At 63.1% G+C, this 114,408-nt stretch carries 103 protein-coding genes, 1 tRNA gene, 1 pseudogene and 1 riboswitch (2 of these 106 running past the window's edge); of the genes and pseudogenes, 48 read left to right on the top strand and 57 right to left on the bottom strand.

Translation table 11 applies throughout. The features are described 5' to 3' along the window. Positions 1-553 carry the 5' portion of a response regulator transcription factor gene (locus O7B34_RS04480; RefSeq protein WP_010912942.1) on the bottom strand. 149 nt of this gene lie to the left of the window's left edge, so 553 of the gene's 702 nt are visible here — the first part of the coding sequence; its start codon is at positions 551-553; its stop codon lies off the left edge, out of view. A gap of 345 nt (positions 554-898) precedes the next feature. Between O7B34_RS04480 and O7B34_RS04475 the strand changes: the two genes are divergently transcribed. From O7B34_RS04475 to O7B34_RS04455, 5 genes are all read left to right on the top strand, one after another. After that, entirely contained in the window at positions 899-2,509 is a 1,611-nt protein-coding gene (locus tag O7B34_RS04475; protein ID WP_337145027.1) for a phosphoenolpyruvate carboxykinase, read from the top strand. Positions 2,510-2,599: 90 nt separating this feature from the next. Beyond that, the gene (gene arfB / locus O7B34_RS04470) at positions 2,600-3,037 is read left to right on the top strand and encodes an alternative ribosome rescue aminoacyl-tRNA hydrolase ArfB (protein WP_140506833.1); all 438 of its coding nucleotides are present in this window, start codon (positions 2,600-2,602) and stop codon (positions 3,035-3,037) included. A 90-nt stretch (positions 3,038-3,127) separates the two neighbouring features. Further along, on the top strand, positions 3,128-3,598 hold the full coding sequence (gene lysM, locus O7B34_RS04465; protein ID WP_337145026.1) for a peptidoglycan-binding protein LysM: 471 nt from the start codon (positions 3,128-3,130) through the stop codon (positions 3,596-3,598). 213 nt (positions 3,599-3,811) lie between these two features. Then, positions 3,812-4,441: an alpha-ketoglutarate-dependent dioxygenase AlkB family protein gene (locus tag O7B34_RS04460; RefSeq protein WP_337145025.1), complete on the top strand. Its 630-nt coding sequence runs from the start codon at positions 3,812-3,814 to the stop codon at positions 4,439-4,441. A 56-nt stretch (positions 4,442-4,497) separates the two neighbouring features. Further along, positions 4,498-5,721 (top strand): glycosyltransferase family 87 protein, encoded by a 1,224-nt coding sequence (locus tag O7B34_RS04455; RefSeq protein ID WP_337145024.1) that lies wholly within the window; start codon positions 4,498-4,500, stop codon positions 5,719-5,721. Positions 5,722-5,739: 18 nt separating this feature from the next. On the opposite strand, the gene O7B34_RS04450 is transcribed toward O7B34_RS04455, so the two are convergent. From O7B34_RS04450 to O7B34_RS04410, 9 genes are all read right to left on the bottom strand, one after another. Further along, positions 5,740-7,302 (bottom strand): hypothetical protein, encoded by a 1,563-nt coding sequence (locus tag O7B34_RS04450; RefSeq protein WP_337145023.1) that lies wholly within the window; start codon positions 7,300-7,302, stop codon positions 5,740-5,742. Between the two features lie 221 nt (positions 7,303-7,523). Then, the gene (locus O7B34_RS04445; protein WP_337145022.1) at positions 7,524-8,741 is read right to left on the bottom strand and encodes a nucleotidyltransferase family protein; all 1,218 of its coding nucleotides are present in this window, start codon (positions 8,739-8,741) and stop codon (positions 7,524-7,526) included. Then, on the bottom strand, positions 8,687-9,007 hold the full coding sequence (locus O7B34_RS04440; RefSeq protein ID WP_337145021.1) for a hypothetical protein: 321 nt from the start codon (positions 9,005-9,007) through the stop codon (positions 8,687-8,689). The genes O7B34_RS04445 and O7B34_RS04440 overlap by 55 nt, the downstream gene beginning before the upstream one ends. Beyond that, positions 9,007-9,684: a glycosyltransferase family 2 protein gene (locus O7B34_RS04435; protein ID WP_337145020.1), complete on the bottom strand. Its 678-nt coding sequence runs from the start codon at positions 9,682-9,684 to the stop codon at positions 9,007-9,009. Before O7B34_RS04435 ends, O7B34_RS04440 begins: the two co-directional genes overlap by 1 nt. After that, entirely contained in the window at positions 9,684-10,436 is a 753-nt protein-coding gene (locus O7B34_RS04430; protein WP_337145019.1) for a glycosyltransferase family 2 protein, read from the bottom strand. Before O7B34_RS04430 ends, O7B34_RS04435 begins: the two co-directional genes overlap by 1 nt. Next, the gene (locus O7B34_RS04425) at positions 10,433-11,482 is read right to left on the bottom strand and encodes a serine kinase (RefSeq protein ID WP_337145018.1); all 1,050 of its coding nucleotides are present in this window, start codon (positions 11,480-11,482) and stop codon (positions 10,433-10,435) included. Before O7B34_RS04425 ends, O7B34_RS04430 begins: the two co-directional genes overlap by 4 nt. 33 nt (positions 11,483-11,515) lie before the next feature. Then, positions 11,516-11,947, bottom strand: coding sequence for a PqqD family protein (locus O7B34_RS04420; protein ID WP_337145017.1), 432 nt, complete (start codon positions 11,945-11,947; stop codon positions 11,516-11,518). Between the two features lie 141 nt (positions 11,948-12,088). After that, a complete protein-coding gene (locus O7B34_RS04415; RefSeq protein ID WP_337145016.1) occupies positions 12,089-13,189 on the bottom strand; it encodes a hybrid-cluster NAD(P)-dependent oxidoreductase in 1,101 nt (366 codons plus the stop codon). A gap of 65 nt (positions 13,190-13,254) precedes the next feature. Further along, positions 13,255-14,502: an aromatic ring-hydroxylating oxygenase subunit alpha gene (locus tag O7B34_RS04410; RefSeq protein WP_337145015.1), complete on the bottom strand. Its 1,248-nt coding sequence runs from the start codon at positions 14,500-14,502 to the stop codon at positions 13,255-13,257. 115 nt (positions 14,503-14,617) lie between these two features. Beyond that, positions 14,618-14,819, bottom strand: a riboswitch (cobalamin riboswitch). A 495-nt stretch (positions 14,820-15,314) separates the two neighbouring features. Here O7B34_RS04410 and O7B34_RS04405 point away from each other — a divergent pair. The 3 genes from O7B34_RS04405 to O7B34_RS04395 all read left to right on the top strand — a co-directional run bounded on the left by O7B34_RS04405 (position 15,315) and on the right by O7B34_RS04395 (position 16,102). Next, the gene (locus O7B34_RS04405) at positions 15,315-15,521 is read left to right on the top strand and encodes a DUF680 domain-containing protein (RefSeq protein WP_337104582.1); all 207 of its coding nucleotides are present in this window, start codon (positions 15,315-15,317) and stop codon (positions 15,519-15,521) included. Between the two features lie 71 nt (positions 15,522-15,592). Continuing rightward, on the top strand, positions 15,593-15,796 hold the full coding sequence (locus O7B34_RS04400; protein WP_337145014.1) for a DUF680 domain-containing protein: 204 nt from the start codon (positions 15,593-15,595) through the stop codon (positions 15,794-15,796). Positions 15,797-15,862: 66 nt separating this feature from the next. Continuing rightward, positions 15,863-16,102, top strand: a complete 240-nt coding sequence (locus O7B34_RS04395; RefSeq protein WP_337145013.1) for a DUF680 domain-containing protein — start codon at positions 15,863-15,865, stop codon at positions 16,100-16,102. Positions 16,103-16,181: 79 nt separating this feature from the next. On the opposite strand, the gene O7B34_RS04390 is transcribed toward O7B34_RS04395, so the two are convergent. From O7B34_RS04390 to O7B34_RS04370, 5 genes are all read right to left on the bottom strand, one after another. Then, positions 16,182-17,294: an ABC transporter ATP-binding protein gene (locus O7B34_RS04390; RefSeq protein ID WP_337145012.1), complete on the bottom strand. Its 1,113-nt coding sequence runs from the start codon at positions 17,292-17,294 to the stop codon at positions 16,182-16,184. Positions 17,295-17,323: 29 nt separating this feature from the next. Further along, positions 17,324-18,988 (bottom strand): beta-galactosidase BglA, encoded by a 1,665-nt coding sequence (gene bglA, locus O7B34_RS04385; RefSeq protein ID WP_337145011.1) that lies wholly within the window; start codon positions 18,986-18,988, stop codon positions 17,324-17,326. A 4-nt stretch (positions 18,989-18,992) separates the two neighbouring features. Further along, positions 18,993-20,147, bottom strand: coding sequence for a carbohydrate ABC transporter permease (locus tag O7B34_RS04380; RefSeq protein ID WP_027142760.1), 1,155 nt, complete (start codon positions 20,145-20,147; stop codon positions 18,993-18,995). Position 20,148: 1 nt separating this feature from the next. Next, positions 20,149-21,162 (bottom strand): carbohydrate ABC transporter permease, encoded by a 1,014-nt coding sequence (locus tag O7B34_RS04375; protein WP_337132268.1) that lies wholly within the window; start codon positions 21,160-21,162, stop codon positions 20,149-20,151. A gap of 176 nt (positions 21,163-21,338) precedes the next feature. Next, entirely contained in the window at positions 21,339-22,694 is a 1,356-nt protein-coding gene (locus tag O7B34_RS04370) for an ABC transporter substrate-binding protein (protein ID WP_027142762.1), read from the bottom strand. 363 nt (positions 22,695-23,057) lie between these two features. On the opposite strand from O7B34_RS04370, the gene O7B34_RS04365 reads away from it, so the two are divergent. Further along, a complete protein-coding gene (locus tag O7B34_RS04365; protein ID WP_337145010.1) occupies positions 23,058-24,080 on the top strand; it encodes a LacI family DNA-binding transcriptional regulator in 1,023 nt (340 codons plus the stop codon). Between the two features lie 166 nt (positions 24,081-24,246). Then, a complete protein-coding gene (locus tag O7B34_RS04360; protein WP_337145009.1) occupies positions 24,247-24,900 on the top strand; it encodes a hypothetical protein in 654 nt (217 codons plus the stop codon). A gap of 41 nt (positions 24,901-24,941) precedes the next feature. On the opposite strand, the gene O7B34_RS04355 is transcribed toward O7B34_RS04360, so the two are convergent. The 14 genes and pseudogenes from O7B34_RS04355 to puuE all read right to left on the bottom strand — a co-directional run bounded on the left by O7B34_RS04355 (position 24,942) and on the right by puuE (position 41,076). Then, positions 24,942-26,378 carry a S8 family serine peptidase gene (locus tag O7B34_RS04355; RefSeq protein WP_337145008.1) on the bottom strand — a complete coding sequence of 479 codons (1,437 nt, stop codon included), beginning with the start codon at positions 26,376-26,378 and terminating at the stop codon, positions 24,942-24,944. Beyond that, positions 26,368-27,036, bottom strand: coding sequence for an anti-sigma factor (locus O7B34_RS04350; RefSeq protein WP_337145007.1), 669 nt, complete (start codon positions 27,034-27,036; stop codon positions 26,368-26,370). The genes O7B34_RS04355 and O7B34_RS04350 overlap by 11 nt, the downstream gene beginning before the upstream one ends. Next, positions 27,033-27,599 (bottom strand): sigma-70 family RNA polymerase sigma factor, encoded by a 567-nt coding sequence (locus O7B34_RS04345; RefSeq protein ID WP_337145006.1) that lies wholly within the window; start codon positions 27,597-27,599, stop codon positions 27,033-27,035. The genes O7B34_RS04350 and O7B34_RS04345 overlap by 4 nt, the downstream gene beginning before the upstream one ends. Before the next feature lie 181 nt (positions 27,600-27,780). After that, on the bottom strand, positions 27,781-28,608 hold the full coding sequence (locus O7B34_RS04340; protein ID WP_337145005.1) for an alkaline phosphatase family protein: 828 nt from the start codon (positions 28,606-28,608) through the stop codon (positions 27,781-27,783). An 83-nt stretch (positions 28,609-28,691) separates the two neighbouring features. Next, positions 28,692-30,282, bottom strand: a pseudogene (locus tag O7B34_RS04335) (ABC transporter substrate-binding protein). 121 nt (positions 30,283-30,403) lie between these two features. Next, entirely contained in the window at positions 30,404-32,059 is a 1,656-nt protein-coding gene (locus tag O7B34_RS04330; protein ID WP_337145004.1) for an ABC transporter ATP-binding protein, read from the bottom strand. Beyond that, positions 32,059-32,883: an ABC transporter permease gene (locus tag O7B34_RS04325; protein ID WP_027142770.1), complete on the bottom strand. Its 825-nt coding sequence runs from the start codon at positions 32,881-32,883 to the stop codon at positions 32,059-32,061. Before O7B34_RS04325 ends, O7B34_RS04330 begins: the two co-directional genes overlap by 1 nt. A 9-nt stretch (positions 32,884-32,892) precedes the next feature. After that, positions 32,893-33,852, bottom strand: a complete 960-nt coding sequence (locus O7B34_RS04320) for an ABC transporter permease (protein ID WP_015314326.1) — start codon at positions 33,850-33,852, stop codon at positions 32,893-32,895. A 16-nt stretch (positions 33,853-33,868) separates the two neighbouring features. Beyond that, on the bottom strand, positions 33,869-35,455 hold the full coding sequence (locus O7B34_RS04315; RefSeq protein ID WP_337130240.1) for an ABC transporter substrate-binding protein: 1,587 nt from the start codon (positions 35,453-35,455) through the stop codon (positions 33,869-33,871). A gap of 154 nt (positions 35,456-35,609) precedes the next feature. Continuing rightward, positions 35,610-37,595 (bottom strand): CocE/NonD family hydrolase, encoded by a 1,986-nt coding sequence (locus O7B34_RS04310; RefSeq protein WP_337145003.1) that lies wholly within the window; start codon positions 37,593-37,595, stop codon positions 35,610-35,612. Between the two features lie 96 nt (positions 37,596-37,691). Next, on the bottom strand, positions 37,692-38,285 hold the full coding sequence (locus O7B34_RS04305) for a nucleoside deaminase (RefSeq protein WP_337145002.1): 594 nt from the start codon (positions 38,283-38,285) through the stop codon (positions 37,692-37,694). Further along, positions 38,285-38,788, bottom strand: a complete 504-nt coding sequence (locus tag O7B34_RS04300) for an ureidoglycolate lyase (protein WP_337142023.1) — start codon at positions 38,786-38,788, stop codon at positions 38,285-38,287. Before O7B34_RS04300 ends, O7B34_RS04305 begins: the two co-directional genes overlap by 1 nt. Continuing rightward, positions 38,785-39,648, bottom strand: a complete 864-nt coding sequence (locus tag O7B34_RS04295) for a bifunctional allantoicase/(S)-ureidoglycine aminohydrolase (RefSeq protein WP_337145001.1) — start codon at positions 39,646-39,648, stop codon at positions 38,785-38,787. Before O7B34_RS04295 ends, O7B34_RS04300 begins: the two co-directional genes overlap by 4 nt. A gap of 9 nt (positions 39,649-39,657) precedes the next feature. Next, positions 39,658-41,076: an allantoinase PuuE gene (gene puuE / locus O7B34_RS04290; RefSeq protein ID WP_337145000.1), complete on the bottom strand. Its 1,419-nt coding sequence runs from the start codon at positions 41,074-41,076 to the stop codon at positions 39,658-39,660. A gap of 204 nt (positions 41,077-41,280) precedes the next feature. On the opposite strand from puuE, the gene uraH reads away from it, so the two are divergent. From uraH to xdhC, 4 genes are all read left to right on the top strand, one after another. Further along, positions 41,281-41,655, top strand: coding sequence for a hydroxyisourate hydrolase (gene uraH / locus O7B34_RS04285; protein WP_027142780.1), 375 nt, complete (start codon positions 41,281-41,283; stop codon positions 41,653-41,655). Positions 41,656-41,658: 3 nt separating this feature from the next. After that, a complete protein-coding gene (xdhA, locus tag O7B34_RS04280) occupies positions 41,659-43,140 on the top strand; it encodes a xanthine dehydrogenase small subunit (RefSeq protein ID WP_337144999.1) in 1,482 nt (493 codons plus the stop codon). Then, positions 43,140-45,503, top strand: coding sequence for a xanthine dehydrogenase molybdopterin binding subunit (xdhB, locus tag O7B34_RS04275; protein ID WP_337144998.1), 2,364 nt, complete (start codon positions 43,140-43,142; stop codon positions 45,501-45,503). The genes xdhA and xdhB overlap by 1 nt, the downstream gene beginning before the upstream one ends. A gap of 64 nt (positions 45,504-45,567) precedes the next feature. Then, positions 45,568-46,467 carry a xanthine dehydrogenase accessory protein XdhC gene (gene xdhC / locus O7B34_RS04270; RefSeq protein ID WP_337144997.1) on the top strand — a complete coding sequence of 300 codons (900 nt, stop codon included), beginning with the start codon at positions 45,568-45,570 and terminating at the stop codon, positions 46,465-46,467. 84 nt (positions 46,468-46,551) lie between these two features. Here xdhC and O7B34_RS04265 read toward each other — a convergent pair whose 3' ends face one another. Further along, positions 46,552-47,472: a LysR family transcriptional regulator gene (locus O7B34_RS04265; protein WP_027142784.1), complete on the bottom strand. Its 921-nt coding sequence runs from the start codon at positions 47,470-47,472 to the stop codon at positions 46,552-46,554. Positions 47,473-47,604: 132 nt separating this feature from the next. Here O7B34_RS04265 and O7B34_RS04260 point away from each other — a divergent pair, with 132 nt between their 5' ends. The 4 genes from O7B34_RS04260 to O7B34_RS04245 all read left to right on the top strand — a co-directional run bounded on the left by O7B34_RS04260 (position 47,605) and on the right by O7B34_RS04245 (position 52,123). Beyond that, complete coding sequence (locus tag O7B34_RS04260; protein ID WP_337144996.1) at positions 47,605-48,822, top strand: urate hydroxylase PuuD; 1,218 nt, start codon at positions 47,605-47,607, stop codon at positions 48,820-48,822. Positions 48,823-48,824: 2 nt separating this feature from the next. Continuing rightward, positions 48,825-50,141, top strand: coding sequence for a guanine deaminase (guaD, locus tag O7B34_RS04255; protein WP_337144995.1), 1,317 nt, complete (start codon positions 48,825-48,827; stop codon positions 50,139-50,141). 216 nt (positions 50,142-50,357) lie between these two features. Then, positions 50,358-50,861, top strand: a complete 504-nt coding sequence (locus O7B34_RS04250) for a heme-degrading domain-containing protein (protein ID WP_337144994.1) — start codon at positions 50,358-50,360, stop codon at positions 50,859-50,861. Then, positions 50,858-52,123, top strand: a complete 1,266-nt coding sequence (locus O7B34_RS04245) for a glycerate kinase type-2 family protein (RefSeq protein WP_337144993.1) — start codon at positions 50,858-50,860, stop codon at positions 52,121-52,123. The genes O7B34_RS04250 and O7B34_RS04245 overlap by 4 nt, the downstream gene beginning before the upstream one ends. 109 nt (positions 52,124-52,232) lie before the next feature. Here the strand turns inward: O7B34_RS04245 and O7B34_RS04240 are convergent, their stop codons facing one another. From O7B34_RS04240 to O7B34_RS04230, 3 genes are all read right to left on the bottom strand, one after another. After that, positions 52,233-52,958 (bottom strand): UdgX family uracil-DNA binding protein, encoded by a 726-nt coding sequence (locus O7B34_RS04240; RefSeq protein ID WP_280940096.1) that lies wholly within the window; start codon positions 52,956-52,958, stop codon positions 52,233-52,235. Positions 52,959-53,075: 117 nt separating this feature from the next. Further along, entirely contained in the window at positions 53,076-54,461 is a 1,386-nt protein-coding gene (locus O7B34_RS04235; protein WP_337130254.1) for a glutamine synthetase family protein, read from the bottom strand. A gap of 40 nt (positions 54,462-54,501) precedes the next feature. Then, positions 54,502-55,878 carry an aspartate aminotransferase family protein gene (locus O7B34_RS04230; protein WP_337144992.1) on the bottom strand — a complete coding sequence of 459 codons (1,377 nt, stop codon included), beginning with the start codon at positions 55,876-55,878 and terminating at the stop codon, positions 54,502-54,504. A gap of 152 nt (positions 55,879-56,030) precedes the next feature. Here O7B34_RS04230 and O7B34_RS04225 point away from each other — a divergent pair, with 152 nt between their 5' ends. Continuing rightward, entirely contained in the window at positions 56,031-56,483 is a 453-nt protein-coding gene (locus O7B34_RS04225) for a hypothetical protein (RefSeq protein WP_337144991.1), read from the top strand. A 15-nt stretch (positions 56,484-56,498) separates the two neighbouring features. Here the strand turns inward: O7B34_RS04225 and O7B34_RS04220 are convergent, their stop codons facing one another. The 4 genes from O7B34_RS04220 to O7B34_RS04205 all read right to left on the bottom strand — a co-directional run bounded on the left by O7B34_RS04220 (position 56,499) and on the right by O7B34_RS04205 (position 59,516). Beyond that, positions 56,499-57,473, bottom strand: coding sequence for a WD40 repeat domain-containing protein (locus O7B34_RS04220; protein WP_337144990.1), 975 nt, complete (start codon positions 57,471-57,473; stop codon positions 56,499-56,501). A gap of 94 nt (positions 57,474-57,567) precedes the next feature. After that, positions 57,568-58,095 (bottom strand): GNAT family N-acetyltransferase, encoded by a 528-nt coding sequence (locus O7B34_RS04215; RefSeq protein ID WP_140716368.1) that lies wholly within the window; start codon positions 58,093-58,095, stop codon positions 57,568-57,570. After that, entirely contained in the window at positions 58,092-58,370 is a 279-nt protein-coding gene (locus tag O7B34_RS04210) for a type II toxin-antitoxin system TacA family antitoxin (protein WP_027142795.1), read from the bottom strand. The genes O7B34_RS04215 and O7B34_RS04210 overlap by 4 nt, the downstream gene beginning before the upstream one ends. A gap of 81 nt (positions 58,371-58,451) precedes the next feature. Next, positions 58,452-59,516: a CobW family GTP-binding protein gene (locus tag O7B34_RS04205; protein ID WP_337144989.1), complete on the bottom strand. Its 1,065-nt coding sequence runs from the start codon at positions 59,514-59,516 to the stop codon at positions 58,452-58,454. A 170-nt stretch (positions 59,517-59,686) separates the two neighbouring features. Between O7B34_RS04205 and O7B34_RS04200 the strand changes: the two genes are divergently transcribed. Together O7B34_RS04200 and O7B34_RS04195 are read left to right on the top strand one after the other, a co-directional pair. Beyond that, positions 59,687-59,935, top strand: a complete 249-nt coding sequence (locus O7B34_RS04200) for a hypothetical protein (RefSeq protein WP_337144988.1) — start codon at positions 59,687-59,689, stop codon at positions 59,933-59,935. A gap of 2 nt (positions 59,936-59,937) precedes the next feature. Next, entirely contained in the window at positions 59,938-60,408 is a 471-nt protein-coding gene (locus O7B34_RS04195) for a MarR family winged helix-turn-helix transcriptional regulator (RefSeq protein WP_337144987.1), read from the top strand. 12 nt (positions 60,409-60,420) lie between these two features. Here O7B34_RS04195 and O7B34_RS04190 read toward each other — a convergent pair whose 3' ends face one another. Beyond that, positions 60,421-61,290 (bottom strand): AraC family transcriptional regulator, encoded by an 870-nt coding sequence (locus O7B34_RS04190; RefSeq protein WP_337144986.1) that lies wholly within the window; start codon positions 61,288-61,290, stop codon positions 60,421-60,423. Positions 61,291-61,343: 53 nt separating this feature from the next. Between O7B34_RS04190 and O7B34_RS04185 the strand changes: the two genes are divergently transcribed. Continuing rightward, positions 61,344-61,751 (top strand): DUF2000 family protein, encoded by a 408-nt coding sequence (locus tag O7B34_RS04185; protein WP_337144985.1) that lies wholly within the window; start codon positions 61,344-61,346, stop codon positions 61,749-61,751. A gap of 16 nt (positions 61,752-61,767) precedes the next feature. On the opposite strand, the gene O7B34_RS04180 is transcribed toward O7B34_RS04185, so the two are convergent. Beyond that, positions 61,768-62,001, bottom strand: a complete 234-nt coding sequence (locus O7B34_RS04180; RefSeq protein WP_337144984.1) for a hypothetical protein — start codon at positions 61,999-62,001, stop codon at positions 61,768-61,770. A 208-nt stretch (positions 62,002-62,209) separates the two neighbouring features. Between O7B34_RS04180 and O7B34_RS04175 the strand changes: the two genes are divergently transcribed. The 4 genes from O7B34_RS04175 to O7B34_RS04160 all read left to right on the top strand — a co-directional run bounded on the left by O7B34_RS04175 (position 62,210) and on the right by O7B34_RS04160 (position 65,653). Then, the gene (locus O7B34_RS04175) at positions 62,210-63,094 is read left to right on the top strand and encodes a DMT family transporter (protein WP_337144983.1); all 885 of its coding nucleotides are present in this window, start codon (positions 62,210-62,212) and stop codon (positions 63,092-63,094) included. A gap of 65 nt (positions 63,095-63,159) precedes the next feature. Further along, on the top strand, positions 63,160-64,182 hold the full coding sequence (locus O7B34_RS04170) for a LacI family DNA-binding transcriptional regulator (protein WP_084636511.1): 1,023 nt from the start codon (positions 63,160-63,162) through the stop codon (positions 64,180-64,182). Continuing rightward, positions 64,179-65,162: a 2-hydroxyacid dehydrogenase gene (locus O7B34_RS04165; RefSeq protein WP_337144982.1), complete on the top strand. Its 984-nt coding sequence runs from the start codon at positions 64,179-64,181 to the stop codon at positions 65,160-65,162. Before O7B34_RS04170 ends, O7B34_RS04165 begins: the two co-directional genes overlap by 4 nt. Positions 65,163-65,248: 86 nt before the next feature. Continuing rightward, positions 65,249-65,653, top strand: coding sequence for a hypothetical protein (locus O7B34_RS04160; RefSeq protein ID WP_337144981.1), 405 nt, complete (start codon positions 65,249-65,251; stop codon positions 65,651-65,653). On the opposite strand, the gene O7B34_RS04155 is transcribed toward O7B34_RS04160, so the two are convergent. After that, the gene (locus O7B34_RS04155; RefSeq protein ID WP_140506725.1) at positions 65,654-66,427 is read right to left on the bottom strand and encodes a gamma-glutamyl-gamma-aminobutyrate hydrolase family protein; all 774 of its coding nucleotides are present in this window, start codon (positions 66,425-66,427) and stop codon (positions 65,654-65,656) included. 263 nt (positions 66,428-66,690) lie between these two features. Here O7B34_RS04155 and O7B34_RS04150 point away from each other — a divergent pair, with 263 nt between their 5' ends. After that, positions 66,691-67,800 carry a TRAP transporter substrate-binding protein gene (locus O7B34_RS04150; RefSeq protein ID WP_224584399.1) on the top strand — a complete coding sequence of 370 codons (1,110 nt, stop codon included), beginning with the start codon at positions 66,691-66,693 and terminating at the stop codon, positions 67,798-67,800. A gap of 100 nt (positions 67,801-67,900) precedes the next feature. Here the strand turns inward: O7B34_RS04150 and O7B34_RS04145 are convergent, their stop codons facing one another. From O7B34_RS04145 to O7B34_RS04130, 4 genes are all read right to left on the bottom strand, one after another. Then, on the bottom strand, positions 67,901-68,929 hold the full coding sequence (locus O7B34_RS04145) for a zinc-dependent alcohol dehydrogenase family protein (RefSeq protein WP_337144980.1): 1,029 nt from the start codon (positions 68,927-68,929) through the stop codon (positions 67,901-67,903). A gap of 19 nt (positions 68,930-68,948) precedes the next feature. Further along, positions 68,949-70,736 carry a TRAP transporter large permease gene (locus O7B34_RS04140; RefSeq protein WP_337145194.1) on the bottom strand — a complete coding sequence of 596 codons (1,788 nt, stop codon included), beginning with the start codon at positions 70,734-70,736 and terminating at the stop codon, positions 68,949-68,951. Next, complete coding sequence (locus tag O7B34_RS04135) at positions 70,736-71,341, bottom strand: TRAP transporter small permease subunit (RefSeq protein ID WP_337144979.1); 606 nt, start codon at positions 71,339-71,341, stop codon at positions 70,736-70,738. The genes O7B34_RS04140 and O7B34_RS04135 overlap by 1 nt, the downstream gene beginning before the upstream one ends. Positions 71,342-71,522: 181 nt before the next feature. Next, complete coding sequence (locus O7B34_RS04130; protein ID WP_337145193.1) at positions 71,523-72,428, bottom strand: branched-chain amino acid ABC transporter permease; 906 nt, start codon at positions 72,426-72,428, stop codon at positions 71,523-71,525. Positions 72,429-72,570: 142 nt separating this feature from the next. Here O7B34_RS04130 and O7B34_RS04125 point away from each other — a divergent pair, with 142 nt between their 5' ends. The 11 genes from O7B34_RS04125 (at position 72,571) to O7B34_RS04075 (ending at position 86,487) form a co-directional block, all read left to right on the top strand. Continuing rightward, a complete protein-coding gene (locus tag O7B34_RS04125) occupies positions 72,571-73,179 on the top strand; it encodes a CGNR zinc finger domain-containing protein (protein WP_337144978.1) in 609 nt (202 codons plus the stop codon). Beyond that, complete coding sequence (locus tag O7B34_RS04120) at positions 73,160-73,705, top strand: hypothetical protein (protein WP_337144977.1); 546 nt, start codon at positions 73,160-73,162, stop codon at positions 73,703-73,705. The genes O7B34_RS04125 and O7B34_RS04120 overlap by 20 nt, the downstream gene beginning before the upstream one ends. Before the next feature lie 217 nt (positions 73,706-73,922). Continuing rightward, positions 73,923-77,417 carry an indolepyruvate ferredoxin oxidoreductase family protein gene (locus tag O7B34_RS04115; protein ID WP_337144976.1) on the top strand — a complete coding sequence of 1,165 codons (3,495 nt, stop codon included), beginning with the start codon at positions 73,923-73,925 and terminating at the stop codon, positions 77,415-77,417. 137 nt (positions 77,418-77,554) lie between these two features. After that, the gene (locus O7B34_RS04110) at positions 77,555-79,870 is read left to right on the top strand and encodes a putative bifunctional diguanylate cyclase/phosphodiesterase (RefSeq protein WP_337144975.1); all 2,316 of its coding nucleotides are present in this window, start codon (positions 77,555-77,557) and stop codon (positions 79,868-79,870) included. 330 nt (positions 79,871-80,200) lie between these two features. After that, positions 80,201-80,962 (top strand): N-acyl amino acid synthase FeeM domain-containing protein, encoded by a 762-nt coding sequence (locus O7B34_RS04105; protein ID WP_337144974.1) that lies wholly within the window; start codon positions 80,201-80,203, stop codon positions 80,960-80,962. 146 nt (positions 80,963-81,108) lie between these two features. Next, the gene (locus O7B34_RS04100; protein ID WP_337141993.1) at positions 81,109-81,258 is read left to right on the top strand and encodes a DUF3096 domain-containing protein; all 150 of its coding nucleotides are present in this window, start codon (positions 81,109-81,111) and stop codon (positions 81,256-81,258) included. Positions 81,259-81,421: 163 nt separating this feature from the next. Then, positions 81,422-81,646 (top strand): aa3-type cytochrome c oxidase subunit IV, encoded by a 225-nt coding sequence (locus tag O7B34_RS04095; RefSeq protein WP_027142816.1) that lies wholly within the window; start codon positions 81,422-81,424, stop codon positions 81,644-81,646. Positions 81,647-81,734: 88 nt separating this feature from the next. Then, a complete protein-coding gene (locus O7B34_RS04090) occupies positions 81,735-83,009 on the top strand; it encodes a Re/Si-specific NAD(P)(+) transhydrogenase subunit alpha (protein WP_337144973.1) in 1,275 nt (424 codons plus the stop codon). After that, positions 83,009-83,434, top strand: a complete 426-nt coding sequence (locus O7B34_RS04085; RefSeq protein ID WP_032935097.1) for an NAD(P) transhydrogenase subunit alpha — start codon at positions 83,009-83,011, stop codon at positions 83,432-83,434. The genes O7B34_RS04090 and O7B34_RS04085 overlap by 1 nt, the downstream gene beginning before the upstream one ends. Before the next feature lie 6 nt (positions 83,435-83,440). Continuing rightward, a complete protein-coding gene (locus tag O7B34_RS04080) occupies positions 83,441-84,847 on the top strand; it encodes an NAD(P)(+) transhydrogenase (Re/Si-specific) subunit beta (protein WP_337104530.1) in 1,407 nt (468 codons plus the stop codon). A gap of 131 nt (positions 84,848-84,978) precedes the next feature. Next, a complete protein-coding gene (locus O7B34_RS04075) occupies positions 84,979-86,487 on the top strand; it encodes a hypothetical protein (protein WP_337144972.1) in 1,509 nt (502 codons plus the stop codon). A 63-nt stretch (positions 86,488-86,550) separates the two neighbouring features. Here O7B34_RS04075 and gyrB read toward each other — a convergent pair whose 3' ends face one another. The 3 genes from gyrB to O7B34_RS04060 all read right to left on the bottom strand — a co-directional run bounded on the left by gyrB (position 86,551) and on the right by O7B34_RS04060 (position 92,449). Then, on the bottom strand, positions 86,551-89,022 hold the full coding sequence (gene gyrB, locus O7B34_RS04070) for a DNA topoisomerase (ATP-hydrolyzing) subunit B (protein ID WP_337144971.1): 2,472 nt from the start codon (positions 89,020-89,022) through the stop codon (positions 86,551-86,553). Positions 89,023-89,167: 145 nt separating this feature from the next. Then, on the bottom strand, positions 89,168-91,798 hold the full coding sequence (locus tag O7B34_RS04065) for a caspase family protein (protein ID WP_337144970.1): 2,631 nt from the start codon (positions 91,796-91,798) through the stop codon (positions 89,168-89,170). A gap of 81 nt (positions 91,799-91,879) precedes the next feature. Further along, on the bottom strand, positions 91,880-92,449 hold the full coding sequence (locus O7B34_RS04060) for an NADPH-dependent FMN reductase (RefSeq protein ID WP_337144969.1): 570 nt from the start codon (positions 92,447-92,449) through the stop codon (positions 91,880-91,882). Between the two features lie 210 nt (positions 92,450-92,659). Between O7B34_RS04060 and O7B34_RS04055 the strand changes: the two genes are divergently transcribed. Beyond that, positions 92,660-94,033, top strand: a complete 1,374-nt coding sequence (locus tag O7B34_RS04055; RefSeq protein WP_337144968.1) for a cytochrome P450 — start codon at positions 92,660-92,662, stop codon at positions 94,031-94,033. A 19-nt stretch (positions 94,034-94,052) separates the two neighbouring features. Here the strand turns inward: O7B34_RS04055 and O7B34_RS04050 are convergent, their stop codons facing one another. From O7B34_RS04050 to O7B34_RS04025, 6 genes are all read right to left on the bottom strand, one after another. Further along, entirely contained in the window at positions 94,053-95,030 is a 978-nt protein-coding gene (locus O7B34_RS04050) for a complex I NDUFA9 subunit family protein (RefSeq protein ID WP_337144967.1), read from the bottom strand. 418 nt (positions 95,031-95,448) lie between these two features. Further along, entirely contained in the window at positions 95,449-96,450 is a 1,002-nt protein-coding gene (locus tag O7B34_RS04045; protein WP_337144966.1) for an Ldh family oxidoreductase, read from the bottom strand. Positions 96,451-96,538: 88 nt separating this feature from the next. Further along, positions 96,539-97,348, bottom strand: coding sequence for an ABC transporter permease (locus O7B34_RS04040; RefSeq protein WP_337144965.1), 810 nt, complete (start codon positions 97,346-97,348; stop codon positions 96,539-96,541). Further along, positions 97,348-98,013, bottom strand: a complete 666-nt coding sequence (locus tag O7B34_RS04035) for an ABC transporter permease (RefSeq protein ID WP_337145192.1) — start codon at positions 98,011-98,013, stop codon at positions 97,348-97,350. The genes O7B34_RS04040 and O7B34_RS04035 overlap by 1 nt, the downstream gene beginning before the upstream one ends. 205 nt (positions 98,014-98,218) lie before the next feature. Then, positions 98,219-99,016: a transporter substrate-binding domain-containing protein gene (locus O7B34_RS04030; RefSeq protein ID WP_140709360.1), complete on the bottom strand. Its 798-nt coding sequence runs from the start codon at positions 99,014-99,016 to the stop codon at positions 98,219-98,221. Between the two features lie 56 nt (positions 99,017-99,072). Next, positions 99,073-99,888, bottom strand: coding sequence for an ABC transporter ATP-binding protein (locus tag O7B34_RS04025; RefSeq protein ID WP_337144964.1), 816 nt, complete (start codon positions 99,886-99,888; stop codon positions 99,073-99,075). Between the two features lie 213 nt (positions 99,889-100,101). On the opposite strand from O7B34_RS04025, the gene O7B34_RS04020 reads away from it, so the two are divergent. The 4 genes from O7B34_RS04020 (at position 100,102) to O7B34_RS04005 (ending at position 104,246) form a co-directional block, all read left to right on the top strand. Beyond that, complete coding sequence (locus tag O7B34_RS04020) at positions 100,102-100,974, top strand: dimethylarginine dimethylaminohydrolase family protein (protein ID WP_337144963.1); 873 nt, start codon at positions 100,102-100,104, stop codon at positions 100,972-100,974. Continuing rightward, positions 100,944-101,615: a TetR family transcriptional regulator C-terminal domain-containing protein gene (locus O7B34_RS04015; RefSeq protein WP_337144962.1), complete on the top strand. Its 672-nt coding sequence runs from the start codon at positions 100,944-100,946 to the stop codon at positions 101,613-101,615. Before O7B34_RS04020 ends, O7B34_RS04015 begins: the two co-directional genes overlap by 31 nt. 106 nt (positions 101,616-101,721) lie before the next feature. Further along, the gene (locus O7B34_RS04010) at positions 101,722-103,302 is read left to right on the top strand and encodes a 5-guanidino-2-oxopentanoate decarboxylase (RefSeq protein WP_337144961.1); all 1,581 of its coding nucleotides are present in this window, start codon (positions 101,722-101,724) and stop codon (positions 103,300-103,302) included. Between the two features lie 236 nt (positions 103,303-103,538). Continuing rightward, positions 103,539-104,246, top strand: coding sequence for an SDR family NAD(P)-dependent oxidoreductase (locus tag O7B34_RS04005; protein WP_027142833.1), 708 nt, complete (start codon positions 103,539-103,541; stop codon positions 104,244-104,246). 184 nt (positions 104,247-104,430) lie between these two features. On the opposite strand, the gene rpsA is transcribed toward O7B34_RS04005, so the two are convergent. The 3 genes from rpsA to aroA form a co-directional block, all read right to left on the bottom strand. Then, on the bottom strand, positions 104,431-106,128 hold the full coding sequence (rpsA, locus tag O7B34_RS04000) for a 30S ribosomal protein S1 (RefSeq protein WP_027142834.1): 1,698 nt from the start codon (positions 106,126-106,128) through the stop codon (positions 104,431-104,433). Positions 106,129-106,333: 205 nt separating this feature from the next. Further along, positions 106,334-106,984, bottom strand: a complete 651-nt coding sequence (gene cmk, locus O7B34_RS03995) for a (d)CMP kinase (RefSeq protein ID WP_337144960.1) — start codon at positions 106,982-106,984, stop codon at positions 106,334-106,336. Positions 106,985-107,245: 261 nt separating this feature from the next. Next, positions 107,246-108,604: a 3-phosphoshikimate 1-carboxyvinyltransferase gene (aroA, locus tag O7B34_RS03990; protein WP_337144959.1), complete on the bottom strand. Its 1,359-nt coding sequence runs from the start codon at positions 108,602-108,604 to the stop codon at positions 107,246-107,248. A gap of 206 nt (positions 108,605-108,810) precedes the next feature. Between aroA and O7B34_RS03985 the strand changes: the two genes are divergently transcribed. From O7B34_RS03985 to O7B34_RS03975, 3 genes are all read left to right on the top strand, one after another. Then, the gene (locus O7B34_RS03985) at positions 108,811-109,200 is read left to right on the top strand and encodes a TIGR02300 family protein (RefSeq protein WP_337141976.1); all 390 of its coding nucleotides are present in this window, start codon (positions 108,811-108,813) and stop codon (positions 109,198-109,200) included. Between the two features lie 172 nt (positions 109,201-109,372). Continuing rightward, positions 109,373-109,448: transfer RNA gene (locus O7B34_RS03980), tRNA-Ala, on the top strand. A 102-nt stretch (positions 109,449-109,550) separates the two neighbouring features. Then, a complete protein-coding gene (locus O7B34_RS03975; protein WP_337144958.1) occupies positions 109,551-111,284 on the top strand; it encodes a site-specific integrase in 1,734 nt (577 codons plus the stop codon). Positions 111,285-111,325: 41 nt separating this feature from the next. Here O7B34_RS03975 and O7B34_RS03970 read toward each other — a convergent pair whose 3' ends face one another. Continuing rightward, the gene (locus O7B34_RS03970) at positions 111,326-111,838 is read right to left on the bottom strand and encodes a hypothetical protein (protein WP_337144957.1); all 513 of its coding nucleotides are present in this window, start codon (positions 111,836-111,838) and stop codon (positions 111,326-111,328) included. A gap of 546 nt (positions 111,839-112,384) precedes the next feature. Between O7B34_RS03970 and O7B34_RS03965 the strand changes: the two genes are divergently transcribed. Together O7B34_RS03965 and O7B34_RS03960 are read left to right on the top strand one after the other, a co-directional pair. After that, entirely contained in the window at positions 112,385-113,386 is a 1,002-nt protein-coding gene (locus O7B34_RS03965) for a hypothetical protein (RefSeq protein ID WP_337144956.1), read from the top strand. 419 nt (positions 113,387-113,805) lie between these two features. Continuing rightward, positions 113,806-114,408 carry the 5' portion of a hypothetical protein gene (locus tag O7B34_RS03960; RefSeq protein ID WP_337144955.1) on the top strand. Its footprint extends 480 nt past the window's final position, so 603 of the gene's 1,083 nt are visible here — the first part of the coding sequence; its start codon is at positions 113,806-113,808; its stop codon lies beyond the right edge, outside the window.

Below are 114,408 nucleotides of genomic sequence, written 5' to 3'. Positions count from 1 at the left end.
CCATCAGCGCATCACGGCTTTTTACCACACCGGGACGTTGCGCCAGCGAGTGCAGGATCAGGAACTCGGTGACGGTGAGCGTCACCGGTTCGCCCTTCCAGGTGCAGGTATGGCGTTCCTGGTCCATGACGAGCTGGCCGCGCTCGAGCGAGCGGGCCTGCTGGCTCGGCGCTTTTGCCGCGGCCTCGCGGGCGCTGGCCCGCCGCAATACGGCGCGCACCCGCTCGACAAGCAGGCGCTGCGAGAACGGTTTGCGGATGAAGTCGTCGGCGCCCATCTTGAGACCGAACAATTCATCGATCTCGTCGTCCTTGGAGGTCAGGAAGATCACCGGCAGGTCGGATTTCTGGCGCATCCGGCGCAGAAGCTCCATGCCGTCCATGCGCGGCATCTTGATGTCGAGGATGGCGAGATTCGGCGGCCGGGCCGCCAGGCCTTCCAGCGCGGACGCACCATCCGTATAGGTCTCGACACGATATCCCTCGGATTCGAGGGCGATCGACACCGACGTCAGAATGTTGCGGTCGTCATCGACAAGCGCGATTGTTGCCATTTCAAGCGGCTCCCTCATGAGCTGTCCCTTCTGTCGTAAGAGAAGGGGCTTTTGCAGGACAAATTAGGTACAAAATGTGGCATAGGCCTTGTCCGCTGTCACGAGCGGCGTGCCGGCGGCCACAATTCTACCTCGACACGGATTGGACGAACGAGCACCGCCAATCCTTTGGGCAACCACCGAACTTTTTGCATATATAAACGATTTAAACAACTTTCAAAATATTTAAATCGATTAAATATTTGATATCATTTGCCTTTTCTGGTTCTGACCATCTAGCCTGCTTAGTAGGTGTGCCGGAAATATGCCGGCAAAGGTGCGGCAAATCTTGAGAAGGGTCACCAAATGTCGGAATTCGGCAAACGCAATCCTGCCTGCGCGATCGATCGTATCGGTCTGAAGACTTCCGGCATGGTGCGCTACAATTTCGGCGCGGCCGCCCTTTACGAGGAGTCGATCCGGCGCGGTGAAGCCCGGCTGACCGCGCATGGCGCGCTTGTCGCCGAGACCGGCCAGCACACCGGTCGCTCTCCCAAGGACAAGTTCGTCGTTCGCGACGGCGCCACCGAACCGCAAGTCTGGTGGGACAACAACAAGGCGATCTCGCCGGCCCAATTCGACGTTTTGCTCGCCGATTTCCAGGCCCACGCCGCGGACAAGGACCTTTACGTGCAGGATCTGGTTGGCGGCGCCGACGCCGAGCTCAAGCTGCCCACCAGGGTGATCACCGAATTTGCCTGGCACTCGCTGTTCATCCGCAACCTGCTCATCCGTCCCGACGCGGCCGAACTCGAACAGTTCGTACCCGCGATGACCATCATCGACCTGCCGTCCTTCCGCGCCGATCCCGCCCGTCACGGCAGCCGCACCGAAACGGTGATCGCCGTCGACCTGACGCGCAAGATCGTGCTGATCGGCGGCACCTCCTACGCCGGCGAGATGAAGAAGTCGGTGTTCACCATGCTCAACTACCTCCTGCCGGAGAAGGGCGTGATGCCGATGCACTGCTCGGCCAATGAGGGACCGGCCGGCGACTCCGCCATCTTCTTCGGCCTGTCGGGCACCGGCAAGACCACGCTGTCGGCCGATCCGTCGCGCACTTTGATCGGCGACGACGAACATGGCTGGGGTCCGCATGGCATCTTCAATTTCGAAGGCGGCTGCTACGCCAAGACCATCAAGCTGTCGGCGGAAGCCGAGCCGGAGATCTTCGCCACCACGCAGCGCTTCGGCACGGTGCTGGAAAACGTCGTGCTCGACGCCGACGCCGTGCCGGACTTCAATGACGGCCGGCTCACCGAAAACACACGCTGCGCCTATCCGCTCGACTTCATCCCCAATGCCTCGAAGACCGGGCGCGCCAATCACCCCAAGAATATCATCATGCTGACCGCCGACGCTTTCGGTGTGATGCCGCCGATCGCGCGGCTGACGCCAGCGCAGGCGATGTATCATTTTCTCTCCGGCTACACGGCCAAGGTGGCCGGCACCGAAAAGGGCGTGACCGAGCCCGAAGCGACCTTCTCGACCTGTTTCGGCGCGCCGTTCATGCCGCGCCATCCCTCGGAATACGGCAATCTGCTGCGCGAGCTGATCGCGCGCCATGGGGCCGATTGCTGGCTGGTCAACACCGGCTGGACCGGCGGCGCCCACGGCACCGGCAAGCGCATGCCGATCAAGGCGACGCGCGCCTTGCTCGCCGCCGCCCTCGACGGTTCGCTGAAGGCAGGCGCGTTCCGCACAGATGCCAACTTCGGCTTCGAGGTGCCGATGGCGGTGCCTGGCGTCGACAGCGCCATTCTCGATCCGCGCTCCACCTGGATCGACAAGGCTGCCTACGACCGGCAGGCGGCAAGGCTGGTCGGCATGTTTGCCGTCAACTTCGAGAAATTTGAACCGCATGTCGATGCAACCGTCATGGGCGCGGCGCCCCGCATGCAGGAAGCGGCGGAGTAATCGCCAAGGCATCGTTGTGGCGCAGCACCATTGAAGGCCCGGTTTCGATCGGGCCTTTTCTTTTTCGGTCCGCCGCGCCATGACTGCGGCATGCCGATCGACGACGACATCATCATATCGGGCGAAGCCGTGATCCACCCGGGCGACCTGCACGAGGATTTCATCCGCTCGTCCGGTCCCGGCGGCCAGAACGTCAACAAGGTGGCGACGGCGGTGCAGCTTCGCTTCGACGCGCAGAACGCGGAGGGCCTGTCGGAGCGCGTGCGCGAGCGGACCATAAAACTTGCCGGCCAGCGCGCCACCAAGGACGGTGTCATCGTCATCGAAGCCGGGCGCTTCCGGACCCAGGAACAGAACCGCGCCGATGCCCGGGCGAGGCTCACGGCACTGGTCGCCAAGGCCGCCGAACCACCGCCGCCGCCGCGCAAGAAGACACGGCCGTCGAAAGGCGCGGTTGAGCGACGGCTGAAGAGCAAGGCGGGGCGCGGCACGATCAAGAAGCTGCGCGGCCGGGTGGAGAACGATTAAGCACCACACCAGGCGCGTGTACAAAGCGGCTTCCCATTTCGCACCGCAGATGCGAGGTTTCCCCATTGCCACAGCAAGGGAGACCTAGAGATGGGTATGTTCGATTTCGTCAAGAGCGTCGGCAAGAAGCTCGGCATCGGCGGCGATGAGGAAGCCGCACCTACCGCCGACACGCTCAAGAAAGAGCTCGATTCACACAAGCTCGGTACCGATGGCGTGCAGGTCGTCGTCCAGGGCGATACGGCGGTGCTGAAGGGTGTGGTCAAGGACCAGTCGATCTTCGAAAAGGCGGTCATTGCCGTCGGCAACACGCTGGGCGTCTCCAAGGTGCAGGCTGACGAGTTGCAGGTCGCGCCGGCTTCCGGCACGGCGGCCCCTGCCAAGGAGCCGACCTTCTACACCGTCCAGAAGGGCGACAATCTCTGGAAGATCGCCGAAAAGAGCTATGGCAAGGGCCAGGGCGCCAAGAACACGGTCATCTTCGAGGCCAACAAGCCGATGCTGACCCATCCCGACAAGATCTATCCGGGCCAGGTCCTGCGTATTCCCGAGCCTGGCTGAGCCACAGGGCAGAAATCAGTGCGCCGTGCGTCCGAAAGGCCGCGCGGCGTTGCATTACCAGCGGCGCTTCGTCTTTATTCGTCAACCGCCATTGGCGAATGGAAAGACGAATTCGGCGCGCGGCATCTGGCAAAAACCACGACGGCTTTCGGGTCGCCGTTTTCGTCCGCTGGTGGCATGCTGGGCTCCGAACCATTCACATGAGCCAAATCCATGCTCGTTCTGCCCAAGGGCGTACGCCACATGCCGGCCCATCTGTCCCGCGCCGTCCAGGAGGCGCTGGTCGAGGAGGTGAGGAGCATCGTCCAGCAATCGCCGCTGTTCGTGCCGGCCATGCCGCGGACCGGCAAGGAGATGAGCGTGCGCATGACCAATTGCGGTCCGCTCGGCTGGGTCACCGACAAGGAACGCGGCTATCGCTACCAGCCGACGCATCCGCTGACCGGAGAGCCTTGGCCGCCTATCCCCGACAGCCTGCTCGACCTGTGGCGGCAGGTGTCGGGTTATCCGAATCTGCCGGAGGCCTGCCTGGTCAATTTCTACACGCCTGATGCGAAGATGGGCCTGCATCAGGATCGCGACGAGGCCGATTTCTCGGCACCCGTCGTCTCTGTCTCGCTGGGCGACGATTGCCTGTTCAGGGTCGGCCAGACAACGCGCGATGGCGCCACCAAATCGTTCAGGCTGAAAAGCGGCGATGTCGTCGTGCTTGGCGGCGAGGGGCGCCTTGCCTTCCATGGCGTCGACCGCATCTACCCTTCGACCTCGGCGCTGCTCAAAAACGGCGGCAGGATCAATCTGACGCTGCGTCGGGTGACGAAGCCCGATGAGGCCTCCAAATAAGCCGATCTTAACGCGCGTCCCCTATCAAGACTGCCAGGGTCTTGGAAAACAGCGCAATGGCACCAGTCAACCAGACTGCCCCCTTTCGATCCGATATCCGTTTCGCGGCACTTGTGCTGTGCACCGGAATCCTGATCGGGCTGCGTTATCACCTGGGATTGTGGACAGCCGACGAGCGCGGCTTGTCCGTGGTCAGCCACGGAATGCCCTATTGGGACTTCACAAACCTGTGGGCGGGCGGACGCATGGCGCTCGACGGGCATGTCGCGTTCCTGTTCGATATGGACAGCTATCGCGCAACCCTGCGGCGGATGTTTTCGCCGGACCTTCCCAACCAGGAGTGGAGCTACCCGCCCAGCATCCTGATTTTCGGCGCGCCGCTTGCGCTGCTGCCGATATTTCCCGCCTATCTCGTCTGGACCTTGGGCACGGTCTTTTGTCTCTGGCTGGCCCTCCGGCCGCTGCAACTGGGCAAGGCTGCCGAAGCAGCCGTCCTCGTTTGTCCGGCCGTGCTGATCAACGCGGCCTTCGGCCAGAACGGCGCCCTGACGACGGCCTTGCTCATCGGCGGATTGGCGGCGGTGCCGAAGCGGCCGGTCCTGGCAGGGCTGCTCTTCGGCCTGCTGACGGTAAAACCGCATCTCGGCATACTGGTGCCGTTCTGCTTGCTGGCGAACGGCAACTGGCGCGCCATTGTCGCCGCCGCGCTGTCGTCGTCGGCCCTCTTCGTCCTGACCGGCCTGCTGCTGGGCTCCGAGGTCTGGACGCTGTTCTGGACCGAGACCCGTCCCCTGATGACGGCGATTCTCGAGGCTCCCTACCCGCAGCCCTATCAGTCGAATGCGGCGACCATGTTCTTCCTGGCTCGTGCGTCCGGTCTGGGACTGACCGCGGCCTATGCGCTGCAAGCCATTGCGACGGTCGCGGCGATCGCAACGGCGATCTGGATCTGGTTGCCATGGCGGCGGGTCGAGCATCGCGAACGGGTCGTGCTCACCGCCGTGCTGGCAACGCTGGCGACGCCTTACGGCTACAGCTACGACACGATCGGCCTAGCCGTTGCCGTCGCCTATCTGTTCTCGACGCGCAACGCCATGCCGAGGATTTTTCTGGCGCTGATCTGGCTATACCCGACTATCGCGCATCTGGTGAACAATGCCGGGCTTGGCATCGGCGTGCTGGTACCGCTGTTCTTGTCGGCATGGATGCTTGCCGACATAATGGCCCGCGAGCGCGGGCCCACGGTTGGCGGCACGCCAGGCATCGACATGCCGACGTAGGACGCTTGGTTGCGATACCTATTGGCGAGCTTTGACGTCGGCGCGGATGAGCAGGGTCACCGACCCGTTCTGAAGCAGTGGGCGGTAATCCGCCAAGCTCTTGGCGACTGCGATGTCGTCCCTCAAAGGTATTGGCGCACGCGGCTCCGCCGTCCCGTCGTCGACCACAATGTCGGGCCGTTTCGCGGCAAGTTCGGCGGCGATCGCCGCGGTATATTGCTGGCGCAAGGTCTCCAGATCCAGCCGTTGGGCAGGGTCCTGCACCAACCGGATGAGGATCTCGGCATCACTGACCATCCAGGCGGAGGGGTTGCGTGCCACGACACGGGCGCCAGTCATCCGGGCGAGCGGATTGCCGGCCTGCAGCCGCGAGCCGATCGACATGAAGGTTGGATGGTCGATTACGCGGCTGACGGCGACCGCCGCGGCGTCGAGACCGCCGCGTGGCTGAGCGAATGCCAGACCTTGTTGCGCCACGACCAATTTCACGATCGAAAACAGCCCAAGCGCGGCCCCAAACATGGCCGGCAGGGGCAGGCTTCGCAATGGTTTCAACCTGATAGACTGCAGCATCAATGCCAGGACCCCGACTGTCAGGAACGGCAGCGCCTGATACGTCCACCCCTTGCCCATGATGACGAAGGCGGGGACATAGGCCGCTCCAGCCAAAAGCAGTATTTGCGCATCGCGATGGGGCCGACCGGGATAAGCCATCACCAGTGTGGCCCCTGCCATGGCCGCGAACATAGGGATAGGCCATAGCATCAACATGTCCATGACCGGCATCCGCATCGGCAAATAGACTTGACGCAACAAGGGCAGCACCTCGGCGAAGAAAGGCTGCATGAAAACAGCGAGTGCGATCAGATAGCCAACGGTCAGAATACCACCGACCACACTCTCGGTCGTAAAAAGAGGACGCAGCGAGCGTCGCTGTAGCGCAATCACAAGGGCCGGCAACGCCAGAGCCAGCACGCTGTAGGGTGGTTTGATCATCACGAAGATACCGGCGCCGACACCGGCAACCATCCGCTCGGCGATGCCGCCGGCACGAAAATCCGCCGTTCGATCACGTGCCGAAAGCAACGCCAGCCACGGCAGCAAGGCGATCATGGCAATCTGCTCGCGCTGGCCGAAATCCGGCGGAAACAGGAACAGCACGACAAACACCGCCGCCGGAATGATCCAGACGCACCGCTTCAGAACCTCGTCGGTCCGTGCAAGAATGCGAGCCGAAAAGCAGACGGAAGCAGCCGCGAGTGCCGCCACGCCCACACTCACCCAAAACTCCGCCGACAGCCCTGTCAGGCGTTCCATGGCGAGGAAAGGCAAATAGAGCCAGGTTGAAAAAGGTGGATTGCCCTCGGCGATATCGACGTAAAGGCGTTCGCCTTTGAGGACACGGTCGCCAACCGTCAGCAGCCAGGACACGTCGACATTGCTCGGCACCACGAAGAGCGAGACGACGATCGCATAAATGGCGATCAACAGCGTTGCGACAACCGGCCCGACAAGTCGAAATACAGCCTTGCTGGATTTCAAGCTTGCCAGCTTGCCCTGAGCAACGAGCGGCGCATTCATGCAAATGGCTTTCATCACCAGAACAACCAATATCGGTGAGTTTCTAGCAGCCAGCAGTTAAGGGCGTTCTAACCTGGCGGTTGAACCCCACTTGACCGCTACAGATTGCACGGCGCGTCGCTATCGGTCTGGATGCTTGCCGGGATCAGGGCCGCGAACGCGGGAACCGGCTGCAGGCGCGCCAGACATCATAGCCATGGCGAACAGATGCCGCTGCTGTCTCAGCCGACCGCCGAAAAGGTCGCCGAGACCAGCTGGAAAGGCAATGCGCCATAGGCTGCGACCGTCGCCTGATCATCCCATTGGCGGAATTGCCGCGATGGCCGCGCCTCGAGCGTCAAGGCCTGCCGCCGGCCGTCGACTATAACCTTGCCGCGAAAGCGCAGCATCCTTTCCCCACCGGATCGGCTGATGGCCGTGGCACGCAGACGCGCGACGTGGTCGTCGTCCCGGTTGATCTCCATTTCGATGCGGCGCCGGACCGGCGGAACGCTGATCCTGACCGTGATGTCCAGCATCATCTCTCCCACCGTCGGCGGGCAAGGTATGGCCTGCGAGAAGACCAGGGACGACGGTCCCTCCAGCGGCTCGCGGCGAGCCGGTCCGCCGCGCCATGTTTTGCCGCGCCATGCCTTGGCGGGCGGCTCCTGCCGCAGCCGGCCGCTCTTGCGTCTCAGCCGCAACTGCTTGGCAAAGCCGCGCGACAGCCAGGCCAGCCTGCCGAAATCGGTTCTCGGCTTGGCCTGCAGCACCGCCGACCAGCGCGAAAGACCGGTGAGGTCGGCCATGTCAAGCACGCGCGCCAGCACCCTGTCCGGCACCGCCGCGCCAATATCGAGCGCGAGGTAGGAGAGCGCCACCGCCGCGGCCACGGCAAGGCCACGCCTGGCGACAACGTCGAGGAACACGTCCCAGTCGACATCGCCGGCGCGAATGGCCACCGCGCAATCGACCAGCCAATCGCTGTGCGTGTGGGCGTCGAGCCCGCCATGCGCGATGGCGAGCGCGATGCGGTCCGCAGGCGACGGCACCAGCACGCCGACGCCGCTGAATTCGGCCGCCGCCGCTCGCCGCCAGATCGCCTGGTCGTCCTCGTCGCTTTGCTGCGAACCGTCATAGGCAAGCTGGTGCAGGTCGATGTCACCATGATTGCCCTTGAAGAAGTTCATCGAGCGCAGCGACGCCAGTCTTGTCCTCAGATATTGCGGGCTCACCCCGGTGGCGATCTGCCAGTCGCGGTCGCGCAGCACGTCGAACGCCGCCGATATGTCTTGCGGCCGCACCAATATGTCGATGTCGTGCGCCACCCGGCCACGTTGAGCCGATGCGTTCAAGGCAATGCGGCTGGCCCCCTTGATCAGCATCACCAGGCATCCGGCGTCTGTCATCGCCTGCAGCGCCGGTTCGGCCTCGCGCATCGCCACCGCGACTTGGTCCACAGTATCTTTTGCAAGCCGACAAGACGTGGATAGGCGGAATGGCCGGCCAATTTCCGGCCGAACCGGTCGCAGATGGCGGCCAGCAGCCGATGTTCCCTGAAGGAGACGAGATCAATGTCGTTGGCGCTCAGCCACTGCATCGCGCAACCGGCGGCCGCGTCCTCATCGGCAAGAAGCGCGGCCTTGAGCAACTGGTCGAGCCCGCCCGTCGGCCAGGACCAGCCATAGTCCGGGAAGCGTCGGCTGATGCGGCGGATGCGCGCCATCAGCCCGCGCCGGCCTTGTTCCGGGCCCGTCGCAGCATGGCCAGCCGCGCCACTTCGAGGTAGCCGCGGTCGCGCGTCGCATCGCGCCCGTAGGACAGGCTGCCGGGCCTGATGCGGCGCAGCGCCAGCACCTCTTCCATCATGTCGAGGGCAAGGCCCGCCTCGCGTGCCCTCGCGATCCAGTCGATCATTTCGCCGCGGCCGCCCGGCGGATCGACGACTGGTCCGACGCTCTCGGCGACCTCGCGCCGGATCAGCATCGTGGTCCGCGACCAGCCGGGTACCGTGGCGTCCTCGGGCGCGTCCGGCCGGTCGTTGCGGAAGGTCCGCAAATGGCAGAAGACGCCCGATGTACCGGGCAATCCGCGCAGATATGCAAGCTGGCGCTCGATTTTGGTCGGCAGCCAAAGGTCGTCGGCGTCGAGCGTCGCGATGAACGGCGCCGACAAGGCGGCGATGCCCCTGGTCGTGGCGCTGCCCGGTCCGGCATTTGCCTGGCGCAGCAATTGCAGCGGCAGGTCCGTTCCGCCGATCGCCGCGGCGAGATCATCCGTTGATCCGTCATCGACGATCACCACCAGTTCCGGCCGTACCGTCTGGGCCGCGACCGATCGCAGCGTCTCGGCGATGGTGCCGCTGGCGTTGAAGGCGGGTATGACGACGCCGTATCCGTCCATCACAGGGATCGCCAATCCGAAAGTTTGTCGAGCTCGAAGATACCTTCGATCGGCCGTAGCGTCGGATCGGCCTTGCGCCGCTTCATCGATTTATAGATAGCGCGCAGGAATTCCCGCGACTGGACGTCCTCTTGCCTCGTCATGTTGCCCGCATGCCGTCTGTAATAAAGCGCGACCGTGTCGGGAAGCACGTATCTGGGGCCGATCTCAAAACCGCGCAGCAGGTAGTCGGTATCTTCGGCCTGGACGAAATCCTCGTCGAAATCGCCTATGCGTGCCACGAGCCGGCGCGCGAAGATCGCCGCCGACAGATGAATGCCACGAACCGTGATGCTGTTGCTGTCCGCCGTGGGCTCCAGGGTCCCGTCGTCGATCTTGTCGACCAGCATCATCCTTGAATAGGTCAGATCGAGATCGGAATTCTTCCGGAAAAGCTCGACATCGGCCTTGAAGCGTCCGGCTGGCGAGATGTCGTCCGAATCGAGGAACGACACCAGTTCCGCCTCGGGTTTGAGCTGCCTGAGCCCGTTGTTGCGCGCCCGCGTCACTCCCATGTTCTGCTGCTGGAACAGCCGGATGCAGGAATGATCATCGATCATCGCGCGCACGGCCTCGACCGAGCGATCGGTCGAACCATCGTCGATGACGATGATGTCGAGGTCGGCGGCGTCGCCTTGCCTGAGCAGCGAGCGCAGCGCGGCGCCGACATAGGCCTCGCGATTGTACACCGGCATGATCACGCTGAGCTTCACCAGGCGCCTCGTGTCAGGAAAGCCTCGATCGTGCCGGCGATCTCTGCCGGGTCGGTGCCGAGGGACAAACGAAAGCAGGGCAGGTGGCGCGTCAATTCGCCGAAGAAGCGAAAGCCGCTTTCGCGCTCGCCCGGCATCTGGGCGATGCCGGACGGCGCCAAGGCAATCATGGCATCCCTGCGCGACACCGGCATGATCGAACTTGCTCCGCCACCGCTGATATGTGGCACCATCAACGCAACGATGTCCAGCATCGCGGGCACCGGCCCAGGCGCGATGTCATCGACGTGAAACATGTGCTTGCCCTGCCAGTTCAGCGGGCCTTGCGCCGTTAGCCGCTGTCGCAGGCCCAGCCGCGCGAAACCTAGCGCGTCCTGCTTCAGCGTCGAGAAAAGGGGCCGCGCGGTCACGCCTCCGGCGAGATCGATCAGCACGTAGTCGTCGCCGACACTGTCGAGTCCGTTGAGCAGGCCGGCGGCGACGGTGCCGGATTTCCCGGCCCCGCCAGAGCCGGCGAGCAGGATGCCCTTGCCCTCGATGCCGAGCGTGCCGGCATGGGTCAGCCGCATGCCGCGCGCGGCGTATTCCCAATGCAGGAAGGCGCGCAGCGGTGCTCCCGGCTCCCAGGGCGGAAAGGCATCGGCCGACGCCATCAACTGCACGCCAATGCAATGTTGCGGATCGTAGATCTGCCAGAAATCCAGGTCGTGGAAATAGTGGCCGCGCAGCCCGGCTTCGGCGAGCCGTCTGGCAAAACCGTGCTCGGTGAAATGCGCATCGCCCCATCGCGCCGGCTCCGGGATGCCGTCGATGCCGGGATGGGCGATGAAGATGCGGCACATGGACGGTTCCGGCTGATCATGACCGGCCTCGACAAATGCATGGCTTAGTGCATCGGCAAGCACGCCGTGGCCGAGATGCGCGGTCAGTTCCAGCCGGGGCAGGCGAACCTTTCGTGTGGTCGGATAGCGCGGGGCCGCGCCTTCAGCGGCGGCGATGAGATACCGGGCGTAGTCGGGCAAGGTTTCGAGCGTGACGCGCGGCATCAAGCGCCTTCCACCACGGCCGCGGCCGGCCCGTCAGGAAGCCTGCTTGACCGCCGGCCAGCCAAGAGGTTCCTCGACATCATGGATGGGATCGACGACGATCAGATCGGCGAGGTCGTCGTGAATGCTCACATTGAGCGGTTCGTTCGTGGCGGCGAGCTCGGCTGGCAATTCGCCTGGCAGTGGCTGCGCCGTCGCCTCCGAACGCACCAGCAAACCCAGTTCGAGCAATTGCGATATGAAGTGTTCGAGTTCGGCCTGGCCTATTGTCGAGCCGCCTGCGGCCAGCCCGATCAGAGCCTGGGCGTCCGCTCCGGACGAAAGCGCTTGCCACACCTTGCTGCCGGAATCCGAGAAGCCGAAATATTTGCCATTGGCAAGGTTGAGCACCACGGCTTCGCCATCGAAGGATTCGAAAACGATATCCCGGCTCGCAACCGCATAGGCATGGGATTCATGCATCATTGTTGCCCCGCTCTGCATTTCCTGCCCGCTAGCAGGACCGCTTCCACCGACAACGGCTGTAAACTTTCGGGTCTTCCTTGGCAAGGTAACCATCGCCGGCAAGGCGCGGACCATTCCCGGATCAGTCGAAGGCCGGGCGGATCAAGCCTCGATTTCCAGTGCCGACAGTGGCTTTGAACAGCAGGCCAGGATGAAGCCATCATCGATCTCGTGATCGAGGATGCCGCCATTGTGGCTCATCTCGACGCTGCCGGAGACTTTCTTCACCTTGCAGGTTCCGCACAGGCCGAATTCGCAGGCAGCCGGTATCCGCACGCCCGAAGCACGCGCTGTCTGCAGCACGGTCTGGCCGGCGACACAGTCGGCGTCGACGTCCGAAAGCGCGAAGCGGATCGGCGTTGCGGCTTCGACGGGGACAGCCACACCGTCCTGCGCCGGCGCCGCGAATGGCACCGGGATTTCCTCAACGGTCGGCGCGGCAAAGCTCTCCTGATGATACTTTGCCATGTCGAAGCCGGCGGCTTCGAGCATGCCGCGCACGGCGCCCATGAAGGGATCGGGGCCGCAGCAGAAGATTTCGCGTTCGCGGAAATCGGGCGCCAGCAGCGGCAGCCGGATAGCGTCGATGCGGCCCATATGGCCATACCAGCCCTCGCGGCTCGACCGTTCCTCGATCATGAAGCCGAGCGACACGCCCGGCATGTGGCCGCCGAGCAGCTCCAGCTCCTTGCGGAAGATGATCTCTTCCGGGCGCCGCGCGCAGTTGACGAAGCCGACATCGGTCCATGGCGCGCAGTCGTTCAGCCAGCGCAGCATCGACATCATCGGCGTCACGCCGGAACCGGCCGAGATGAACAGATATTTCGCCGCCGGATGGCCGTGCAGTGAAAAGTCGCCGCTTGGTCCATAGGCCTTGACGTGCGAGCCGGGCGCCAGGTGATCGAACATCCAGCGTGTGCCGATGCTGCCCACCTGCGCCTTCACTGTCACCGCGATCGAGAATGGCCGCGACGGTGACGATGACAGCGTATAGGTGCGCATCAGCGGCCCGTCCGGTGTCGGCAATTCCAGCGTCACGAACTGGCCCGGCTTGTAGCGGAACCAGGTCTGGTTGTCGGAGCGGAAGGTGAAGGTCTTGACGTCGGGCGCCTCGTCGGTGACGCCGGTCACTTCCAGCACCTGCAGCCTGTCGTTCCAGGGCGCCATCTGGTCGAGATGGCGATAGAGGCCGAGATCCGTCATCGCATTCATCCTCTTGTCCCCTTTGTTCCGCGCATGTCCAAAACCGCCGTCTTTGGCGATATGCCTTAGGCAACGCTGCGCAGGGCCGGCCGGCCGCCTTCGGCAAGCCGTGGCCCGATGAAGGACGCGTACCACTCGACGAACTGGATCACGCCGCCCTCATGCAGCTCCGAATAGGGGCCTGGCTCGTAGGCCGGCGACAGGATGCCGAAGGCGTTTTCCTCGACGATGCGGCGATCCTGGTCGTTGGTCTCGGTCCAGACATGGGTGAGTTCCGCGAGATCGTAATCGACGCCCTCGACCGCATCCTTATGCACCAGCCATTTGGTTGTCACCGCCGTTTCCGTGGCGCTGATCGGCAGCACCCGGAAGGTGACGGCGTGGTCGCCCAGGATGTGGTTCCAGGTCGTCGGATAGTGGTAAAGCAGCAACGAACCGATGCGGTCGGTTGAAACGCTGTCGGAAAGATTCCTCTCGACCGCGCGCTTTCCCGTCATCGTGTAGCTGACGGCATCGCGCAGCAGCGGCGCGCGGGTCGCGCGATACTGGCCGGCCGGATCGATGCGGAACTTGCTCGGCAGGCCGGCCGCTTCGCATTTCGCCCAGTGCGCCAGCATCTCCGGATCGCTGTCGGCGCCTTGCACGCCGGTCACCGTCGGTGCTTCCGGGAAGGTCTTGCAGAGTTCGGGATGGTTGCCGGCGCAATGATAGCATTCGCGGTTGTTTTCCCAGACCAGCTTCCAGTTCCCCTTCTCGATGATGGTGCTCTCGAAGGCGACTTTTGCCTCACGCAGCCGGTGCGGCAAAAGGTAGGGCTCGATCATCGCCCGCATCGGCGCGAAATCGGCGGGCTCGCTGGCCAGACAGATGAAGATGTAGCCGCCAACGCTTTCGCAGGCGACGGGCTTCAGGCCGTACTGGCTCTTGTCGAACCCATCGGCCATCTGGCGGGCGAACAGCAGCCGGCCGTCGAGCTCGTAGGTCCATTGGTGATAGGGACAGACCAGTTTGGCGGCCGTGCCCTTATCACTGTTGCAGACGCGGCTGCCGCGATGGCGGCAGGAATTGTGGAAGGCGTTGATCTTGCCCTGCTGATCGCGCACCAGCACGACCGGATAATCGCCGATCTGCACGGTGATGAAGCTGCCCGGCTTGGGCAATTCGCAATCATGGCCGATGAACAGCCAGTCGCGATACCAGATCAACTCCATGTCCAGCTTGAAGTAGTCCGGGTCGGTGTAAAAGGGCTGTTCCAGCGAAAAGCCTTGTCTGCGGCTGTTCAAGAGCCTCAGCATGTCGTTGCGCGCGTCCATGTCCTGTCCTCAGTTTCAAGGACTGAACTGGTGGTGATTGAGGAAGGACTGGGCGCAGATCGGCGAAAAGCCGGACAAACACCATCCGCCTCTTGACCGCCCACCGCGATCAGTCGAGTTCTAGCGATCTCGGGCTGGTTTCCGGGCTCTGGAGTTGTCCTTGCGGACCATCGCGACACCTTCCCAGGCTTTCGCCCAGTGGTCTCCCGTTGCGACTTGAACTCCACCACCGTTGCGGGGGCAGCGCCGGAATCTGACCGGCTTCCCAATTCTCCGCTCCGTCGTCACGCAGCGGCACCTGAGATGCCCGATCTAACCACGACAGGCTTTGCGACATCGGCACGAAAGCGACATCGCATCCATGCGGCGCGACACGCATGCTGGATCGTCATGAGAGGCTTGTAGCCGCGGGAATCGCCTTCTGTCGCCAAGCCGCGCCGGCACCGTCATCGACCCTTTTGCCGGCAGCAAATAGGTTAACAGTTTCAAAAAGTGACTATTAGCAGGGACTAAAATCGAACCGAACGGTTCGTTTCTGTTGACGGTGCGTGCAAGACGCTGTGAACGCCGAGCCTCCGACACAGTTGGTGATCGAGGTGCTGCTTTAAGATAATCACTTGATATTACAAGAGAAAATAAGAGATGTGGAAGGCGCTGGTACAATTTCAAGTGGTGGAGTCATGGTCCACGCTGAACAACTTCGTGATTGGAAACGGCAAGGGTGCTCTCCCACATCGGGGCTGTCCGAACGACGCGATTTAATCCCAAGACACGCCGCTAGACGGACGGAAAAAATACTGGAGTACCAAAAAATGAAAAAGATCATTCTCACTGCCGCCGCCCTTCTGGCTGTTTCCGGCAGCGCCTTCGCTGGGAGCGACAATTACGGTTCGAACGGCGCCAACCAGCCTGCTGCCGCGGTGGACAGCTCGTACACCGCTTCCACCTCCACCAAGACGTCGGAGCCTGTTGCTCAGACGCCTGCTCAGGGCAGCGATCGCAACCTCTTCGGCCGCTAACGGCCTGTCCCCACGGACGGCGGGCTTGCCCGCCGATCCGGTGGAATTCAAGAAATTCAGGAGTGTCTAAAATGAACAAGATCCTTATTGCCGCCACCGCCGTTCTGGCCATTTCCGGCAGCGCTTTTGCCAGCGACAGCTATGGCTCCAACGGTGCCAACCAGCCTGCCGCCGCGGTGGACAACTCGTACACCGCTTCGGTCGACAAGTCGGCTCCTGCCAGCCAGGAGCCCGTCCAGCACGGCGCCGATCGCAACCTGTTCGGCAACAACTAACATCTCTTCAAGCAAGGACGGCGCGCTCAGCCCGCCCCTTGAATTCGAAAAAATCGGAGTACCAAAATGAAAAAGATTGTTCTTACCGCCGCCGCTCTTCTGATTGCCGCTGGCAGCGCCTATGCCGGCAACGACAACGTTGGCGACACCGACATCAACAAGCTGGCGACCGTCAACGTCGACACCTCGCATACGGGCTCGATCCGCAAGAGCGAATCGCCTGTCTACAAGCTGCTCAATTCGTCGGGCGACGTACAGAAGTCCGCCCCTCAGGGCGCAGACCGCAACCTCTTCGGCAACAACTAACCAGCCGTGGTGATATACAAAAGAGAGCGGCGGGCTTACCCGCCGCTCTCTTTTTGCGTTGTCGAGACAGCTTGTGGTCTCAGGCGGCTTTTGCTTCCGCTTCCTGCAGGGCGAACGACCGTCCATCCGCATCGAAGATATGAAGATCTGCGGCATTGGCGGTCAGCCGCAGCGTCGAGCCCCGCTTGACCTCGACATTGCCCGGCAACTTGGTCACCAGCGGCAGGTCGGCACGGCCGATGTCGATATAGACCAGCTGAACCTCACCGAGCTGCTCGAGATAATCGACCGTCCCCTCGAACAGATAATCGCTACCACTGGCGATCGCGAGATCTTCCGGCCGCACGCCGAAGCTTACCGCCGCTCCTTTTGCCGAAGCAGGCGTCGCGATCGGTACCGTCGCCTTGCGGCCGCCGACATGACTGACGATGGTCGGATTGCCCGTCTTGTCGACCGTCGCCGGCAGGATGTTCATGGCCGGTGAGCCGATGAACTGGGCGACGAAGAGGTTGCCGGGGTTCTTGTAGAGCTCCATCGGCGTGCCGACCTGCTCGATGTGGCCATCCTTCAGCACGACGATGCGGTCGGCCAGCGTCATCGCCTCGACCTGGTCGTGCGTGACATAGATCATGGTCGTGTTGGGCATCGATTCCTTGAGCTTGGCGATCTCGATGCGCGTGGCGACGCGCAGCGCCGCGTCAAGGTTCGACAGCGGTTCGTCGAACAGGAACACTTTCGGATTGCGCACGATGGCGCGGCCGATGGCGACACGCTGGCGCTGGCCGCCCGACATCGCCTTGGGCAGGCGGTCGAGATATTTGGTCAACTGCAGGATCTCGGCTGCCTGCCGTACCCGCTTGTCGATCTCGGCCTTGCTTTCCTTGCCGATCTTCATCGAGAAGGCCATGTTGTCGTAGACGGTCATGTGCGGATAGAGCGCATAGGACTGGAACACCATGGCGATGCCGCGCTTCGACGGCGGTACGTCGTTGACCACCTGGCCGTCGATCCTCAGTTCACCCGAGGTGATTTCCTCAAGCCCGGCGATCGAGCGCAGCAAGGTCGACTTGCCGCAGCCCGACGGGCCGACGAAGACGATGAATTCGCCCGATTTGATGTCGAGGTCGATGCCGTGGAGAATGTTGAGATTGCCGTAGGACTTCTTCACTTGTCTCAAATTGACATCGGCCATTGATTTCCTCCAGTGGTTCCTCAGATGTTTCAGCCTATGCGTCCGAACCAGGCGTCGTAACCGCCGAGTTCGACCGAACCGGTGCTCGCCTGCCCGGAAAACCCGTGTCCCGCCAAAGGTTGCAGGGTTCGGTTGCCGAGGTCAACCTTCGCCGGCCTGGCGCCCAGATTGAAAACGCAGACGACCTCCTCATTGCCCGCCCGGCGGGTGAAGGCGACGGTGTCGCCCTCGCTTTCGATGAAGGTGATGTCGCCCTTGGCCAGCGCCGGATGGGCGCGGCGGAAGGCGAGAAAGCGCCGGTAATGCTCAAGCAGGGAGGTCTCGTCGCCTTGCTGCACGTTGACCGCCTGTGACAGATGCTTGGCCGGCACCGGCAGCCAGGGTTTTGCCGCGGAGAAGCCGCCATTCCTGGCGCCGCCATCCCACACCATGGGCGTGCGGCAGCCGTCGCGTCCTTTGAATTCCGGCCAGAAGCGGATGCCGTAGGGGTCCTGCAGGTCCTCGAAGCGCAGGTCGGCCTCGCCGAGCCCGAGTTCTTCGCCCTGGTAGATGCAGACCGAGCCGCGCAGCGACATCAGCAATGCCGAGATGACCTTGAGATAGGCGGACGGGTCGGCTTCGTCGGCGGCCCAGCGCGAGGCCGGGCGCATCACGTCATGGTTGGAAAACGCCCAGCACGACCAGCCGTCGCTGGCCACCCTGCCAAAGGCTTCCAGCACCGAGCGCACTTTGGCGGCGCTGATCTTTTCCGGCGCCAGGAAGTCGAAGGAATAGCACATATGCACGCGCTTGCCGCCGGCGGTATAGGCGGCGACCACGTCCAGCCCGCGCTGCGAATCGCCGACTTCGCCGACCGCGGCGGTCGCCGGATACTCGTCGAGCAGCGCCCTGAAGCGCTCGAGGAAAGCGAGGTTCTCCGGCCGGCTCTTGTCGTAAATATGATCCTGGTAGTTGTAGGGGTTGACCGCCGGCGCGGTCTGGTCGTTGCGCTCTTCCGGCGGCAGCGGCGGATTGTTTTCCAGCCCCTGGCTGTGGAAGTAGAAATTGATGGTATCGAGACGGAAGCCGTCGACGCCGCGCTCCAGCCAGAAGCGGGTGACGTCGAGCAGCGCGTCCTGGACTTGGCGGCTATGGAAGTTGAGGTCGGGCTGCTCGGCCAGGAAATTGTGCAGGTAATATTGCTGGCGGCTGGTGTCCCATTGCCACGCCGAGCCGCCGAAGATCGACAGCCAGTTGTTGGGCGGCGTGCCATCGGGCCTTGCGTCGGCCCAGACATACCAGTCGGCCTTCGGATTGGTGCGGCTCGAGCGACTTTCCATGAACCAGGGATGGATATCGGCGGTATGCGACAGCACCTCGTCGATCATCACCTTGAGACCCAGCCGGTGCGCCTCCGCCGTCAGCGCGTCGAAGTCGGCCAGCGTGCCGAACATCGGGTCGACGTCACAATAATCCGAGACGTCGTAGCCGAAATCCTTCATTGGCGATTTGAAGAAAGGCGAAATCCAGATGGCATCCGCGCCAAGGGCGGAAATGTAGGGCAGCCTGCCGATGATGCCCTTGAGGTCACCGATGCCGTCGCCGTTGGAGTCCTGATAGCTGCGCGGATAGATCTGGTAGATCACCGCGCCCCGCCACCAGTCGCGATCAATGGCGGGGTCTGGTTTCGAAGTCGCCTTCAAAGCCGATTGCATTGTCTCAACCTCCTTTCACCGAGCCGGCCAGCAGCCCGCGGACGAAATAACGCTGCAGCGAGAAGAAGACGATCAGCGGCACGATGATGGTGATGAAGGCCGATGTCGTCAGGATCTCCCAGTTGCCGCCACGCGAGCCGAGCAGCGCATTGAGCTTGGCCGTCAGCACGATCTGATCGGGCGCCGTTCCGAGGAAAACCATTGCCACCAGGAGATCGTTCCATACCCACAGGAATTGGAAGATGGCGAAGGAGGCGAGCACCGGGAAGGACAGCGGCAGCACGATCTTGACGAAGATCTCGAAATCGCTGGCGCCGTCGATGCGCGCCGATTCCATGATCTCGCGCGGCAGGCCGGCGATATAGCTGCGCAACAGATAGATGGCGAAGGGCAGGCCGAAACCGGTATGCGCCAGCCAGATGCCGAGATAGGTCTTGGACGGCACGCCGAAGAACGTCCCTACGCCGTTGTAGAGCTTCAGGAGCGGGATGAGCGACATCTGCAGCGGCACCACCAGCAGGCCGATGACGACAGCGATCAAGAGCGCGCGGCCTGGAAAGCGCATCCAGGCCAGCGCATAGGCGGCAAACGCCGCGATCAGGATCGGGATGACGGTCGCCGGGATGGTGACCGTCAGCGAATTCATGAAGGAGCGGCCGATGCCTTCGGAGAACAGCACGGTCTGATAGTTTTCGGGGGTGAATTTCGGCGGCGCCGACGAAGCGTAGTAGATGCGCTGGCCCCGGTCGCCCTCGAATGCCTTGGGCGAGGCCATGACGAAGCTGCCGTCGGCGTTGAGTTGCAGGGTGACGCCGTCGCCGAGATCGGCTGATGTGCCGGCAGGATACTGCGTCGGTGCCGCAGCCTTGACGCCGAAGGCACTGATGCCGCGCTTGGCCCCATCGCCGAAGATGTTGCCCTGGAGAACGAACTTGCCGTCCTTTTCTACTTGTGTGGAGGCGGCCGGCAGGCGGCCGGCTTCGGTCTGGCTGGAACTGGCGAACGAATTCCACCAGCCCGAGGCGATGATCTGATCCTTGTCGCGTATCGACGAGACGAGGATGCCGAGCGTGGGGATGGTCCAGATCACCACGAAAACGAGCACCGCGATATGGACGCCGAAACGGCTGGCGAAGGAGTTTCCGGTCGCGACGGCCATCTCAGTGTCCTCCCGTCTCTTTGTTGGCCTGGCGGATGTTCCAGATCATGATCGGAATGACGGCGATCATGATGATGATGGCAATGGTCGCGCCGCGGCCGAAATCGCCGCCGCCGCGGAACATCCAGTCGAACATCAGATTGGCCAGCACCTGGCTGTTCCATTGACCGTTGGTCATGGTCAGGACGATGTCGAACACCTTCAGCACCAGGATGGTGATGGTGGTCCATACCACCGCGATGGTGCCCCAGATCTGCGGCACCATGATCTTCCAGAAGATCTGGAACGGATTGGCGCCGTCTATGACCGCCGCTTCCAGTGTTTCTTCGGGGATGCCGCGCAGCGCCGAGGAGAGGATGACCATGGCGAAGCCGGTCTGGATCCAGATCAGGATGATCATCAGGAAGAAATTGTTCCAGAGCGGCAGCGATATCCAGACCTGCGGCTGGCCGCCGAAATACTGGATGATGGCGTTGAGCAGTCCGATCTGGATCTGGCCCTCGCCACGATATTCGTAGATGAACTTCCAGATCACGCTGGCGCCGACGAAGGAGATCGCCAGCGGCAGGAAGATCAGGCTCTTGGCGATCGTGCCCCACCATATCTTGTCGGTGAGCACGGCGATGATCAGGCCGAGGAAGGTGCAGGCCGCCGGCACCACCGCCAGCCACAGGATGTTGTTCCGGATGGCGTTTCGCAGATCCGGGTCGCGCAGCGCCCACTCATAGTTGGCGGAGCCCACGAAACTCGTGCCGCCGCGGTCGAAGAAAGACAGCCACAGCGTCGCGATCACCGGATAGATCAGGTAGATGGTCAGGATGATCAGCGCCGGACCCACGAACAACCAGGGCCGCACCAATCCCTGCCGGCGCAGATTGTTGACGGCGGCCGTCCCGGACACTCCACGCGAGGGGAAGATCAGGTCGAGCAGTTTGTTGGCGCCCCAGAAATAGGCGACGCAGCCGCCGACGCCGATGATGATGACGAATATTGCCGAGAAAATCTGAGTCGCCATGGGTCCCTCTCCCTGCGCATGACCGGCCAGGCGATGCTGGCGACTGGATACGCCGACTTTCAGTTGTTCGGAACAATCGAAACGCGAAGGCTTCCGGCATGCACCGCCGGTCGGATCCGGGCCGTAGCCCGGATCCAGTAGGAGGATCAGGAAGGATCAGGTCGCGCCGCAGCGGCCTACTTGATTGCGTCCCAGCTCTTCTGGATGTCGGTGGCGACGTCCTGGGCGGACTTGCCGCCGACCAGGTCGATCATGCCGGTCCAGAAGGAGCCGGCGCCCACCTTGCCGGGCATCAGGTCGGAGCCGTCGAAGCGCACCGTCGTGGCGCCGACCAGGATCTCGCCCTGCTTCTTCAACGCATCGCTGCCATAGGCGTCCTTGTTGGCGCCCTTGAAGGGGGTGACGAAGCTCTTCTGCGCCATCCACAATTCATGCGCGAGCGGCATCTGCAGGAACTTGATGAATTCGCGCGACGCCTTGGAATCCTTGGTGATCATCACCAGCGTTCCGGCCACTTCCAGCGGCGTCCCGAGTTCCGGCTTGGAGGCGTAGGGCGGGTAGGGGAAGAAGTCCGCATCCTGGCCAAGCTTCACGCCCTCCGGGAAGAAGGAAGGGATGAACGATGCCTGATGGTGCATGTAGCACTTCGGCGGCACGGTGAAGAGGCCCTTCGGGCTGTCGCGGAAGTCGGTCGCCGCGACCGCCTTGGCGCCGCCGTCGACCATCTTGTCGTCGGTGGCGATCTTGCCGAAGATGTCGATGGCGTTGACCACTGCCGGATCGGTGAACGGGATCTCGTTCTTCACCCACTTGTCGTAGACTTCAGGCGGCTGCGTCCTGAGCATGATATCCTCGACCCAGTCGGTCGCCGGCCAGCCGGTCGCGCCGCCCGAGCCAAGGCCGATGCACCAGGGCTTGCCGCCATCGGCGATGATCTTCTTTTCGAGCTCGGCCAGTTCTTCCTGCGTCTTCGGCACCTTGTAGCCGGCTTCCTCGAAATTGTCGGGCGAGTACCAGACAAGCCCCTTCACGTCGATCTTGTAGGGAAAGGCATAGAAGCCCGGCTTGCCGTCCTTGCCCGTATAGGTGCCGAGCTTGGCCCAGGAGTCGCCGGCGGCGTAATTCTCCTTGACCCAGGTCGCGACGTCGTCGCCGAGCGGGGTCAGTACGCCCTTGGAAGCAAGGTCCTGGATGAGGCCCGGCTGCGGCAGGACGGCGATGTTGGGCGGGCTGCCGGCCTGGGTGTCGATGACGATCTGCTGCTCGTAATTCTCGGACGAGGAATATTTGACCTCTGCGCCGGTGGCCTCGGAGAAATAATCGAGTACCGACCGGACAAGCGCCTCGTCCTCGCCACGCCATGGGCCGAAGATCGACAAGGTCTCACCCTTGAGGTCGACTTTCTTGAGGTCTTCATAATTCGCCCAGTGAAAGTGCTGATCTTCGCCGGGCTTGAACTTTAGTTCGGCCTGCGCGGGCGCGCTCAGGGCGAACGCGGCAGACGCAACGCCCAGCAAAAGCAACTTCTTCATCGGTATTCCTCCCAGTGGGTCACACATACTGGACGGAACCTCCATTCCGCCCGCCGACGCCGCAGGACTGTGACTCACTCGCAAGGGAACCGCAACCTTTCGAAGAGTCTTCCAAAGCGCTTTGGCCTTGCCGATCTCGCCATTGAATCGATCAGGAGTCAAGAGTGCTCGCGAACTAATCGATTTAACTGCCAGCGGTCCGCGCTCGAAAAGTGCGCCGCAACATGCTTTTTTGGCGGTGCAACAGCAATTTCTGTTTCAAAGCTGCCCCCTGCACGCATATGGTCTCTGCGATGTGGCCGCATCTCGGGTAGTGTTTGGGTCGATTCAATCTAAAAGCGCTTTGAGGCAGGGAGGCCTCTCGTGAACCTCAAGCAACTCGCGCATATGCTGGCGCTTTCGCAGACGACGGTAAGCCGGGCGCTGAACGGCTATCCCGAAGTCAACGAGGAAACCCGCAGGCGCGTCATGGACGCCGCCAAGCGCCACGGCTATCGCCCCAATCCGAGCGCGCGTCGGCTGGCCACGGGCAAGTCCGGAATGATCGGCTACGTGCTGCCGACGGGTGCCGCCGTCGACATCGACCCCCACTTCGTCGAATTCCTGTCCGGCCTCGGCGACTATGCCCGTTCGCACGAACTCGACCTTGTCCTGTCCCCGACCGACGCCGACGATCAGGAGACGACCTACCGGCGCGTCGTCGCCAACCGGCAGGTCGATGCCGTCTACATCTCTTCGCCCAGGCCCGCCGACCGGCGCGTGGCGCTGGTCAATACGCTCGGCATTCCCTTCATCGTCCATGGCCGCAGCGAGGGCTTGGACTTCGACTATCCCTTTCTCGACATCGACAATGAAGGCGCTTTCCACGAGGCCGCCCGGCTGCTCGTCCAGCTTGGCCACCGGCGGCTGGCGCTGATCAACGGCGATGACGGGGAAACCTTCGCCATTCATCGCGAGCGCGGCCTGTGCCGGGCGCTGGCAGCAAGCGGCCTGACATTGGACGATCGCCATGTCTGCTCCGTCGTCATGACCGAGGAGAACGGCTATCGCGCCGCCCGGCGCCTGCTTGAACAGGACGGCGCGCCGACGGCGATCGCCTGCTCCAGCCTGATCATGGCGCTCGGCGTCGTGCGCGCGGTGCGCGACCTTGGCCTCAGCATTCCCGGCGACATCTCGCTGATCGCCCATGACGACGTCTTTCCCTGGCTGAAGCCGGAGAATTTTTCCGTGCCGCTGTCGACGACGCGCTCGTCGATCCGGCTGGCCGGCGCGCGCATCGCCGAGCGGCTGGCGGCGCGGATATCGGGACTGGAGGAGGGCGCGCGCGGCGAGGTCTGGCCGGTCGACCTGGTGGTCAGGGGATCGGTCGCCGGCGCGCCGGCCTAATGCATGTCGCCCGGAAGTGTCCTCGGTTCCGGGACAACGACATGCATAAAATCAGAAGCTTACAGCAGGTCGGGCGAATCCTATTCGCCGCGACATGCTGTAGGGTCGCCCCAAGACAGAGTGCCCTCTTAACCCCGCATTAGTGCGCTTGTCCCAACATGGCCGGATGAAAATCGATCAGCCAAACGCGGTTTTCGGCCGGCGCGGGCGCGAAGCCAGCGTACCGGCTGCCTTGGCTGGGCGCACGGCCGAACCGACGCGCACCATAGGCCATCTTGTGCGTCTGCTTGGCTTAGTGACGTTCCTGGTCACCGTGGCCGGCGCTGTCTTCTGGACGTTGCCTGGCATCGAAAAAATGAATCTGGAAGCCGGGCGAGCAGAGCGGAGAGTGGTCGAGATCGTCAACCAGCCGATTACGCATCTGCCCCGCTCCGGGCCGGTCTCGGTATTTGCGCCAGGCTGGTTTCACCCGGGCGCCACAACCCCCGACTTCAACACTGTTGATGTCCGTTCCACGCAGGAACTCACCTATGAAGGCCATGTCACGTCAGACCTGAACCCCACCGAAATGTTCATCGGAAGTGAACTCGAATTCAACGCCATGACCAAATATTTCTATACCGATCGAACGCTGCCCAAGAAGCGGTTGTCCAACTCGGAAATGATCGAGATCAACGGCCTTTACCGGGTTATTGGCAGCGATGAGCAGGCGGTATTAATGCGATGGCTGGCAATAATCGGTTTGGCTGTCGTCGGGCTTTGTCTTGGAGTCGCGTTGCTTCTGCTATTCCGTCGAACCCGGCGACTGGCGACAGGTTGATCGGCCGCAGATCGACGAAATCGACGCCTGAAGGAAAAAAGCTACTCCCTCACGGCCTCGGCCGCCTTAAGATCCAGCAGCCCGTAGCCGAAATCATTGTCGCGCCCCTTCGGTCCGAGATCTCTCGCCGTTGCTGCAAGTGCCTTCTCGATGTCGTTGGCCGAGCGGTCGGGCGTGGCGTGGATGAGGTTGGCGATGGCGCCGCTGACGATCGCCGCGGCAAACGAGGTACCCGTCACCACGTCCGAGCCGGCGCCGCTCGGTGCCACCATCTCGACGCCCGGCGCCGAGATGAAGACATAAGCGCCGCGATTGGCCTGCGGCATCAGTCCGTCACTGGCGTCGGTGGCCGTCACCGCGATGACACCGTCAAAGGCGGCCGGATAGCCATAGGGCGCCTTCGGGCCGTTGTTGCCGGCGGCGGCGACCAGCACCATGCCGAGCGCCCGTGCATTACGGCAGGCGGTGCCGAGCAGGTCGTTCTTCGGGCCGACGAAGCTCATATTGATGATGCTGACATTCTGGTCCGCCGCCCAGTCGAGCGCCGACAGGATGACGTCCATGGTTGACTTGCCGCCCTCGAAGGCACGCGCGTGGTAGATTTTCGCGCCCGGCGCCATGCCTTCCAGCGGGCCGACGCCGGCAATCAGACCATCGATCGAAGTGCCGTGGTCGCGCTTTTCGACCGGGACGTCGGGCATCGCGTCGAACTGCGCGGCGATGACCCCGGCCAGAGCCGGATTGGTATCGTCGATGCCGGTATCGATGACGGCGACACGCACGTTCTCGCCACTGGCCTGTTTGGCGTCGAGCGCGATGCGGTCGAAGGCATAGTTGACGATGCCGGCCGACTGCTGCAGCGAATAGATATGGTTGGGCTCGCGGCGCTGCGTGCGGCCGTCGGCGGCAAGCTGCGCCAGCACGACGCCGACGGGGCGGCCATCGGGAATGCCGAAACGCACCAGCGTGGTGCCGAGCAGCCGGGACTGGCGCTGCGAGCGCACTTCAAGGCCGAAGGAAGCGGCGATCTGCTGCACGGCTCCGGCATCGCCATCGACGGTCACCAGCACCTCGTCGCGTACGAAGTCGCCGGTCACGGCGCGTCGCGACTGGACGGCGATGAGATCGGTCGGCGAGATGATCGGGCCACCGGACGGCGGGCCTGCCTGGTTCCCGGCGGGGGCTGTCGCGGGCTCCGGTCGTGGTATCGGCACCGGTGCAGGAAGGGCGACCGGGTTGGGGAAGAGGTCGACGATCAAGGCGGGCAGAAAAACGGCGCCGGCCTGGGCCACACCCGACCCACCCTTATCGCCGCCGTCCTTGACGCAGTCGGCCGCGGTCGCATTGGCCTCGTTGCTGCAATCGATTTTCGTCCGGTCGGGAGTGGCTTCGTTGCTCTGCGCCGACGCAGGCACGGCGACGATTGTCATCGCCGCCGCCAGGATGGCCGCAAATCGAATGTCCGCCTCAACCGCCATCAGCAGGTTTCCTTCCCTCGATCACAGCCTCCGCGAAAGGCTGGGCGGCAATAAGGCCCCGCAGTTTCTCATAGTCGGCGGCTGTCGTCGCCGGAATGGCGAGCCTGAAGACGCCGTCGGCGGTCGGCCCGCCGATGATCTTGAGCTTGTTGGCGTCGAGAAAGGCCGCAATATCGGCCATCCTGGCATCCGGCTTGAATTTGACCAGCGCGAACGGAAATTTGGCCAGATCGTCTTGTGCGCCGGCGATCTCGAAATTGCCGCCCTTGCCGCCAGGCTGCACCAGAGACTGGACCGCGATCAAGGCCAGCAGGACCGCGGCCGCCGCCCAGGCGACGCCGACCGGCACCGCCATGAAGCGGCCCCAGGCCTGCGCCAACCAGGATGCGCTTGCAGGCGCCCGAACCGGCCCTGCCTCCGCGTCGAGCGCCTTGGCGAAGCGGCTGAGCGCATCGGCCGGCGGGCGGATCGCCTCATTGGCTGCCGCCGTGCCGGAGAATTCGGCTTCCGCCTCGCCGAGCGCGACAAGTGCCGCCGGATCGGTGGCCAGCCATTCTTCGATGGCTTCCAGATCCGACCCTTCGAGCGAACCGTTCAGGTAGAACGGCAGCAGCGTTTCCATTTCGTCGCGGCGCGACATCTTTTCAGCGGCGCTCATGGCCACCCCCTGTCGTAACCGGCGGCCTTCAAGGCTTCGCCGAGTTTCTTGCGGGCGTAGAACATACGGGTCTTGACGGTCGCGACCGGGATGTCGAGCACCTGTGCGATCTCGGTCACCGATTGCCCTTGATAATAGGCGAGGTCGATCACCGTGCGGTGCTCGTCGGGCAAGGCGTCGATGAGGCGGCGCAAGGCGGCGGCCTTGTCCTCCTTCATGGTGACGACCTCAGGCGTGTCGGCGCTGTCGGGCACCGCCGCGGCGGCCTCGTCGTCGATCCAGTCTTCCTTCTTCTTGCGCAGCAGCGAGAGCGCCTTGAAGCGGGCGATGCCGAGCAGCCATGTCGAGACTTCGGACCGCCCTTCGAAGCTCGGCGCCTGGCGCCACAGTTCGAGGAACACTTCGTTCGCGATATCGTCAGCCATCATTTCCGATCCCGTCTGGCGCGCCACGAAGCGGTAGACCCGCGCGTGATGACGCATGAACAGGAGCCGCACGGCAGCCCGGTCGCCCTTCGCGACCCGGTCGACAAGCGCGCGATCGGTTTCCGCCGCCGCCGTCATGGCCGGTCGAGCCGCCTGGCTCCTGTCTGCTCTGTCGCCGATCGATCCAAAAAGGTTCATCCTCCGCCAAGGAATTCTGGGAGGCTAACCGAAGAGCGGGACGGTTGCCAGAGCATCCCTTCTCGCCGTTTACGGGGAGAAGGTGCCGGCAGGCGGATGAGGGGCGGCGCCAGCCACTCGATCAGGAGAGAAAAGCCTTCGCCTTCATCGTCGCCGGCACCGGCACGCCAAGCCGGCTCAGAACCGTTGGCGCCAGTTGCAACTGGTCGAGCAGCGTATCGGCTTCCGGCCCTTCGCCCTGTCCGAAATAATACAGCGCGAAATCCTGCATCTCGTCGTCATGGCCGCCATGGTGGCCGCGGTCGGTCTGGCCGTGGTCGGCGGTGACGATGACCTCGTAGCCGGCCTCGATCCAGCCCGGCAGGAAGGCCGCCAGCATGCCGTCCATGGCGTAGCAGGCATGGTCCATCTCATGGCAGTCATGGCCGAAACGGTGGCCCATCGAGTCCAGCGTGCAGGTGTGCAGGACACCATAATCGATGCCGTGGCGCCGGGTGAGCATGGTCAGCGTCGCGAACAGGTCGACATCGCTCGGCGTCATCTGGTTCTTGAGATTGTAGCCGGTCATGGTGTGAAAGCGGCCATGCGTGATCGGGCCGTCCGGCTCGTCATACTCCATGTCCTCGACGAGGTCGAACGGGTAGGAGCGGAAGAATTCGGACCAGTAGGAATGGGTGACCGCGCCGGTCTTGCTGATTTCCGAGAAGATGTCGGGCTGCCCGACGCGAAAGCGGTTCTCGTTGGACAGGATGCCGTGCACCTGCGGCGACACGCCGGTGTGGATCGAGGCATAGCAGCAGGCCGAGGTCGACGGCAGCACCGAGCGCATCTTCCACACCCGCGCCTCGCCCGACTGCACCCAGCCTTCGAGATTGCCCATCAGCCGGCGCCAGTTCCGGTAGGGAACGCCATCGAGGATGATCAGCAGAAGCTTGGTCTTGAGCGCCACGGGCTGCTCCATGCGATTATCTGTCGAAACGAGTGCGCCGCGTGTCGTTCGGACACGCGGCGCTTTTCAATATGAGTCGGATGTCAGGCGTTCAGCCAGCATTCGCCCAGCGCGTAGCCGTCCATCATTTCGCCGTTCGGGTTCTTGACGAAGCCGCTTATTTTGTTGGTGGCGGCGGCGTCGATGAACTGGTTGAAGAAGGGCACGATCAACCCGCCTTCGTCGCGCATCAGCATGGCCATGTCGTGGTAGATCGCCTTGCGTTTGGCCTGGTCGAGCTCGGCACGGGCCGTGAACAGCATCTTGTCGAATTCCGGCCGTTTGAAGCGCGTGTCGTTCCAGTCGGCGGTCGAGACGTAGCCCGTGGAATACATCTGGTCCTGCGTCGGGCGCCCGCCCCAGTAGGAGAGCGAGAAGGGCTGCTTGTTCCAGACTTCGGACCAGTAACCGTCGCCGGGCTCGCGTTTGATCTCGATCTTGATGCCGGCCTTGGCCGCGCTCTGCTGATAGAGCTGGGCGGCATCGACGGCGCCGGGGAAGGCGACATCCGATGTGCGCAGCAGGATGGAGCCGCTATGGCCCGACTTCTTGTAGGCGGCCGCGGCTTTTTCCGGATCGAACTTGCGTTGCTCGATGTCGGTGGAAAACAGCGGATAGGCTTCGTTGATCGGGAAGTCGTTGCCGACCGAACCGTAGCCGCGCAGGATCTTTTCCAACAACTCGTCGCGGTCCATGGCAAGCTTCAGCGCCATACGCAGGTCGTTGTTATCGAAGGGAGCCGTGTCGCAGAACATGTTGAACGGGTAGTAGCCGCGCCCCGACACGTTCTCGATGGTGACGCCCGCGATGCGCTTGACCAGATCGACCACTTTCGGCTCGACCCTGTTGATCAGGTGAACCTGGCCCCCCCTGCAACGCGGCAAGCCGCGCCGTAGCATCGTTGATGACGACGATCTCGATCTGGTCGGCGTGGCCGGCCTTGTCGCCGCGCCAGTAATTGGCGAAGCGCTCGCCGCCATGGCGTACGCCCGGCTGGTTCACGGTCACCTTGTAGGGACCGGCGCTGATGCCGGCATTGGGGTTGTCCTTGCCGCCATTCGGCTGGATGACGAGGTGGTAGTCGGCCATCAGATAGGGGAAGTCGGCATCCGCATCGCCGAGCGTGACGACCACTTCCTTGCCAGCCGGCTTGATCGTCTTGATGTTCTTCAGCACGCCCAGCGCACCCGACTTCGACTTCTCGTCGGCATGGCGCTCGAGCGTGGCAGCAATATCCTCCGCGGTCACGGTCTTGCCATTGTGGAATTCGATGCCGTCGCGCACCTTTATGGTCCAGGTCTTGGCGTCCGCCGAGGCGCCGATCTCCTGCGCGATCCGGTTCTCGACGCCACCTTCCGGTGTCAGGCGGACAAGGAACTCGCCCCACTGCTTGCCGAAATTGTAAGTAACCTGGCTTAGGTTCAGTGCCGGATCGAGGCTGTTGGTCGATTCACCGCCCTGCAGGCCGGCCTTGAGGATGCCGCCCTTGACCGGGCTCTGCGCGAAGGCTTTCCCGGCCAATGTCGTTGCTAGTGCCGCCGACACACCCAGCGCCGCCGTGCGGCCAAGAAACTCGCGACGCGATATCCGGCCCTGGCCGGCGAGTTCAGCGAGATGGTCAAGTTCGGTCTTCATGTCATACCCCCTTGTTGAAAACAACGTCACACCAGCGGCGCCCCGCCCGAAGACGTGTGGCGCCCCAGTGTTGCATGCGGATGACGGCCGCCATCTCCTTGGCTGGCGGACTGCTGGCTGGCTAGTTCCCGGCGCTGGCCATGCGCCGCCCCTTGATCGCCTTTTCCAGCCAGCCGATCTCCATTTCCGGAACGGACGACAACAACAGGTCGGTATAGGCATCGAAGGGCGGTGTGAGCACCTTGCTCTTGGAACCGTAGCGCACCACTTCGCCGCGATACATCACCGCGATCGAATCGGCGATCGACTTCACCGTCGCGAGGTCGTGGGTGATGAACAGATAGGCTACGTTTTCCTCCTTCTGCAGCTCGAGCAGCAGCTTGAGGATGCCATTGGCCACCAGCGGATCAAGCGCGGATGTCACTTCATCGCAGATGATCAGCTTGGGCTTGGCCGCGAGCGAGCGGGCGATGCAGACACGCTGCTTCTGGCCGCCGGAAAGCTCGGCCGGGTAGCGGTCGACAAAGCCCTTGCCCATTTCGATCTTGTCGAGCAGTTCGGCGACGCGGGCATCGCGCTGCCTGCCGCGCATGCCGAAATAGAATTCGAGCGGCCGCCCGATGATGGTTCCGACGGTCTGGCGCGGGTTCATCGCCACGTCGGCCATCTGATAGATCATCTGCAGCTGGCGCAGGTCTTCCTTCGGCCGGTCGGCAAGCCGGTTGGCCAAGGGGCGCCCGTCGAACGTAACGGTGCCTTGCTCGGGCGGCAAAAGTCCGGTTATGGCGCGCGCCAGCGTCGACTTTCCGGAGCCGGATTCGCCAACCACGGCCAGCGTCTGGCCGGGGTAGATGTCGACCGAGACGTTCTTCAGCACCTTGACGTGGCCGCCGCCATAGGCGGCGGTCACGTTCTTGACCGACAGGAACGGCGTGGTGCCGGGTTTTTGCTCGGCATGTTCGATCTCGTGCACCGAAACCAGCGCATTGGTGTATTCCTGCCGCGGCTCCTTGATGATCTGGCGGGTGCCGCCCCATTCGACCAGCCGGCCGTGACGCAGCACCATGATCTCGTCCGAAACCTGGGCGACGACGGCCAGGTCGTGCGTGATGTAGAGCGCCGCCACATGGGTGTCGCGGATAGCGTCCTTGATCGCCGCCAGCACGTCGATCTGCGTCGTCACGTCGAGCGCCGTGGTCGGCTCGTCGAAGACGATCAGGTCCGGCTCCGAGCAGAGCGCCATCGCCGTCATCACACGCTGCAGCTGGCCGCCCGAGACCTGGTGCGGAAAGCGCTCGCCGATGGTTTCGGGGTTGGGCAGGCTGAGCTTCTTGAACAGTGCTACGGCGCGTTTCTCGGCCTCGGCCCGCGTCGCCGTGCCGTGCAGCAGCGTGGCTTCCACCACCTGGTCCATCAGCCTGTGCGCCGGGTTGAAGGCGGCGGCCGCCGACTGCGCGACATAGCAGACCTCGCGGCCGCGCAGCTTGCGAAAGTCCTCCTTGCCGCCCTTGAGGATGTCGCGGCCGTTGAGGAGCACCTCGCCGCCGGTGATGCGCACGCCACCGCGGCCATAACCCATCGAGGACAGGCCGATGGTCGACTTGCCGGCGCCGGATTCGCCGATCAGGCCAAGCACCTTGCCCTTCTCCAGTGTCAGCGAGACATCGTGGACCAGCGTGATGGTCTTCGGCGCCTCACCGGGCGGATAGACCGTCGCCTCGATGCGCAAATTGCGGATGTCGAGCAGAGGGGTGGACTTTGCCTTGCCGTCAGCCATCACCCGCGTCCTCCCTTCAGGCTTGTCGTGCGGTTCAGCACCCAGTCGGCGACAAGATTGACCGAGATCGCCAGCGCCGCGATCGCGGCCGCGGGAATGAGCGCTGCGCCTATGCCGAACACGATGCCGTCCTTGTTCTCCTTCACCATGCCGCCCCAGTCGGCGTCCGGCGGCTGCACGCCAAGGCCGAGAAAGGAAAGCGTCGACAGGAACAGCACCGCGTAAATGAAGCGCAGGCCGAGCTCGGAGATCAGCGGCGACAACGCGTTGGGCAGGATTTCACGGAAGATGATCCAGACGCTGCCCTCGCCGCGCAGCTTGGCGGCTTCGACATAGTCCATGACGTTGATGTCGACGGCGACCGCGCGGGACAAACGGTAGACGCGCGTCGAGTCGAGAATGCCCATCACCAGGATCAGCGTCACCAGGTTGGTTGGCAGCACCGAGAGCACCACCAGGCCCATGATCAATGTCGGGATCGACATCAGGAGGTCGACGAGGCGCGACAGGATCGTGTCGAACCAGCCGCCGAACACCGCGGCCGAAAAGCCAAGGATGGCGCCGAGCGAGAACGACAGCGCGGTGGCCAGCACCGCGATGAACAATGTGATGCGGGCGCCATAGATCATCCGGGACAGCAAATCGCGGCCAAGATTGTCGGTGCCCAGCCAATGCGCCGCCGACATCGGCTCCCAGACATCGCCGACAATTTCGGCGTTGTCATGCGGCGAAATCCACGGCGCGAAGATCGCCGCCAGCACGAATAGTGCCGTCAGGATAATGCCGATCAACGCGGGGATGGGGATGCGTTTGATATCGAGCATGCCCGCCCCCTATTTCGGATGTCGCAGGCGCGGATTGGCGACGATCGCCGCTATGTCCGCGATGATGTTGAGACTGATGTAGACGGCGGCGAAGATCAGGCCGACGGCCTGTACCACCGGCACGTCGCGCTTGGTCACGTGATCGACGAGATATTGTCCCATGCCGGGATAGACGAAAATCACCTCGACCACGACGACGCCGACGATGAGATAAGCGAGGTTGAGCATGACGACGTTGATGATCGGCGCGATGGCATTGGGGAAGGCGTGCTTGCGGATGACGTTAAACGCTGACAGGCCTTTCAGTTCCGCCGTCTCGACATAGGCCGACTGCATGACATTGAGGATCGCAGCTCGCGTCATGCGCATCATGTGGGCGAGCACCACAAGCGTCAGCGCCGTCGCCGGCAGCGCGATCGCCTGCATCCGCTCACCGAACGGCATGCCCTCATAGACGGTCGAGATGCCGGGAAAGATCTGCCACTTCACGGCGAAGAAATAGACCAGCACATAGCCGATGAAGAACTCCGGGAAAGAGGTCGAGGCGAGCGCCAGGCCGGAGATCAGCTTGTCGACCCAGCCATTGCGGTAGCGCACCGCGATCAGTCCGAGAATGATGGCCAGCGGTACGGCCACGATCGCCGCCCAGAAGGCGAGGAACAGTGTGTTCCACAAGCGCGATTTGATCGAGGTCGCGATATCCTGCCCGCTCGACATCGCAGTGCCGAGGTCGCCGGTCAAGACGCCGCCGAGCCAATGGAAATACCTGACATAGGCCGGGTCGTTCAGCCCAAGCTGCTCGCGCAGATTGGCCAGCGACTCCGGTGTCGCCGATTGTCCCAAAATGGCTTGCGCGACGTCGCCGGGCAGGATCTGCGTGCCGGCGAAGATCAGGACCGAGATGGCCAACAAAAGCAGGATGCCCAGCGCAATGCGCTGGGCAATTAGTTTCAGGATGGGTGAAGACATCGCTGCAAAGCCGGACTCAGGCCTGCAGCCAGCACTTCGCCAGGGCGTAGCCGTTCATCAGCTCCTGATGCGGGTCGTCCACCCAGCCATCGACCTTGGCACCGGTGGCGTCGATGAACTGGTTGAACATCGGCAGGATCAGGCCGCCTTCGTCGCGCACCATGACAGCCATGTCGTGGTACATCTGCTTGCGCTTGGCCTCATCGAGTTCGGCACGCGCCGCCAGCACCATCTTGTCGAAATCCGGGCGCTTGAAACGCGTGTCGTTCCAGTCGGCGGTCGACAGATAGGCGGTCGAGTACATCTGGTCCTGCGTCGAGCGGCCGCCCCAATAGGAAGCGCAGAAGGGCTGCTTGTTCCAGACTTCGTTCCAGTAGCCGTCGCCGGGCTCGCGCTTGAGCTCGATCTTGATGCCGGCCTTGGCCGCGCTCTGCTGGAAGAGCTGGGACGCATCGACAGCGCCCGGGAAGGCGACGTCCGAGGTCCTGAGCAGCACGGTGCCGTCATGACCTGATTTCTTGTAGTGGAACTTGGCCTTGTCGGGATCATACTTGCGCTGCTCGATCTCGCTGAACAGCGGATAGGACGCGTTGATCGGGAAGTCGTTGCCGAGCGAGCCATACCCGCGCAGCACCTTGGTCAGCATCTCCTCGCGGTCGATCGCCAGCTTCAGCGCCATCCTGAGGTCGTTGTTGTCGAACGGCGCCGTGTTGCAATGCATGATGAACACGTAGTGGCCGGGGCCCGCGTGGTTGCGGATGGTGACGCCCGGCACGCGCTTGATCAGGTCGACGATCTTCGGCTCGACGCGGTTGATCATGTTGACCTGGCCGCCCTGCAGTGCTGCCGTGCGGGCCGTCGCGTCGTTGATGACGATGACCTCGATCTGGTCGGCATGGCCCATCTTGTCGCCCTGCCAGTAATTGGCGAAGCGCTCGCCGCCATGGCGCACGCCCGGCTCGTTGGTCTTGACCACGTATGGGCCGGCCGAGATGCCGGCATCGGGCTTGTCCTTGCCGCCATTGGGCTGGACGATCAGGTGATAGTCGCTGAGCAAATAGGGAAGATCGGCGTTAGCCTCCTTCAGCGTCAGCACCACTTCCTTGCCGCTGGCCTTGATGGTCTCGATGCCCTTCATATAGCCGAGCGCGCCGGATTTCGACTTCTCGTCCGAATGGCGCTCGAGCGTGGCGGCGACATCCTCGGCGGTCACGGTCTTGCCGTTGTGGAATTCGACGCCGTCACGGATCTTCAACGTCCAGGTCTTCGCATCGTCCGAGGAGCCGATCTCTTCAGCGATGCGGTTCTCGAGCTTGCCATCCGGCGACAGCTCGACGATCAATTCGCCCCAGCACTTGCCGAAAGCGAACGGCACCTGCGTCATCATCAGCGCCGGATCGAGGCTGTTGGTGGATTCACCGCCGACCAGGCCGGCCTTCAGCGTACCGCCCTTGACCGGACCCGCCGCGCGCGCCGCGCTCGAAAGCAGCGCGTTGGCGAAGGGTGCGGCGATGCCGAGCGCTGCGGCCCGACCGAGAAAATCACGACGGCTCAGCTTGCCAGACGCAACCCGCCGGCTAAGGAATTCCAGTTCATTTGACATTTGAGTTCCTCACTCTGTTGGTTCGACTCTGCGGTCGATTTTCTTGCTTCTTGTTAAAGGGAATAATGACCGCAAGGGAAAGCGGTAAGCAAGACCGAATGCGACATGCCGTGGCGTAAATCGCACGTCGCATTTGGACCAACGATTTCAGCGCTCAAACCAGCTCGCGCGGGACCTTTTCGTCGAACTCGCGCTCGAAGATGAGGGTTTCGCCTTCGTAGGCCTCGATTCTGGCGCTGACGATGAAGTTTTGCGCGTCCGACCGCATCTGGGCCCATGTCTCGGTACGGACCGACCATCCATTTCGCGACAGGGTCTGCGTCCAGTGTGTTTTCCCAGAGGCTGACAGAGGATCGTCAGGATGGATGGTCCAGGTTTCGCGGGCGATGCTGCCGTTGACCAGGCCGTGGTCGAGATCGCGCACTTCGCCGAAATCATCGGCAATGGAAAGCGTGGCGATTCCCGTCTTTTCGTCGCGGTCGACATGGCGTTCGGAATTGGCGGGACGGATCGTCTCGGTCGCCCAGGGCGCGGCCCCTTCCGGCTCGGCGAAAACGGCTTCGTCGCCTGTTGCCAGCAGGCGCAAGGGCACTGATAGCGTGGCGTCCGACAAGGTCAGTCGTGCCGGTTCCGGCGAAGGCCAGATCATTGGCCAGTAGGCGGTGGAAACAGCGACGCGCAGACGGTGGCCGGCCGGCACGCGGTAGGCGCATTGATCGAGCACGACACGCGCCGAAACCGTCTCCCCGGGGACCAGTGCTTCGGGGAATTCATGCGAGTTGCGGTGCGTCAGATTGAGCACGCCATAGGAGATAAGTTCCGAGGCGCCGTCGGGATGCACGTCGCAAAGCCGGACCGCGATGTTGGCCTGGGGCCGATCGGAGGCAAGCAGGACCTCAAGCTCCGGCGCGCCGACGATCTCGATCGGCTTGGTGAGCTCAGGCTGGTCGAAACACGCCGACAGCCCATCGTCGGGGCGCTGATCACCCGGCAATTCCGGCCCGAAGGTGAACGGAAAGTATTCGCCGCCGGCAAGCCCGCAGGTCTGCGGCGAAACGACGATTGAAGGCCCTGCATCAGGGGAAATGAGTTCGATCGCTTCAACCGCTATGTTGGACGACGGCCATTCCTGCTCGGCTATCCAGCGGCCGGGCCGCTCCGGATGCCAGCGTGCGGGACGCACGCTGTCCATCACATAGGCACGGTAGTCGGGATCGGCCTCGACGCCGGTCTCGGCGCCCTTCAGCCAGTGGTCCCACCAGCGCAGCGCTTCCTGCAGGAAGCCGATGGCGGGCTTGGGTTCGGCATAGTGCGGGTATTTGTGGATCCACGGTCCGACGATGCCCTTGACCGGTGCCTCGATGTTGCTGACGAGGTGCGAGATCGTGTTGCGGTAGCCGTCGTGCCAGCCGCCGATCGACAGCACCGCGGCATGAACAGCGGAAAAATCCTCGCAGATCGAACCGCGCTTCCAATAGGCGTCGCGATGCTGGTGGCTGAGCCACAGCGGCAAAAGGAACGACTGGTTCTCCAGCCGTTTCAGCCACAGATCGCGCCATTTGTCGTCGCCGGCAATCAGCGGATCCGGTGGCCGCGACGAATAGGACAGCATGGTCGAGGCCCAGCCGAAATTCTCGAGCAGCAGGCAGCCGCCCTTGTAGTGGATGTCGTCGGCATAGCGGTCGACGGTCGAGCACAGGCTGATCACCGCCTTGAGCGCCGGCGGCTGTTTGGCCGCCACCTGCAGGCAATTGAAGCCACCCCAGGAAATGCCCATCATGCCGACATTGCCATTGCACCAGGGCTGCGCCGCCGCCCAGGCAATGACATCGCAGGCGTCCTGCAGTTCCTGCTCGGAATATTCGTCGTCCATCAGCCCTTCGGAATCACCATTGCCGCGCATGTCGACGCGGATCGAGGCGTAGCCGTGGCCGGCGAAATAGGGATGGGTAAGCTGATCGCGAAAGATCGTGCCGTCGCGCTTGCGGTAAGGCAGGTGCTCGAGGATGACAGGTACTGGATCGTTGCCCGCATCCTCCGGCATCCACACCCGCGCCGACAGCCGGCAGCCATCGGGCATGACGATACCCATGTCGGGAAATTCGACGACCTTGCGGGGAAATTCGGTGATGGTTTTCATGGCAGGCATAACGCTCCGCGGCACGAGAACTTTCAATCGTCATTCGCGACTGGAGCAGCGAAATATGCGACCTGTGCCGCTACCTGTTTCATACCATCAATTCAGCGGAATGTCGTTTTCGGCCTTGTTGGCCTGATAGGCGCCGGACAGCTCGTCATAGCGTCCGGAAATCCTGCCGATCCGCTCCTCCAGCCGCTGGCGCTCGACCTCGGGCAGCGCTCTCACCAGCCTGCGGATCGAAAAACTTTTCCAATAGGCGTTCTCGGCATTGTAGCCGCCGGGATCAAGGGTGAAGACCTCTTTCAGGATTTTGAGGTCATGCGGGATGGCGAAACTGTCGCGCGAATCCTCGTGGCTGAACAAATAGTAGAAATTGTCGAAGCCGGTCCAGGTGATCGCCGACAGGCAGAGCGAACAGGGTTCATGCGTGGCGATGAAGATGGCATCTTTCGTGTCGACACGTTCGGCCTTGGGCATTTCGTAAAAGCGCTTCAGGCAATGCACCTCGCCATGCCAGAGCGGGTTTTCCATCTCGTTGTTGGTCTCGGCCAGCACCAGCGACCGGTCGCCCTTGCGCAGGATCGCCGCGCCGAACAGCTTGTTGCCGTGCGCGACGCCTTCTGCCGTCTTCGGCACGATGTCGTGCTCGATCACGTCGAGCAGGCGGTCGATCAGCGAAATGTCGGTCATCACAAGCTCTCGTCGGGGAGATGGATCTCGTAGGCGTGCGAGAAATGGAATTCCTCGAGATTGGCTCCGTCGCCGCCACGGTCGACGATCAAAAAGTCCTGAGGCTCTCCGATGGGCGTCAGCACGCCGTGCCAGAGATTGCGGGAATAGTTGATGCCTTGCCCCGGTGCGGTGATGAAGGCATGCGGCTCGCCCGGCCCCTCCTTGCCGTCATGGCAGACGACGACCAGGAACGGACGTGGCGACAGCGGGATGAACGCTTGGCTGCCCAAGGGGTGGCGCTCCACCATGGTCAGCTTCAGCGGCATCTCGTAAGGCGTGCCGCGTACCATGGAAATCAGCACGCGGGCGTTAGGTCCTGCAGCTTCAGCGGTGGCGAGATCGTGATAGCGCTCGGCCTTGCCGCCATTGATCGGATAGTGATTGTCGCCGCCCATGTCGATGACGTCGCCGAATTCGGCAAAGGCCTCACGCGTCAGCGGCCGCGCGACGATGCGGGTCATGACGTCCGCTTCGCGATGCCAGCCCCGCCGAGCTTGGCGTGGCGGTTGACATCCTTGTAGAGCAGATAGCGGAATTTGCCGGGGCCGCCGGCATAGCAGGCCTGCGGGCAGAAGGCGCGCAGCCACATATAGTCGCCGGCCTCGACCTCCACCCAATCCTGGTTGAGCCGGTAGACCGCCTTGCCTTCGAGCACATAGAGCCCGTGTTCCATGACATGTGTCTCGGCGAAAGGAATGACCGCGCCGGGCTCGAGCGTGACGATGGTCATGTGCATGTCGTGGCGCAGATCGGCGGGATCGACGAACCGCGTCGTTGCCCAGCGGCCTTCGGTGCCCGGCATCGGCGTCGGCGCGATCTCCTGTTCGTTGGCGAAGAAGGCCTTGGGAATCTCGAGACCGTCGACCGCCTCATATGCCTTGCGTATCCAGTGGAAGCGGGCCGCCGCCTTGCTTTCGTTGCGGACTGTCCAGCCGCTGGCAGGCGGCAGGAAAGCAAAGCCGCCGGGGCTCAAGCTATGCTTCTTGCCGTCGAGCAGAACCGTCAATTCGCCCTCGACCACGAACAGGGCGCCCTCGGCGCCGGCATCGGGCTCGGGCCGGTCGCTGCCGCCGCCGGGCGCGACCTCGACGATGTATTGCGAAAACGTCTCGGCGAAGCCGGACAGCGGCCGCGACAGGATCCAGACGCGGGTCTTGTCCCAGAACGGCAAGGCGCTGGTGACGATGTCCTGCATCACGCCCTTGGGAATGACGGCATAGGCCTCGGTGAAGACGGCGCGTCCGGTCAGAAGTTCGTTCTGGCCGGAATGGCCGCCCTGTGGGGCATAATAGGTGCGCTCGGGCATCCTGATCGTATCCATGGTTCAAACCTATTGTGGAAGCATGTCCTTGAGGCGGAGCAGCGCGATGCGCTCGACCTGCTTGCAGGCGGTTTCGAATTCGACGCCGCGGCCGTTGCCGATGCGGGCTTCGAATTCGGCGAGGATTTCCTCCTTTGTCTTGCCTTTCACCGCGATGATGAAGGGGAAGCCGAAGGTGGTGACGTAGGCGGCGTTGAGCTTGGAGAACAATTCACGCTCCTTGTCGGTCAGCGCGTCGAGACCGGCGGAAGCCTGTTCCCTGGTCGATTCCGTCGTCAGCCGCCTGGCTTTGGCCAGCTTGCCGGCGAGGTCGGGATGGGCGTTGAGCACGCCGAGCCGCTCGGTTTCGCTAGCGGAACGGAAGATACGGCAGAGCGCATTGTGCAGGCCGCCGGCTGTGTCGTGCGCCGGGCCGAGCTCCAGCTCGTAGGCCCGTTCGGCAATCCAGGGCGAATGCTCGAACACGCCGCCGAAGGTGTGAACGAACGTCTCGAATTCCATCTTCGACGGGCGCAGAGCGGCCGGTTGATAGGGGTGATTTTCCTGCCAGTGCTTGGCGATGTCGATGCGCCGCGCCAGCCAGACCTTGTCGTGAGATTTGACATAATCGACGAAGCGTTTCAGCGCCGCCACCCGGCCCGGCCGTCCGACGAGGCGGCAGTGCAGGCCGATGTTCATCATGCGCGGCCTGCCTGCCTTGCCCTCGGCATAGAGCGTGTCGAAACTATCCCTGAGGTAGGCAAAGAACTGGTCGCCCGAGTTGAAACCCTGCGGCGTGGCAAAGCGCATGTCGTTGGCGTCGAGCGTGTAGGGGATGATGAGCTGCGCGCCGTCCGCATGCTCGAACCAGTAAGGCAGTTCGTCGTCATAGGTGTCCGAGACGTAGTCGAAGCCGCCTTCTTCGGCCACCAGCCGCACCGTGTTGACCGATGTGCGGCCCGTGTACCAGCCGGTCGGGCGCTGGCCGGTCACCTCGTAGTGCAGCTTGATCGCCGCTTCGAGGTCGCGGCGCTCGTCCTCGGCGTCGTGGTCGCGGTAATCGATCCATTTCAGCCCGTGCGAGGCGATTTCCCAGCCGGCTTCCTGCATGGCCGTGACCTGGTCGGGCGAGCGCGCGAGCGCAGTGGCGACGCCATAGCAGGTCACAGGCACTTGCTCTTCGCTGAACAGGCGCAGCAGCCGCCAGAAGCCGGCCCGCGCCCCATATTCGTAGATTGATTCCATGTTCCAGTGGCGCTGGCCCACCCAGGGCGCCGCACCGACGATTTCCGACAGGAAGGCTTCCGAAGCCTTGTCGCCGTGGAGCACGCAGTTCTCGCCGCCCTCTTCGTAGTTGACGACGAACTGCACGGCGACATGCGCGCCGCCAGGCCATTTCGGATCCGGCGGATTGGCCCCGTAGCCACGCATGTCCCTGGTGTAACGCATCGTCCCTCCGCGCCCGGCTTCACCGGAAGTATGATCAGGATATCGAAAGGGTGCTTCTCGCATTCCCCTCAAAATTTTTGAAAGTGTTTTTGTCGCACTCCGCTCGACCGGGACTTATGCATCGCCTTTAATTGGCGCACAATTCATCGTTAGTGCTCGATTGTACCGGCCAATTTGTTCGTATTGGAAAATGGGAGGCGGCCAATGGCAGAAACGTCGAAAGCCGATGGCGGGCGTCTGACGACCCATGTCCTGGATACCGCGACCGGCAGGCCGGCGGCGGGATTGTCGGTCGCACTCTACCATCTGGAGGGTTCCGCCCGCACGCTTCTGAAGACGGTCGTCACCAATGCCGACGGCCGCTGCGACGCGCCGCTGCTGGCCGGCGCCGACTTCCGCACTGGCGAGTACGAATTGGTGTTCGCGGCTGGCGACTATCTGCGCGGCCAGGGCACGAAGCTGCCCGCGCCTGCCTTCCTCGACAGCGTGCCGATCCGCTTCGGCATGGCGGAGGCGGTGCATTATCATGTACCATTGCTGATCTCGCCGTACGGCTATTCCACCTATAGGGGGAGCTGAGGCATGGCCAAGGTCAGCATCCGCAACGAAATCCGCTTCATTTTGAATGGCAGGGATATCGCGCTGTCATCCGTGGCGCCCGATGCGACCTTGCTCGACTGGCTGCGGCTCGACCGTTCGCTGCGCGGCACCAAGGAAGGCTGTGCCGAGGGCGATTGCGGCGCCTGCACCGTGCTCATCGGCAAGCTTTCGGCCGCCGGGCTGACCTATGAAAGCGTCAATGCCTGCATCCGCTTCCTCGGCTCGCTCGACGGCACCCATGTCGTGACGGTCGAGCATCTGCGTGGCGAAGCTGGCCAGTTGCATCCTGTGCAGCAGGCGATGGTCGATTTCCATGGCTCGCAATGCGGCTTCTGCACGCCGGGTTTTGTCATGTCGCTCTATGGCCTGTGGATGAAGTCGCCGGACCCGTCGGATGCGACGATAGAAAAGGCTTTGCAAGGCAATCTCTGCCGTTGCACCGGTTACGAGGCGATCATGCGTGCCGCGCACGCCATCTCGAGCTATGGCAAGGCGGCGAAGGACCCGCTGGCGGCCGAGCGCCGGGGCATCACGACACGACTGCAGGCGTTGCGCGACGGCGCCAGGATCGAGATTGACTCCGGCAAGACGCGGCTGGTCGTGCCGGCCGATGCCGGCGATTTCGCTTCTGTCTTCGAAAAAGAACCCACCGCCACCGTCGTCGCCGGTTCGACCGACGTTGGCCTGTGGGTGACCAAGCATATGCGCGAAATCTCGCCGGCGATCTTCATCGGCAATCTGCCGGGGCTTTGCACCATCACGGAAGACGATAGTGTCATATCGATCGGCGCCGGCGTCACCTACACCGAAGCTTTTTCGATACTGTCGAAACGCATCCCGGCGTTGGGACCGTTGTTCGACCGCATCGGCGGCGAACAGGTTCGCAACATGGGCACGATCGGCGGCAACGTCGCCAACGGCTCGCCGATCGGCGACACGCCGCCGCCGTTGATCGCACTCGGTGCGCGGCTGACGTTGCGCAAGGGCAAGACGCGGCGCACGATCCCGTTGCAGGATTTCTTCATCGCCTATGGCAAGCAGGACCGCCAGCCAGGCGAGTTCGTCGAGGCCGTGCATGTGCCGGTGCCGGCAAAGGACGTGAAATTCGCCGTCTACAAGATCACCAAGCGCCGCGACGAGGACATCACCGCGACCCTTGGGGCCTTCTGCCTGGCTCTGGCCAAGGACGGCACGGTGGCCGACATCCGCATCGCCTATGGCGGCATGGCGGCAACGCCGAAGCGGGCTGCGGCCGTTGAACAGGCTTTGATCGGCAAGGCCTGGAACGAAGCGACGGTAGAGGCGGCGATGGCGGAATACGCCAAGGACTTCACGCCGCTCACCGACATGCGCGCGAGCGCCGAATATCGAGCTCTGGCTGCAAAAAACCTTTTGTTGCGCTTTTACGTGGAAACCACGGGCACCAAGGTGCCGGTGCAGGTATCGCGCAGCGAGGCTGCCTGATGAACAAGCACGCCACATCAAACCACAAGGCCGAGAAGATCGTCGGCGGCATCGCTACCGACCAGCGGCATGATTCCGCCCACAAGCATGTCAGTGGCGGCGCCGTCTATATCGACGACATGCCGGAGCCGGCCGGCACGCTGCACGCCGGCCTTGGCCTGTCCAAGGTGGCGCATGGCGTTCTGAAAAGCGTCGATCTCTCGGCGGTACGCGCGGCCCCCGGCGTCGTCGACGTGCTGACTTATGCCGACGTGCCGGGTGAGAACGATGTCTCGCCCAGCAACATGCATGACGATCCGGTGCTGGCCGAGGGCAAGGTGCAGTTCTTCGGCCAGCCCATCTTCGCGGTGATTGCCGAAACGCGCGAGGCAGCCCGGCGCGCCGCGCGCCTGGCCAGGATCGAGTATGACGAGCTTCCCGCCGTGATCGACATCTGGGACCTTGATCCGGCGAAGGACAAGCAGGTGACCACGCCGCTGGTCCTGAAGCGCGGCGATGCGGCCGCGGCAATCAAGGCAGCGCCCCGCCGCATCAAGAGCCGCATGTGGCTTGGCGGCCAGGACCATTTCTACCTCGAAGGCCAGGTGTCGCTCGCCATCCCCGGCGAGGACGACGAGGTGACCGTCTACTGTTCGACCCAGGGGCCGAGCGAGACGCAGCATCTGGTCGCCCACACGCTCGGCGTGCCGAGTAACGCGGTTACGGTGGAGGTGCGCCGCATGGGCGGCGGCTTCGGCGGCAAGGAAACGCAGGCCAATCAGTGCGCCGCGATCGCCGCCATTGCCGCCAAGAGGCTGAAGCGCGCGGTCAAGATCCGGCTCGACCGCGACGAGGACATGACCGCCACCGGCAAGCGGCATGATTTCGCCATCGACTACGAGGTCGGCTTCGACGACGAGGGCAACATCCTTGGCGTCGACTTCACCTACGCTCTGCGCTGCGGCTTTTCAGCCGACCTGTCCGGCCCGGTCGGCGATCGTGCGCTGTTCCACTGCGACAACGCCTATTTCTATCCAGCGGTGCTGGCCAAATCGGCGCCGCTTTTTACCAACACCGTCTCCAACACCGCCTTCCGTGGCTTCGGCGGCCCGCAAGGCATGATCGGCGCCGAGCGCGTCATCGACGAGGTCGCCTTTTCGGTCGGTAAGGATTCGCTCGAGATCCGCAAGCTGAATTTCTACGACCCGATGGAGGCGATCGGCGGCCGCAACGTCACGCCCTATCACCAGAAGGTCGAGGACTGCATCATCCAGCGCATCGTGGCGGAACTGGAAGAGAGCGCCAGCTATGCACGCCGCCGTCGCGAGATTTCCGCCTTCAACGCCAACAGCCGCTTCATCAAGCGCGGCCTGGCACTGACGCCGGTCAAGTTTGGCATCTCCTTCACCAAGACCGAGTCCAACCAGGCCGGCGCGCTGGTGCATGTCTATGCCGACGGCTCGGTGCACATGAACCATGGCGGAACCGAAATGGGGCAGGGCCTGCACCTCAAGGTGGCGCAGGTCGTGGCCGAGGAATTCCAGATCGACCTCGACCGCGTGAAGATCACCGCCACCACCACCGCCAAGGTGCCCAACACCGCGCCGACGGCGGCGTCCTCGGGCGCCGATCTCAATGGCATGGCGGCACAGAACGCGGCGCGCCAGATCCGCCAGCGGCTGACCGACTTTGCCGCCGAGAGATACCAGATCCCTGTCGACCAGGTGGTGTTCCTGCCAAACCGGGTGCGCGTCGGCAACCAGGAGGTCAGCTTCAACGATCTGGTCAAGCAGGCCTATATTGCGCGTGTGCAGCTCTCGGCCGCCGGCTTCTACAAGACGCCGAAGATCCACTGGGACCGCGGCAAGGGCCAGGGCCACGCCTTCTATTACTACGCCTATGGCGCGGCCTGTGCCGAAGTGTCGGTCGACACGCTAACCGGCGAATATGTCGTCGAGCGCGCCGATATCCTGCACGATTGCGGCCGTTCGCTGAACCGGGCCATCGACCTCGGCCAGGTCGAGGGCGGCTTCATCCAGGGCATGGGGTGGCTGACCACCGAGGAATTGTGGTGGGACGACAAGGGCCGGCTGCGCACGCATGCGCCGTCGACCTACAAGATCCCGCTGGCGTCGGACCGACCGAAGATCTTCAACGTGGCGCTGACCGACTGGTCGCAGGCCTATGAACCGACCATCCATCGCTCCAAGGCGGTCGGCGAACCGCCGCTGCCGCATGGCATGGCGGTGCTGCACGCCCTGTCGGACGCAGTGGCCAGCGTCGCCGACCACAAGATCTGCCCGCGCCTCGACGCCCCGGCAACGCCGGAACGCGTGCTGATGGCAATCGAGCGGCTGAAGAAAGCGGTCAAGGCCGGCGCCTGAATCTGGCAGAACGTGCAATTCGGACCGAAAAAGCCTATATTTCCCATTCGGGAACCGTGAAACCATGAACTCGAAAGTACAAAGCCTGAAAGCCTTTCTCGGCGGCGCCGGCCGTCTTGCCCTGGTCGAAGTGGCCGGCACCAAGGGCTCGACGCCGCGTGAGAAGGGCGCCTTCATGCTCGTCTCGCGAACGGCGATCTTTGGCACGATCGGCGGCGGTCAACTCGAATACATGGCCATCGACAAGGCGCGGCAGATGGTGGCGCCATCGGGTGGGTCCAACCGCCTGCGGTCGACGTCCCGCGTCGCGGTCGACGAAGTCCGCACCATGCTTGACGTCCCGCTCGGCCCCGAAATCGGCCAGTGCTGTGGCGGGCGGGTCGAGGTGCTGATCCGGTTGGTCGATACCGCATTGGCCGCCGAACTGGTGGCAGTGGCGGAAGCCGAGGAAGCTCATATGCCGCATGTCTATATTTTCGGCGGCGGTCATGTCGGCCAGGCGCTGGCGTCGACCATTGCGCTCCTTCCCGTTCACGGCGTCGTCATCGAAACACGCGCCGAGGCGCTGGAAGGCATGCCGGAAACCGTGGAGACACGGCTGACCCCCATGCCGGAGGCCGAGGTGCGCAACGCCCCGGTCGGCACCGCCTTCGCCATCCTCACTCATGACCATGCGCTCGATTTCCTGATCGTCGCCGAAGCACTGAAACGCGACGACGCGGCCTATGTCGGCATGATCGGCTCGAAGACCAAGAAAGCCACGTTCAGGAGCTGGTTCCTGAAGTCGGCGGACGGTACGGAGGCTGAATTCGCCCGCCTCGTCTCGCCGATCGGCGGCGATGCGGTCAAGGACAAGCGCCCGCCCGTCATCGCCGCGCTGGCGGCCGCCGAGATCATGACGGCGCTGGTCAGCCACGTGACCGCGGATCATCGGGCCCTGCAGGGCAAGATGATGGCCGGCTAGACCAGCCTAGGCTGGCTTTCACGCAAGGCAACCGGATCGGATAGGCCACGAGGCCATCACTTGCAGGCCAGTTCGCTCTTCCGCCTACTTGCCGGCCAGAAGATCCTTGATCAGCCGCTGGCAGCGCTCCGCCATGAAGTCGAGCAGCAGCCGCACCTTGGGGTCCTGCAGCTTCTTGTGCGGATAAACGGCCGCGAACTGCACCGGCGTCGGTGGCGTGTTGCTCAGGATCACCTTCAGCCGGCGGTCGCGGATGAACGGCTCGACCTCGAAGCGCGGCTTGTTGATGATGCCGCGCCCTGACAGCGCCCAACCGGTCAGCACGTCGCCATCATCGGTGTCGTAGGGGCCGTGTACCTCGAACTTTTGTGGCCCGGTCGGAGTCTGCAAGGTCCAGACATATTCGCGCGCGCCGGAATAGCGCAGCATCAGGCAGTCATGTTTCCTGCCGATCAGCTCCTGCGGCTCCATCGGCTCGCCGCGCGCTTCCAGATATTTTGGTGCGGCGACCAGCACGCGTTCGCATTCCATGATGCCACGCATCCGAAGACTGGAATCCTCGATGATGCCGAGCCGGAAGGCGACGTCGATGCCTTCCTTCATGATGTCGACATTGTGGTCCGAGAGCCTGAGCCGCACCTCGATGTCAGGGTATTTGTCATGGAAATCGGGAATGCCCGAGGCCACCAGCCGTCGCCCGAGACCGAGCGGCGCGGTGACGCGGATGGTGCCGCGCGGCTGGCCGGACAGCGCCGAGACGGCAGCCTCCGCCTCGGTGATCGCTTCCAGCACCTGCTTGGCGCCGGAATAGAAAACAGTGCCGTGTTCTGTTGGCATCAACTGCCGGGTGGTGCGGTTGAACAGCCGCACGCCGAGATGCTTCTCCAGTTCCTTGATGCGATTGGAGGCGACAGCCGGCGAAATGCGCATGTCGCGGCCGGCCGCCGACAGATTGCCGAGCTCGACGACGCGGACGAAGACGGCGATGTTGTCGAGATAGGCCATACGGAGCACCTTCGCCGGTTTGTGGCCATCAAACTAGTATTTTCCAATTTTTTTTGAAAGTCATCGTACACCTCGCCTCTTTTCGTTTGCGCACCACACCGTAAAGTCACCGGATCGGCAGGGACGACTTCAATGATGGATTTCGCGATTTTCTGGGACTGGCTGAGCTTCGCCGTGCGCTGGCTGCACGTCGTTACCGGCATCGCCTGGATCGGCTCGTCCTTCTACTTCGTCGCACTCGATCTTGGCCTGCGCCAGCGCCCGGGCATGCCGGTCGGCGCCTTCGGCGAGGAATGGCAGGTGCATGGCGGCGGCTTCTACCACATCCAGAAATATCTGGTGGCGCCGTCCGAGATGCCGGAACACCTGACCTGGTTCAAATGGGAATCCTACGCCACCTGGCTGTCCGGTTTCGCGATGCTGTGCGTGGTTTATTACGCCGGCGCTGACCTGTTCCTGATTGATCCCAACGTGCTGCCGATGTCGGTACCGGTCGGCATCCTGCTGTCGATGGCGACGATCGGCGTCGGCTGGGTGGTCTATGATCTCTTGTGCCGCTCGCCGCTCGGAAAGAGCGATACCGGCCTGATGCTGGTGCTGTATGGCGTGCTGGTGTTCATCGCCTGGGGGCTGACGCATCTGTTCACCGGCCGCGCCGCCTTCCTGCATCTAGGTGCGATCACCGCGACGATCATGTCGGCCAATGTCTTCATGGTCATCATTCCCAACCAGAAGATCGTCGTCGCCGACCTCATCGCCGGCCGCAAGCCGGATCCTAAATACGGCAAGATCGCCAAGCAGCGTTCGCTCCACAACAACTATCTGACGTTGCCCGTCCTGTTCCTGATGCTGTCGAACCATTATCCGCTGGCGTTCGGCACCGAGTTCAACTGGGTCATCGCCTCGCTGGTGTTCATCATCGGCGTCCTGATCCGCCATTATTTCAACAGCGTGCACAAGCGCGCCGGCAATCCGCACTGGACCTGGCTGGGCGCCATTGTCCTGTTCCTCATCATCATCTGGCTGTCGACGGTGCCGAAGGTGCTGACGGGCGAGCCCAAGGCCTCCGCCGCGGCTGAGGTCTATATCGCTTCGGCGCATTTCCCGGCCGTGCGCGACACCGTGCTCGGCCGCTGCTCGATGTGCCATGCGCAGGAGCCGGTCTATGAAGGCATCTATCACGCACCCAAGGGGGTGATGCTGGATACGGATGCTGGCATCGCCGAGCATGCCCGCGAGATCTATCTGCAGGCCGGCCGCAGCCACGCCATGCCGCCAGCCAATGTCTCGCAGATATCAGACAAGGAACGGGCGTTGCTGGTGGCGTGGTTCGAAGGCGCGGGGAAATAAGCATGACCTCGACACTTCTGCGTGGCCGCACGCTGTCCTTCGTGCGCTGGCCGCAAACCATCGACGACCACTCCGCCTGGCGCTACGAGGAGGATGGCGGGCTGCTGATAAGCGACGGCAGGATCATTGCGGCAGGCGCCTATGCCGATGTCGAGAAACAGGCCGGTGAGACGGCGAAGAAAATCGACCACCGGCCGCATCTGCTGCTGCCGGGCTTCATCGATGCCCATGTGCATTTCCCGCAGATGCAGGTCATCGCGTCCCATGGCGCCGAGCTGCTCGATTGGCTGAACACCTACACCTTTCCCGAGGAAACAAAATTCGCCAACGCCCAGCATGGCCGCCGCATCGCGCGCCTGTTCCTCGATGAGACGGTGCGCCATGGCACCACGACCGTTGCCGCCTACTGCTCCGTGCACAAGGCGTCGGCGGAAGCCTTCTTCGCCGAGTCGCATGCGCGCGACATGCTCAACGTCGCCGGCAAGGTGATGATGGACCGCAACGCGCCCGAAGGCGTGCTCGATACGCCGCAATCGGGCTATGACGACACCAAAGCGCTGATCGCCGAATGGCACGGCAAGGGCCGCCAGCTTTATGCCATCACGCCACGTTTCGCCATCACCTCGTCACCGGAGCAGATGGAGATGGCCGGCGCGTTGTGCCGCGAACATCCCGACTTGCACATGCAGACGCATCTGTCCGAAAACCACGCCGAGATCGCCTTCACCGGGGAACTCTACCCCTGGTCGCGCGACTACACCGATGTTTACGAGCATTATGGGCTGCTGGGCAAAAAGAGCCTGTTCGGCCACTGCATCCATTTGTCGGAGCGCGAGGCGGACGCGCTGTCGGACAGCGGTTCGGTGGCCGTGTTCTGCCCGACCTCGAACCTGTTCCTCGGTTCCGGCCTGTTCGACTATCAGCGCTTTCGCCGCCGCGACAAGCCGTTGCGCATAGGTGCGGCCACCGATGTCGGCGGCGGCACAAACTATTCCATGCTGCGCACCATGGACGAGGGCTACAAGGTCATCGCGCTCAATGGCGAGAAGCTGAACCCGTTCCAGTCCTTCTGGCAGATCACGCGCGGCAACGCAGAGGCGCTGTCGGTGGCGGACAAGATCGGCACGCTGGAGGAAGGCACCGATGCAGACATCGTCGTGCTCGATGCCAGGGCGACGCCCGCCATGCGGCTCAGGATGGAAACGGTCGAGACGCTGGCGCAGGAATTGTTTCTGCTGCAGACGCTTGGCGACGACCGAGCCGTGCGCGAGGTCTATGTGGCGGGGCGGGCGGCCAAGAGCGACATGATCGCGGGGTGAACCCCGTCTTGCCAACCGAATTGCGAAGGGCAATTCGGGGCGCTCCGGCCTCTCCCCAAGGAGAGAGGAGACCGCCGGCGCTGGCGCCAGGTTCTTCTCCCAACCGGGGAGAACGCGGCCGCGCAGCGGCCGGATGAGGGGGGCGCCGCGATGGAAGCTTGACCCGGCCGATGTTGTCGTACAAACGAAACGTCACGATTTTCGGAGAAAAGAGACATGGCCGTTGCTGACGACATCGCTCTGATCAAGAGACAGGAAGAGACCCTTGTCTTCGCAGCCTTCGACGAGGCCGTCGCCTTCGAGATCGGCGCAGCCATCCGTGGTCGTGCAATGGCCGAGAACCTGCCGGTCATCGTCGACATCAGGCTATGGGACCGGCCGCTTTTCTATGCCGCCATGCCGGGTTCGAACGCTTCCAACCCCGACTGGGCGCGGCGCAAGATCAATGTCGTGAAGCGCTATCTCAGAAGCACTTACCGTCTGGTGCTTGAACAGCAACGTCCTGACCGCACCTTCAAGATCGGCGAGGGGCTGGATATTGCTGACTACGTGCTGGCCGGCGGCGGCTTCCCGGTCACGGTCAAGGGCGCCGGTGTCATCGGTGTGATCGCGGTGTCCGGCCTGCCGGAGCGCCAGGATCATGGCGTGGTGGTCGATGCGCTGTGCGATCACCTGGGCATGGACAGGCGCGAGCTTGCGCTGTCCGCGGACCCCGAATGACCGTGCCCGATCCCAAGGTTTTTCTCACCTCGATCTTCAATGCCGCCGTCGCCGCCGCGGATCCGGAGCGTACCATCCGCGACCATTTGCCGGTCAGGCCCAGGGGCCGCACCATCGTCGTCGGCGCCGGCAAGGGCTCGGCACAGATGGCCGCGGCCTTCGAGAAGGTCTGGGATGGCCCGATCGAAGGGCTGGTCGTTACGCGCTACGGCTATGGCGCCAAATGCGAGCGCATCGAGATCATCGAGGCGGCGCATCCGGTGCCGGACGCCGCCGGGCTCGAGGCCTCGCGGCGGCTGCTGGACAAGGTGCAAGGGCTGACAGCGGACGATCTGGTCGTGGCGCTGATTTCCGGCGGCGGTTCGGCGCTGCTGCCGTCTCCGGCCGCCGGCCTGACGCTGGCCGACGAGATCGCCGTCAACGAGGCGCTGCTCGCCTCCGGCGCGCCGATCGCGGCGATGAACACCATCCGCAAGCATCTCTCCACCATCAAGGGCGGCCGGCTGGCTGCCGCCGCATGGCCGGCCAAGGTGGTGTCGCTGGTGGTGTCCGACATCCCCGGCGACAATCCGGCCCTTGTCGCGTCCGGCCCGACCGTTCCCGATACCGGCAGCCGCGAAGACGCGCTGGCGTCGATATCCGCCTATGGCATGAACCTGCCGGCCTCGGTCATGGCGCATATCCGGTCGCCTGCGGCCGACGCGCCAGATCCCGACGACGAGCGCTTTTCGCGCAACGAAGTGCACCTGATCGCCTCTGCCGGTGTGTCGCTGGAAGCGGCAGCGGTGGAAGCGAGGCGGCAAGGCATAGAAGCCGTCATCCTCTCCGATGCCGTTGAAGGCGAAGCGCGCGAGGTCGGCGGCTTCCACGCCGCGATTGCCCGCGAAGTGGCGACGCGCAACCGGCCCTTCCAAAAGCCGGTTCTGATCCTGTCGGGCGGTGAGACCACCGTGACCTTGCGGGCCAAAGGCAAGGGTGGCCGCAACTCGGAATTCCTGCTCGCCTTCGCCATCGGCATCAATGGCGTGGAAGGCATTCATGCTTTGGCGGCCGACACCGACGGCATCGACGGTTCGGAAAACAACGCCGGCGCCTTCGCCGACGGCTCGACTGTCTCGCGCATGCGCGCGGCTGATGTGGATGCCAAGGCGATGCTGGACGGCAACAATGCCTGGACGGCCTTCAATGCCGTCGGCGATCTCTTCGTGCCCGGCCCGACCGGCACGAACGTCAACGATCTCAGGGCAATTCTCGTCCGCTAATGCATGTCGCCCAAGTGACCTCGGTTTTGGGGGAAGGACATGCATCAACACAAAGATCTAAAGCGCGTCGCATGAGTCCGTTTCGACGCGACGCGCTTTAGACCGGCAATCAAGCGGCCATAAGCCGCTTCACCTGCTTCATATCCTGCAAAAACCGCTCGCGTTCGGCCTCTTTGTCGGCGTGATCACGAATGCGCAGGATGAAGGAGGGATGAATGGTGATGAAGACCCGCAAGCCATCCTCGCGTTCGATCACCTGGCCGCGCATCTTGGTCACCGGTATCGCCTTGCCAAGCAGGGACAGCGCCGCCGTGGCGCCGAGCGCCACGGCGACGTTCGGCTTGATCAGGTCAAATTCCTGGTCGAGCCACCAGCGGCAGGCTTGAACCTCGCCGACATTCGGCTTGGAATGGATGCGCCGCTTGCCGCGCGGCTCGAATTTGAAGTGCTTGACCGCGTTGGTGACGTAGACCTTCAGGCGATCGACCCCGGCATCGTCCAATATGGCATCGAACACCTTGCCCGCCGGGCCGACGAATGGCTGGCCGGCGAGGTCTTCCTGGTCGCCCGGCTGTTCGCCGACAAAAATCACCTTGGCATTGTCAGGCCCTTCACCGAATACCGTCTGCGTCGCATCGCGCCAAAGCGGACAGCGGCGGCATCCCTTCGCGACCTCTCGCAATTCGGAAACCGTGTCCGCGGCATCGTCATCAGGTGTTTCGGCTGGCTGCTGCTTCGGCCAGTGCCTCGCCTGCACCTTGGCGTGGTGCGGCGCCGGCGTTGTCGGCATCTTCGCAATCATATCTCTGGCGGCCTTGTCCGCTCTCGCGATCAAGTCAGGAATGAGCGAGGCCTCGGGAAGGTTCCGCCAATATTTCTATGGCAAGGCTGATACGCCACCTCATTTTGATGACGACGGCGAAAAAGTGATCGTCGCCGGGTCAGCCAGCCATCAGACTTCGTGCAGGTAAAGATGATAGTCCAGTTCGCTGACCGTGCGCGCCACGCGCAGGTATTCGGACTGCTTGATCGCCACGAAGGTGCGGTGCAGGTCCTCGCCGAGCGCGCCTTTCAGGAAGCTGGACGCCTTGGCGGCTTCGATGGCGGCGCGCCAATCGGCCGGCATCGTCGTGCGGGTGACGGACGCCTCATAGCCATTGCCGGTCGTTTCGGGGCCTGGATCAAGCCCTTCATCGAGGCCTTTGACGATGCCGGCGAGCACCGTCGCCGCAATCAGATAGGGGTTGGCGTCGACGCCGGACGGACGATGTTCGATGCGCCGGTTTTTCGCATCGCCCGCCGGCACGCGTAGCGCCACCGAGCGGTTGTTGACGCCCCAGGTCGGCGCGACCGGTGCATAGGATTGCGAGACGAAGCGGCGCCAGGAATTGGCGTGCGGCGCAAACACCAGCATCGATTCCGCCATGGTCTGGATCAGCCCGCCGAGGCCACGCAGCAGCGGCAACGACCAGTTCTCGCCGGCTGCTTCCGAAAAGACGTTTCGGCCGTCCTTGTCCTGCAGCGAGACATGGAAATGCATGCCGGAGCCGGCATATTTCTCGATCGGCTTGGCCATGAAGCAGGCGGTGACGCCGTGGCGGCGCGCCTGCGCCCGCACCAGCCGCTTCAGCATGACCAGATCGTCTGCCGCCCGGATCACGTCCTTGCGGTAGTTCAGCGTCAATTCGTACTGGCCAGGCGCATATTCCGAGATCACCGTCTCGGCCGGAATGCCTTGCGCCTTGGCGGCGGCGTAGATGTCGGAGAACAGCGGCTCCATGCCGTGCAGATGGTCGACGGAATAGACTTCCGTCTTGCCCGAGACGCGGCCATCGAGCACCGCGCGCGCCGGCTGCACCTTGCCCTCGGCATCGCGCTCATTGGCCAGCAGAAAGAACTCCAGCTCGAAGGCGCCAGCCGGATGGAGGCCCTTGGCCGCCAGTATGTCGACCTGCCGGGCAAGCGCCAGCCGCGGGTCCGACGACATTGGCTGGCCGTCGAGATGGTGCATCGCCATCAGCACCTGGCCGCGGGGCGGGTTCGTGCCGTAAAGCGGCACCAGCGTGCCGGGAATCGGCCAGGCCCTCAGATCGCCATCGCCGCTGTCCCAGATCAGCCCGGTTTCGTGCACATCTTCGCCGGTGATGTCGAGGCCGAGGATCGAGATCGGCATATGCCGGCCGCCTTCGAAAATGCTTTTCAGCTCATGCCGGCGCACGATCTTGCCGCGCCCGACGCCATTGGCATCGGTCAGCACGATATCGAAGGCCTCGACCTCGGGATGGGCGTCGAGGAAGGCTTGCGCCTCGGTGGGCGTCGAGCCCGAAGGTGAAGTCATGATGGAACTCGAGTTTGGCTTGGTGGCTTGGTGGCTTGTCTCATGCCGCAAGCTTTGCCGCAACCGAGCCAAAAGCGGTGATCAGCCGGTTGACCTGGGCGCCTGACGTTGCCGGTGAGATCAGCATCATGTTGTGGAAGGGTGCGATCAGCACGCCGCGATTGACCAGCGCGACATGGATGGCGGCCTCCAGTTCCGGTGCATGTGCACCCTCGGCCTCGGCGCCATTGCGCAGCGGGCCGGGCGCGCAGATGAACTCGGCGCGGGCCCCGACACGGGAGACATGCCAGGGCAGACGATAGCGATCGATCACGCCGGTCAGCCCGGCATCGAGCCGCCGCGCCAGATGATCCATGCGGTCGTAATTCTCCTGCGTCATCACCTCCTCGAGCGTGGCGCGCATCGCCGCGAACTGCAGCGGGTTGGCCGACAGCGTCGTGCCCATGCCGGAATAGCCAGGCTCTTTCGTCCTGTTATAGTCGGCATAGCGCGACGCGACCTCCTCGCTCATGCCCCAGACGCTCGCCGGCACGCCGCCGGCAATCGGCTTGCCCAGCACGAACAAGTCCGGCTCCAGCCCATATTTCCTGGTGTAGCCGCCCGGGCCGGTCGAGATCGTGTGCGTCTCGTCGATCAAAAGCAGCGTGTCCGCTTCGCGCGTCAACTTTCGCAGCGCCTCATGGTAGCCGGGATCGGCAAGCACCATGCAGGAATTGGTCAGCACCGGCTCGGCGATGACGCAAGCGACATCCCTGTCCTTCAGCGCCGCTTCGAGAGCGGCGACATCGTTGAATTCGATGACCTTCGCCGTTCGGGTCAGGTCGCGGAATTCACCCGCCAGTCCGGGCCGGTTGATTGGCTTGCCGTCGATCAGCCGCACCATCGTCTCGTCCACCGAGCCGTGATAGCAGCCGTTGAAGACCAGGATTTTTTCTCTCCCAGTGATGGCGCGGGCGACGCGTAGCGCGAACCGGTTGGCGTCGGTCGCCGTCGTCGCGATCTGCCAGAACGGCAGGCCGAAGCGCTGCTGCAGCAGCGGCCCGATGGCGAGCGCGTCTTCCGAAGGCAGCATGTAAGTCAAGCCGCGCCCAGCCTGGCGGCGAATGGCGCGTGCCACCGGCGCAGGCGAATGGCCGAACATCGAACCGGTGTCGCCGAGGCAGAAATCGTCGAGCTTGTTGCCGTCCATGTCGGTGATCGTGGCGCCGCGGGCACTGTCGACCAGGATCGGAAACGGCGTCGGCCAGTCGTTCATCCAGTGCATCGGCACGCCGCCGAAGAAGGCGGGCAAGCCGTTGCCGACCTTGGCCTGCGATTTCGGCCGCGCCTTGCGGAATACGGCGCCTTCCGTCTCGCGCAATCGCGCGATGCGGTCGCGGCTGATGCCGCCGATGGTCGTTGAACTGTCGCTGTGCATGAAAACCCCTCTGGCACGTCCCTCTTAGCCAATCCACCTCCGCATCGGCAATTGGCCGCGCGGCCGTTCTGCATTGGCTCAGCCCTAGCTGGCGGCGCTTGACGCTCCGCGCGAAGTCGGCGCCAATGGGAACGGCAATAGGGGCAAGGGAAATGCGGACGATCATCTGCGTGACGGCACTGTTCCTGTCGGCCGGTACGGCCTGTGCGACCGGCGGCATCTGGTGCTCCGTCGATGATCCACAGGTGAAATTCCAGGTCGATGCCGGCGTCACCACCGGCATGGGCGGCCCGACCTTCAACTTCCGCGGCGACCTCGAAATCAAGGCAAGGCCGGCCGGCGATCAGCTGCGCAAGGCCACTTTCGAGAACTCCAACCTCACCCAATACTGGCTCGACAACAAGGAGCTGCGGCTGAACATCTATGACGAGCAGGAGGTGGCCAAGACCTACAGTTCGGTCGAACTCACGATCCTGACCAGGGCCAGCGACGAGGGCGTCTATGATGGAGACTACAAACTCGCCGTCTATGACAGCACGGACGACAACGACAGCGATGGCAAGCCGGTCGATCTGACCGGCAAGGTTTCCTGCGGCGCCGAGTAATCCGCTGTTTCAAAACTACGCAGTGATGTCGATGACGCCGCAGTCGCCGCCGGCACTGCCGAAGGCGACGCGGCGTTCTTCCTTGTCCCACATCATCGCGGTGATGGCGCCTTTGCCCGGGCGCCGCAAAAGCACTTCCTTGGCGTCGGAAAAGCGCACGGCCATGACCATGCCGTCGTCATAGCCGACGGCGACGACATCCTGGCTCGGGTGGCAAGCGACCGCCGTCACCATGGCGTTGCCCCGGGTGCCGAGTTCCAGCGGCGCCTTGCCCATCGGCCCGTCCTTGGCCGAGAACGGCCAGACGATCGCCGCCGGCGCGCCGGAACTGGCCAGCCACTTGCCTTTCACGCTCCACGACAGGCTTTTGACCTTGCCGGGATAGCCGCTCATGCGCATGTGCTTGCCGTCGGCGAGTTTCCAGCCATGCAGGGCGTTTTCCTGCATGGTGGTAACCAGAAAGGCGCCGTCCGGCGAGAAGGTGATGCCGGTGTGGGCGCCCGCCCATTCGAGCTCCACCGGCTTGCCCTCGGCGGCCGGGAAATGCAGCGTCGCGCCATTGTAGCGGGCAACGCCGAAGCGCATGCCCTTGGGCGAGAACGCCAGCCCCTCGACCGAGCGCGGATGGGCAAATTCCCGGGTCTTGCCATCGGCGAAGCGCACGAAGGCGGTCTTGCCCGTGGCAAAGGCGACGGCCCCTTGCGGCCCGGCGGCAACGCTGGTGATCCATTTCTTGCCGGCGCTCGCCATCTCCTGGGTCTCACCGCCGGCTTTGACGGCAAACACCTTGCCGTCCTCACCGCCGGTGATCAGCCGGTCGTTGGCCGCGTCATGAAAGGCCGCGAGCAGCCCATCATTGGCCTGCACCGTCTTGTGGCCATTGTCGAGCCGGTGGACGGCACCATCGGCCAGCGCGAAATGCGGCACGTCGCCAAGGAAGACGGCGGTAACGCAATGGCCTTCGAGATCAAGCGGGGCGACTGTGGGCATGATTGTCTTTGTTCAACTGAATGAGATTACAGAGGCGGCTTACTCGACGTTTGCGGTTCCGGCAACCGGCAGATCAGATGGCGAGAGGCTGTCATCAAAGCAGCCCCTTCGCCCGCAGATCGGTTGCGAACGTCGCCAATGGCATCACCAAGGTCAGATCCGATCCATCGAGACGCTCGGCCCCGTAGCTGGCATACCATCTTGCGGCCCGCTCGCTCTTGGCATCGATGATGAGCAGGATGCCGCCGCCTTCGCCGGCAAGTCGCAAGCAGCGCAACGCGGCGGCGGCAAGCAGCTGACCTCCGAGTCCTTGCCTGGCGACGCTGCGGTCGGTCGCCAGCCGGGCAAGCTTGAAGCCGGAAACCTCGTGCCGTGCCAAGCCTCTCGTCATCGTCTCCGGCACGGTTTCATGAGCAATGGCTGACGGCGCGATCGTATAGAAGCCAAAGATCCGCTCCAAAGCCGTATCGTCGATCGCACAGAAAGTCTTGGCGGCATTTTGTTCGTGGCTTTGCCGCGCGAACCGCCGCAGAAAATCGTTCATCTGCGCATCGCCGCAATCGAACGAGGCCCGATCATGGCGTTTCGCAATCGGCTCCTCGTGCCAGGCGGGAAGCGTCACAGAGTATCCGGCAAGGCTGCGATCGCTGCTCGGAGCTTGGCATTGGGTTTCGGCGGGTTCTCCAGCAGATCGAGTATACGTGTGAAATCGCGGTCGGACACTTTCGCAACCTCGGCTGCCTCGATTACGGCCTGTGCTTCCGGAACCACCTTGTTGAGAATGAAGTCGGTAACGTCCTGATGAGATAGCGCGGCGGCGCGCGCGATCATCGCCTTCTGCGCAGGCGCGATGCGGATTTGATAGCGTTCCGTTTTGTTGTCGGCCGACCTGGGCATCGAAAATCTCCTCGGGTCCATGTACACATGATATGTGTACATGGACCCATAGTCAATCTCGAGAGCCCTTCAAATACAGCCTTACGAGGCCTGGCAGGCCTCGAAGCTCTTCTTCAGCCGCTCGGCGTCGAGTTCGCGGCCGATGAACACCAGCCGGCTTTCGTGCTTCTCGCCGTCCTTCCAGGCGCGCTGGTGGTCGCCCTCGATGATCATGTGCACGCCCTGGATGACATAGCGCTCATCATCGCCCTTGAGCGCGATAATGCCTTTCAGTCGCAGGATGTTGGGGCCTTCCATCTGGGTGATCTTCTCGATCCAAGGGAAGAATTTCTTCGGGTCCATCTCGCCGCCGCGCAGCGATACCGACTGCACCGTTACGTCATGGATGTCGGAAGGATGTGCGTGATGGTCATGCCCGTCATGATCATGATGGTGGTGATCGTGGCCATCATGGTCGTGATGATCATGATCGTGGTGGTCATGTTCGTCATGCGCCTCGAGGAAATGTGGATCGTTTTCCAATGCCCGCGACAGGTCGAAGGCGCCGCGGTCGAGCACTTCCGACAGGTCGACACCGGCGCGCGTCGTACGATGGATCCTGGCCGCCGGATTGATGGCGCGGATCGTCGCCTCGACCTTGGCGAGTTCTTCCGGGGTCACAAGGTCGGTCTTGTTGAGCACGACGACGTCGGCGAAGGCGATCTGGTCCTCGGCTTCCTTGGAATCCTTGAGCCGCAGCGGCAAATGCTTGGCGTCGACCAGCGCCACCACGGCATCGAGCTTGGTCTTGGAGCGCACGTCGTCGTCCATGAAGAAGGTCTGCGCCACCGGCACCGGATCGGCGAGCCCCGTGGTCTCGACGACGATGGCGTCGAAGCGGCCGGGCCGGCGCATCAGGCCCTCGACGACGCGGATCAGGTCGCCGCGCACCGTGCAGCAGACGCAGCCATTGTTCATCTCGTAGATTTCCTCGTCGGATTCCACGATCAGCTCGTTGTCGATGCCGATCTCGCCGAATTCGTTGACGATCACGGCGTAGCGCTTGCCGTGGGTCTCCGACAGGATGCGGTTGAGCAGCGTCGTCTTGCCGGCGCCGAGATAGCCGGTAAGAACGGTTACGGGGATCTGCGTCTGTGTGTCGCTCATGGCTTGCCTCGAAATGACTGGGCCCTGAAATCCAGGCCGCGAAAGGGATTGTCGGTTCCATATAGGATGTGCGCCGGGCTTTTGCACGGGCCAAACCATGGGCCAAATTTAACGGCTGGGATTCGTTCTGACATCGTGGCCGCGAAAAGCGGTCGTCGCCCCGCGATGGAATGATCAAGGGGCTTCTTGTCCGGGGCTATCGGTTGCCGGATCGCATTCACGCAGCCGTTGGTTCGAATTTCCTGCACGCGAAACTCGTTTGTCATCTAACTGAAATAAACATCTGGCATCACCACGGCGGACACCGCAAATGCTTGCCGGCAAAGCTGTTTCGGATGCCGGAATCTTTTTCGATCGTCGATTGCCAACCGGCCGGCTGCGTCTATGCTGTGCGCACCGGTACGGCCGAAGAGGGATGACCATGGCCAAGGCGGACAAGACTGCAACGATGAGCCGGCTGCATTCGGCGGCAAGGCTGGCAAGGACCGCGCTAGCGGCACGGCTTCTGGCGCACGGCTTCTACGCCGGCCAGGATCAGATCATGCTGTCGCTGGACCGCGAGGACGGCCAGACACCGGGCAATCTTGCCGGGCGTCTTGGCGTGCGTCCGCCGACCATCACCAAGACCATCAACCGGCTGCAGGCGCAGGGCTTTCTGGAAAAACGCGCATCGGAATCCGATGCCCGCCAGGCCCATATCTTTCTCACCGATACCGGCCGTGAAACCATCCGCGCCATCGAGAAGTCGGTGAAGAAGACCGAAAAGCAGGCGCTGAAGGGCCTCGACAAGAAAGACCAGAAGGCGCTGTTCAAGCTGCTCGCCCGTATCGAGGCCAACCTCTCCAACGAGGAACTGGTGCTGATCGACGACGACGTCGAGACGGACGAATGATCTCTTCGGCTATCAAGCCGCCGCGGCAGCTCCGTGGATCAAGGACGACCAGCGTCCCGGTGTCATGCCGAACGCTTTCTTGAATTGCCTGTTGAAGTGGCTCTGGTCGCTGAAGCCGGCCTCGACCGCGATCTGTGCCAAGGGCTCGCCGGAGGCGATCATCCTGCGCGCGCTCTGAAGCCGGCGCATCACCAGGAAACGATGCGGACTGGTCGAGAAGGCCGCACGGAAATGTCTCGACAGGGCATAGCGGTCGAGACCCGTGATAGCTTTCAACTCGTCCGAACGCACGGGCCGGTCGAGGTTTTCCGAGAGATATTCACGCGCCAGTGTCACCGCTCGCCACGCCGTCCCGGCCAGTGGTTTTGCCGGCTGACCGGCATGCCGGGCGAGGCTTTGCATCAGTTGAGCCAGGAAGTCGTCGATGAACAGCTCGTCGAGTTCCCGCTCCAATGGCCCAAGCGCCGAAAGCAGCGTCGCGCAGAAGGCATCGTCGGTCACCACGCCGTCGCTGACGAACGGCAGCGCCGTGCCGCCGAGACAGTCGAGTATCAGTGACGGCTCGAGATAGAGCATTCTGTAGCGCAGGCCTTCCTCGGTGCCCGCGCCGCCATCGTGCAATTCGTCCGGATGCAGCACGATGACCTGGCCGGGCAGGCTGTGCCGCGCGGCACCACGATAGCGAAAGGTCTGCACGCCGCGCAGCGTCACCCCGATCGCATAGGTGTCGTGGCGATGGGGATCGAAGGCGCTGCCGTGAAACCGCGCCTCGATGCGCTCCATCCCCGCAGGGTCGGGAGCGGAGATGATGCAGCTTTCAGCGGCATCGGCGCACAAACGTCCAAGACCCTCGAAGGCCTGGCGGTCTAGTTCGAACGACATCGTCTCCTTCAGCCTCGCAATACGGGGCTTAACCTCGAATGGCGCATTTTCTCATGTTTGATACGAAATTTGCAATCGTGCTGCGGGAAGATCTGCCCGTCTGGCAGAAACTCAACGTCACCGCCTTCCTGACCAGCGGCGTCGTCGCGCAATTCCCCGACATCATCGGCGAGCCCTATCGCGACCGCGCCGACAATCTCTACAATCCCCTGTCGATCCAGCCGGTCATCGTGCTCTCGGCCGACCATGCGGCGCTTGGTGCGATCCACCGGCGTGCGCTGGAACGCGGCGTCACCACCTCGCTCTATGTCGAGGAGATGTTTTCGACCGGCTTCGACGCCGCCAATCGCGCCGTCTTTGCCGAATTCGCGCCGGAAGACGCCAAGGTGGTCGGCATCGCGCTGCGCGCAGGGAAGAAGGTCGTCGACAAGATCACCAAGGGTGCCCGCATGCATGGATAGAGGCAAACTCACAAGCTCAATCGACTGGCTGCCGCCGATCGAGAAGAGCGGCATACAGTGCCGCCAGCAATGCGAATATCGCCGACACCAGCATCATGGAAAAAAGCGCTGGAGCTGAATCTGCGAGAAACAGGCCGGCGATGGAGGCGATGAGTGCCCCGCCGCCGATCCTCATTGCGGCGGCCAGTCCTGCGGCGGTGCCAACCAGATCCGGCCGCACCGACAATGCGCTGCTGTTGGCGGCGGGCATGGTCAACCCGTTGCCGGTTTAGGCCGTGACATGCCGGACGAGGGCTAAGCCTGTCCCAGGCGTCTTGTTGTGCCAGACGCTTTTGGCTTGCCGGCAAGCGACAATTCCCGCAAAAGGTGGGCTTCAGCCCAGCTTTTCCCCCGGTCTGCACGTGAATCCTTCCCAACGATATGCAGAAAGCGCGACGCCGCCGGTGGCAATCCTGTGCATGCTGACGACCTATGTCTTCTTCACCTTCCTCGATACCAGCAGCAAATATCTCGTCCTTGCAGGCGTCTCCGTCCTGATCGTCGCCTGGGTGCGCTTTGCCGTGCATGTCGTGCTGGTTGGGGCGCTGCTGCGCGGCTGGCGCGAGCCGGTGCGGTTTCGCCCGGTCAACTTGCCCGCGCATGTGATACGCGGCGCCTTCCTGTTCGGCTCGACCATGTTCAACGTCCTGGCGCTGCGCTCCCTGCAACTGGCCGAGACGACATCGATCTATTTCTTCGGGCCGATGGTGATCACCGCGCTTGCCGGCCCGCTGCTGGGCGAATGGGCCGGTTGGCGGCGTTGGCTGGCGATCCTGACCGCTTTCGCCGGGGTCTTGATCATCACGAGGCCGGGTGTCGGTGTTTTCGGCGTCGGACATCTCTTCGCGCTCGGCTCGATGCTGTCGAACTGCTTCTATGTCATCATGACGCGCCGCATGTCGGCGACCGAAACGTCGGAAAGCCTGATCCTGTTCTCGGCGCTGGCGCCGGCGGTGCTGCTTTTACCCATGCTGCCGTTCTCCTTCTCCTTGCCGCACGATGGCTGGCACTGGTTCGTCCTGCTAATGCTTGGCGTTTTCGGCGGCGTTGGCCATTGGCTGCTGGTGCAGGCCTATCGGCTGGCGACGACCACGGCGCTGGCGCCCTATCCCTATTCGCAGATGGTGTGGATGATCATTTCCGGCTGGCTTGTCTTCAAGCAGTTCCCCGACCGCTGGACGCTGGTCGGCGCCGCCATCATCGTCGCCAGCGGCCTCTACATCGTCCATCGCGAACACCGGCTCAGGCTGCGCAGCCGCGCGGCCTCGGATGTCGAGGCCGAAGCGCTGGCAAAAAAACTTTGATTTGGCCCCGATCGATGGCATAAGGCCGCCCTTAAACAGTTTAAAAAACGACGGGGAGCGAAAGCCTGGCACAGAAGATCAAGCTGTCGACGATCGCGGATGCGCTCGGCGTGTCCACGGCCACGGTTTCGCTGGCGCTGCGCGACAGTCCGCTGGTCGCCGGCTCGACGCGCGACCGCATCAAGGAACACGCCCGCGCCATCGGCTATATCTACAACCGCCGCGCCGCCAGTCTGCGCACCTCGCGCTCGGGCATTGTCGGTGTCGTCGTGCACGACATCATGAACCCGTTCTTCGCCGAGATCCTGCGCTCGATCGAGAGTGAGCTCGACCGCAGCCGGCAAACCTTCATCCTGTCCAATCATTATGATCAGCTCGAAAAGCAGCGCACCTTCATCGATACGCTGCTGCAGCTCGGCGCCGACGGCGTCATCATGTCGCCGGCCATCGGCACGCCGGCGTCGGACATCGTCATGGCCGAGGAGAACGGCTTGCCGGCGGTGCTGATCGCACGCACCGTCGAGGGCGCCGACGTGCCGGTGTTTCGCGGTGACGATGCGTATGGCACGGGCCTCGCCACCAACCACCTGATCTCGCTCGGCCACAAGCGCATCGCCATGATTGGCGGCACCGACCAGACTTCGACCGGGCGTGATCGCTACCAGGGCTATGTCAACGCCATGGAGGCGGCGGGGCTTGAAGTCAGACCGTCCTGGCGCATTGCCGGCCCACGCACCAAGCAAGCCGGCTTCGAGGCGGCCGGGCAGTTCCTGGCGCTGAAGGACAGACCGACCGCCGCCTGCTGCTGGAACGACCTAGTCGCCATCGGCCTGATGAACGGCATAGCGCGCGCCGGCCTGGTGCCGGGCATCGACATCTCCGTTACCGGCTATGACGATCTCGAGGAGGCGGCGATCGCCACGCCGGCGCTGACCACCGTCTGGAATGGCCAGCGCGAGGTCGGTCGCCGCGCCGCCAGCGCGCTGCTCGACAAGCTCAACGGGCAGACGGTGCGGCCCTCGCAGGAATTGATCAAGCCGGAACTGCATGTGCGCCAGTCGACCGGCAAGCCGGTGGAGCGTGCATGACCAGGGCCAAGGATCTGCAAGCCGTTGCCATTTTGGTGCCGGCGGATTTCAGCGATCACGCCGTCGGGCGTATCGAACGGACCTTCAGGCGCGTCGGCATCGAGCGCGCCGATCCGGCGCTGGTCACCGAGGAGATGCGCCGCGCCGTGCGTGGCATCGCATCCTTTGCCGGCATCAGTGCGGCGATGATGGATGCGTTGCCCAATCTCGAACTCATCGCCTCCTTCGGCGTCGGCTATGATTCGGTCGACGTCCACCATGCGGCGGCGAAGAACATCATGGTCACCAACACGCCCGACGTCCTGACCGAGGAGGTCGCCGACACCGCGATCGGCCTGCTGATCAACACAATCCGCGACCTGCCGCGCGCCGAGACCTGGCTGCGTGACGGCAGCTGGGTGCGCAAGGGCAACTATCCGCTGAGCCGGCTGACCTTGCGCGCGCGCCGTGTCGGCATTTTCGGCATGGGCCGCATCGGCCAAGCCATTGCACGGCGGCTGGAGGCGTTCGGACTGCCGGTCGCCTATCACAACCGGCGTCGTGTCGAAGGTCTGGCCTACCAGTATCACGCGACGCTGAAGGGCTTGGCCGAGGCAGTCGACACGCTGATTTCGGTGGCGCCCGGCGGAGCATCGACACAGAAAGCGGTCAATGCCGAAATCCTTTCGGCGCTCGGCGCGAACGGCGTCTTCGTCAACATCGGCCGCGGCAGCACCGTCGACGAGGCGGCCCTGGCGGCCGCTCTCGCCGACGGCACCATCGCCGCAGCCGGGCTCGATGTCTTCGCCGACGAGCCGAATGTCCCCAAGGCGTTGCTCGACTTGCCAAACACCTCTCTGTTGCCGCATGTCGGCTCGGCCTCGGAGCACACGCGCCGCGCCATGGCCGATCTGTGCGTCGACAATCTGGTGTCGTGGTTCAGCGAGCGCCGGCCGCTGACACCGGTGCCCGAGACTGTTGACGTGAAGGCACGCGCTTGAGCGCCGGGCTCTACCCTATTTATTAACGTCTGCTTAACCCTTTGAAATCATTCTTCATCCTGTGTATGCGTGGGTGAAGTTCAGGGATGAAGACGCTTTCCACATTGATCGGGGCCGCTGCCTTGTTCGGCGGCGTTCAGCTGTTTCATGCCGGCGGTGTTGAAAGCGTCGGCGAAGAGGCCACGCCGTCCGACACCTACAGGCTGGTCGCCAATGGCGACGAGGGGGCCTGCGCGGTCACGCGCGGCGCCTCGGTCTCGGATGGCTTGTCGCTGTTGACCGTGGCTCCGAATTGCCGACGGCTCCTGCCGGGCCTCGAGCAGGCGAAATTCTGGCGCGAGCAAAACGACGGAACGGTCGCCTTCAGCGCCAACGGCATCGATCCGATCGTCACCTTCGCCGTGGCTGACGGCAACGGCTACGAATCCTACGCCCCGGCGCTGCCGTTGCTGTCGCTGGCATCGGACGGTGGCTTGAAGCGCGGAGACTGACTACTCAGCCGCGGCCCGTGCGCCGGCTTTCGCTGCCGCGTGCAAACGCACCGCATCACCGAAAGCCCGAAAAATCTTGGCGGAATTGCTGTCCGATTTGACCCAGTATTCGGGATGCCATTGGACGCCGACGGCGAAGGCGCGCGCGCCCTTGACCGAAACCGCTTCGACCGTGCCGTCAGCGGCGACAGCCTCGATCTCGAGCTTCGAGCCCAACCGGTCGATCGCCTGGCGATGCAAGGAATTGACCTTGATGTCGCCCGCGCCGAACACGCCGGCGAGGCAACTGCCTGGCTTGATCGAAATGGTCTGGTGAATGGCGAAGCGCTCATCCTGTTTGTCGCTCACCGCCGCGCGGTGGTCCAGCGACCCCTCGCGCTCCTGGATCTCGGTGCCCAGTGTACCGCCAAGCGCCACGTTCAGCTCCTGGATGCCGCGGCAGATGGCAAGCAGCGGCACGCCGCGCTCGATCGCCTTGCGGATCAGCGGCAGCGTCGTGGAGTCGCGCGCGGTGTCATAGGGGCCATTGGCTTCGCTGGCATCGCCGCCATAGAGTGAGGGATCGACGTTGGATTTCGAGCCGGTCAGCATGACGCCGTCGACCGACGACAGGAGTTCGTCGAAGTCCAGCCGGTCGCCGAACGAAGGCACCAGCAGGGGGAAAACGCCGGCACCTACGATTGCTGCTTCCAGATATTGTTGGGGCGCGGCATGCCAGGTGTAGTTGTCGAATTGACGGACGTCGGTCGATATGGCGACGAGCGGCTGCTGCATTTTGGGTCTGTTTTCCATCTGGCAAGGGATGTCCTGCCTTTAAAATAAGCGATCCCCCGGCATTTTTCCAGCCAAGTTTCAGCGTGTCGCATGGGCCAGGAAACCGCCTGTTAGACTATAGTTGCAGGGTCGCACGGCTTCGCCACCAAATCCGGCCGCAGTGCTGGACTCGACTCCTTGCCCGTGTATTGTTTCGTGCGAACCGATGCGGGGGCCGAGGATTTCCCGAACGTCGGTCTGTTGATCCAAAAGGGAGGAACTGCATGGATCGTCGTTCATTCATCCGCAAGGCCGGCGTCACCGGCGTCGGCGCAGCCGCGGCAGCGGCCACGCTCGCCGCACCGGCAATAGCCCAGTCCAATCCCAAGGTGACATGGCGGCTGGCGTCCTCCTTCCCGAAGTCGCTCGACACCATCTATGGCGGGGCCGAAGTGTTCTCCAAGATGTTGTCTGAAGCCACCGACGGCAATTTCCAGATCCAGGTCTTTGCCGCCGGCGAACTCGTTCCCGGCCTGCAGGCCGCCGACGCCACCACGGCCGGCACGGTCGAGGCCTGCCACACGGTGGCATATTATTACTGGGGCAAGGACCCGACATGGGCGCTGGGTGCGGCGGTGCCCTTCTCGCTCAACGCGCGCGGCATGAATGCCTGGCACTACCATGGCGGCGGCATCGACCTGTTCAATGAGTTCCTCGCCACGCAAGGTCTGTTCGGCCTGCCGGGCGGCAACACCGGCGTGCAGATGGGTGGCTGGTTCCGCAAGGAGATCAACACCGTCGCCGACCTCTCCGGCCTCAAGATGCGCATCGGCGGCTTTGCCGGCAAAGTGGTGCAGAAGCTCGGCGTCGTGCCGCAGCAGATCGCCGGCGGCGACATCTATCCGGCGCTGGAAAAGGGCACCATCGACGCCGCTGAATGGGTCGGCCCCTATGACGACGAGAAGCTCGGCTTCTACAAGGTCGCCCCCTATTACTACTATCCGGGCTGGTGGGAGGGCGGCCCGACCGTCCACCTGATGTTCAACAAGACGAAATACGACGAGCTTTCGCCGACCTACAAATCGCTGCTGCGCACGTGCGCCCAGGCCGCCGATGCCAACATGCTGCAGAAATACGACTACGTGAACCCTCCGGCGGTGAAGCGGCTGGTGGCCGGCGGGGCGAAACTGCGTCCGTTCAGCCAGGAGATCATGGCCGCGTGCTTCGAGAAGGCCAACGAGGTCTATGCCGAAATGGAAGCCTCGAACGCGCCGTTCAAGAAGATCTGGGAATCGATCAAGGGCTTCCGCAAGGAGCACTATCTCTGGGCGCAGGTGGCCGAATACAACTACGACACCTTCATGATGGTCCAGCAGCGCAACGGCAAGCTGTAGGCGATCGCGCTTTGTTTGTTCGAAAGCCCCGGGCTCTTCTGTCCCGGGGCTTTTCCTTGCTCAACGGCGACGGCAATGCCAGACGCCGGAAGCCCGCGCCTCAGCCCAAACCCGGCACCACCAGCACCTTCACTTCGCCTGGAGCCGGCGCGTTGGCGATCACCGCCGGCGCCTCTTCGAGCGTGACTTGCCTGGAGATCAGCCGGTCGATCTCGATCGCGCCCGACGCGATAAGCTTGGCGGCACGGCGGTGTGTGTAGGGGTTGAGGAACGAGCCCAGCACCTTCAGCTCCCGGAACAGCAGGTCGAAGGGTTCGAATTCCACCTTCACGCCTTGCGGCGTCACACCGACGATGACGACAGTGCCGCCCGCCCTTGCCAGCCGCATCGATTGCTCGACGGTCTCGCGCACACCGGCGCATTCGAACACGACGTCGACGCCGTCAGGCATCAGGCCGGCCGGACCGGCGATGGCGTCGATCACATCGGCGGCGGTGGGATCGACCGTCGCCGTCGCACCGAGTTCCCTGGCAAGCGCGCGCCGCGAGGCTTGCCTCGTCGACAGGATGATGGTGGTGGCCCCGGCAAGCCGCGCCAGTTGAACGGTGAGCAGGCCGATGACACCGCCGCCGAGCACGACAACCGAACTGCCTGGCTTGATCTCGGCAAGGTCGACGCCGTGCAGGCAGCAGCCGAGCGGCTCGCAGAAAGCGCCATGTGTCGGCTTCAGATCCGCGGGAAGGACAAAAGCCTGTTTCTGCGGCATCACCACATAATCGGCAAAGCCGCCGTCGCGGTGAATGCCGATGGCGGTGAGATTGCGGCACAGGTTGACCTGGCCGGCATGGCAGTGGCCGCAGCGTCCGCAGGCAATGTTGGGATCGCCAGTGACCCGGTCACCGACGGCAAAGCCGGAGACGGCGGTGCCGACCGCCTCGATGATACCGGAGAATTCGTGCCCGGGCGTCACTGGAGGCCTGCAGGGGAACTCGCCGTGGAAAAGATGCCGGTCGGTGCCGCAGACACCGCAGGCCTCGATCCGCACCAGAAGCTCGTCCGGACCGGGGACCGGCTTGGGAATTTCGCGTAGCGCGATGCTGCCCACTCTCTCCAGCCGCACGGCTTTCATGGCGTCTTCCCCTCCGAGCTCAGTTGAAATTCGGCGGCTGCGACAGGTCCGGCGTCGGTGTCGCCGGCTTGGCTGGCGGCGTATCGCCGAAATTCGGCGGTTGCGACAGGTCGGGCATGCCGGGCGTCGCCGGTGCGCCACCGCCATTGGCAGGCGCGCCGCCACCTTCCGGCGTGCCAAGCGGCGACAGGCTGGGCATTTCCGGCACCTTGTAGTCGATCGTGCCGGAATCGACGGCCGCGCCCTTGTAGCGCATCACCATTTGCGGGAAGGCGATGGTCAGGGCGATCATGATCACCTGGATGCAGACGAACGGCACCGCGCCCCAATAGATCTGGCCCGTCGTCACCGGCGCGATCTGCTTGCCGGTCAAGCGGTCGAGGTAGGGCACGCGCGAGGCGACCGAGCGCAGATAGAACAGCGCGAAACCGAACGGCGGATGCATGAAGCTGGTTTGCATGTTGACGCCCAGAAGCACGCCGAACCAGATCAGGTCGATGCCGAGCTTGTCGGCGGCCGGCGCCAGCAGCGGCACGATGATGAACGCCAGTTCGAAGAAATCTAGGAAAAAGGCGAGGAAGAAGACGAGCATGTTGACGCCGATCAGGAAGCCGACTTCGCCGCCCGGCAGCGAGGTCAAGAGATGCTCGACCCAGATCTGGCCGTTGACCCCATAGAAGGTCAGCGAGAACACCCGCGCGCCGATCAGGATGAACAGCACGAAGGACGACAGCCGCGTCGTCGAGGCCAGCGCCTGCTTGATCACGTCCATCGACAGCCGGCCCTTCATCGCCGCCATCGCCAGTGCGCCGACCGCGCCCATGGCGCCGCCCTCGGTTGGGGTGGCGATGCCGAGGAAGATGGTGCCGAGCACCAGGAAGATCAGCGCCAGCGGCGGGATCAGCACGATCACGACCTGCTGCGCCAGCCGCGACATCATGTTGATGTTCAGGCCGCGGTCGAGAATCGCGACGACGTAGATGAAGATGACGCCGACTGCCGCGCCGAGAATGTCGGCATTGTCGCCATGAGCGGGCACCAGGTAATGGTAGGCCGCATAGGCAATGGCCACGGCCGCTACCAGCGCAATCAGCAAGGACACCACGCCATGGCCGAGTGTCCGCGCCTCGAGCGGCAGGGCCGGCATAGATTTGGGCCGGACGATCGACATGATCACGATGTAGAGCGTGTACAGGCCGGTCAGCACCAGGCCGGGGATCAGGGCGCCGGCATACATGTCGCCCACAGAGCGGCCGAGCTGGTCGGCGAGAACGATCAGCACCAGCGATGGCGGAATGATCTGGGCGAGCGTGCCCGACGCCGCGATGACGCCCGATGCCACCCTGCGGTCATAACCATAGCGCAGCATGATCGGCAGCGAGATCAGCCCCATGGCAATGACGGATGCCGCCACCACGCCGGTGGTCGCCGCCAGCAGCGCGCCGACGAAGATCACCGCATAGGCGAGGCCGCCGCGGATCGGTCCGAACAACTGGCCGATGGTGTCCAGCAGGTCCTCGGCCATGCCGGATCGCTCGAGCACGATGCCCATGAAGGTGAAGAACGGGATGGCCAGCAGCGTATCGTTCGACATCACCCGGCTGCCGTAGAAATTGTCCGGCAGCGCATAGAGCAGCGGCCAGGCGAGATTGATCGCGCCGCCCGAATAGGGCGTCAAAAGCACGCCGATGAAGAAGAACATCAGGCCGTTGGCGGCGAGCGAAAAGGCGACGGGATAGCCGATCAGCATGAACAGGATCAGCGAGGCGAACATGATCGGCGCCATGTTCTGGGCGATGAACTCCATCACGAACGCACCTCTTCGGCGAGCGCCTTGGCTTCTTCAGCGAGCGCCTTGGCTTCGAGTTCAGCCTGTTCGTGCACGGAAATGAACGGGTTGGGATCCTCAATGATGCCGCGCATGATGGCGATCTTCTTGATGATCTCGGAAATGCCCTGCAGCGCGAGCAGGAAAAAACCGACCAGCAGGATGGCCTTGGCCGGCCACACGATCAGGCCCCCGGCATTGGTCGACATTTCACCGCTGTGGAACGACAGCGACACATAAGGCACGAAATAGAACACCATCAGCGTCACGAACGGCATCAGGAAGAAGACGTGGCCAAAGAGGTCGATCCAGTGCTGCACGCGGCGTGAAAACAGGCCGTAGACGATATCGATGCGGATATGCTCGTTCTGTTTCAGCGTATAGGCGGCGGCCAGCATGAAGGCGGCGCCGAACAGGTACCATTGCAGCTCGAGCCAGGCGTTCGACGAGGTGTCGAACACCTTGCGGATGACCGCGTTGGCCGCACTCACCAGGATCGCCAGCAGGATCAGCCAGGATACCGATTTGCCGATGAACTCGTTCATACGATCGATCGTTCTGGATAGAGCGAGAAGCCCTGCCATGCATTCCTCCCTGATGCGGTGACGCGCGATCCCCCTTTTTCGTCGCGCCGCCTGGCCCAACCGTATGCAGTGCGTGGTCCGGTTGGTCAACACGAGGAGGAAGGATGCAGGCCATCGGCTCTTGCGGCACGGTGGAAAACCGCAGCCTGACGATACGTCATGCAACCAAAGTCTGATGGGTTCAGACGACCTTGCCGGAGTCGCGGCCGGCGCCGATCAGGATCAGCATGGCCACCAGGAACAGATACATCCACGCATCGCGCCATTCGACCGGGAAATAGCCGGCCCACAGTGATTCGGCCATGCCGAAAGCGGCCGCGCCCAGCGCGGCCCTTGGCGGCGAGAGATAGCCGCCGACAGCCGTCACGAACAGGATCTTCAGGCCGTAGACCAGGCCGGAACCGAAGCTGACATTGCCGTAATAGAGACTGGCCATGACCCCGGCCAGCGCGGCGCAGAAGCCTCCGAACAGCACGGCGCGCCTAAACACGCCACGCACGTCGACGCCGCACAGGGCGGCGGCCCTGGGGTCGTCGGAGACGGCACGCCAGCACCGGCCGAAGTTTGAGCGGGCAAACGCCCATGTAGCGAGTGCGACCGCCGCCAGGACCACGACGCAGTCGAGCACCTGGATCAGCGTCAGCGTCGCCTTGAAACCGGAGCCTTCGGCGAAAACGATGGGCTCGGCCAGCATCGGCGGCAGCCACAGATCATGCGTGTCGGCCGCGATGCGGCTTGCTTCCGACAGGATGATCAGGATGCCGAGCGTCGTCACCACGATGGCATTGGGCGAGCGGTCGGCCAATGGTTCAAAGACGCTGCGTGACAGGACATGGCTGATGAGCGCGGCATAGAGGAACGCCGCGACGACGCCGAACAGCACCGAAGCCAGCAGCGTCAGCCACAGCACCTGGTAGCCGAAGGCGACGCTCAGGATCATTGCCTGGCCGCAGAAGGCAAACAGCGCGCCATAGGCGAGGTTGGTGCGGTGCAGGATGCCGTTGGTCAGCACGTAGCCGAAGGCGAGCAGGGCATAAAGCGCGCCCGAATGCAGCCCGTTCAGCACCTGCTGGAAGAAATAGAGCATGCTCGACAACACCACAAGCATCCCGCCCAAGAGCGGATCGGACAGGAGCGGATCGGATAAAGGCGATCATACCGTGCGCATCTGAGGTTTGCATCGCCGAATCTAACTTGTCAAATGCGATTTATCGGTTAGATTTCGGGGAATGACAGTCGCCTGGACTCCGCACCGCTTCACCGGCGGTCTGCTTGCGCTCGACACGGCAAACACCGTCGTGCTCCGTGGCGATCCGGCGCGCACGTTCGACCGCTTCGACGATCCGGCCGAAATCGCCCGCTTCGCCGACGCGGCCACCGGCTTTCGCGCCGTCGAGCTTGGCGACAGGCGGCTGGCGGTGTCCTCGCCGGCTGCAATCGCGCCCGTCGTGCTGTCGATCCGCGAGACGACCGACCGGCTGTTCCGGGGCGCGGTCTCGAAGGGCGCGGTCGCCACCGCCGACCTGCCTGAATTCCTGCGGGCCTGCGCCGACGGCCTGGCCGCCGGCCGGACCGAGATCGGGGCGCCGGGACGGCCGTTCGGCGATCCGGCGACGCCGATCGCCTTCGAGGCGGCGCTGGCGGTTTCAGCTCTTTCACTGCTGCGCGACGACACGGTCGCGAGGCTCAGGATCTGCCCCAACTGCACCTGGCTGTTCGTCGACAGGAGCCGCAATTCCAGCCGCCTTTGGTGCGACATGGCGGTGTGCGGCAACAGGCAGAAGGCAAGCCGTCACTACCGCCGCCGCATCGCGGCCAATGAGGTCAGGAATGGCTAGAATTCTTTCCCGATTGAACGTTGTTGGCGTGGCGCTGGTAGCGGCGATGGCACTCGGCGCCTGTCGCGATACCGGCGGCGAGGGCAAGCTGTTCGAGGTTTCCGGCAAGATATTCATCTTCAATTACCGTCTCGCCAGGGCGACCTACGTCGTGACGTTGCGGCCCTTGCGGCCGATGGGCGAGGGTCAGGTGGCGGTCGCCAGTTTCCAGAATCCGGCCGGCGGCGCGCCCTTCGTGGTCGAACAGAAGATCTGGCCGAAGCTCGACAAGGTGAGCCTGGAAAGCCCGGCGCTCACCTGCGTCGTCAGGAACAAGCCCTATGCCATCGCCATCAGCATCAAGGGCGCCGACGGTGCCGTCCTGCAGACCATCGACACCACGCTGATGTCGACGGAAGACCAGTCCATCCTGCCCGACCGGCCGCTGGTCATCGACCAGCTCTACACGGCCAATCCCGATCTCGCCGGCCATCCCGACGGCAAGCTGCCGGGCGAGCCGAAGCCGGACTGCTCGAAAGCCGGCTGACGCCGTCCGACGGCATCGATTTCGCCCGGAATTTTTGTGCGCCGTCGCGCTGTCGGCCCACGCTTTCATGCGCGGCCCAGCACCCGCCGGACTGTTTGTTGCGCGTTGGCTGGTCCTTTCGATTTTGTTTGACCTGCCTTGCAAGGGAAGAAAGGATGCGTCATCCGATCCCGACGTTGGCCGCTGCCGCGCGCGGCCTTCGCAGAGGAAATGCCTGATGACGCTGCATGATGTCGCGCTCGACGACAAATTCGATCTTGGCAAGGAGCGCATCTTCCTGTCCGGCGCGCAGGCGGTCATCCGCATGCTCCTGATGCAGCGCGAGCGCGACCGCCGTGCTGGCCTGAACACGGCAGGCTTTGTCTCGGGCTATCGCGGCTCGCCGCTCGGCGGCCTGGATATGCAGCTTTGGAAGGCGAAAAAGCAGCTCGGCGAGGCCGATATCGTTTTCCAGCCTGGCCTTAACGAGGAGCTTGCCGCCACCGCCTGCTGGGGCTCGCAGCAGACGGAACTGTTGGGCGAGGGTACCCATGACGGCGTGTTTTCGGTCTGGTACGGCAAGGGTCCGGGCGTCGATCGTTCGGGCGATGTGTTCCGCCACGCCAATCTCGCCGGCTCGTCTAGATATGGCGGCGTCCTTGCGCTCATGGGTGACGACCACATGGCCGAATCTTCGACCAATGCGCACGCCACCGAATTCCTCTTCGTCGACACCATGGTGCCGATCCTGAACCCGGCCGGAGTCCAGGAGATCATCGACCACGGCCTGTATGGCTTTGCCATGTCGCGCTTCGCCGGCACCTGGGCGGCGATCAAATGCGTCAAGGACAATATCGAATCGACAGCTTCGGTCGATGCCTCGCTCGAACGATTGAACATCGTCGTCCCGGATTTCGACATGCCGCCGGGTGGTCTCAACATCCGTCACGAGATCGACATGCTCGGCCAGGAAGAGCGGTTGCATGAGCACAAGCGTGCCGCGGCCTCCGCCTTCATCCATGCCAATGGGCTGAACAGGATCGTCTATTCGGGCGGCCGCAATCCGAAGCTCGGCATCATCACGCTGGGCAAGAGCTATCTCGACGTCCGCCAGGCGCTGGAGGATATCGGCATCGACGAGGCGGAAGCCAACCGCATCGGCGTGCGGCTGTTCAAGGTCGGCTGCCCCTGGCCGCTCGACCTGCAGCACATCGCCGAGTTCGCGCGCGGTCTCGACACCATCGTCGTCGTCGAGGAGAAACGCTCGCTGATCGAGGTGCAACTGCGCGAAAGCCTTTATGGCACCGCCACGCAGCCGGTCATCGTCGGCAAGAAGGACGAGCGCGGCGACTGGCTGTTCCCGGCCAAGGGGGCGCTGGACCCCAACGAGATCGCCATTGCACTGGGCGAGAGGATCGTGAAGACCATCGGCCCGTCCGAAGAGATTTCGGCAAGGGTCGCGAAGTTGCGCCAGTTCCAGGCGATGCTGAAGGACGCTACCGACATCGGATCGCGCACGCCCTTCTTCTGTTCGGGCTGTCCGCACAATTCCTCGACCAAGGTGCCGGACGGCTCGATCGCCGCCGCCGGCATCGGCTGCCACTTCATGGCGCTCTGGATGGACCGCAACACGCTCGGCTTCACCGCCATGGGCGGCGAGGGCGCGCAATGGGTAGGCCAGGCGCCGTTCTCGAAGCGCGGCCACATCTTCCAGAATCTCGGCGACGGTACCTACAACCATTCCGGCACGCTGGCGATCCGCTTCGCCCTGTCGAGCGAAGCCAACATCACCTACAAGATCCTCTACAACGACGCCGTCGCGATGACCGGCGGCCAGCCGCATGAAGGCGGGCTGACCGTTGACATGATCGCCAGGCAGGTGCGGGCGGAGGGCGTCGACCGCATCGCCATCGTCACCGACGAGCCCGACAAATATGCTGGGAAGGCCGAGTTTCCGGCGGGCGCGACTATCCACGACCGCGACGACCTCGATCTGGTCCAGCGCGAGCTGCGCGAGGTCAAGGGCGTATCGATCCTGCTCTACGACCAGACCTGCGCCGCCGAAAAGCGCCGCCGCCGCAAGCGCGGCACTTTTCCCGATCCTGACAAGCGCGTCTTCATCAACGAACTGGTCTGCGAAGGCTGCGGCGATTGCGGCGTGCAGTCGAACTGCGTCTCGATCCAGCCGGTCGAGACCGAATTTGGCCGCAAGCGCAAGATCGACCAGTCGAGCTGCAACAAGGATTTCTCCTGCGTCAACGGCTTCTGCCCGTCCTTCGTCACCGTGCACGGTGCCAAGATCCGCAAGGCAGACGGCCTGGCCGGCAAGACCGACCCGCTCGAAGGCGTACCGACACCAGCCGAATTCCCGCTCGGCGTCGAGGGCTGGGCGGCGATCATCGACGGCGTCGGGGGCACTGGCGTCGTCACCGTCGGCGCCGTGCTCGGCATGGCGGCGCATCTGGAGGACAAGGGTTGCGGCATGATCGACATGGCCGGCCTTGCCCAGAAGGGCGGCTCTGTGTTCACCCATGTCCGCATTGCCCGCACACCCGAAGACATCAATGCCATCCGCGTTTCGGCGGGCAAGGCCGACCTCGTGCTCGGCTGCGATCTCGTCGTGTCGGGGGCCAAGAAGGTGCTGACGGCGGTGCGCGAGGGCCATACGATCTTCCTCGCCAACACCGCCGAGATCATGCCGGGCGAATTTGCCCGATCGGCCGATTTCTCGCTGCCGGTCGAGCGCTTGAAGAAGGCGATCCGGTCCGCCGCCGGCGACGACAAGGCCCATTTCTTCGACGCCACCCGTACCGCCACCGCACTGTTCGGCAATTCGCTCGGCGCCAATATGTTCATGCTTGGCTTTGCCTTCCAGCACGGTGGTCTGCCGCTCTCGGCCGAAGCCGTTGAGAAGGCCATTGAATTGAACGGCGAAGCGGTGGCGATGAACATCGCCGCTTTCCAGTGGGGCCGCCGCGCCGCACATCAGCCGGATTTTGTGCGCGGCCTCGTCGCCCAGCCGGGCTCAACCTTCGCCGACAAGACCGGGCAGGCCGCGCCGGTCGCCGAGACGCTCGACGAGATCATCGCCCGCCGCGTCACTTTCCTCACGGCCTATCAGAACGCTGCTTACGGCAGGCGCTACGCCGACAGGATCTCGACGCTGCGAGCGGCGGAAACCAAGGCCATGCCGGGTTCGACCGCCGTGACCGAGGCCGCCGCCAAAAGCCTGTTCAAGCTGATGGCGATCAAGGACGAATACGAGGTGGCGCGGCTCTACACCGACGGCTCCTTCGCCGCCGAGCTTGGCAAGCAGTTCCAGAGCTATGAGAAGCTCGAATTCCATCTCGCGCCGCCGATCATGGGGCGTCGCGGCAATGACGGCAAGCCGAGGAAATCGAGCTTCGGGCCTTGGATGATGAAGGGCTTTCGCCTGCTGGCGGCGATGAAAGGCCTGCGCGGCACGGCTTTCGACCTGTTCGGCTACACCGCCGAGCGGCGCATGGAACGGCAATTGCTGGCGCAGTACGAAGCCGATCTGCAGCTCGTGGCCAGCTCGCTGGCGCCGGGCAAAATCGAGGCCGCGGTAGCCCTGGCCTCGGTCCCGGCGCTGATCCGCGGCTATGGCCACGTCCGGCAGGCAAGCGCCGAAAAGGCGGCGGAGGAGCGCTCCAGACTGCTCCAGCGGCTGACCCAAACCATGCCGATACCGGTTCTCAGTGCCGCTGAGTGATTCCACCGCCAAAGCCTTATCCGGGCTGCAAGGTCCCCTCGCCGTGGCAGGTGGGCCGAAGCCGTTGCTTAACCCCCAATTCTAAGCCTTTCTTAAGGCGGTTGTGGCATGACAAGGCCTAGCGTTGGGCCGACCATATGGGCAAAACAAGGACCGAGAGCATCCCCGCGGATGTCTATATCCAATTTGTGCGGTCGTTGTTCGACAACGCGCACATGTTGGTGATCGGTGGCGCGTGTTACTGGATCCTCGGGTTCACGATTTATCTGCGCACGCAAAATCCGTTGTTTCTGGCCTTTTCCTTTATTCTGCTGCCGATCAGCCTTCTCCGTTATTTCGGTATTCGCAGCTTCCTGAAGACGGGCGGTGTGATTGCCGATGTCGAACACGCGCACCGACTGGAGCGCAGCTACATCCTCAAGGGCTGCTTGCAGGGCCTCGGGTTGGGTGCGCTGTGCTTCGTGTCGATCTATGTGTATCCCGACCCATTCGCCGAACTGGCGGCGATGTCGCTGACGCTGGCAACCCTGGTCACGGTTGTCGCCCGCAACTACGGGTCTCCGCGCATGGTGCGGATTTTTTCGGTAACCTTCATCGGTCCGGCGGCACTTGCACTCCTGCTGCGTATGGATGGCCCGTCTCTCGTCCTAGGTCTGATGATCTTCCCGATGACGTTCATCACCATCAATAGCGCCGACCATGTTCGTAATGTGCTGTTTTCCGCGGTCATCGGCCACCAGCAGGCGAAAAGCATAACGCGCAGGTTCGACCGTGCGCTCAACACCATGTCGCACGGCCTGGTCATGCTCGGCCCTGACGGGCGCGTCGCGGTCGCCAACGCCGAGGCCGCTCACCTGATGTCGCTGAAATCGGCCGACGCGCTGCTCGGGCGCTCCATCCACGGCCTTCTGATGCGCGGCGTCGCCGGCGGCATGCTGGCGCCGAAGGACTGCCGCTACGTCGAGGCGCAGCTGACGCGCGCCCTGCGCGAGGGCAGGGACCGCAAGGTGCTTGTTTCGCTCGCCAACGGCCAGCATTACGAATTCTCCGCGCGTGAAGGCAGCCAGGAACTCGGCGTGATCACCTTCGAGGATGTTACGGCGCGCGTCGAAGCGGAGGACAAGATCCGGTTCATGGCGCGCTACGACAATCTGACCGGCCTTCCCAACCGCGCCTATTTCCATGAACTGGTCGGCGAGCTGATGGCCTCCGGCGACCGCGATCGCCTGTGCGGCCTCGCCGTGATCGACCTCGACGATTTCAAGAGCGTCAACGACACGCTCGGACATCCTGTCGGCGACGGGCTGATCTACGCCGTCGCCGACCGCCTGGCGGCCATCGCCGGGCAAGGCCTTACCGTCAGCCGCTTCGGCGGCGACGAGTTCATGCTGTTCTTCGACCGCATCGATGACGAGAGCCACCTGGAGAGCCTGCTCGACCGGATTTTCGCCGAGCTGCAGGGCGAGGTCGACGTCGCGGGCCACGGGTTACGGATCCAGGCCAGCGCCGGCGCGGTGCTGTCCAAGGTCGGCGGGACCGATGTCGACGCCATGATCGTCAAGGCGGACCTGGCGCTCTACAAGGCCAAGGAGCTCGGCAAGAACGGTTGGCGGCTGTTCGAGGCGGCGATGGATGCCGCGTTCCGCAACCGCCAGCTGATGAAGGCGGATCTGCGCAGTGCCGTGGAAAGCAGGGACCTGCGGGTCGTCTACCAGCCTATCGTTGCTATGAACACTATGCGCATCGCCAGCTGCGAGGCGCTCTGCCGCTGGGACCATCCCGATCTCGGACCGATTTCGCCCAGCATCTTCATTCCGCTGGCCGAGGAGATGGGCATTATATCCGAGATCAGCACCTTTGTGCTTCATGCAGCTTGTACCGAATGCGCCAAATGGCCTGACCAGACCAGCGTCTCGGTCAATCTCTCGGCCAGAGATTTCCGCAGCCGCGACGTCATCCAGAAGGTGCGCGATGCGTTGGCGAACTCCGGCCTCGCCGCCAGCCGCCTGGAGATCGAAGTCACGGAAACCGCGCTGCTCGATGACAAGTCCTTGACCCGCCAATATATCGAGGAACTGAAGCAGCTCGGCGTCCGCATCGCCCTCGACGATTTCGGCACCGGCTATTCAAGCCTGAGCTATCTGCACAAGCTTCCACTCGACAAGATCAAGATCGACCGGTCGTTCGTGATGGACATCACTCACAATCCGCGCTCGCTCGAGCTGTTGAAGGGCGTCGTCGACCTGACCCGTATCCTGGGGCTCACCGTCACCATCGAAGGCGTGGAGACATTCGAGCAGCTTAAGGTCCTCATGGATTCGGTGAAGCCGGATCTTGTCCAGGGCTTCCTGTTCGGCGCAGCGCTCAGCGCGTCGGGCATCGAGACGATGTCGAACGTCACCTGGCCATTTGCCGCGGACCTGCGTCTCGCCGCCAAGCGTACAGCCGGCTAGCTTTCGCCGCAAATTCCCGCCCATTGAAGTCAATCCCACCCATTGAAGTCAATAATGTGCGTTGCTTGGATCGTGTGCGGGGCTTGTACGAACCAGCATATTTAAGGCACATTTGATAGCGACTTGGAACAATTCCAAGCAAAGCGCTTAGTAGTTTTCACGCGAACTTGGATATGGACGCCCAAACTGCTCCTTTAGTTAGCACCACTCTGCCGTCAGGATCTCCGGTTGTTAAGGTTAACAAGTGGTAAATCGGTAGGGTCGAATTTTCGGCTTGTGTCTCATTTCAACTCGAATAGCCTGTTCAGAGGCGGATACGAGGACTTGAGAATGGATGCTGCGAGAAACGATGCGCGGGCTGGCGCCGGCGCAAATGCTGGGTCCGCGCTGAACCAGTCGATCATGCAATTGCTGGAGCATGTCGACTATCGTCTCATCACTGGAGGCGAGGATCTGGAGGCGATCTACCGCCTCCGCTATCAATCTTACCTTCAATCGGGCATGTGCGGCCCGATCGCCAGCGGGATGTTCGAGGATCGCTGGGACAATCTGCCGAACTCCTATCGGTTCGGCGTCTATTTCGATGGACACCTGGTCAGCACACTGCGGCTCCACTACATTTCCCGCGAGCACCCTCATTCGCCGTCCGTCGACGCCTATCCGGAAATATTGACCGAGCGGCTTGCCCGGGGAGAGACGTTCATCGACGGGACTCGCTTCGCAACCGATGCCGACAGTGCGCCCGCGCCCGGAGTCCTGCCTTTTCTGACGCTCAGGCTTGGCATGGTGGCCGCCAGTTACTTTAATCTCACGGCAGTGCTTACGCCGATCAAGATCGAGCATTCCGCTTACTATGCTCGCATCTTCCATGCCATTCAGAAGACAGAGGGCAAGGTGTTCCCGGGTGTTCTTGCGCCGATCGCTCTGTTCGAGATCCCCTGCGGCGAAAACTTGCGCCAGACACTCGATCGGTTCCCATTCTTTAAGTCGACGGCAGTGGAGCAGCGGATGATGTTCGCCAATCCGGCCATCAACCGGCTGACGCCGCTGTCCATCGTACCGACGGCGAAATACTATCGCGACGCTGCCTGAACGGGCGCCTTTCCTGGCATCATGAACCTTTCCCGCGGCTTCGCCGTTATAAGTAGTGGCGTCGCCATCGAGTGTCGCCGCAATTCTGCCCAACGGGCGTTCGCCCCGGGCTCATGTCGGATTGTTCGTGGGAAGGAATACGGGTCATGACCATCCACTCGCTCGCGCTCACGCCGCTGATCTCGCTGATCGCCGGCGTGCTGATCCTGATCATGCCGCGGCTGCTGAACTATATCGTCGCGCTCTATCTGATCATCGTTGGCCTGCTCGGGCTTTTTCCTCACCTTGCTGGCTGAGACGCTGGGCAGGCCTCGCGCAAAACCCATCCCTGCGGGCATCGGCCCGCCGATTTCAATTTTCCCTTGAGGCAGTTGTCGGCTGCGATGCGGCAATAGCGCCATTGCTCTCCGCGCGGCTTTTCGGTATGTGCCTGAAAGATGTCTTCGAAGGGGTATTCCTATGGCTGAGCATACGCCGAGCGGTCCTGCAGAACTGGGCGCGAAGATGGACTATGCCGAGCATGACCGCACCTATGCGGGCTTCCTGGCGCTGGCCAAATATGGTTCGCTCTTCTGCGGTGCGCTTCTCCTGGCGATGGCTTTCGGCTTCTTCGCGGGCGGCTTCTTCTCTGCGCTGATCCTGTTCGTGCTTATTCTGGCCGTCGGCGCCTTCATTCTGCGATAGACCTTCCAAAAACCCTCTTGCGGTTGAAGTAGCCGGATATCCCGGCCGACACTTCGCGCAGACAGGTTCCAGCCGAAAGGATCATGCGGTGGGACAGACGGTTTTCATCCCTCGTGAGCTTGATGCGAACGAGCCGCGCGTTGCCGCCTCGCCCGATACGGTGAAGCGGCTTGCGGGGCTGGGCTTCGACATCATCGTCGAAGCCGGTGCCGGCACCTGCTCGCGCATCCCTGACGAGGAGTTTGCCAAGGCAGGCGCTGCCATCGGCAAGGCGGCGGATGTCGCCAAGGCCGATGTCGTGCTGAAGGTTCGCCGGCCAACGCATGCCGAGCTGAAGGGTTACAAAGCCGGCGCCGCGGTGATCGCCATCATGGATCCGTACGGCAATGATGCTGAAGTCGCGGCCCTTGCCAACGCAGGCGTCACCGCCTTCTCGATGGAGTTCATGCCGCGCATCACCCGCGCGCAATCGATGGACGTGCTGTCCAGCCAGGCCAATCTTGCCGGCTACCAGGCGGTGATCGACGGAGCCGCCGAATATGACCGGGCGCTGCCGATGATGATGACGGCCGCGGGCACGGTTCCTGCCGCAAAGGTCTTCATCATGGGCGTCGGCGTCGCCGGCCTGCAGGCGATCGCCACGGCGCGCCGTCTCGGCGCGGTCGTCACCGCCACCGACGTTCGGCCCGCCGCCAAGGAACAGGTCGCCTCGCTCGGCGCAAAATTCCTGGCGGTCGAGGACGAGGAGTTCAAGGCCGCCGAGACCGCCGGCGGCTACGCCAAGGAAATGTCGAAGGACTATCAGGCCAAGCAGGCGGCGCTCACCGCCGAGCATATCGCCAAGCAGGACATCGTCATCACCACGGCGCTGATCCCCGGCCGGCCGGCGCCGAAGCTCGTCTCGGCGGCCATGGTTGCCTCGATGAAGCCGGGCTCGGTGATCGTCGACCTCGCCGTCGAGCGTGGCGGCAATGTCGAGGGTGCCGAGCCAGGCAAGATCGTCACCACCGCCAACAATGTGAAGATCGTCGGCCATCTCAACGTGCCGGGTCGCATCGCTGCATCCGCCTCGCTGCTCTATGCCAGGAACCTGTTCGCCTTCCTCGAGACGCTGGTCGACAAGACCACCAAGACGCTGGCCATCAACCGCGAAGACGATCTGGTCAAGGCGACGATGCTGACCGATGGCGGCAAGGTCGTTCATCCGGCCTTCGCCAAGGCCGACCAGCAGCCGTATATCGAGCCGCCCGCTATCCCGGCCACGACCATGGTCGCCGATGCTTCTGCCGCGCCGAAGAAGTCAGCGCCCCGGAAGACCGCCGCATCCAAGTCACCCTCGCCGAAGCCGAAAGGGACCGCGTGATGGATCAGACCTTGCAGAAAGCCCTGGACCAGCTCGACCAGGCGAGTGCCGCCGTCAGGCTCGCGGTACAGAACCTGGCCAATGCCCCGGGCGGCACTGAGGCCGCCGGTGACGCCGCGCACGCGCTGTCGGGCGGTGCCATCGATCCCTTCGTCTTCCGTTTCGCCATCTTCATCCTGGCGATCTTCGTCGGCTACTACGTCGTCTGGTCGGTGACCCCCGCACTGCACACGCCGCTTATGGCGGTCACCAACGCCATTTCCTCGGTCATCGTCGTCGGCGCGCTGCTCGCGGTCGGCATAGCGGCCTCCGGCGTCGCCGCCGGCTTTGGCTTCGTCGCGCTGATGCTGGTCTCGGTCAACATCTTCGGCGGCTTTCTCGTCACCCAGCGCATGTTGGCCATGTACAAGAAGAAGGACAAGTAGAGCGCCATGAACGCCAACTTCGCGTCCTTCCTCTATCTGGTTTCCGGCGTCCTGTTCATCATGGCGCTGCGCGGCCTGTCGCACCCAACAACCAGCCGCCAGGGCAATCTCTACGGCATGATCGGCATGGGCATCGCCATTGCCACCACATTGGCGCTGGCCGTCCCGTTGGTCCCGTCGGCCGGCCGCTACGGTCTGATCGTGCTCGGTCTCGCCATCGGCGGCGGCGTCGGCGCCGTGACCGCGCGCCGCATCGCCATGACCTCGATGCCGCAACTGGTCGCCGCTTTCCACAGCCTCGTCGGTCTCGCTGCTGTCATGGTCGCGGCCGCGGCCATCTACGCGCCCGAAAGCTTCGGCATCGGCACTATGGGCGACATCCATGCCCAGGCCCTGATCGAGATGAGCCTGGGCGTCGCCATCGGCGCCGTCACCTTCACCGGCTCGGTCATCGCCTTCCTGAAGCTCGACGGCCGCATGTCGGGCAAGCCGATCATGATCGGCGGCCGTCATTTCATCAATGCCGCACTTGGCATCGCCCTGATCGTGCTGATCGTGCTCCTGGTCGCCACCGAATCCAAGCTCGTCTTCTGGCTGATCGTCGCCGCCTCGCTGGTGCTCGGCGTGCTCCTGATCATCCCGATCGGCGGCGCCGACATGCCGGTGGTCGTGTCGATGCTGAATTCCTATTCGGGCTGGGCAGCGGCCGCACTGGGCTTCACGCTAGGCAATCTGGCGCTGATCATCACCGGCGCGCTGGTCGGCTCGTCGGGCGCGATCCTGTCCTACATCATGTGCAAGGGTATGAACCGAAGCTTCATCTCGGTCATCCTCGGCGGTTTCGGCGGCGAAACGGCGGCTGCCGCCGATGACGGCATCGAGCGCACGGTCAAGCAGGGTTCGGCCGACGATGCCGCCTACCTGATGATGAACGCGCAGAAGGTCATCATCGTGCCGGGTTACGGCATGGCGGTCGCCCAGGCGCAGCACGCGCTGCGTGAAATGGCCGACAAGCTCAAGGCCAACGGCGTCGACGTCAAATACGCCATCCACCCCGTCGCCGGCCGTATGCCTGGCCATATGAACGTGCTGCTCGCCGAAGCCAACGTGCCTTACGACGAAGTGTTCGAGCTCGAGGACATCAACTCGGAGTTTGCCCAGGCCGACGTCGCCTATGTCATCGGCGCCAACGACGTCACCAACCCGTCCGCGCGTGATGACAAGAGCAGTCCGATCTATGGCATGCCGATCCTCGACGTCGACAAGGCGCGCACCTGCCTGTTCGTCAAGCGTTCGCTCGGCTCCGGCTATGCCGGCATCGACAACACGCTGTTCTACAAGGACGGCACCATGATGCTGCTCGGTGACGCCAAGAAGATGACCGAGGAAATCGTCAAGGCGATGGATCACTGACCGGGCGGCCTTGAGACAAGCCAAGATACGCCCGGCCTAGCGCCGGGCTTTTTCTTGGCTTGACGGCGGTTTCGAGGTTACGATGGCGAATTCCCGTCTCGCCGACGGGATTGTCGTCAACGGAGACGTTGGTGCCTGACCCAGTCGCATCACCGGCCACCGGAAAAGCGCCGCGCAAGCTTAGCCAGGCGGTGGTGATCGTGCATGGCATGGGCGAACAGCGGCCCATGGGCACGTTGCGGGGTTTTGTTCAGGCTGTCTGGAGCCATGATCCCGCCCGCGCGCCGTTTTATGCACATGTGGCCGATCCGGACGATCCCGCTGGCGCGAAGATCAACCAGAGCTGGATCACACCTGACAGCCGGACAAATTCGTACGAACTTCGCCGGATCACTACGCCCTATGATGTCGATGGCCGCCGCACCGATTTTTACGAGCTCTACTGGGCCGACATCACGCAAGGCACGACACGGGGCCGGCTTGCCGCATGGGTGACAAATCTGCTGTGGCGCAAGCCCGCCGACGTTCCGCGCGACGCCCGCGGGCTCTATCTCGTCACTCTTTCTGCCGTCATCGTCGTCCTGTGCGCGGCGCTGGCGCTGGCGACGTCGGTTTGGCAAGGCTATGTCTCCTGGGCCGCCGGCGTGCTCGTCACGATCCTGGCCTCATTCATCATCTGGTCCGTGGACCGGTTTGGCCTTCCCTATTTTGGCGATGTCGCGGCCTATGTGCGTGCGGAAGCGGCAACGGTCGAGAAGCGCGCGCTGATCCGCGATCGCGGCCTGAGGCTGCTGAAGCGTCTGATGATGGACGATGCGTACGACCGGATCGTGCTGGTTTCGCACAGTCTTGGGTCAATGATCGCCTATGATCTCCTGCAGATATTGTGGGCCGATTTCAGGCCCCGAAAACTCGAGGCCATCCGCGACAAGGCGAAACTGAAGGCGATCCGAACCATCGAAAAGCAAACGCTTGTAGCCGATGGATCTGGATGGCCCGATGGCCTGGGTGATCTCGCCGGCTTCCAGCGCGATCAGTGGGAGCTCTACCGGCAACTCCGCACCAGGGATGCCGACCATCCACTGCCGTGGAAGATCAGCGATTTCGTCACGCTTGGCAGCCCGCTGACCCACAGCGAATTTCTGGTGACGTATAATCTCGCCGAATTCAGGCGCGGCATTGCCGAGCGGCTGTTCTCGGCATGCCCGCCGATTGCCGAAGGGGCGGTGGCCGGCGGCACTGTCCTTTATCAAGAGGGGCGCGGCCTTTCAGGCAAGCCGCAGCGCGCGGTGCACCATGGCGCGGTGTTTGCCGCGACGCGGTGGACCAACATCTTCGACAGGGGCAATGGCTGGTTGACGGGCGACCCGATTTCCGGATCGATGACGGAGAATTTCGGTCCCGGCGTCGAGAATGTCCAGGTCGAGCTGCGCGGTTCCCTCGGCCGTATCTTCACGCACACACTCTATTGGTCGCTGACGGCAAACGGCGTCGAGGTCGCGATGCCGGCTGGCGTTGCGTCGCGCTCGCATCTTGCCGTGCTGCGCGATGCTGTCGACCTCGGCCGCAAGCTGGAGCCGAGCCAGGCCAAAGCACCGGCGATTCGGCAGGGTCTTCCGTTCCAGCAGGTTATGAAATGATTTTGTCTGCCGCGGAACAATTGGCGCGCCGCGGCGCGCCAATTTCGAGATCCGGGGTCGAGATCAAATATCCAGATTGGCGACCGACAGTGCGTTGTCCTGGATGAATTCGCGTCGTGGCTCCACCTCATCGCCCATCAGCCGCGAGAACAGGCTGTCGGCATCGGTCGCGTCGTTGACCTTGACCTGCAGCAGCGAGCGCACATTCGGGTCGAGCGTGGTCTCCCAGAGCTGCTCGGCATTCATCTCGCCGAGACCCTTGTAGCGCTGCATGGTCAGTCCCTTGCGGCCGGTCGCGAAGACCGCGTTGAGCAGCGCCAGCGGTCCCGAGACGGTTTCGGACACCTCCTTGCGGCGCAGCACCGGCGGCGTCCCGTAGACCTCGCTGAGGCGCTGGGCGTAGCGGTCGAGCTGGCGTGCGTCGGCGGAATTGATCAGTGCCATGTCGAGATGGGCATATTCCTTGACGCTGCGCACGGTGCGTTCGAAGACATAGCCGCCGATGCCCTCGTTCGAGGTCGACATGCGGCCGGTCCAGCCGCGCTCGGTGTCCTCGGCAATGATGTCGAGGCGTTGCGCGATCCGCTCGGCCATCGCGTTGGCGCGACCGAGATCGGCGAAGACATCGGGATTGAGCCCGCCGGCGATCGCCGCCTGCTCGACGACATTGCGGTTGTAGCGCGTGTGCAAGCCGTTGATGAGCTGGCGCACAGCCAGCGCATCGGCAACGGCGCCGTGCAGATCCTGTCCGGTCCGCACTTCCCCTGAGCCAAGCGTAAGGGAAGCTTCCTCCAACCCTGAATCGATCAGGAATTCTTCGAAGGCGCTCTCATTCTTGATGTATTGCGAGCTCTTGCCGCGCGTCACCTTATAGAGCGGCGGCTGGGCGATGTAGAGATGGCCACGCTCGATCAGCTCCGGCATTTGCCGGAAGAAGAAGGTGAGCAGCAGGGTCCTGATATGGGCGCCGTCGACGTCGGCGTCGGTCATCAGGATGATCTTGTGATAACGCAGCTTGTCGGCGTTGAATTCGTCCTTGCCTATCGAGGTGCCGAGCGCGGTGATCAGTGTGCCGATCATGTCAGACGAGAGCATGCGGTCGAAGCGGGCTCGCTCGACATTGAGGATCTTGCCGCGCAGGGGAAGGATCGCCTGGTTCTGGCGCGAGCGGCCGCCCTTGGCGGAGCCGCCGGCCGAGTCGCCCTCGACGATGAAGATTTCGGACTTCGCCGGGTCGCGTTCCTGGCAGTCGGCCAGCTTGCCCGGCAGCGAGGTGACGCCGAGCGAGGTCTTGCGGGTGATGTCGCGCGCCTTGCGCGCGGCTTCGCGCGCCGCCGCGGCCTGGATCACCTTGTCGACGACAACCTTGCCCTCGGCCGGATGCTCCTCGAGCCACGTGCCGAGCGCTTCGTTGACCAGCCCCTCGACCACGGGACGGACTTCCGACGAGACCAGCTTGTCCTTGGTCTGCGACGAGAATTTCGGATCGGGAACCTTGACCGACAGCACCGCCGTCAGGCCTTCGCGGCAATCGTCGCCGATCAGCGAGACCTTTTCCTTCTTGGTGAGGCCCGAGGATTCGCCATAACCGGTGATCTGACGGGTCAGCGCGCCGCGAAAACCGGCCAGATGTGTGCCGCCATCGCGCTGCGGAATGTTGTTGGTGAAGGCCAGCACATTCTCGTGGTAGCTGTCGTTCCACCACATCGCCACTTCGACGGTGATGCCGTCACGCTCGGCCCTGATGGAGATCGGCTTCCCGATCAGCGGTTTCTTGACGCGGTCGAGATATTTGACGAACTCTTCGAGGCCGCCGTCATAGTGCAGTTCATGCCTCACGACATCGGCATGGCGGGCGTCTGTCAGCACGATGCGCACGCCGGAGTTCAGGAAGGCGAGTTCGCGCAGCCGGTGCTCCAGCGTGCCGAAATCGAACTCGACCATGGTGAAGGTCTCGGACGACGGAAAGAAGGTGACCTCGCTACCGCTGCGGCCCTCATTCGTGCCCGGGCGCTTGTCCTGCTCGTAGCTGCCGGTCGCCTTCAGCGGCGCGTCGGCATTGCCATGGGTAAAGCTCATTTCGAAGATCTGGCCGTTGCGGCGGATCTTGAGCTTCAGCCAGGCCGATAGCGCGTTGACCACCGAGACGCCGACGCCATGCAGGCCGCCAGACACCTTGTAGGAGTTCTGGTCGAACTTTCCGCCGGCATGCAGCTGCGTCATGATCACTTCGGCCGCCGAAATGCCCTCGCTGGGGTGAATGTCGGTCGGAATGCCACGGCCATTGTCGATAACCGTCACCGAGCCATCGGGGTTGAGCGTCACCGAAACCAGGTCGGCATGGCCCGCCAGCGCCTCGTCGATGGCATTGTCGACCACCTCGTAGACCATGTGATGCAGGCCCGAGCCGTCATCGGTGTCGCCGATATACATGCCCGGCCGCTTGCGGACAGCATCCAACCCCTTCAAAACCTTGATGGAATCGGCGCCGTATTCGGCTTCAGCGCCGTTGGTGTTCTCGGTCTGGTCGCTCATGAAAACCTATTGTCTAGATGCCGTTTTTGCAGCGCGAAAAATTGGCCCCGAATCGCGCTTCTGAGATCGACTAGATATAGGCGCTAAAGGCGGTTTTTCCAAGGTTTGCAGGCATTTCCGGCGCAAATCCCAAGCCGGCAGCCGGCTATTTTTTTCGGGCGTTGATTTTGGCGAGAAGGCCGCGCAAATATTTGATCGTGGATTTGTCCCTGGGCGTCAGCCGGCCCGTGCGGTCGAGCTCCAGCGTCAGGTTCAGCGCCTTGGTCAGCACCGCCTTCGGATCCTTGGCCACATACGCATAGTTGATGTAAGCCTGCACCAGATCAAATTGCCAAACCGCATTGTTCGGATCGGACTGAGCCAGTTGCTGGCGGATGCCGAGGCTGGCTTCGAAGGCCCTCTTGGAGCCCTCGAAGTGGCGCTGCTTGGTCTCCAGCATGCCGATTTCCGACAGAGTGATCGACAGGTCGCGTTGCCAGTCGGAATTGCCTGGGTCGAGCTGGGCCAGCCGGTCGGCAATGGCAAGACTGTCCTGGTAGTTTTGCAGCGCCTCGCTGACATTGCCCTGCGCATCAAGCACACCGGCAACCTTTTCCAGACAGACCGACAGGTCGCGCTGCCAGCCGGTGTTGCCGGGGTCGCTCTGGGCAAGGTCACGCGCTACGGCCAGCGCTTTCTGATAGGAGACCAGTGCTGCCGGCCAGTTCTCCTGGTCGTTGAGCGCGTTGCCGATCTTGGCGTAACTGATCGACAGGTCGCGCTTCAAGTCGGTATCGTTAGGGTCGCGGCGCACCAGGCTCCCGGCGATCGCCTGGCTCTTGTTGTAGGCCACGAGCGCCCCGGCGGCGTCGCCTCGCTCGCGCAGCACGTCGCCGATCCTCTCGTGGCTGACAGAGACAGCGCGCTGGCGCTCAAGGTCGTCGGGTTTGTTCTCGGCCAGCGCCAGCCGGATTCTCAGGCTCTCTTCAAAGGCGGTCTGGGCGCTGTTCAACTGGCCGGCGGTATGGGCAAGGTCGCCGATTTCGTCATAGGTTATGGTCAGGTCGCGCAGCAGATAAGCGCTGTTCGGCTCGGCGTCGGCCAATTTCTGCTTGATCGACAGGCTTTGTTGATAGGCCTGGGCCGCCGTACCCACATCGCCTTGCGTCGCCAGCACGTTGCCGATCTTGTCATTGGCCATGGCAAGATCACCGAGCCAGTCTTTCTTGTCCGGCACGCTTGCGGTCAGCTCCTGCAGCATGCCCCTGGCCGCCTCATAGTTTTCGAGCGAGTTTGGCAGGTCGCCTTGCGCCATCTCTATGTTGGCGAGCTTGATGTGGCTGATGGCGAGATCGCGTTTGACGCTGGGATCGGTTTCCCGAAGCGACCGCTGCTCGAGGTTGGCCAACAGGGCGGTGAAGGCCCGGCCGGCCGCCTCGACATTGCCGACCGTCGTATAGAGCAGACCGAGCTCGTCCAGCGTGCTGCTCTGGCGGTCGGCTTGTTCCAGGCTGAGCGAGGTCTGCCCGGCCTCGCCATACAGCGACAGCACCGTTTCATAGCCCTTGATGGCCGCCTCATAATCGAGGTCGGCGCGCGCCGTGCCCGCCGACAGGAACAGCGTCGCGGCCTGCGACAGCGTTCGATCGACGAAATTCACCTTCAGCGCCTTGCGCGACACGTCGTCGATACCGACCGCCTCGGCCAACTTCGCCTGTGCGGTGCCGAAGGCGCCCAGGGCCAGCTGCTCCTCGGCCTGACGGCGCAGGTCCGTCACACGCGGATCGTCGGCAGCCAGCGTCTTCATCCCGGCGCGCACCTTGACGAAGGCGTCCGCCGCCTCGCGCAGCCGGGCATTCAGGCTCTCCGCCGACAGATGGCTGGTGTCGACGCTGATCAACGCCCCATAGAGCGGCGCCAGCGGCATGTCGGCGTCGCTGGCGATCCGCTCGACCTCGCCCCGCATCTCCGGCGTCACGTCGGCCATGGCCAGCAGCAGCCTTTCGCGCTCCGGCAATTGCTCCTTGGCGGCAGCGGCGAAAAACAGCTTAGGCAGGCCGCTCTCGACATAGGGCAGTTGCTTGCCGCGCGACAGGTCGTAGACCTCCTGCTGCACCAGCGTCAGCACCGAGCGAATCTCGAGCCCGTCGGTGCCGAGATATTTGGTCAACGCCGTGGTGAAGGGTGAGTTCTGGCCGGTGCCATCGGCGGCCGTCTCGCCGGGTGCGGCCGAGAAAGCGAACAGGATGTTTTCCGCCCGCCCGATGCGACCAAGACCCGGTTTCACGCTGTCGGCGACATCCTTGGCCAACGAGGTCGCGCCACGACCCGTGCCGCTGCTCCCCGAGAACGGATCGCTGCGGCAGGCATCGAGCACGATCAGCCCGACTTTCGCGGTGGCGGCGACCGCGTCGCGCACCTCTTCCAGCGGCAGACTGGTCTTGTCCAGCGCATCGAGCGAAGACGCGTCGGCATCGACCGGCAGCAGCCGGTTGTCGCCCGATATTTCGACGCCATGGCCTGAGAAATACACCAGCGCCACGTCCGCGCCCTTGGCGTCTTCGCGGAAGTCGTCGAGCGCGCGGCGCATGCGCCTGAGGTCGCGGTTGGTTTCGAGCACCACCTCGAAACCAAGTTTCTTCAGCGCCGCCTCCATCGCCTCGCCGTCATGGATGGGGTTGGCAAGCGGCCGGACCAGCCGGTAGTCGTCATCGGCCATGACCAATGCCACGCGCCGCTCCGCCACCGCCACGGCGGTGGTCGCAAGCATCAGCAGCAAGGCAAACAGCAAACGCAAGTCGAACCGCCCCCGGCTCAGTCATCTGCCGACCATTCCACCTCTTTATGGCGCGAGCAAGCCGCGCTGAGAGCGGCTCTCTCAGGCAGCGCGCATCGGTTTCAACGCCTCGCTCCAGCGCAACAGTTCGTCCAGCATGGTCTTGGTTCCGCCCCGCACCTGCTCGCTGGCATCGAAGGCGCCATTCTCGTCGAGCAGTTTCTGGTACAGCGGCAGCGCGACACCTTCCGGGATCGGCATGATCCCGACCGCGGTCAGCAGCGGTTTCAGCGCCTGCGCCGCGCGCAGGCCGCCGGAAACACCGCCATAGCTGAAGATGGCGGCTGGCTTGTATTTCCATTCGCGGGCGAGATAGTCGATCGCGTTGACGATCGCGGGCGCCACGAAATAATTGTATTCCGGCGCCACGAAGACTAAGGCGTCCGCAGCGTCGATCGCCTTCGACCAGAGCTTGGTGTGGTCGTTTTGATAATTGCCGAGCCTTGGATGATAGGGTTCGTCCAGCACCGGCAGACCGAACGCGGCGATGTCGGTCAGCACCGGCTCGAATTTTCCGTGCTCGCGCGCGAACGTCTCCAGCCACTCGGCAAAAACCGAGCCGGCGCGGCCGGGCCGCGTGCTGCCGATGATGATGTTCAACTGGTGCTTCAAGGCAGGCTCCTTTGTCGGGCGGTATCCGTTGGTGACCGTCACTACGGCAGAGCGTTCCAGCGGACAAGGTCGGAGCCCTGACGGAACGGTCACGATCGGATGAACAGATTGTCTGCCCTGCGTTCCTGAAGTCATGATCCGCTCTGCCGTTTGGCCACATGGACGCTCGGTGTGCCAGTCACTACATTGATGGGAACAGCGGAGCACTCCATGGATACTCAGCCCGCCCCCTTCGTTCCTCCCGCCCCGAAGCCGCGCACGTCGCCGCCTTCGACGCTGGAGATGATCCGCATCGTTTATCGCAACCCGCTCGAACTCTGGGGCGAGCCGACCTACAACGAACCCTGGATTTCGGCCAAGGGCGCCGGCGGGCCGCTGGTCATCGCCAATGATCCCGCCCTGATCCGCCATGTGTTGGTCGACAACGCCAAAAACTACAAGATGGCGACGGTGCGCCAGAAGATCCTGAGGCCGATCCTGCGCGATGGCCTGCTGACCGCCGAGGGCGAGGTGTGGAAGCGGTCGCGCAAGGCGATGGCGCCGGTGTTCACACCGCGCCACATTTTCGGCTTTGCCCAGCCGATGCTGAAACGCACGCTGGAGTTCGTCACCCGTTACGAGGCGGGCGGCACGTCCGATATCGCCCATGACATGACGCTGCTCACCTACGACATCCTGGCCGAGACGCTGTTTTCCGGCGAGATCGCAGGCGAGCCGGGCAGTTTCGAAAACGAGATCGACCGCCTGTTCGAGACCATGGGCCGCGTCGACCCGCTCGACCTGTTGCGCGCGCCCGACTGGCTGCCACGGCTGACCCGCATCCGCGGCCGCAAGACGATGGCCTATTTCCGCAAGATCGTGACCGACACGGTCAAGATGCGCGAAGAGAAGTTCGGGCGCGACCCCGATGCCGTGCCCCAGGATTTCCTGACGCTGCTGCTCAAGGCCGAAGGCCCCGACGGACTGACACGCCCGGAAGTCGAGGACAACATCATCACCTTCATCGGCGCCGGCCACGAGACCACGGCGCGCGCGCTCGGCTGGACGCTTTATTGCCTGGCCGAATCGCCCTGGGAGCGCGACCGCGTCGAACAGGAGATCGACCAGGTGCTGGCGCGCGAGCCCGATCCGACGAAGTGGCTCGACGCCATGCCGCGGACACGCGCCGCCTTCGACGAGGCGCTTCGGCTCTACCCGCCGGCGCCATCGATCAACCGCGAGCCGATCGTGCCGGAAATGTGGAGGGATCTTTATATTCCCAAGCACGCCGCCGTGCTGGTGATGCCGTGGGTCGTCCACCGCCACAGGAAGTTGTGGGACCGGCCCGACGCCTTCCTGCCCGAACGCTTCCACCCGGGAAACCGTGAAAAGATCGACCGCTTCCAGTATCTGCCCTTCGGCGCGGGACCGCGGGTCTGCATAGGCGCCAGTTTCGCCATGCAGGAGGCGATCATCGCGCTCGCCATCCTTTTGTCACGCTTCCGCTTCGACGCGACCGCTGAAACAAAACCCTGGCCGGTGCAGAAACTGACCACGCAGCCGCAAGGCGGGTTGCCGATGCGGATCACGCCTCGTCATCGTTGAGGGCTGACGCTTCTGGAGATTATACCGCGGGCTTGCGCTGCTGGAACTGGCCGGCGGCGCGGAAGCGCCAGAGATAGCTGGGCAGGATCGTCGCGATCGATTGCGGCTGGATGCCGAGCCCCGCCAGTGTCCGGTTGCCCTTGGCGGCTTCGTCCGAAACGATGTTGTGCTCACGCAGCTGCATCACCTGGTCCTTGGTCAGCATCGGGTTGGGCAGCAGGCCGAGGATCGAGGCCTGGATGTTGGCCACCCACCACGGCACCGGCACCAGCAGGCGCTTGCGCTCGATCACGGTGAGCATTTCCTGCATGCACTCCTTGAAAGTGAGCACGTTGGGGCCGCCAAGCTCATAGACCTGGCCGCCATCGATCTTGCCGTCGACCGAGCGCGCAACAGCTTCAGCAACATCGCCGACATAGACCGGCTGGAACTTGGTCTGACCGCCGCCGATCAGCGGCAGCACCGGCGAATAACGCGCCATGTTGGCGAAGCGGTTGAAGAACGCATCCTCCGGCCCGAAATTGATCGACGGCCGGAAAATGACGGCGTCCGCGATCGTCTCCAGAACGGCCTTTTCACCCAGCGCCTTGGTGCGTGCGTACACCGACTCGGACTCCAGATCGGCGCCGAGCGCCGAAATATGGGTGAGCCCGGCGCCGACGGCGCGCGCGGCCTCGGCGATGGCGCGAGCACCGAATTCGTGCACGGCGGAGAATTTCTGACGGCCGCTCTCATGCAGGACGGCGACGAGATTGACGACGTGGTCGGCGCCTTGCACGGCGCGGTCGACGGACCAGCGTACGCGCACATTGGCCTGCACCGGCTGGATCTGACCGACATTGCCGAGTGGCTGCAAATGGCCGGCAAGATCGGGCCGCCGGCAGGCGACCCGGATGCGATAGCCGCGCTTGGCCAGCGCCCGCACGACATGACGGCCGACAAAGCCAGACCCGCCAAAGACGACGACGAGCTTTGGGGTCTGCAGGATTTCGGTCATGGCGTGCTCCGGCGCGCGTTCCAGATGGCTTGGCTGAGCCGTTTCATAGTCCGTTTTGCGCTAAAGGCAAAGGGTGACGCGTCGTCGCGTCATCCTTGTCCCTTGGGCAATTTCCAGAAAAAGTGTGAAGCGGTTTTCCGCGAAAGCGCATGGCACTTTCATCATGTTTTGGCGCCGCGAACGACAAACGCAGAAAACCCCGCCGAAGCGGGGTTTCCCGGGTGACGTTCGCGCCGAAAACAGGGTCCAACGAGGAGGCCTGACCTGAGACGGTATCAGCGTGGCGTGAAGCAAGTACGCCCGCCCCAGCCCTGAACGCATCCGACAGAAGACACCGACCGGGCAAACCCGACCCGGACAGCCATTGGTCGTCGGGACACGCGGGAAGGTTCACCGACGCGCGGGAAATTTCGTCAGTTCAGGCCGAATAGCGCTCGGCGAATTCGGAGATGCGCTGGATCACCGCCTTGGGCGCGGTGATGCCGCGCGCCTGCGCCTTCTCGACCGCTTCGGCCCGGGCGCGGCCGGGCACATGCACGCCATAGCGTCGGCGCAGCCGGTCGAGCTGGTCTTTCATGCGCTGCTCGAAATCCGGATCGAGCAGCTTCGGCTCGACCGCAAGCACGAACAGGCCGGTTCCCGGACTGTCGGGACCGCCGCTGAACCACGGTGCGTCGAGCGACCAGTTGGCGCCCGACAGGCCCGCCGCCAGCACTTCGACCATCAGCGCGATATTGGCGCCACGCTGGCCGCCGAAGGCAAGCATGGCGCCCTTCATGGCGGCGGCCGGGTCGGTCGTCGAATTGCCGCTTGCGTCCAGCGCCCAGCCTTCGGGAATCTTCTTGCCGTCTTCCGCCGCCTTGCGGATGTTGACGAAGGCGGTGGCGCTCGACGACTGGTCGATGACCAGCGGCGCGCCGTCGGCGGCGGGCGCGGCGAACGACATCGGATTGGTGCAATAGACCGGCTTGACCGAGCCCGAGCCGGCCAGGACGGCCGGGCCGTTGGTGGCGGCGAAGGACACCAGTCCCTGCGCCGCCAGCCGGCCGGTGAAGTAGCCGAGCGCCCCGCACGTATAGGCGTTTTTCTGCGAGAAGATGGCCACGCCGAACAGTCTTGCCGCCTTGGCGAGGTCGTCGATGGTGCGGTCGAATCCGGTATGCGCCAGCCCGCGGCGTGCGTCCGAGAGATAGATGGCCAGCGCCGGCCGCGTGATCACCGGATCGGCATTGCCGTCGATGCGCCCGGCCTCGAGCGCTTCGAGGTAATCGATGAAATGCGACAGCCCGACGGTGGCAAGTCCTTCCGCCTCGGCCGCGATGATGGATGCGGTGAGCGATTGCGCCGCTTCCTCATTGGCGCCGGCGCCAAGTGCCGCCATCCGGCACAGTCCTCTTGCCTGGTCGAGACTGAGTTGCATCAGGGCTGCTCCTGAGTGGGTAGGAAGTAGGGAGTAGTCTGTAGGATAAAACCGGCAAGCAGCCCACTATTTCCTATTCACTACTCGCTTACCCGATCTTGACCGGAATCCGCGCCTCGATCCGGCTGAACGCGAAGACCAGAATGCCGGTGATCGCCATATAGATCAACGCCAGGAGCAGCAAGGGCTCGTAGGTGAGGTAGGTGTCCTGCCGCACCTTGGACGAGACGGCGAAGATGTCGATCACGCTGATGGTCGCCACCAGCGGCGTCGATTTCAGCTGCAGCACGGTCTCGCCGGTCAGCGTCGGCAGCGCCCGGTAGAAGGCTTGAGGCAGCCAGATGCGGCGGAAGATCTTCCAGCGGTTCATGCCGAAGGCGCGGGCGGCTTCCAGTTGCCCCTTGGGCACGCCGGCAAAGGCGCCGCGCATTACTTCGCCTTCATAGCCGGCAAAGGACAAGGTCAGCGCCAGCACGCCGTACGGCCAGGCCTGCCTGAGATAAGGCCACATCCAGGATTCGCGGATCCATGGATATTGCGGGAACAGCGAGCCCAGCCCGTAATAGAGCAGCCATAGCTGCAGGAGCAGCGGCGTGCCGCGAATGATGGTGCAGAAGACTTTCGCCGGTGCGGCGACCCAGATCGAACCGGCCGCCTGCGCCAGCCCGACGGGCAACGCGATCATGAAGCCGAGCGTACAGGTGACGGCCAGGATCCACAGGGCACGCCAGATGCCCATCAGGCCCATTTCCCAATATTGCGGCAGCCAGTCCCAGCGCATGAAATAGGCGGCCGACGCCACGAGCCCCAACGCGATGAGGATCAGCACGATGCGATGTGGCTGCAGCCAGAGCGAAGCGCGCGCCGCCGTGTCGATGACGGCTGTTTCGCTGGTCATCAGCGTGCCTCCTTGATGGAAGGCATGCCGCGCCGCGCCCATTTCTCGGCGCGGCCAAGCAGGAAGTTCGAAACCAGCGTCACGCAGAGATAGAGCACGCCCGCGGCGAGGAAGAAAACCAGATAGGCCTTGGTGACGCCCGCCGCCTGTCGTGTCGCCAGCGTCAGTTCGAAGAAGCCGACGACGGCCAGCAGCGCGGTGTCCTTGGTGGCGATCAGCCACAGATTTGCGAGGCCCGGAATGGCGAAAGGCAGCATCGCCGGAAGCGTGATGCGCCGCAACAGAAGGCCGGGAGACATGCCGAAGGCGCGGGCGGCTTCGATCTGGCCCTGCGGGATGGCGAGGATCGCGCCGCGGATGACCTCCGTCGAATAGGCGCCCTGGACGAAGCCGAGCACGGCAATGCCGGCCACCAGCCCGCTTATATCGACACGCTGGTAACCCATCGCGGTCAGCACCTGGTTTATCAGGTCGGTGCCGGCATAATAGAGCAGCAGTATCAGCACCAGTTCCGGCACGGCGCGCACCACCGTGGTGTAGACCGCGAACAGGTCGCGCACCACGGGCCCGCCGTAGAGCTTGCCATAGGCACCCCAGGTTCCAATCAGCAGGCCGACGATCGTGGCGCCGACGGCGATCTCGAGCGAATGCGAGAGCCCGAGCAAAAGCGTCCCACCCCAGCCGACGGGCGCCGGCGAGAGGAGTTCGACGATGCCGGCCGCGGAGGCCGGAAGAAAGGATTCGATCAGCGTCGCCCCCGGATTGCTGGCTCGATCCGCGGGCACCAGCGGCCGGCGGCAAGCATGCGTGGACTGGCTAGCTGGAGGACGGGGACGTCAGCGCCCCGTCCTCCAGCCCATGCGAGGGTCGTCAGTTCGACTGCGTGGCGCCGCCGTAAATGTCGAAATCGAAGTATTTCTTCGATATCTCGTCATATTTGCCGTTGGCGCGGATCGCCTTGATGCCGGCGTTGATCTTCTCTTTCAGATCGGTGTCTTCCTTGCGCACGCCGGCACCGACGCCCGGTCCGAGCACTTCGTCGTCAGGGGCCACCATGCCCTTGAGATCGCAGCAGGCCTTGCCCTGGTCTGTCTTGAGGAACTCCTTGAGCGCGATGGAATCGGCCTGCACCGCGTCGAGGCGGCCGGCGGCAAGGTCGTTGTTGGCTTCGTCCTGCGTCTGGTATTCCTTGATCTCGGATGCCGTGGGGCCGAAATGCTTCTTGGCGTAGACGGCATGCACCGTCGACACCTGGACGCCGAGGACCTTGCCCTTGAGGTCGTCAGGCGTGGCGCCGAACTTCTGGTCCTTCGGGCCAATGATCGCGGTCGGCGTGTTGTAGTACTTGTCCGAGAAGTCGATGGTCTTCTTGCGTTCGTCCGTGATCGACATCGACGAGACGATGAGGTCGATCTTCTTGGTGGTCAGCGCCGGGATGATGCCGTCCCAGGCGACAGGGGTGATGACGCAATCGAGCTTTTCCTCGGCGCAAACGGCGTCGATGAACTCGATCTCCCAGCCGACCCATTTGCCCGAAGCGTCGGGCGAGGTGAAGGGCGCGTAGGGTTCGGCGGCAACGCCGATCTTGACCGGATCGGCCTTGGCCACGCCCATGGCGGCGACGCCGAGCAGCAGCGCCGCGGCGAATGTCTTCAGAACAGTCTTCATTTTCAGAACTCCCAGTTTGTTGTTGGTTCCCGGTTTTCTTCCGTCCCGGCCGTTCCCTAGCCGATGTTGCGGATGAACTGCTTGAGCCTTTCGGATTTGGGCGCGCCGAAGATCTGCTCCGGTGGTCCTTCCTCCTCGACCAGCCCGTTGTAGAGGTAGACGACGTGGGTCGCGACCTCGCGGGCGAATTTCATTTCGTGGGTGACCAGCACCATGGTGCGGCCTTCGCGCGCCAGATCGCCGATCACCTTCAGCACTTCGCCGACCAGTTCAGGATCGAGGGCCGAGGTCGGTTCGTCGAACAGCATGACGCGCGGATTGATGGCCAAGGCGCGAGCGATCGCTGCGCGCTGCTGCTGGCCACCGGAGAGATAGGCCGGATAGACGTCGCGCTTCTCGGCGAGCCCGACGCGCGCCAGCAGCTTTTCGGCCTGGGCGACAGCCTCGTCGCGCTTGACGCCCAGTACGTGCACGGGAACCTCGATGACGTTTTCGATCAGCGTCATGTGGCTCCACAGGTTGAAGTTCTGGAACACCATGCCGAGCTTGGAGCGGATGCGTTCGATCTGCCTGCGGTCGGCCGGAATGGTGTGGCCATGGCTGTCCGCCTTGAGCTTGATCTCCTCGCCATTGACCCGGATGATGCCGCTGGTCGGATTTTCCAGGCAGTTGATGCAGCGCAGCAGCGTCGATTTGCCCGAGCCCGAGCCGCCGATGATGGCGATGACCTCGCCGTCGCGTGCCGACAGCGATACGCCCTTCAGCACATGCAGTTGACCGAATTTCTTGTGCAGGTTCTCGACATGGATGGCTTCTGCGGCGCAGTCCTGCGCCTCGCCGGATGAGATCTTGGCAGCTGCCACAGCGCTCACCAAATGACCTCCATATGGCCGCCGGCGGTTCGTCGAACGTCTATCCGGCTAATCAACATACGCTGTACTGCCCTGCTCCAGATTTCAAGCATGGACTCAACAGAGCGAGCCCGTCAATCCCGCTCATTACGGCACTTGCGGCCTTGTTGTGCAAGTGTATAAATAACCTCTCATGAAATTTTCTCGATTTTTTTCAGCTTAAAAAGGGCAACGATGAGCGCTTTCGGATCACAGTCCATGGCGGCGCCGCTGCGGCGCGTGCTGATGCGGTCGGCGGCCAACGCCATGCGCGACGCCGACAGGGCCGCCTGGCACTATGGCCCGGGATTCAACCCGGCGAAAGCAGCCTCGCAGCACGCGGTCCTTGCTGAACTGGTGGCCGCTTCAGGCGCCGAGATCGAATGGATCGAGGACAAGGCCGACGGACTTTCGGATTCGGTGTTCACGCACGACCCCTCGCTGATGACCGACCGCGGCGCGCTGATCCTGTCCATGGGTAAGCCGTTGCGCGCCAGCGAGCCTTCGCTGCATGAGGAAACCTACAGAAGACTGGGCATTCCGATCCTCGGCCGCGTCGAGGCTCCTGGCCGGGTCGAAGGTGGTGACTGTGTATGGGTCGATGCCCGCACGCTGGCGATCGGGCGCGGTGTCCGCTCCAACCAGGAAGGCATCCAGCAGGTTTCCAATCTGCTGACGCCGCTGGGCATTTCCGTCTACGGCTTCGATCTGCCGCTGTGGCAGGGCGAAGAGGCGTGCCTGCATCTGATGTCGGTGATCAGCCCGCTGGCCGACGACCTGGCGCTGGTCTATTCGCCGCTTTTACCGGCCCCGTTCTATCAGACGCTGAAGGCGCGCGGCATCCGGCTGGTCGAAGGCGATGCCGAAGAGTTCGCCGCTTCCAATGGCCTCAGCCTGAACGTACTGCCGACTAGCCCGCTCAACGTCATTGCCGTCGCGGGCTTTCCCAGGACCAAGGCCGCGATGGAAGCCGCCGGCTGCACGGTTGAAATCTTCGAGGCGGATGCGCTCTGCATCGCCTGCGAAGGCGGGCCGACATGCCTGACGCGGCCGATCCTGCGCCAATGAATGCGCGCCGCAAGTTCCGTCGCGAGGGCGAGGGGCGGCGGCGGCAGGATCTGATCGAAGCGACTCTGGACAGCGTGGCGGAACATGGCCTGCAAGGCGCTAGCCTGCGCACCATCGCATTGCGTGCCGGCGTCACCGCCGGGCTGATCGGGCACTATTTCCCGGGCAAGGAAGAATTGCTGCAGGAAGCCTATACGGCGCTGGTCAGCCGCATGACCGAGCAGGCGAAGGCGGCGTTGGTCATGGACGGCGCCTCGCCGCGCCAGCGCCTTGCGGCCTTCGTCACCGCCAATCTCAATGCGCCGATCATCGACGCGCGGGTGTTTTCGCTCTGGGCAACCTTCATCGGCCGCGCCAGTGCGGATCCTGCCCTGGCCCGTGCCCACCGCGAAGGCTACCTTGGCTTTCGCAACGAGGTGGAAGCGGTTGTGGCTGAAGTGCTCGCCGCCGAACAGCACAAGCCGGACGCAAGCGAGTTGCGCCACCATGCCATCGCGATCAATGCGATCATCGACGGGCTCTGGATAGAAGGCTGCCTGGCCGGCGAGATGTTCTCGTCCGGCGAATTGGCGGCGATTGGCATCAAGGCTGTCGAGGCCGAGCTCGGCCTCGCGCCGCTAGAGCAATTCCAGGAAAAGTGAGAAGCGGTTTTCCCGGGAAAAGCGCGTAGCGCTTTCCCTTCGGAATTGCGTAAGAAACAAAGAGACAGAGCGGAATCAATAATCCGCTCTAACCGGGAGAAAACCAATGACCACCATCGGCGAAGCATTGATTTCGCTACTCGAGGCCTATGGCGTCGACACCGTCTTCGGCATCCCCGGCGTCCACACGGTCGAGCTCTATCGGGGCCTGGCGAGGTCGAAGATCCGCCATGTCACGCCGCGCCACGAACAGGGCGCCGGCTTCATGGCCGACGGCTATGCCCGCGCCAGCGGCAAGCCGGGCGTCGCCTTCGTCATCACCGGGCCTGGGCTGACCAACACCATCACCGCCATGGGCCAGGCGCGCGCCGATTCGGTGCCGATGCTGGTGATTTCTGGCGTCAACGCCACCGATACGCTCGGCAAGGGGCTGGGCTTTCTGCATGAATTGCCTGATCAGCGCGGCATGATGGAGAAGGTGGCGTTGTTGTCGGTACGCGTCACCGGGGCCAGCGAGTTGCCCGGTGCGCTGGCGCGGGCCTTCGCCCTGTTTTCCTCCTCGCGGCCCGGCCCTGTGCATATCGAGATCCCGACCGACGTCATGGTCAAACCGGCGGACGGAATCGCCACCCTGCTCAGCAATGCGGCGCCTCCCGCACCGAATGGTGCGGCAATTGCGAACGCGGCCAAGCTCATCGCCGCCGCGCGCCGTCCGCTGATCCTTGCCGGCGGCGGCGCCAGGAAGGCGGAAGCCCCGCTGCGGCGCCTCGCCGAAAGGCTGGGCGCTCCCGTCGTCGAGACGACCAATGCGCGCGGGCTGCTGCACCGCCATCCGCTCTGCGTACCGGCAAGTCCGAGCCTGAAGGCGGTTCGCGCGCTGATGGCCGATGCCGATCTGGTGATCGCCGCCGGCACCGAATTCGGCGCGACCGACTATGACGGCTATGGCGACGGCGGCTTTGTGCTGCCTCCAAACCTGATCCGTATCGACATCGGTGCTGACCAGCTTGCGCGGCGCCCGGTGACGGTCGCCATCCAGGCTGACTGCGCCGAGGCGATCGAGGCCCTGCTTGCGGCGATCGATCCCGCCCACAACGCCGATGAAGACGGCCATGGCCGGGCCGCTACGGGGCGAAAGGCCGCCTTTGCCGAGTTGAGCCCGGCCTATGCGGCGCAGGTGCATGCCGTGGAAATGATCCGCGATGCCTTGCCCGGAGCCATCGTCGTCGGCGACTCGACGCAGCCGATATACGCCGCCAATCTCTATTACGACCACGACCGGCCTGGCGGCTGGTTCAATGCCGCGACCGGCTTCGGCGCGCTGGGCTATGGCCCTCCGGCGGCGATCGGCGCGGCACTCGCCATGCCCGATGCACCGGTTGTCTGCCTGACCGGCGACGGCGGCTTCCAGTTCACCTTGCCGGAGATAGCCGTAGCGCTGGATTCCGAAGCACCTGTCATCTTCGTCGTCTGGAACAACAGGGGCTATCGCGAGATCGAGACCTCGATGCTCGATGTCGGCGTGGAACCTGTCGGCGTGTCGCCGGCGCCGCCCAATTTCTGCAAGCTGGCCGAAGCCTATGGCATTGGCGCCGAAAGGCTGGCCGACATCGACGCCTTGCCACAGGCGCTGAAGCACGCCCGGGCAACGGGACTGCCGCGCGTGATCGAAATCACGGTCGTTTGAACCATCCAGGCCTGCCTTGGTCCGCCGTCCGGAGGCGGATCATTCGCCGGCTTAGTCCTGAAAGGCATGGGCTGCTTCCGGGTGGCTTCGCTATTCGACGATGTCCTGACGCATGCAAAGACGTGACGGCTGCCATGTCGAGATATCGGTTGAGTGATCGGCTGAAAGGCGCGACGCTTCGCGTCGGCGCGGCAAACCAACGACAAAAGTCATAAAAATGACAGGAGCGGTCCAGGATGATGGAAACACTTGAAGGCAGGCATATCGTTGTGACCGGTGGAACCGGCGCGCTCGGTGGGGCGGTGGTCGGCAGACTGCTGGAGCAGGGCGCGATCTGCCATGTGCCGAACGCGCACGCCGCCGCGCCTTCACATTTCCCCTTCACCGCGCATGACAATGTGAAGCTGGCGCACAATGTCGACCTGTCGGACTCCGCCAAGGTCGAAGCCTTCTATTCCCAGGTCCCTGCCTTGTGGGGATCGATCCATCTGGCGGGCGGCTTTGCCAAGGCGCCGGTGGAAAAGATCGAATCGGCGTCCTTTGCCGAGATGATGGACACCAACGCCCGCACCACCTTCCTGTGCAGCCGCGCGGCTATCCGCTCGATGCTGGCGTCGGGCTCTGCCGGCCGCATCGTCAATGTCACCGCGCGCGCCGGGCTCGACCCCAGGCGCGGCGCCGGGATGGTCGCCTACACCGCCAGCAAGGCGGCGGTGGCCGCCATGACGGTGGCAATGGCGGAAGAGCTCAAGGCCAATGGCATCCTGGTCAATGCCGTCGCCCCCTCAACGCTCGACACGCCGGCAAACCGCGCCGACATGCCGGATGCCGATTTCACCAAATGGGTCAGCCTCGAAGCGGCGGCTGAAGCAATCGCCTATCTCGCTTCGCCCACCAACCAGGCGATGAGCGGAACGCTGGTGCCGCTTTACGGACGCGCTTAATGCATGTCGCCCGGAAGTGCCCTCGGTTCCGGGATAACGACATGCAAAAATCAGAAGCTTACAGCAGGTCGGGCGAATCCTAGTCGCCGCGACATGCTGTAGCCGGCCTCCGACAGCATTCGTCAAAGAAAAACCCCGCCGGAGCGATCCGGCGGGGTTTTGTTTTCAAGGCTGCGAGAAGAGCTTAGCTGCCCTGCTTCTTCAGCGCGGCACCTAGGATATCGCCCAGCGAAGCCCCGGAGTCGGTCGAGCCGTACTGGGCGACCGCTTCCTTCTCTTCGGCGATTTCCAGCGCCTTGATCGAGACCTGCAGCTTGCGGGTCTTCTTGTCGAAGGCGATGACGCGGGCGTCGACCTTCTGGCCGACGGTGAAGCGCTCGGGGCGCTGCTCGTCGCGATCGCGGCTAAGGTCGGAGCGCTTGATAAAGGTCTCGATGCCGCTGTCGACCAGCCGCACTTCCAGACCGCCATCCTTGACGCCGATGACTTCGCAGGTGACGACCGCGTTCTTGCGCAGTTCTCCGCTCGTCGCCGCTTCGCCGACCGTGTCCTTGGCCAGCTGCTTGATGCCGAGCGAGATGCGCTCCTTGTCGATGTCGACGTCGAGCACCTGCGCCTTGACCATGTCGCCGCGATTGTACTCTTCGATGACCTGCTCGCCCGGACGGGTCCAGTCGAGATCGGAGAGGTGCACCATGCCGTCCACGTCGCCTTCGAGGCCGATGAACAGGCCGAACTCGGTCTTGTTCTTGACCTCGCCCTCGACTTGGCTGCCGACCGGATGGCTCGAGGCGAAAGCCTGCCACGGATTCTCCAGCGTCTGCTTGAGGCCGAGCGAGATGCGGCGCTTGGCCGGATCGACCTCGAGCACCACCACGTCGACTTCCTGCGTCGTCGACAGGATCTTGCCGGGGTGCACGTTCTTCTTCGTCCACGACATTTCCGAAACGTGGATGAGACCCTCGATGCCCGGCTCCAGCTCGACGAACGCGCCGTAGTCGGTGATGTTGGTGACGGTGCCCTTGATCTTCTTGCCGATCGGGAACTTGGTGCCGATCTCGGACCACGGATCGCTCTCGAGCTGCTTCATGCCGAGCGAGATACGGTGGGTTTCCTGGTTGATGCGAATGATCTGCACCTTGACCGTCTGACCGATGTTGAGGATTTCGGTCGGATGGTTGACGCGGCGCCAGGCCATGTCGGTGACGTGCAGCAGGCCATCGATGCCGCCGAGGTCGACGAACGCACCGTAGTCGGTGATGTTCTTGACGACACCCTCGACAACCTGGCCTTCTTCGAGGTTCTGCACGATTTCCGAACGCTGTTCGGCGCGGCTCTCCTCGAGCACGGTACGGCGCGACACCACGATGTTGCCGCGACGGCGATCCATCTTGAGGATCTCGAAGGGCTGCGGGTTGTGCATCAGCGGGGAAACGTCGCGGATCGGGCGGATATCGACCTGGCTGCGCGGCAGGAAGGCCACGGCGCCGTCGAGGTCGACGGTGAAGCCGCCCTTGACCTGGTTGAAGATGACGCCTTCGACGCGCTCACCCTTGGTGAACTTCTCTTCGAGACGGACCCAGCTCTCTTCGCGGCGGGCCTTCTCACGCGAAAGCATGGCTTCGCCAAGCGCGTTCTCGATGCGCTCGACATAAACTTCGACGGTGTCACCGACCTTGAGGGTGGTGTCCTTGCCCTTGACGCCGAATTCCTTCAGCGGCACGCGGCCTTCGACCTTGAGGCCGACGTCGATGATGGCCATGTCCTTTTCGATCGCGGTGATCGTGCCCTTGACGACCTGACCTTCGCCGGAATGGCCGGCGGTGAATGATTCTTCGAGCAGGCTCGCGAAATCATCGCGAGTGGGATTTGCAGTTGACATTGTTTCTCCTGGAGTGCCCCGCATCTCAAGCGGGACGGGCGCCGTGGGTTAGCGTTGCGTTGGCCTGCCGGCGTTCCGGGCTAAAAGCCCTGGGCCGCTTTTTGGGCGGCAATTCCGGCGCATGAAGAATGCTGGCAGGCTGGTTCGTGCCCGATATGGGTATTTTCTTCGCCTCCGGCAATCGGAAGCAGCATGAAAACCCGGATCAGGCCTTGTTTCTCTTGGCCAGCACGTCGTCGATGACAGACATGGCCGCGAGAAACGCGGCTTCTATAGCCATTTCGCTGGTATCAAGCAAGTGCGCGTCGGCGGCCGGCTTCAGTGGCGAGTCGGTTCGGCCCATGTCGCGCTCGTCGCGGCGTTGGATATCGGCAAGGATTTCGGCGAAATTGGCGGTGCCGCCGATGCTTTCGATTTCGGCCAGCCGGCGTTGTGCCCGCACTTCGGCGCTGGCCGTCACATAGAGCTTTATGTCGGCGTCGGGACATACGACGGTGCCGATGTCGCGACCGTCAAGCACCGCACCCGGCGGCGTCCTGGCGAAGTCGCGCTGCTTTTCGACCAGGATGCGGCGCACGGTCGGGAAAACCGCGATCTTCGAAGCCGCTTCGCCAACCGCATGCGCCGACAGCACCGCCCGGTCGAGTTTTGCCAGGTCGACCTGGCGCGCCGCGGTCTCGGCCGCCGAGACGTTGTCGAGCGGCAAGCCAAGCCGCAGCAGGGCGTACGCTACCGCGCGATAGGTGAGGCCGGTGTCGAGGAGGTTCAGCCGGTAGTGGTCGGCAAGGCGCCGGGCCAGCGTGCCCTTGCCGGCACCGGCGGGGCCGTCGATGGCAATGGTGAAAGGTGTGCTCATTGGGGGGGCCGCCAAGTGCAATGATCCCGACAGGCGTAGCGATCTGTCGCGCCCCCCTCTATCCTGCCGGACATCTCCCCCACAAGTGGGGAGATTGGCAGCTTCGGCGCTGGCGCCTTTTCTTTGACGTGGAAGATTTGCGAAAGCCGTCGTGACATCCGATCTCCCCCCTCGTGGGGGAGATGCCCGGCAGGGCAGAGGGGGGCGCTGTCCCTCCGACATCCCTATTTGGCCGCAACCTTGGAGGTTTGCCATCAACGGTCACCCAATCTCCGCGCCAAGTCCCTTCATCAATCCCATGAACTCCGGAAAGCTCGTCGCGATCATCGCCTGGTCGTCGATCGTCACCGGCTTCTCCGTCGCCAGTCCCATCACCAGAAAGCTCATGGCGATGCGGTGGTCGAGATGGGTCTCAACGGTCGTGTCCCGCCCGTTGGGATGACCGCCCAGACCCTTGCCGCCCGGCTTGCCGCGCACGGCAAGCGAAGCTTCGCCCTCGGTGCAGTCGACGCCGTTGAGCTTCAGTCCGTTGGCCACCGCTGACAGCCGGTCGGATTCCTTGACGCGCAGTTCTTCCAGCCCCTGCATCAGCGTCTCGCCCTCGGCGAAGCTGGCGGCAACGGCCAGCACCGGATACTCGTCGATCATCGACGGCGCCCGCTCGGGAGGCACGGTGACGCCTTTCAGTTCGGAATAGCGCACGCGCAGGTCGGCGACGTCCTCGCCGCCGGCATTGCGCGGGTTCAAGATCTCGATCTGGCCGCCCATCTCCTGCAGCGTGAGAAGTAGGCCGGTGCGGGTCGGGTTCATCAGCACATTTTCGATCGTGATGTCCGAGCCCGGCACGATCAGCGCCGCCACCAGCGGGAAACCCGCCGATGAAGGGTCGCCCGGCACCGCGATGGTCTGGCCGGTCAGCTTGCCCTGGCCTTCGATGAAGATGTGGCGCACGCCGCGCTCGTCGGTCTCGACCGACAGATTGGCGCCAAAGCCTTTCAGCATCTTTTCGGTATGGTCGCGCGTCATCACCGGCTCGATCACCGTGGTGATCCCCGGCGTGTTCAGCCCGGCCAGCAGCACCGCCGACTTCACCTGCGCCGAGGCCATCGGCACGCGGTAGGTGATCGGGGCGGCGTGTTTTGGGCCATGCAGCGTGATCGGCATGCGGTCGCCAGGCGTGGCTTTGAGCACCTGCACGCCCATCTGGCGCAAGGGTTCAAGCACGCGCCCCATCGGCCGGCCGGACAGCGAAGCATCGCCGATGAAGGTCGTCTCCATGTCATAGGTGCCGACAAGGCCCATGGTCAGCCGCGAGCCGGTGCCGGCATTGCCGAAGTCGAGCGGTCCTTCCGGCTGCAGCAGCGCGCCGTTGCCGGTACCGCGGATCACCCATTCGGCGCCGTGCTTCTCTATATGCGCGCCCATCGCCTTCATGGCCGCCCCCGTGCGCATCACGTCCTCGCCCTCGAGCAGGCCGGTGATGCGGGTTTCGCCCGAGGCGAGCCCTCCGAACATGAAGGAGCGGTGCGAGATCGACTTGTCGCCCGGCACGCGGGCCGTGCCGGAAAGGGCTGGTGACTTGCGGGCGGTGGCCGGCTTGGCAGCGGCGGCGTGAGACATGGAATTTCCCTGGACGGATGCCGGCTGACCGGCGCTTTTCATTTGTTGCGGCGGTCTCGTATCACGGCGAGGCGAAATGGTCATCCCCATGGTCGTCACTTGGCGCGAGGCCTTTCAATGCTTGGTTTTGTGACGCCGGCTTTTCGCTTTGACAGCGCTGCAAACTGTGGTTAAGGGGACCACTCTTTTATTGACGAGGCTTGGCCGTGGTAAAAACCGAACTTGGCACAAAACGCATCGACCCTGAAACGGGCCGGAAATTCTACGACCTGAACAAGGACCCGATCGTCTCGCCCTATACCGGCAAGAGCTATCCACGTTCCTATTTCGATGAAGGCAAGATCGCCGCCGTCGAGGAGGAGGAGGAAGTAGCCGAGAAGGAAGTGGACGCCGAGGACGAAGAGGGCGTCGAGGTCGTCTCGCTCGAAGAGGCGGAAGACGATGCCAAGAGCGACGATCTTCCCGATCTCGGCGACGACGAGGATGACGTCGACCTCGGCGACGACGAGGATGACACCTTCCTCGCCGACGAAGAGGAAGCAGAAGACGACGTTTCCGACATGATCGGCGTCGGCGACGACGACGACGAGGTCTGATAAGGTCTCGGACGCGAGCCTTTGCCGGCTTTCACCGCCTGTGAAGAAAAAGCCGCCGATGAAGGCTTGATATCTGGGAAAGGCGGGGTTAGAAGCCGCCTGCACTAACGGCGCGGTCTTCCAACCCGCGCCGATCTCTCGCCGGAAACGGCGCCGGCTGACTGCCGGGAGTGGGGCCATAGCTCAGTTGGGAGAGCGCTTGAATGGCATTCAAGAGGTCGTCGGTTCGATCCCGATTGGCTCCACCAAACAGTCTTCTAAGGACCTGTAACCCTTAGGTATTAGCAAATTCAACGCCTTACATCTCCCCTGGGCATCACTTTAGTGATACATTTCGGAGCATGAAAGACGTGGCCGATACCCATCTCCATTGCCGAAAAGGGACCTGGTATTACCGACGCGTGGTACCGAAGCACCTCGTGCAAGCGATAGGCAAATCCATGATTTTCCACTCGCTGCATACGATGGAGAAAAAGAAGGCCAACAAGCTTCGCGAAATCGAGGACGTGACTTGGAGCGCGAAGTTCGCGTCCCTAGAAGCCGGCGAAACGAACCCCAGCAACCAGCCTTCAAAAGTGGTCTTCGGAGATCAGGAGCTGCTTGAACTCGTTCGGGCCTACGTCGAGATCAATTCGCGCCAATTCGAGGAGCGAGAGACCGCAAATCGGCCCAACAGTGCGGAACGAAAAGATGCGGTCGAAAGTATCGAAAGGGATATCTCGATCTTGCGCGACCCGGACGATCCTCGGGCCGATGAGTGGATCGGTGCGATTGGCGGAAAGTTGCTCCTTGAAGGGGGGCATGACCCAAACTCAGTGTCGAACAAGAACAACGCTCGCTATGCGGAAGTGGTACGTCGCGGGCTGCTCGAACTCAGCCGTCGTAAGTTGGCGGACTACCAAGACGATTTCGGCAAGAGGCTTTTCGACAACGCGTTTGATCCTGCCAGCCCCAAGCCGCTTTATTTCGAAAAATTGGCCGATCAATACCAGACGATGCAGATCGAAGAGGCGAAAGCCAATGGCATGTCGGCCAAATGGCAAGACAAAGTGAAAGCCCAGGTCGCACTCGTGCGGGAGCTGATCGGGGACGACACCCTTGTGTCCGCCATCGATTATGATTGTTGCCTGCGCGCCCGCAGTCTCCTGGCAAGGACGCCTAGCAATCGCACAAAGCTCTACCCTGGACTTGGTCTTGAAGCAGCCATCAAGAAAGGCGCGCACGAGGGCAAACCGTTGCTATCTTCTGTTACGCAAGCCACGTATTTGGACACGCTACGAGGCATCCTAGGGTTGGCCGAGCTGAAGCGGCTTTTGCCGCATAATCCTGCCGAAACCTTGCGCCCGCTGAAACGTGATGCCCAGCGGGCAGAAGATAAGCGACCGCCATTTACACTCGATCAAATCAAGGCATTTTTCGCCAGTTCCTTTTATGCGAGCTGCGCTCCGAATGCCTCTATCCCGTATGCAAAGGCGGACCGCGAATGGCGCTTTTGGCTGCCACTGCTTTCGATATTCACGGGCGCGAGGCCGAACGAACTTTGTCAAATGCTGCCGGGCGACGTGAAATGCTCGACGAAGGGAACCTGGTTTCTGGATGTGGTCGCCTCATTCGATGATGATGATGCAGGCTCGGGCAAGCCTGCTAAGACCCTTAAAACCGCGACGAGCCGAAGGAAGATACCAATCCATCCCGAGCTTCTAGCGCTGGGCTTTGTCGAGTTCGCCAAAACCAAGCAAGAAGCCAAGGCGGAGCGTCTATTCGGCCATCTTAAGAAGGACATGTATGGAAACTGGGCCGCGTATTCATTGAAACGCTTTCGCGACAGCTTCTTACCCGAAGCCATCACCATTGGCCCAAAGCAAACATTCTACAGCTTTAGACATTCGTTTCGCGACGCGTTGCGCCGTTGCGATGCAGGACCTGATACTCTGAAAGCGCTCGGCGGCTGGAGCCAAGGCACAGTGATAAGCGACAATTACGGCGACAAGTCCAATCCCGATCTGCACGTCGAGGCGATGGGAAAGATTTCGTATCCGGGACTGGATTTAGCATTCCTCAGGCCGCTTTCGACAACCGCTTGAGGAGACATCTCCATCGGCGACGCCTCCTGTAGGCAACGCGATCAAGCCCGGATCACGATCTCAATCTGCTCCGGTTTAACGTCATAATGCAAGGCGAGCCCCGCCTTTGCCGCCAGGATGGTCAGAGGGAGGTTATGGGCGGCGTCGGCAGGGTCGGGGGCCTCCGGCTTCTCGTTCTTCGCCTCAGGCATCGGCATAAACTTCAACCCAATTTCGTCGATGCCGAGATCTTCTAGGGTGGTGTAACGAACGGGGTTTCGCCATCCCTGCCACGCTCCGCTGTCGCTCACCTCCGCATAGGCGTCGAACTGGATGAGATAGCGTCCCGCTACCCATCGCGAAGGGACGACATTGGAGATCCGGCCGACGAGAAAAGCTTCTCTGTGTCCGGTGAAGCCTTTGGTGGGGTATTCTGAATGCTCGTTGAAATACAGAACCGCGTACTCGCAGCCTCGCGCCTTTTTTTGATCAAGGACCCACGAACGGGACCCGCCGTCCTCCAGAACCATGGCGGTAGATTTCCCGGTGAAAATCGCGATTGCAGACTTGCCCATTGTGGAGGTCTCCTACCGTAGATATAGATTGTATTTACTTTGTATCATCAAACTATGCAAGGGGGTAACACTCGCTTTCGCGCGAATGCCCTCGCCGGATGCACCGTCTACGTCGTATCTCCGCAGAAGAGTGTGATATCGGGAACGAAATCAAAGGCATACGGAAGTCGAAGGTGCGGCTGCGTTCGAGGGCTTGGCTTACTTTGCCACCAGGCGCGGAGATTAAGCTTGTCGCACCGGCGACCGTTAATTACCGAAGTGTGCCAAGCTTCGACGGAAGGTGAATTCGATGAGCAGCTCGGGAAGAGAGCCCGTCGTGAGAATTGAAATGGGGTGGGATCCACCCGCTCGTTCAGAGTTGGTGTCGATACAGGAATTGGCCTCTATGGCAGGTATATCGCTCCGCACGTTGCGGCGACGCCAAGCTGCTGGGGAAATGCCCCAGCGGATCCAGCGCTCTCGCTCCCTGATGTACAGGCGTGCGAATGCTCTGGAATGGCTCGCTCGAGTAAATGCAGCGCAATCTGGTGAACTGGACCGGCCGGCATGACACCTAATCCAAGTCGCCTTGCCCGCTGCATCATGCTGGCCCAAGGCAATCACACTGTGGGCGTTCTGCTCCACTCCATTACGTACTGGGCGAAATACGGGAAGGCGGAGATCCCCAACACGCCCGGTACGTGGATCGCCAACGAACGGACGTTCTGGATGCAAGAGGCGTGCCTGTCATCTGACCAATACGACCGGTGCATACGCTCGTTGCATAAGTGGGAACTCATCGAAAGACGTCAGTGGTGGTTTGGCGGAAAAAACATACTCTTTGTGCGACCGTCTACGATCACCGTGAACTACCTTCAGTCTGCCTCTACCTGGGAAGCTGCAAAGGAGCTTGCTCCGTCACTTCCCGCGACGATGCATGGTTCGATCAGCAAGATTGCGGAACCCAGTTCAGCATTTTTGCCGAACTCGAATGAGATTGGCAATTGTGCGGATCCCGGAACCGCAAAGCCGCTGAACTCCAATAACTTGATATACAGTAGCATAATAGACCAACATAAGACCCTGACAGGCGAACATCCGGCTGCGCCTACGTTCGCCGGGAAAGAGAAAACAAAAGGCTCATACGGGAAGAGCAATAAGAAGCAGGCGAGTGGCCATCAGACAGGTAAAAAAGTACCCTTTCCCGAAGAAAGCTCCATGAAGCCGACAGTTTCGGAACTGCTCGCGGCTTGGCCGCAGGCACTGAGCAAACATTGCGGCAATCACCCGACCGATCAGCCGGGCTGCCCAACTCTGTCACCCAAGGAGATCGGCCAGCTCGCTTTGTTTCACAAAAGCCTGGGTTCAATTCCCGTGTCTGGTGGTCAACTCGATTTAAGAGGTTCAGCCATTGATATTCTGGACTATGCGGTTCGGCGATGGGGTGAGTGGACGGTCGGGCTATGGAAGGCGGAGAAGCACGAGTTCCCTTCTGCTGAGTTCCTGCATGAAAATTTGAGTGCTGCGATTTCAGCGTGGGACAACGACGGATGTCCGCCACGCTCGTAAGTGGCGGCATAGCCTTTCTAGACGGACGAACGGCAGGGACACGAAGGTGGCTCGGAGACACTACTAGGGACAGAAGCCACCGGCAGCCAGCATATGGGTTCGAGCGACCTTAAAAGTCAGAATAGCTCGGGGATATCAGATGTTTAGTCCATCGCTCGAATGATGGAGATCATAGACCTCCATTGTGGAAGGTTGACGCTACTAACGGGGCACGCGATCTTCTTCGACGCAGGCCGCCCGAGAATTTCAGGAGACATTTGTCCCTGGGGTGTAACTCATGAAAGCAACCCCATAGCCGGAGCGGCTTCTGACTTATAGGCGGAGCATCCGTCAATCTACTTGCGACCAGGTGCCAATATCCTACGATCAATATGGGACTGACGTTCTCAGCTCTCCCCCTGAACCCAAAGGAGGAAGTCATGAACGGTCCCGAAACTTTCGCAGTCCTGCGAGACGAACTGGCGCAGCAGCTGCTTCACCACGAACTACCGGTCCCCCATCCCCTCGACATTTCGCCCTGGCTGGCCATGGCGCTGCTGCAAAAGGCGATCCGGCGTGGGCATAAGGTATTTGCATTGCAGGCCGCAGCAACGCTGCTTCGGCGATCACATGATGCGTTCTGGCGTCGATGCGGCGTCATTGCATTCGAAGACGTCGGCGTGGCCGATCTGGATGCGGTGAGCCTCGCGGTCGCGGCGCTGGCGGGGAAAATCTTCCGGTCGAAGGTCGGTGGAGAATGGGCGGTTGCCAGTTTCGTTGTCGAGCGTTTGGTAAAGGCACGGAAATGCCGGAGTGCCGACGATCTGCTCATGCTCTCCGAACGGCACCCCGGCTATGAGCACCTTCGGCTAGGGCTCACCTACGGCACGATCCCCGAACTGCTCGGGATCGTGAGGAGCAATGCTTCCATGCCGAAGCGTGCACTGGCCCTGTGGTATGCCATTGGCTCAGATCGTTGCCCTTCGCCGCACCTGCGGACGCGAAAGGGTGCACCCCAAATCGTTTTCGACGATCTTTGCGAA

This window comes from Mesorhizobium sp. Cs1299R1N3 (genome assembly GCF_037179625.1).
GTDB classification, from domain to species: domain Bacteria; phylum Pseudomonadota; class Alphaproteobacteria; order Rhizobiales; family Rhizobiaceae; genus Mesorhizobium; species Mesorhizobium salmacidum.
The sequence above is the reverse complement of the archived record's forward strand: the minus strand, read 5'-3'. Positions and strand labels throughout refer to the sequence as shown.

Excerpts from the sequence above, each read along its gene's own strand:
- O7B34_RS04475 (WP_337145027.1), top strand. The coding sequence starts at position 899 with ATGTCGGAATTCGGCAAACGCAATCCTGCCTGCGCGATCGATCGTATC.
- arfB (WP_140506833.1), top strand. The coding sequence starts at position 2,600 with ATGCCGATCGACGACGACATCATCATATCGGGCGAAGCCGTGATCCAC.
- lysM (WP_337145026.1), top strand. The coding sequence starts at position 3,128 with ATGGGTATGTTCGATTTCGTCAAGAGCGTCGGCAAGAAGCTCGGCATC.
- O7B34_RS04460 (WP_337145025.1), top strand. The coding sequence starts at position 3,812 with ATGCTCGTTCTGCCCAAGGGCGTACGCCACATGCCGGCCCATCTGTCC.
- O7B34_RS04455 (WP_337145024.1), top strand. The coding sequence starts at position 4,498 with ATGGCACCAGTCAACCAGACTGCCCCCTTTCGATCCGATATCCGTTTC.
- O7B34_RS04450 (WP_337145023.1), bottom strand. The coding sequence starts at position 7,302 with ATGAATGCGCCGCTCGTTGCTCAGGGCAAGCTGGCAAGCTTGAAATCC.
- O7B34_RS04440 (WP_337145021.1), bottom strand. The coding sequence starts at position 9,007 with ATGGCGCGCATCCGCCGCATCAGCCGACGCTTCCCGGACTATGGCTGG.
- O7B34_RS04435 (WP_337145020.1), bottom strand. The coding sequence starts at position 9,684 with ATGGACGGATACGGCGTCGTCATACCCGCCTTCAACGCCAGCGGCACC.
- O7B34_RS04425 (WP_337145018.1), bottom strand. The coding sequence starts at position 11,482 with ATGCCGCGCGTCACGCTCGAAACCTTGCCCGACTACGCCCGGTATCTC.
- O7B34_RS04420 (WP_337145017.1), bottom strand. The coding sequence starts at position 11,947 with ATGATGCATGAATCCCATGCCTATGCGGTTGCGAGCCGGGATATCGTT.
- O7B34_RS04415 (WP_337145016.1), bottom strand. The coding sequence starts at position 13,189 with ATGACGGATCTCGGCCTCTATCGCCATCTCGACCAGATGGCGCCCTGG.
- O7B34_RS04410 (WP_337145015.1), bottom strand. The coding sequence starts at position 14,502 with ATGGACGCGCGCAACGACATGCTGAGGCTCTTGAACAGCCGCAGACAA.
- O7B34_RS04405 (WP_337104582.1), top strand. The coding sequence starts at position 15,315 with ATGAAAAAGATCATTCTCACTGCCGCCGCCCTTCTGGCTGTTTCCGGC.
- O7B34_RS04400 (WP_337145014.1), top strand. The coding sequence starts at position 15,593 with ATGAACAAGATCCTTATTGCCGCCACCGCCGTTCTGGCCATTTCCGGC.
- O7B34_RS04395 (WP_337145013.1), top strand. The coding sequence starts at position 15,863 with ATGAAAAAGATTGTTCTTACCGCCGCCGCTCTTCTGATTGCCGCTGGC.
- O7B34_RS04390 (WP_337145012.1), bottom strand. The coding sequence starts at position 17,294 with ATGGCCGATGTCAATTTGAGACAAGTGAAGAAGTCCTACGGCAATCTC.
- bglA (WP_337145011.1), bottom strand. The coding sequence starts at position 18,988 with ATGCAATCGGCTTTGAAGGCGACTTCGAAACCAGACCCCGCCATTGAT.
- O7B34_RS04380 (WP_027142760.1), bottom strand. The coding sequence starts at position 20,147 with ATGGCCGTCGCGACCGGAAACTCCTTCGCCAGCCGTTTCGGCGTCCAT.
- O7B34_RS04375 (WP_337132268.1), bottom strand. The coding sequence starts at position 21,162 with ATGGCGACTCAGATTTTCTCGGCAATATTCGTCATCATCATCGGCGTC.
- O7B34_RS04370 (WP_027142762.1), bottom strand. The coding sequence starts at position 22,694 with ATGAAGAAGTTGCTTTTGCTGGGCGTTGCGTCTGCCGCGTTCGCCCTG.
- O7B34_RS04360 (WP_337145009.1), top strand. The coding sequence starts at position 24,247 with ATGAAAATCGATCAGCCAAACGCGGTTTTCGGCCGGCGCGGGCGCGAA.
- O7B34_RS04355 (WP_337145008.1), bottom strand. The coding sequence starts at position 26,378 with ATGGCGGTTGAGGCGGACATTCGATTTGCGGCCATCCTGGCGGCGGCG.
- O7B34_RS04350 (WP_337145007.1), bottom strand. The coding sequence starts at position 27,036 with ATGAGCGCCGCTGAAAAGATGTCGCGCCGCGACGAAATGGAAACGCTG.
- O7B34_RS04345 (WP_337145006.1), bottom strand. The coding sequence starts at position 27,599 with ATGACGGCGGCGGCGGAAACCGATCGCGCGCTTGTCGACCGGGTCGCG.
- O7B34_RS04330 (WP_337145004.1), bottom strand. The coding sequence starts at position 32,059 with ATGGCTGACGGCAAGGCAAAGTCCACCCCTCTGCTCGACATCCGCAAT.
- O7B34_RS04325 (WP_027142770.1), bottom strand. The coding sequence starts at position 32,883 with ATGCTCGATATCAAACGCATCCCCATCCCCGCGTTGATCGGCATTATC.
- O7B34_RS04320 (WP_015314326.1), bottom strand. The coding sequence starts at position 33,852 with ATGTCTTCACCCATCCTGAAACTAATTGCCCAGCGCATTGCGCTGGGC.
- O7B34_RS04315 (WP_337130240.1), bottom strand. The coding sequence starts at position 35,455 with ATGTCAAATGAACTGGAATTCCTTAGCCGGCGGGTTGCGTCTGGCAAG.
- O7B34_RS04310 (WP_337145003.1), bottom strand. The coding sequence starts at position 37,595 with ATGAAAACCATCACCGAATTTCCCCGCAAGGTCGTCGAATTTCCCGAC.
- O7B34_RS04305 (WP_337145002.1), bottom strand. The coding sequence starts at position 38,285 with ATGACCGACATTTCGCTGATCGACCGCCTGCTCGACGTGATCGAGCAC.
- O7B34_RS04300 (WP_337142023.1), bottom strand. The coding sequence starts at position 38,788 with ATGACCCGCATCGTCGCGCGGCCGCTGACGCGTGAGGCCTTTGCCGAA.
- O7B34_RS04295 (WP_337145001.1), bottom strand. The coding sequence starts at position 39,648 with ATGGATACGATCAGGATGCCCGAGCGCACCTATTATGCCCCACAGGGC.
- puuE (WP_337145000.1), bottom strand. The coding sequence starts at position 41,076 with ATGCGTTACACCAGGGACATGCGTGGCTACGGGGCCAATCCGCCGGAT.
- uraH (WP_027142780.1), top strand. The coding sequence starts at position 41,281 with ATGGCAGAAACGTCGAAAGCCGATGGCGGGCGTCTGACGACCCATGTC.
- xdhA (WP_337144999.1), top strand. The coding sequence starts at position 41,659 with ATGGCCAAGGTCAGCATCCGCAACGAAATCCGCTTCATTTTGAATGGC.
- xdhB (WP_337144998.1), top strand. The coding sequence starts at position 43,140 with ATGAACAAGCACGCCACATCAAACCACAAGGCCGAGAAGATCGTCGGC.
- xdhC (WP_337144997.1), top strand. The coding sequence starts at position 45,568 with ATGAACTCGAAAGTACAAAGCCTGAAAGCCTTTCTCGGCGGCGCCGGC.
- O7B34_RS04265 (WP_027142784.1), bottom strand. The coding sequence starts at position 47,472 with ATGGCCTATCTCGACAACATCGCCGTCTTCGTCCGCGTCGTCGAGCTC.
- O7B34_RS04260 (WP_337144996.1), top strand. The coding sequence starts at position 47,605 with ATGATGGATTTCGCGATTTTCTGGGACTGGCTGAGCTTCGCCGTGCGC.
- guaD (WP_337144995.1), top strand. The coding sequence starts at position 48,825 with ATGACCTCGACACTTCTGCGTGGCCGCACGCTGTCCTTCGTGCGCTGG.
- O7B34_RS04250 (WP_337144994.1), top strand. The coding sequence starts at position 50,358 with ATGGCCGTTGCTGACGACATCGCTCTGATCAAGAGACAGGAAGAGACC.
- O7B34_RS04245 (WP_337144993.1), top strand. The coding sequence starts at position 50,858 with ATGACCGTGCCCGATCCCAAGGTTTTTCTCACCTCGATCTTCAATGCC.
- O7B34_RS04235 (WP_337130254.1), bottom strand. The coding sequence starts at position 54,461 with ATGACTTCACCTTCGGGCTCGACGCCCACCGAGGCGCAAGCCTTCCTC.
- O7B34_RS04230 (WP_337144992.1), bottom strand. The coding sequence starts at position 55,878 with ATGCACAGCGACAGTTCAACGACCATCGGCGGCATCAGCCGCGACCGC.
- O7B34_RS04225 (WP_337144991.1), top strand. The coding sequence starts at position 56,031 with ATGCGGACGATCATCTGCGTGACGGCACTGTTCCTGTCGGCCGGTACG.
- O7B34_RS04220 (WP_337144990.1), bottom strand. The coding sequence starts at position 57,473 with ATGCCCACAGTCGCCCCGCTTGATCTCGAAGGCCATTGCGTTACCGCC.
- O7B34_RS04210 (WP_027142795.1), bottom strand. The coding sequence starts at position 58,370 with ATGCCCAGGTCGGCCGACAACAAAACGGAACGCTATCAAATCCGCATC.
- O7B34_RS04205 (WP_337144989.1), bottom strand. The coding sequence starts at position 59,516 with ATGAGCGACACACAGACGCAGATCCCCGTAACCGTTCTTACCGGCTAT.
- O7B34_RS04200 (WP_337144988.1), top strand. The coding sequence starts at position 59,687 with ATGATCAAGGGGCTTCTTGTCCGGGGCTATCGGTTGCCGGATCGCATT.
- O7B34_RS04195 (WP_337144987.1), top strand. The coding sequence starts at position 59,938 with ATGGCCAAGGCGGACAAGACTGCAACGATGAGCCGGCTGCATTCGGCG.
- O7B34_RS04190 (WP_337144986.1), bottom strand. The coding sequence starts at position 61,290 with ATGTCGTTCGAACTAGACCGCCAGGCCTTCGAGGGTCTTGGACGTTTG.
- O7B34_RS04185 (WP_337144985.1), top strand. The coding sequence starts at position 61,344 with ATGTTTGATACGAAATTTGCAATCGTGCTGCGGGAAGATCTGCCCGTC.
- O7B34_RS04180 (WP_337144984.1), bottom strand. The coding sequence starts at position 62,001 with ATGCCCGCCGCCAACAGCAGCGCATTGTCGGTGCGGCCGGATCTGGTT.
- O7B34_RS04175 (WP_337144983.1), top strand. The coding sequence starts at position 62,210 with ATGCTGACGACCTATGTCTTCTTCACCTTCCTCGATACCAGCAGCAAA.
- O7B34_RS04165 (WP_337144982.1), top strand. The coding sequence starts at position 64,179 with ATGACCAGGGCCAAGGATCTGCAAGCCGTTGCCATTTTGGTGCCGGCG.
- O7B34_RS04160 (WP_337144981.1), top strand. The coding sequence starts at position 65,249 with ATGAAGACGCTTTCCACATTGATCGGGGCCGCTGCCTTGTTCGGCGGC.
- O7B34_RS04155 (WP_140506725.1), bottom strand. The coding sequence starts at position 66,427 with ATGCAGCAGCCGCTCGTCGCCATATCGACCGACGTCCGTCAATTCGAC.
- O7B34_RS04150 (WP_224584399.1), top strand. The coding sequence starts at position 66,691 with ATGGATCGTCGTTCATTCATCCGCAAGGCCGGCGTCACCGGCGTCGGC.
- O7B34_RS04145 (WP_337144980.1), bottom strand. The coding sequence starts at position 68,929 with ATGAAAGCCGTGCGGCTGGAGAGAGTGGGCAGCATCGCGCTACGCGAA.
- O7B34_RS04140 (WP_337145194.1), bottom strand. The coding sequence starts at position 70,736 with ATGGAGTTCATCGCCCAGAACATGGCGCCGATCATGTTCGCCTCGCTG.
- O7B34_RS04135 (WP_337144979.1), bottom strand. The coding sequence starts at position 71,341 with ATGGCAGGGCTTCTCGCTCTATCCAGAACGATCGATCGTATGAACGAG.
- O7B34_RS04130 (WP_337145193.1), bottom strand. The coding sequence starts at position 72,428 with ATGCTCTATTTCTTCCAGCAGGTGCTGAACGGGCTGCATTCGGGCGCG.
- O7B34_RS04125 (WP_337144978.1), top strand. The coding sequence starts at position 72,571 with ATGACAGTCGCCTGGACTCCGCACCGCTTCACCGGCGGTCTGCTTGCG.
- O7B34_RS04120 (WP_337144977.1), top strand. The coding sequence starts at position 73,160 with ATGAGGTCAGGAATGGCTAGAATTCTTTCCCGATTGAACGTTGTTGGC.
- O7B34_RS04115 (WP_337144976.1), top strand. The coding sequence starts at position 73,923 with ATGACGCTGCATGATGTCGCGCTCGACGACAAATTCGATCTTGGCAAG.
- O7B34_RS04110 (WP_337144975.1), top strand. The coding sequence starts at position 77,555 with ATGGGCAAAACAAGGACCGAGAGCATCCCCGCGGATGTCTATATCCAA.
- O7B34_RS04105 (WP_337144974.1), top strand. The coding sequence starts at position 80,201 with ATGGATGCTGCGAGAAACGATGCGCGGGCTGGCGCCGGCGCAAATGCT.
- O7B34_RS04100 (WP_337141993.1), top strand. The coding sequence starts at position 81,109 with ATGACCATCCACTCGCTCGCGCTCACGCCGCTGATCTCGCTGATCGCC.
- O7B34_RS04095 (WP_027142816.1), top strand. The coding sequence starts at position 81,422 with ATGGCTGAGCATACGCCGAGCGGTCCTGCAGAACTGGGCGCGAAGATG.
- O7B34_RS04085 (WP_032935097.1), top strand. The coding sequence starts at position 83,009 with ATGGATCAGACCTTGCAGAAAGCCCTGGACCAGCTCGACCAGGCGAGT.
- O7B34_RS04080 (WP_337104530.1), top strand. The coding sequence starts at position 83,441 with ATGAACGCCAACTTCGCGTCCTTCCTCTATCTGGTTTCCGGCGTCCTG.
- gyrB (WP_337144971.1), bottom strand. The coding sequence starts at position 89,022 with ATGAGCGACCAGACCGAGAACACCAACGGCGCTGAAGCCGAATACGGC.
- O7B34_RS04055 (WP_337144968.1), top strand. The coding sequence starts at position 92,660 with ATGGATACTCAGCCCGCCCCCTTCGTTCCTCCCGCCCCGAAGCCGCGC.
- O7B34_RS04050 (WP_337144967.1), bottom strand. The coding sequence starts at position 95,030 with ATGACCGAAATCCTGCAGACCCCAAAGCTCGTCGTCGTCTTTGGCGGG.
- O7B34_RS04045 (WP_337144966.1), bottom strand. The coding sequence starts at position 96,450 with ATGCAACTCAGTCTCGACCAGGCAAGAGGACTGTGCCGGATGGCGGCA.
- O7B34_RS04040 (WP_337144965.1), bottom strand. The coding sequence starts at position 97,348 with ATGACCAGCGAAACAGCCGTCATCGACACGGCGGCGCGCGCTTCGCTC.
- O7B34_RS04030 (WP_140709360.1), bottom strand. The coding sequence starts at position 99,016 with ATGAAGACTGTTCTGAAGACATTCGCCGCGGCGCTGCTGCTCGGCGTC.
- O7B34_RS04020 (WP_337144963.1), top strand. The coding sequence starts at position 100,102 with ATGAGCGCTTTCGGATCACAGTCCATGGCGGCGCCGCTGCGGCGCGTG.
- O7B34_RS04015 (WP_337144962.1), top strand. The coding sequence starts at position 100,944 with ATGCCTGACGCGGCCGATCCTGCGCCAATGAATGCGCGCCGCAAGTTC.
- O7B34_RS04010 (WP_337144961.1), top strand. The coding sequence starts at position 101,722 with ATGACCACCATCGGCGAAGCATTGATTTCGCTACTCGAGGCCTATGGC.
- O7B34_RS04005 (WP_027142833.1), top strand. The coding sequence starts at position 103,539 with ATGATGGAAACACTTGAAGGCAGGCATATCGTTGTGACCGGTGGAACC.
- rpsA (WP_027142834.1), bottom strand. The coding sequence starts at position 106,128 with ATGTCAACTGCAAATCCCACTCGCGATGATTTCGCGAGCCTGCTCGAA.
- cmk (WP_337144960.1), bottom strand. The coding sequence starts at position 106,984 with ATGAGCACACCTTTCACCATTGCCATCGACGGCCCCGCCGGTGCCGGC.
- aroA (WP_337144959.1), bottom strand. The coding sequence starts at position 108,604 with ATGTCTCACGCCGCCGCTGCCAAGCCGGCCACCGCCCGCAAGTCACCA.
- O7B34_RS03970 (WP_337144957.1), bottom strand. The coding sequence starts at position 111,838 with ATGGGCAAGTCTGCAATCGCGATTTTCACCGGGAAATCTACCGCCATG.
- O7B34_RS03965 (WP_337144956.1), top strand. The coding sequence starts at position 112,385 with ATGACACCTAATCCAAGTCGCCTTGCCCGCTGCATCATGCTGGCCCAA.